The following is a 111,572-nucleotide window of genomic DNA, read 5'->3' as shown; positions in this document are numbered from 1 at the left end:
TGTGAGCCGCACGAGTCAGCGCCTCGCGCGCGGTCTTCTCGTTGGGGTACGACAGCTCGAACATCACGCGTCCGGGCTTGACGTTGGCGACCCACCACTCCGGGGAACCCTTACCGGAACCCATGCGGGTCTCGGCAGGCTTCTTGGTGAGGGGGCGGTCCGGGTAAATGTTGATCCAGACCTTGCCGCCACGCTTGATGTGACGCGTCATGGCGATACGAGCGGCCTCGATCTGACGGTTCGTCACGTAGGCCGGGGTGAGGGCCTGAATGCCGTACTCGCCGAACGCGACCTGCGTGCCGCCCTTGGACATGCCGCTGCGCTTCGGGTGGTGCTGCTTGCGGTGCTTGACCCTACGGGGGATCAGCATTTCGGTCAGGCCTCCGTTCCGGTGCTCTCAGCAGCCGGAGCGGCAGCGGCGGGAGCGTCGGCCTTGGGGGCCTCGGCAGCCGGCGCGGCCTGCTGCGGCTTGCGACCGCGACCGCCACGCTCGCCACCACGGCCACCACCACGGGCCGGGCGGTCGTTGCCGCCACGGGCCGGACGGTTACCGGCGCGGGCCGCGGCGTTCTCGGCGCGAACCTCGGCGATGTTCTTGACGTCGCCCTTGTAGATCCAGACCTTCACGCCGATGCGGCCGAAGGTCGTCTTGGCCTCGAAGAAGCCGTAGTCCACGTTGGCGCGGAGCGTGTGCAGGGGCACGCGGCCCTCGCGGTAGAACTCCGAACGGGACATCTCGGCACCGCCGAGACGACCGCCACACTGGATCTTGATGCCCTTGGCGCCGGCCTTCATCGACGACTGCATGCTCTTACGCATGGCGCGACGGAAGGAGACGCGGGAGGACAGCTGCTCCGCAACGGCCTGGGCCACGAGCTGAGCGTCGACCTCGGGGTTCTTGACCTCGAGGATGTTCAGCTGGACCTGCTTGCCCGTGAGCTTCTCGAGGTCACCGCGGATGCGGTCGGCCTCGGCGCCACGGCGGCCGATGACGATGCCGGGACGAGCGGTGTGGATGTCCACCCGCACGCGGTCACGGGTGCGCTCGATCTCAACCTTCGAGATGCCGGCGCGCTCCATGCCGGACGTCATCATCCGACGGATGGCGACGTCTTCCTTGACGTAGTCCTTGTACAGCTTGTCGGCGTACCAACGCGACTTGAAGTCGGTCGTGACACCGAGCCGGAACCCGTGCGGGTTTACCTTCTGGCCCATTACCGGGTTCCTTCCTTGCTGCTGACGACCACGGTGATGTGGCTGGTCCGCTTACGGATCCGGTAGGCACGGCCCTGAGCACGCGGACGGAACCGCTTCAGGGTCGGGCCCTCGTCCACGTACGCCTCGCTGATGACCAGCGAAGAAGCGTCCGGGTGGTCGTAGTTGTGTGCAGCGTTGGCGATGGCGCTGTCGAGCACCTTGCCAACCGGCACGCTCGCGGCCTGCGGGGCGAAACGCAGGACCGCCTGAGCCTCCGTGGCATCCATGCCACGGATGAGGTCCACCACTCGGCGGGCCTTCATGGGCGTGACGCGGATGTACCGCGCCTGGGCCCTGGCTTCCATGGTTGTCCCTTCGGTGTTTGTCATAGTCGATTCCACCCCGCCTTAGCGGCGCTTCGACTTCCGGTCGTCCTTGACGTGACCCCGGAAGGTGCGCGTCGGCGAGAACTCGCCGAGCTTGTGGCCGACCATCGACTCGGTGACGAACACCGGGATGTGGGTCTTGCCGTTGTGCACCGCGATCGTGTGACCCAGCATGCTGGGGACGATCATCGAGCGGCGGGACCAGGTCTTGATGACGTTCTTGGAACCGGCTTCGTTCTGAGCGTCCACCTTCTTTACGAGGTGGCCGTCAACGAAGGGTCCCTTCTTGAGACTGCGCGGCATCTAAACCCGCTCCTAGCGCTTCTTGTTCGACTTGCGGCGGCGGACGATGTACTTGTTACTCGCCTTGTTGCGATCACGAGTACGCATTTCCTTCTTGCCCCAGGGCGAGACCGGGTGGCGACCACCGGAAGTCTTGCCCTCACCACCGCCGTGCGGGTGGTCAACCGGGTTCATGACGACACCACGCACGGTCGGGCGAACGCCCTTCCAGCGCATGCGGCCGGCCTTGCCCCAGTTGATGTTCGACTGCTCGGCGTTGCCGACCTCGCCGACGGTGGCGCGGCAGCGCACGTCGACCAGGCGAATCTCACCGGAAGGCATACGAAGGTGGGCCATCGTGCCCTCCTTCGCCAGCAGCTGCACGGAGGCACCCGCGGAACGGGCGAACTTGGCGCCACCACCGGGACGGAGCTCGATCGCGTGGATCGTGGTACCGACCGGGATGTTGCGCAGCGCCAGGTTGTTGCCGGACTTGATGTCGGCCGTCGGGCCGTTCTCGATCCGGTCGCCCTGCTGCAGGCCACGGGGGGCCAGGATGTAGCGCTTCTCGCCGTCCGCGTAGTGCAGGAGCGCGATGCGCGCAGTGCGGTTCGGGTCGTACTCGATGTGAGCGACCTTCGCCGGCACGCCGTCCTTGTCGTGACGACGGAAGTCGATCACTCGGAAGGCACGCTTGTGTCCGCCACCCTGGTGGCGAACGGTGATCCGACCGGCGTTGTTACGGCCGCCCTTGCTGTGCAGCGGGCGGACCAGCGACTTCTCCGGCGTGGACCGCGTGACCTCGACGAAGTCGGCAACGCTGGAGCCACGACGCCCCGGCGTAGTCGGCTTGTACTTGCGGATTCCCATTTCTCAGTCCTCGTCCGATATTCGGACCAGGGCGCTCCGTTAGGAGGCCTGGCCGAAGATGTCGATACGGTCGCCCTCAACGAGGGTCACGATCGCGCGCTTGGTGTTCGCACGCTGGCCGAAGCCGGTGCGGGTCCGCTTGCGCTTGCCCTGACGGTTGATCGTGTTGACCCCGGAGACCTTGACCGAGAAGACCGCCTCGACGGCCTGCTTGATCTGGGTCTTGTTGGCACGCGGGTCCACGATGAAGGTGTACTTGCCCTCGTCGAGGAGCGCGTAGCTCTTCTCCGAGACGACCGGCTTGACGAGGACGTCACGGTGGTCCGTGAACGACTTGCTCAGCGGCGTCTCAACGGTGTTCTTGCCCTCGGTGGCGTGGCGCTTCGCCTTGGCGACGCGCGCTACCTTCTTGGCCTTGGCGGCCTTCGAGGCGATGCTCGGGTGACGCGTAGCCATCAGGCTTCGCTCCCTTCGGTGTCAGTGGCCTTCGGGCCAGACACGAAGGACTCGAAAGCGGCCTGGGTGAAGACCACGTCGTCCGAGACGAGAACGTCGTACGTGTTCAGCTGGCCCGGCTCCAGGATGTGGACCTGGGGCAGGTTGCGAGCGGAGAGCAGCGCGACCTCGTCGGCACGGTCGAGGACCAGGAGCACGTTCTTGCGCTCACTGATCTTGCCGAGCAGCGACTTGGCGGCCTTGGTGGAGACCTCGCCGTCGACCACGCCGGTGACGACGTGGATGCGAGCGTTGCGGGCCCGGTCGGTGAGGGCGTGGCGCAGAGCCGCGGCCTTCATCTTCTTCGGGGTCCGCTGCGAGTAGTCACGCGGCGTGGGGCCGTGGACGACGCCACCGCCGGCGAACTGCGGCGCACGGGTCGAACCCTGGCGCGCGCGGCCGGTGCCCTTCTGGCGGTAAGGCTTCTTACCGCCACCGCGGACCTCGCCACGACGCTTGACCTTGTGCGTGCCCTGACGGGCCGCGGCCAGCTGCGCGACGACAACCTGGTGGAGCAGCGGGATGCTGATCTTCTCAACTTCGAAGATCTCGGCCGGGAGCTCAACGGTCCCGGTCTTGTCGCCGGAGGGCGACAGAATGTCAATGGTGGTCATAGTCCTCAGGCCCCCTTGGCCGCGGTGCGGACCAGGACGAGGCCGCCGTTCGGACCAGGAACCGCGCCCTTGATGAGGAGCAGGCCCTTCTCCGCGTCAACGGCGTGAACGGTCAGGTTCTGGGTGGTGACCCGCTCGTTGCCCATGCGACCCGCCATGCGCATGCCCTTGAAGACACGGCCGGGGGTGGCACAGCCACCGATGGATCCGGGCATGCGGTGCACACGGTGGGCACCGTGCGACGCCTTGCCACCCTTGAAGTTGTGGCGCTTCATGACGCCGGCGAAGCCCTTGCCCTTGCTCTTCGCGGTGACGTCGACCTTCACGCCGGACTCGAAGGTCTCAGCGGTGATCTCCTGGCCGAGGGTGTACTCGCTGGCACCAGCGGTACGGATCTCGACGAGGTGACGACGGGGCGTGACGTCGGCCTTGGCGAAGTGACCCTTGAGGGGCTTGTTCACCTTGCGCGGGTCGATCTCGCCGAAGGCGATCTGGACCGACTCGTAGCCGTCGGAGTCATTCGTACGGACCTGGGTCACAACGTTCGGACCGGCCTTGACGACGGTGACCGGAACAACACGGTTGTTCTCGTCCCACACCTGCGTCATGCCGAGCTTCTCGCCCAGGATGCCCTTGATCTGCTTAGTCATCTTCAGATCACCGGCCCTCAGAGCTTGATCTCGATGTCGACACCGGCCGGGAGGTCGAGTCGCATCAGGGAGTCAACGGTCTTCGGCGTCGGGTCGAGGATGTCGATCAGGCGCTTGTGCGTGCGCATCTCGAAGTGCTCGCGCGAGTCCTTGTACTTGTGCGGCGACTTGATGACGCAGTACACGTTCTTCTCGGTAGGCAGCGGCACCGGGCCCGCGACCGACGCACCAGTACGCGTCACCGTCTCGACGATCTTCTTCGCCGAGGAATCGATGACCTCGTGGTCGTAGGCCTTGAGCCGGATGCGGATCTTCTGTCCCGCCATGGCTACTTAGTAGTCCTGTCTCTTGTGACGCTCTGGAACCCGGTTGGCCCTGTTTCACACTTCATCCGACCCACGCGGTCGGGCGTGTCGCAGTCCCGCTGACAGAAATATCCGAACGGATTTCCCTGCTAAGGGGGCTGCGGCCCAAGGCCGCAAGACCGGGGGAAGAAACCCACCGGGTGCCTGGCAGAGCCACCTCACTGCACTTCCCGGAAGATTCCCGTACGTCCGCCCCAGCGCTGCCGCAAGCGACAGATAAGGCGACGAGTACTGTGGGACTCGCTTCCGGTCCTCCCGGCGGGAGGCGCGCAGCATCGGCACTCAACCGAGCAACCCCGACAGTCTGCCATACGGGGCATGCCGGGGGCCAATCGAAGCGGTAGAGATTACCCGCTGTGTGACCGAGGTCAAACCCCGGGTGTGCGGCCCGCCACTCGACCACTTATGCCCCCTTGTTGTCAGTGGTCCGGACTACTGTGCCGAAGGCGCCGCCGTTGCAGGCGTCACTTCCGTCATTGCGCGCTGAGCAGAGAGCGAGCCTCCCGACCACCACCGTGCACGACGTCCTTCGTGTCATCCGCGAGAACGCGAAGACGAATCGTGAGCTCGGCACCGCCTTCGAACGCCTCATGGTGCGCTTCCTCAGTACGGATCCGCTGTGGAGCGAGCAGTTCAGCCGCGTGTGGATGTACGGGGAGTGGCCGGGCGCCACAGCGGGGCACCAGGACCTGGGGATCGACCTCGTGGCCCAGGAACGGGAGACCGGCGCACTGTGGGCGATCCAGTGCAAGTTCTACGAGCCTGACCACACCGTGCACAGAGCGGGCATCGACTCCTTTCTCGCCGCCTCCGGGCAGGGCGACTTCGCTCATCGCCTGATCATCTCCACCACGGACAAGTGGGGTCCGAACGCCGAGGCGGCCCTGGTGGATCAGCGTCCTCCTGTTCAGAGGCTCGGCCTGTCGGAGATCTCGGCGAGCCCCATCGAGTGGCGGCTGCCCTCGAGCGGCGATGCCGACAAGGTGGAGCTCTCACTGCGCGGCAAGAAGTCGCCTCGCCCTCATCAGCGTGAGGCGATCGACGCCGTGTTCCAGGGGTTCGAGGAGCACGAGCGCGGCAAGCTGATCATGGCGTGCGGCACCGGGAAGACGTTCACCGGTCTGAAGATCGTGGAGCGCCTCGCGGCGGAGCGTGCCGCCAATGGTGACGGGGATCACAGTCGGATTCTGTTTCTCGTCCCGTCCATCGCCCTGCTGTCGCAGACCCTGCGGGAGTGGCGGTACGAGACCGAGACGCCGATGCGCGCCTTCACTGTCTGCTCCGACACCAAGGTCTCGCGCGGGCAGGTGGACAGCGACGACCTGGACATGGCCACGCATGATCTCGCGCTGCCCGCCACGACCGACCCCGCCCGTCCGCTGGCACAGGTGAACCAGATGACGGTCGACGGCGGCGAGGTGCCCCCCGGCCTGACCGTCGTCTTCTCGACCTACCAGTCGATCGGCACTATCGCGAAGGCGCAGGAGTTGGGGCTCGGCGCGTTCGACCTGATCCTGTGCGACGAGGCTCACCGTACGACGGGTGTGACGCTCCTGGGGCACGACGACTCGAACTTCGTCCGCGTCCACGACAACACGGTCGTCCAGGCCGCCCGCCGTCTCTACATGACAGCGACCCCGCGTCTCTACAACGAGGACACCAAGGCCGACGCCAAGGACGAGTCCGCGGTCCTGGCCTCGATGGACGACGAGAGCCTGTATGGCCCGGAGTTCCACCGGCTCGGCTTCGGCAAGGCCGTGGAACAGGGGCTGCTCACGGACTACCGGGTTCTGATCCTCACTGTCGACCAGGAGGTGGTGGCCAAGTCGTACCAGCAGGGTCTGGCCGCCGGCGGGCCCGAGCTGAACCTCGACGACACCGCCAAGATCATCGGCTGTTGGAACGGCCTGGCGAAGCGCACAGGCACCTTCGGCGATGGAACTGGCTTCGAACCGGGTGAGGAGCCGATGAAGCGGGCGGTCGCCTTCGCCCGTTCCATCAAGGACTCCGAGGCGATCGCGAGGCACTTCAACGAGATCGTCGCCTCGTACGAGGATGCCGACGACGACCTCCTGAACTGCGAGGTCGAGCACGTCGACGGCACGTTCAACACGCTGCGCCGCAAAGATCTCCTCGACTGGCTGAACCAGGACCCGGGCCCGAACAACGCCCGCATCCTCTCCAACGCCCGCTGCCTGTCCGAGGGCGTCGACGTCCCGAACTTGGACGCGGTCCTGTTCCTCCAGCCGCGCAACTCCGTCGTGGATGTCGTGCAGTCCGTCGGCCGTGTGATGCGCCTGTCCCCCGGTAAGCGGTACGGGTACATCATCCTGCCCGTAGCCGTCCCTGCCGGGATGTCCCCCGAGGAGGCACTGGCCGACAACCGCCGCTTCAAGACGGTCTGGCAGGTCCTCCAGGCGCTGCGCGCGCACGACGACCGCTTCAACGCGTCCGTCAACCAGATCGACCTCAACAAGAAGGCCCCGAACACCATCGGGATCGGCACGATCGGCGCCGGTGACGAGTCGGTGGGCGACCAGGACGGCAGCAGCACTGAGGCGAGCGCGGAAGCGAAGAAGGAGAACGAGAAGCAGTCCGCCCAATACATCCAGGACCGCCTCGAATTCGACGAGGCGTGGCGCACCGCCATCTACGCGCGGATCGTCGACAAGGTCGGTGAGCCCACCTACCGGGAGCAGTGGGCCAAGGACATCGCCCTGATCGCCGAACGCCACGTCGCCCGCATCAAGGCGGGCCTGACGAACCCTCAAAAGGCATCTGCTTTCGAGGAGTTCGTCGAGAAACTGCGGTCGAACATAAACCCTGGCGTCACCGACTCCGACGCCATCGACATGCTCGCCCAGCACCTCATCACCAAGCCGGTCTTCGACGCCCTCTTCCAGGACTACGCGTTCGCCGATCACAACCCCGTCTCGCAGGCGATGCAGCGCATGCTGGACGTCCTGGACGACGACACGATCTCGGCGGAGACCAAGACCCTCGAGGGGTTCCACGAATCCGTACGCGTCCGCGCGGAGGGCATCACCGACCACGACGGCCGCCAGCGAGAGCCTCGCCCCGAAGAGCGCCGACATCATCGCGCCCGGCGGACGGTGCTCGTGCGCCCCGGCGGCTGACGATCACGGACGGAAGGTCAAGAACCAGGCGGCCGGTACTCCGCCACCGGCCCACTGAGCTGCCCGCCCACCAACTGCAGCCACCGGCTCGGTGCGTACGGCGACGGTGGATCCACCTCCATGCCCAACTCCGCGAGAGCGGCCGCCAGATCAGACTCCTCAAGGTCTAGATCCAGCAGTTCCTGCACCTCACCGGCAAGGCGCGCAATCAACGGCCGGGCCGCCTGAGACACGTAATCCACGACAGCGGCGTCATGATCAGCGAATTCGTCCGGCATGTCCTGCGAGAACCAGCCGCCCAGAAACTGCGTGAGCTCGGGGAACCGGGTCTGCCATTCCCAGTGGGTGACCGGCGCCGAGGGAGGCGGCACCTCTCCCTCCTCCACGCTGCGCTTGATGTGGTCCGCAAGCATGAACAGCCAGTTCTGCAGGTCGGACTCGGGCAGCCCGACGTCCGGAACCGGATAGAACTCGCCGAGGCGCAGCCGCAACGCGCCCGGAGGGTTGCGCGCGTACTCGCGCAGCTGGGACTCCGCCGTACCGAGCGCCCACGGGCGGGTGTGCCAGGTGAGACGCAGGTAGGCGGTGAGGGCAACACCCGGCCTATCCTCCGTGTCGTCGGCGGGCTGACCGACGTACGCACGCAGCACCTGGTCCAACTCGCCGTAGCGACGGTCATGTTCGAGCGGATTCATGGGCATGGCGGCCGGGCCTCTACAGGTAGATCGGGAACGTGGCATGCACGACGAAGCCGTGCGGACTCGACGGCTCGCGCTTGAGAATCACACGGGCCGCACGCACATCGACGGGTTCCCGTCCGGCCAGCATCATCGCTTGAAGCAGCACCCGCCCCACGGGATCGGGGCGAGAGGGCCAGGCCGCCTCGATGACCAACCTGGGACGAGTCCCTTGGGCGAGCCACCGGTGAATGTACTGCTCGTTGGCGGTGACGACCTGCTGGGTCGCCCACTGCGCGGTCTCACGGTCGGGGTAGGTCGAGCTCTTCGCTCGTACGGGAGTTGTCGGCACGGTCACCGCCAGGTCGCGATCGGAGTTGCTGGAAGAGAGACAGGGCGCGAACCACGATTCGCGGCTGCTGTCGCCAGGACGTGCACAAGGCGGGCCAGCGCCTGCGCGCCCGCTGGATCATCGGCGTATCTGCGCACTTGGACCGGCCCCACCTCGTCCAGGACGACACCTTCGCGCGCCAGGACGAACCCCAGAGCCAGCAGAGCCGCCCGCCCGTTTCCGTCGTCGAACGGATGGAAGAAGCAGACGTCGAGGTAGGCGCGGGCCGCTCTGGCCGGCAGGGGCACCGCGGAACCGGCTTCCGTGGCCTGCGTAAGACAGTCGTCGAACACTTCTGGGACGGACGCGGTCAGGCCGTAGCGTTCCCGCCCGCCTTTGGCGAATGCGGGAAGAGTGCGAAAAGCGATGTCGTCCCGGCTGATGACCTGCCTCTGCCACTTCTCCAGGAGACAGAAGCCGAGTGGGCGGGACGCCTCGGCGTCTGCCCGGGCCAGCCGCCATGCCGCGCGGAACCTGTCCGCTCGCGCCGAGTCCCCCGCGTCCGCTGCCGCAGCGATTCCGTCTCGATGCCCGGCCATCGGCCCCGCCACCTCGGGCGCCGCGAGATCCCATGGGACGCGGGACCGCACCCGTATCCAGGACTCCAGGTCGTCACGCACCATGCTCTCCGACAGCGCTCCGAGCACGGTCGAGCGCCTCCTTGTCCGGCGCGACCCAGCTCTCGAAGTGGGAGTCCACGACCTCGTCCGCAAGATCCTCCGCATCCTCGGCCGACATACCCGTGTACTCGAAGAACCATCCGAGCGCCTGCGCACAGGTGCCACGCCACAGCTCCCCGGCCCGCGTGCGCTCGACGACGAGCGTCACGAGAGGAGCCACCCCGTGCTCACGCCGACGGCGCACGTCGCCCGCGTCGGCGTCCGTGTCGGGAGCGAGCCGTGCGAAAGCGCCGGCAAGGTCCTCCAGCCATGCTCGCCACTGCACCAGTGCGCTGGTGTACCGCTGCGCCTGCGCGTCCAGGTTCCCGGCCCCGAGCCCACTGGGCGGCAGTCTCGTGATGACGGACCCGGAGTCGGGGTACTCCTGCGCCGCGCCCAGCCAGCCGTACGCCCACGCCCCGAAGTGCTCGGCCAGCCCCCGGGCGACCGACTCGTCCGACCAGAGGCCACGCGGCCGGCCCGACTCCGGGTCGGTGGAAGCCACCACTGTGCGTACCTCGTCGAGCGCACGATCAGGATCGAAGGGGTGCGTCGAAGGGTCCATGTTGGTCCACGTCATGGACGGGAGATCCGCGTGCGGATTGATGGCTGCTCCAGGGTCGTTCGGTTGCTCTGTTCGCGAAAGATCTGCCCGGCCGTCCGTCATTCCGGCATCGACGTCAGCACTACGAAGGGCGGGTCGAGCGACGGGTCGTACTTGAGGATGGTCCGCACGCCCTTGACCGGAATGGCCTCCGCCTTAAGCCCTTCGTACTTGAATCCCTGACCGTTCACGGCATTGGGCTGCTTCGTCACACTACGGCCACTGTATTCGCCGTTCGGCGCGTCTATTTTGAGAGGGTGCCTGGGGTCGCGGCCCGGGTCATCGAGCCACGCCTTGATATCTGCGCTGTTCTTGTCAATGTTGTACTGCGTCAGTTCCTGGGCACGTTCCGCGGTAGCGAAGGTGGAAGCAGCGCCGATCGACGGCTTACCATGCTCCCATGTCTCAGTAGGAGGAGTTCCCTGATCCCGTAGTCGTTGGGCAAGCTGCGCGTCCGTCTTTCCCACGTGCTTGTCCAGGGTGTGGCCGCCGCCGAGCCACTCATTGTTGGCCAGATCGAGCTTGTAGACGCCGTTCTGCGTGTCCCCACTTTTCGTCCACTGCTGTTCGTGCTTGAAATCGTTGAGGGCCCGTGTCCCGAATGCCTCGGCTCGCGCCTCTTCCGCGGCGTAGGCAGGAGCGCTGAGGTAGGCCTCGTCGAGGGCGTCGTCGAGCGCACTCAATCTCGGAGTCAGCGCGTTGACCCGCTGGTTGTACGCCTCTACGACCGCATTGAGCGCGGCGGTGTCGATATTGAGAGTGATCTCAACGCTGAGTTCGGCTCCACCTTTGACCACGCCCTTAAGGAACCGCCCGACGCCCTTCGCGCCCTCTTTGAGGTCCTTGAGGTCGACCCCGTCACTCAGGTCTATGTCGCCGACCGCCTGCTTTACGGCATCGAAGTAGATCTTCCAGACTTTGTGGTTCAGGTCGACCGCGGCCTCGGCGAATTCGCGCAGCAGGTCACTGATCTTCATCGCGGTGTCGAACAGAACTGTCATCACAGGATGGGTAGCCGTCTGGCCGGCGGAACTGTCGTGCTTCCACTCGTAGCCGACCTGCGACTTGCCCCAGGCTGTGGTCCCCCACAGCGAGCTGCAGAACTGTCGCATGGCGTCGTACCACTCGCTGTTGCTCTGCAGCGTGATGCTGTCGACGAGTCCGGTCAGCCCGCTCTCGGTCATGGACAGCGTCATGGTCATGTTCGACCAGTCCTGCGAGAGCGAGTTGAGGTAGTGCTGTTGAGGGTACGGATAGACGTCGGCGACCTTGCCCCAGCGGAATGCGTGCTCCAGGAGCGGACGAATGATGTGCCACACCACATCCGGTACCCACTCCAGGAGCGAGCGGATGAAGTCGTCACCGCCGTCGTCGTCCCCCCACTTGAGGTCGGGGACCGACTCGTACTTGGGTGGCTTGTCGATAACGACGGGCGGTGGCTGGGTCTGCGGCTGGGTCCGGCCTGAGGCGTCGTTGGCGGCCTCCGCCTTGGAGTAGTTGTTGGCCGTCGTGGCGAAGCCGACCGCCGCGCCCCCGATACTGGCCACGGACCTGGCCCACACGTCGAGGAAGCGGTTGCCCGCCTTGACGTACGCCGTGGCGAAACCTTGAGCAGCGGTGCCGTAACCGCCGGCGTCCGGGTACTCCTTCAACGCGGTGATCAGGTCCTTGGCCGCCTTGTCGAAGGGCGTCTGCTGACCGGAGAACCCTCCTGCCACCTGATGCAGGTTGGAGGGTTTGACGTCGATGGTGCCGCCCTGAGCGGGGGTTCCCATCAAGCACCGCCCCAACCGCGCAGTACCGCCCGGTGGGCGGCGGCGTAATTGACATGCCCAGTGGTGACCACCTCGTGCAGCCATTTCTGCGATGCCTGGAGGTCCTTGGCGGACCGGTCCCACTCGTCGAGCTTGTCGATGAAGGCCTCACGGGCCTCCCCGCTCCAAGACAGGACGACCGGTTCCACTCGCTCGAAGAGGTCGCCGAGCCTCTCGTTGAGTTGTTTGAGGATTTCCTCCAACTCACCCGACAGGTGCTGGAGTGTCGCCAGGCGCGCGGTTATGTGATCGTCGTCAGTGGCAGGCATGGGTCCCCGTCGGTCATGAGCCGTGCAATACGGTGCCGTTCAGCTTTACATCCCGTCGAAGCTGCTCTGCGGCCGGAAAGGCCCATCGTCGGGCTCGGAGTTCGGAGTGGACAAGCGGTCCACCTCACTACCGATGTCCACCTTGATCTGGCGCATCTGCTGGAGCACATCCAACTCCCGCTCGGTGAAGCCTTCCCTGCTCATCCGCACGGCCGATTCGATCAGTTTCATCACCTCACGGATACGGACCGCGTCTTCAGCGGCGGCCCGGTGGAAGTCCCGGTACGCGGACGCCGCAGGTCCCTTCCAGCCCGCCTCGATGGTGTCGACGATGCCGTCCATCCGTTGCACCTGTTTGGTGAGGTGCTCCTGCATACCGTCGAGGTCTTTGCCGAGCTTCGTGAGGTCCTCGTCCTTGACCCGCAGGTCTTTGGGGTTCCCGACGTGTCCACTCATCGCGCAGCATCCCTCCCCTCACACACTCCGCAGCCTGTCGCACGGCCGCCACGGTATTCGTACAGATGATCCCAGAGGGGGCGTTGGTTCCGCACCCGTACGCCTCGTTCTGGGCGGAGCACAGCGGGAACGCCTGCTTCATCGGCGCTTCGGCCGACCAGGCGAACGACACTGAGAACTCGCCTCACTCCACCGCGTGAACACTCGCGGCGCCCCACTGCGTCTGCTCGTTCCGAGTGAACGGAACATGTACGCGCATGGAACCCGAATCCCCTTTCCCCCCTCTATCCAGGTGAAACACCGAACACCTGAACAGAGGCGCGCGCGACAGACCGACCGCTGCCTCACCAGCGGACGGAGTGAGCGTCACCGTGCGGAAGCGACCTGCGACATCAGGGTCCGAAAAGCCTGTTAAGAGAGCGATATCCCGGGGGCTGCCCCTGATATCCCAGGGGCTGCCCCGGGGCGTCTCGCGCCGCGGTCTCCTCGCCGGCGGCGCCGCTCTCGCCGCCGCCGGCTCGCTCAGCGCCTGCTCCCGCGTCGCCCCCGCGCCTCCGCCGCACACCACCGCCCCCTCCCCCGCGACCGGCCGCCCCGCCGCCCAGGCCGAGCACGCCCTGCTGCTCCAGGTCCTCGCCCACCCCGACGACGACCTGTACTTCATGAACCCCGACACGCAGCACTCGCTGGAGGCCGGCACCCCGCTCGTCTGCGTGTACGTCACGGCCGGCGAGGCCAACGGCATGAACAAGACGCCGACCGACCGGGCTCCCCGCCCTGACAAGGCGGCCTACTCCGCGGCCCGCCACCAAGGCCTGCGCCAGTCGTACGCCACCCAGCTCGGGCTGCCCGTCTTCACTCGCTGGAACAACGGCGTCATCCGCCTCCGCAACGGCTTCCAGGCGGAGGTCAGCACCCTCGAGAACCGGGGCCGCCGCGTCGAGTTGGTCCATCTCGACCTCGCGATGCACACCCCGGCCGGACACATGGGCCTGCCCGCGCTGTGGCGCGACCGCGGTCTGCTGCTGCGCACCCTCGTCCCGGAGGCCTCGCCGCTGCGCACGGTCCAGACGTACGACTACGAGTCCCTGGTCGCCGTCCTCGTGGAGCTCTTCGAGCGGTACCGGCCGACGCTCGTGCAGACCCTCGACCCGGACCCCGACATCCAGGACAGCGACCGGATCACCCAGCTCCGCGACAGCGAGCAGATCGGCTACTCCGACCACGCCGACCACACCGCCGTGGCCTGCTTCAGCTGGGCCGCGCTGATCCGCTGGGCACAGCAGGCCAAGGGCGGCCCGCCCCCGTTCGTGGCCACCGCCTTCCGCGGTTACTACAACCACCACTGGCCGAAGAACCTCCCGCCGCAGGTCCTGGACCAGAAGGCCGCGCACCTGGTCCCGTACGGCGCCGGGCCCGACTGGCAGTGCGGCAACCCGGCCGGCTGCGGCGACTACAACGTCGGCGGCGACCGCCCCCTCACCAACCGCAAGGGCTGGGTCCGCGCCACCCACTACCGCTACCCCGGCCCGCGCCTCGCCCTCCACCCGAACGCCGACGGACGGCTCACCGCGTACGGCGTTCTCGGCCTGCGCGCGGTCCGCTACGACGAGCAGGCGGCCGGGGCGTTCGGCGCCCCGGTCGACCTCGGCGGCGGCCCGCTCGCCCCGGCCCTTGGCAGCGCCACGCTCCCCGACGGCCGCGCCCTGCTGTTCGGCCTTCGCCTCGCCGCGATCGAGGGCAGGGGCGCGACCGACCTCCGCGAGATCGTGCTCCTGGAACAGCGCGGCCCGCGCAAGTACGGCTCCTGGACGAGCCTCGGCAACCCCGAGGTCGACGCCGACCGCGGCCGCCGCATCGGCGTCCCGGTGGCGGTCACCGCTCCCGACGGCCGCGTCCACCTCTTCGTACGCAACGCCGACCAGGGAATCAGCACGCGGATCCGCGCGTCGTCGGGCACCTGGTCGCCCTGGCGCGACCTCGGCGGCGGCCCGGTCCAGGACGGCCTCACGGCCGTGATCGGCGACGACCGCCAGGTGCACGTGTACGCCCCCGGGCACTACACCGTCCACCACTGGACCCCGGAAGGCCCTGACCCGCTCACCGGCCTGCCCACCCCCGCGGACGCGATAGCCGCCGCGGGCAGCCGCCTCTACTACCGTCCGCCGGCCTCCGCGCGCCTCCTGTCCCCGGGCGGCCCTGCCGTGCACTTCCCCGGCTACGGCCCGGTGACAGCGGCCGGCCCCTACCTCCTCGGCCGCGACACCGCCGGCCGCGTCCAGCTCCTCCAGGACGGCCGCATCACCCGCCCGGCCACCGCCCCGGCCACCCTGGACGGCCCGGCACTCACCGCTGGCAGCCGCGGCCCCACCGTGGCAGGCCTCTCCCCGGACGCCCGCCCGTGGCTGTGGCGACCGACGCAGGCGAAGGCCTGACCGCTGCACGATGCGCAGCAAAATGCTGCCGCGCCGGGGGTCCTCAGCCGCCCGCCCCGATGTCATGATCGGGTCACGGTCCGTCACGGGGGCGGATCGCCTAGGGGGACTACATGTCATTCGACGAGGAGTGGGCCCAGTTGAAGGCCGACGCCCTGGAGCGGCGCTCGACCGGAATGCAGCTCAACCAGCTCCCGCCGGAGGCCGGCGGCAACAGCGCGGGACCGGGCGCGCCGGCAGCCGGCACGCTGATCGCCGAGACCGAATCCATCAACGGCAACGCGAACCTGCTGATCGAGATCGCCGGTCTCCTCCAGGAGGGCCGGCCCGACGCCGAACTCACCACACTGGCCCGTGATCCCCGGGCCCACGAGGACGTCGCCGCACAGGTGATCCGCTTCGCCTCCTTCGCCGGTGACCAATACCTGGACGGGGTCGCCCTGTTCGCGGCGCTCTCCACCAAACTGCGCACCGTCGGCAGTGACTTTGTGAAGATCGAGGACGACACGGCACAGCGCTTCCTGCAACAGGTCCTGGAGGGCAGCTACCTCTCCCCGGAGGCGCGATGAGCACGGGCATCAGTCACCGCAAGGACGTCGAGTTCCTGGATGGCTGCAGCCCGCCGCTCGTCGAGCGCAACGCCGACGAGTTCAAGCGCGTACACGACCTGCTCACGTCGGTGGATCCGTCCGCCGAGCGGGCCGAGAAGCACACGCGGTGGAAGAGCGAGGGCAGCACGCACTACGAGGGCCGGCTGAAGGAGAGCCGAAAGCTCCTGACGCTGCTCGCCGACGGCTACGACAAGGCCGCCACCGCCCTACGCGATTACGCGACCGCGCTGGAGGCCGCGAAGGCCCACTACTCCAACGGCAGGTCGAACGAGCAGGCCCTCGCCGACCTGATCCACACCAAGGGCACGGCCGTCACCCGCGAGGCCCAGGAGGCCGAGCCCATGCGGCAGTGGGAGGACATGCGGGCGACCACCGGTGTCATGGACTTCTTCGCCGAACTCACCATGGACGTCGACGACATCAAGGACGAGGCGAACCGGCTGCACGACGCGGCGGGCGGCGACTTCCACCTGGCCAAGACCACCGAGAAGGAGGCCCGCGACCTCTGTGTGCACCGGCTGAAGCAGGCGTACGACATGCTGCCGGAGTTCCGTACGTACACGGCAGGCCGCAACGACCTCGTCGCGGCCATCCCCGCGCTGCGCCGGGAGGCGGCCGAGGCGAGCTCGAACCCGCTCACGCAGCTGCCCGGCAGCGGCCCCAAGCAGGACTACTACCCGATCGCCGGGGACCAGATCGTCTCGCCGACGCTGCGCGACATCCGGCTTCAGGTCGCGAGTCTGCCCGGCGCGCGCGACAGCTACTGGGACCCGCCGGGCACCGCGCAGGAGCGCGCGGAGTGGATCACGGCGAACAAGGACATCATCAACGCCGCGGCCCGCAACTCGGGGCTGCCGCCGGACATGGTCGCCGGGATCGCCTGGCAGGAGATCGGCGGACAGCCCGGCATCCTCGACGACATCACCGACACCCTCCGCGAGCAGGCCGACTCCCCGCTGAGCCCGATCGCGCCGGAGAACCTGCCCTGGCGGCTCGGCGGCGACCCCGACAACACCTCGATGGGGCCCATCGCCATCCAGGTCAGACGCGGGGCCGAGGTCCTCGGCTACGACCCCGATCACCTCACCGACCAGCAGCGCGGCATGGTGGAGGACGCCCTTCAGGACCCCGGGCAGAACATGTTCATCGCCTCTGAGTACCTGGCCCAGCTGAAGGCGGAGAGCGACTTCGCGGATGTGCCACCGGAGGAGATGACCCCGGCCCAGTACCAGGAGCTCGCCGCCCGCTACAACGGCGGTCCTTACTGGGCGTCCGACGACGCCCAGGCCTATGGGCGGGGCTTCAGCAACAATCTGGACGACGCAAGGAGCGCGCTGCGCCCATGAGCCACCCCACCGCCCACCCCGACGGCGCCGACCGCGGCTGCCTGCGCCTCGTGCTCGCCGTCCCGTTCACCCTGCTCACGCTGCTCGCGGCCTGGTTCTGCTGGACGGCGGTGACGATCCGCCCGTCAGGTGGCTGGGACGCCGACGCGTACCGCGGCATCGAAGTGGCGTGCCTCGTCACCATGGTCCTGGCCGGCGCGGTCATCCTGCTGGGGCTGCTGCCTTCGGTCCGCCGGGCCATGGGCTGGCCGTGGGTCGCCCCGGCCGCGGTCCTCGTGGTGGTCGCCGCGGTGCGCTGGGCGACGGGCACCTGAGGCCCGGCCCCACGGCGCACGCAAAAGGGCCCGTACGACCGAAGTCGTACGGGCCCTTTCAGAGCTCTAGGAGCTACCAGGCGTCAAGCCCAACAGGTAAGCGATGCTTACTTGTTGATCTTGGTGACCTGGCCGGCGCCGACGGTCCGGCCACCCTCACGGATGGCGAACTTCAGGCCCTCTTCCATGGCGACGGGCTGGATGAGCTCAACGGTCATCTCAGTGTTGTCACCCGGCATGACCATCTCGGTGCCCTCGGGGAGGGTCACGACGCCGGTCACGTCCGTGGTACGGAAGTAGAACTGCGGGCGGTAGTTGTTGAAGAAGGGGGTGTGACGGCCACCCTCGTCCTTCGACAGGATGTACGCCTGCGCCTCGAACTCGGTGTGCGGCGTGACCGAACCCGGCTTGATGATGACCTGGCCGCGCTCGACGTCCTCGCGCTTGATGCCACGGAGGAGCAGACCGACGTTCTCACCGGCCTGGCCCTCGTCGAGCAGCTTGCGGAACATCTCGATGCCGGTGACCGTGGTGGTGGTCTTGTCCTGCTTGATACCCACGATGTCAACGGTCTCGTTGACCTTGAGGATGCCACGCTCGATACGACCGGTGACGACCGTGCCACGACCGGTGATCGTGAAGACGTCCTCGATCGGCATCAGGAACGGCTTGTCGACGTCGCGCTCGGGCTGCGGGATGTTCTCGTCCACGGCCTTCATGAGCTCGAGGACCGAGTTGCCCCACTCCTTGTCGCCCTCAAGGGCCTTCAGAGCGGAAACCTTGACGACCGGCAGGTCGTCGCCCGGGAACTCGTACTCGGAGAGGAGCTCACGCACCTCGAGCTCGACGAGCTCCAGGATCTCCTCGTCGTCCACCATGTCGGCCTTGTTCAGGGCGACGACGATGTACGGAACGCCGACCTGGCGGGCCAGGAGCACGTGCTCCTTGGTCTGCGGCATCGGGCCGTCGGTGGCGGCGACCACGAGGATGGCGCCGTCCATCTGCGCGGCACCCGTGATCATGTTCTTGATGTAGTCGGCGTGCCCGGGGCAGTCGACGTGCGCGTAGTGACGCGTCTCCGTCTGGTACTCGACGTGCGCGATCGAGATCGTGATACCGCGCTGGCGCTCCTCGGGAGCCTTGTCGATCTGGTCGAAGGCCGAGGCCTCGTTCAGGTCCGGGTACGCGTCGTGCAGCACCTTGGTAATGGCGGCCGTGAGGGTCGTCTTACCGTGGTCGATGTGACCGATGGTGCCGATGTTGACGTGCGGCTTAGTCCGCTCGAACTTTGCCTTCGCCACTGGGTCCTCCTGCGGAGTGGTTCTGTACGCCTTGCTTCATCGGCGCCAGGTGATCTTTGCTGGGATGCCCGGGGCCCCGGGGCAATCCGCGACGGTTGTCGTGAAATGCCCCGAGAGACTCCGGAGTCAAGCCTAAAGCGTGAACTCGATTGAGTTACTCGCCCTTGGCCTTCGCGATGATCTCCTCGGCGACGTTCCGCGGAACCTCGGCGTAGGAGTCGAACTGCATTGAGTAGCTTGCGCGACCCGACGTCTTGCTGCGGAGGTCTCCGACGTAGCCGAACATCTCCGAGAGGGGCACGAGGCCCTTCACGACGCGAGCGCCGCTGCGCTCCTCCATGGCCTGGATCTGGCCACGGCGGGAGTTGATGTCACCGATGACATCGCCCATGTAGTCCTCGGGCGTGGTGACCTCGACGGCCATCATCGGCTCGAGCAGCACGGGCTTTGCCTTGCGCGCGCCTTCCTTGAACGCCTGCGAACCGGCGATCTTGAAGGCGAGCTCGGAGGAGTCGACCTCGTGGTAGGCGCCGTCGAGAAGCGTGATGCGAACACCAGTCATCTCGTAGCCGGCAAGGATGCCGAACTGCATGGCCTCCTGCGCACCGGCGTCCACCGACGGGATGTACTCCCGCGGGATACGGCCACCGGTCACCTTGTTCACGAACTCGTACGCCGGGCCGTCGGCCTCGGTGATGGGCTCGATCGCGATCTGCACCTTGGCGAACTGACCGGTACCACCGGTCTGCTTCTTGTGGGTGTAGTCCACGCGCTCGACGGCCTGACGGATCGTCTCGCGGTAGGCGACCTGCGGCTTGCCGACGTTCGCCTCGACGCGGAACTCGCGCTTCATGCGGTCGACGAGCACCTCGAGGTGAAGCTCGCCCATACCACCGATGATGGTCTGGCCGGTCTCCTCGTCCGAGTGAACCTGGAAGGAGGGGTCCTCCTCCGAGAGACGCTGGATGGCAACACCCAGCTTCTCCTGGTCACCCTTGGACTTCGGCTCGATGGCGACCTGGATGACAGGCGCCGGGAAGTCCATGGACTCCAGGATCACCTGCTGCTTGTCGTCACAGAGCGTCTCGCCCGTGGTGGTCTGCTTCAGACCCATGACGGCGACGATGTCACCGGCGCCCACCGACTCGATCTCCTCACGCTTGTTCGCGTGCATACGGTAGATCTTGCCGATGCGCTCCTTCTTGCCCTTGACGGGGTTCAGCACCGCGGTGCCGGACTCCAGGCGGCCCGAGTAAACCCGGACGAAGGTGAGCTTGCCGAGGTGCGGGTCGCTCATGATCTTGAAGGCCAGAGCGGACAGCGGCTCGTCGTCGGACGGCTTGCGCTTGACGACGATCTCGGGGTCCTTGACGTCGTGGCCTTCGATGGCCTCGACGTCGAGCGGGGTCGGCAGGTAACGCACGACAGCGTCGAGCAGGGGCTGAACGCCCTTGTTCTTGAACGCGGTGCCACAGAACACGGGGGTGACGGTGGTGTCGCCGCCCTTGCCCGAGGCGATGGTGATGCGACGCACGGCGGCGTGCAGCTGCTCCACGGTGGGCTCGGTGCCCTCCAGGAACAGCTCCATCATCTCCTCGTCGTTCTCCGCGACGGCCTCGAGCAGCTTGCCGCGGTACTCCTCGGCAGCCTCGACGTGCGTGGCGGGGATGTCGACGATGTCGTAGGCCTCGCCCTTGGCGGCCTCGGCCGACCAGACGAACGCCTTCATCGTGACGAGGTCGACGACACCCTGGAAGTCGGCCTCGGCACCGATGGGCAGCTGCATGACCAGCGGAGTCGCACCGAGGCGGTCGACGATCATGTCGACACAGCGGTGGAACTCGGCGCCGGTACGGTCCAGCTTGTTCACGAAGCAGATGCGCGGCACGCCGTAACGGTCGGCCTGACGCCACACCGTCTCGGACTGCGGCTCAACGCCGGCGACACCGTCGAACACCGTCACAGCACCATCGAGGACACGCAGGGAGCGCTCCACCTCGACGGTGAAGTCGACGTGCCCCGGGGTGTCGATGATGTTGATCGTGTAGTCGTTGTCCTCGAGCGGCCAGTGACAGGTGGTGGCAGCAGAGGTGATCGTGATGCCACGCTCCTGCTCCTGCTCCATCCAGTCCATCGTGGCAGCGCCGTCGTGAACCTCACCGATCTTGTACGACACACCGGTGTAGAACAGGATCCGCTCGGTCGTCGTCGTCTTGCCCGCGTCGATGTGGGCCATGATCCCGATGTTGCGGACCTTGGCCAGGTCAAGTGAAGTGGTAGCCATAAGGCTTCGGTCTTCTCTCGGTCTCGATGTGGGTAGCGACTACCAGCGGTAGTGCGCGAAGGCCTTGTTGGACTCGGCCATCTTGTGCGTGTCCTCGCGCTTCTTGACGGCAGCGCCGAGGCCGTTCGAGGCGTCGAGCAGCTCGTTCGTCAGACGCTCGGTCATCGTCTTCTCGCGACGGGCGCGGGAGTAGCCGACGAGCCAGCGGAGCGCGAGGGTGCTGGCGCGACCGGGCTTGACCTCGATCGGCACCTGGTAGGTGGCGCCACCGACACGGCGGGACTTGACCTCGAGGGTCGGCTTGATGTTCTCCAGCGCGCGCTTCAGCGTGATGACCGGGTCGTTGCCCGACTTCTCGCGCAGACCCTCCATGGCGCCGTACACGATGCGCTCGGCGGTGGAGCGCTTGCCGTTCATCAGCACCTTGTTGATGAGGGAGGTCACCAGAGGGGAACCGTAGACCGGGTCGATGATGACCGGGCGCTTCGGGGCGGGGCCCTTACGAGGCATTTCTACTTCTCCTTCTTGGCGCCGTAGCGGCTGCGGGCCTGCTTGCGGTTCTTGACACCCTGGGTGTCGAGCGAACCGCGGATGATCTTGTAACGAACACCGGGCAGGTCCTTCACACGGCCGCCACGCACGAGCACGATGGAGTGCTCCTGCAGGTTGTGTCCCTCACCCGGAATGTAGGCCGTGACCTCAATACCGGAGGTCAGACGCACACGCGCGACCTTACGGAGGGCCGAGTTCGGCTTCTTCGGGGTGGTCGTGAACACACGCGTGCAGACACCACGACGCTGGGGCGAACCCTCGAGCGCGGGCGTCTTGTTCTTCTCGACCTTGTCCTGCCGGCCCTTCCGGACCAGCTGCTGGATCGTAGGCACTACTTCTCCGGTTTCTGTGTGCCGAATAGTAAAGCTAACCTGGAACGCCTCCGACCCACGCGGTCGGGTGTGTCGAACACTGCAGACCCCCGCGCAATGGCGGGAAGGCGGCAGGATGCGGTGACCTTGATCGAAAACGATCGGGGCCCGTCATGCGGTTGAGGACACGCACACGAGCCCAGGCACACCCCAGGCACAAGGTCTGAGCGTACCTACCTCATACGCTGTGGTCAAAACAAATACCCCACAGCCAGGACACGCCGGGCGCAGCTCAGGCGGGCCCTGCGGTCGCGGCCACGATCGCGAGCGTGAGGAACAACACCCAGCCCGCGACCGAAAGCCACCCGAGCACGAGCCCGGCCACGGCCATACCGTCGCCCTGCTCCCCGCTCCGCCTGATCTCCGCCCGCGCCATGTGCCCGAGCACCACCGCCGGAATCCCGGTCAGGCCCACCGAGAAGACCGCCGTCACCCCGCACGCCAGCGCCCCTACGGCCTTGCCGTTGGTCGGGGCGGGCAGCGGCGGCGCCGGCAGGAACGTCCGCGGCACGGGCGCCCCCATCATCGGCATCGGCATCTGCATCTGCTGCTGCGGCACAGGCCCCTGCGGCAGATCCGCGACCAGCACGCTCAGCTCGCCCACGGTCCGCGCCTGATAGGCCCGCTCGACCCGCTTCTCGTACTCCCCCTGCGGCATCCGCCCCTCGGCGAACCCGGCCCGCAGCACATCCACCGCCCGCTCCCGGTCGGCGTGCGCGGCGAGCATCGACGGCTGCTGGCCGTGCTGCGGCGGCCAGGGTGCCGACTGCCACGACGGATGCGACACGAGACCAACTCCCCCGAACCGGCTGTCTGTGTCCTCCATCATGCGTCAACGCCGCGCGGGGCGGCCACCCCCCACGTTCCCGAGGGTGACCGCCCCGCGGCTCAGCGGCGCTTCCGGCCGCTGGTGGCGCGCTCCGCCGCGAACACGTCCTCCAGGCGGAACAGTGCGGCGCGGCCCGTCTTGCCCGCCGCCCTGAGGTGTCCCAGCTGCACCCACTTGCGGATGGTCGCGGGGGCCACCCCCGCTTCCTGGGCGGCGAGCGGGCCGGGGATCAGCGTCGGCAGCTCGGTACGCGTCATCGGCGCCGCCCCTCCCGTAGGACGCCCTCGTTCCAGGTGTGCCGGTAGGACGGGTCGTCATGGCAGCCGCAGTCCTGCGCGGTGCAGCGACAGCCCGGGTTCACGCACAGCACGGCGTCGCGCTCCGGGAAGGCCCGCAGTGAGACGGAGTCGCACCAGGGGCAGCGCCCGGAGACACGCACCACCGTCTCGGTGTCACCGAGGACGCGGGCGCAGCGCCGGGCCATCCTGCGGGTCTCGTCGCGCACATGGGCGACGAGCACCGGGTCGGCGGCGACGTCGTCGAGGAGGGCGGCGATCCGGCGCAGCCGCTCCGGCACGGGCGCGTGGCGTACGCGGGGCAGGCCGAGCCGCTCGCGCACGGCCTCCTCCAGTTCGACCACGCCATCGGTGATGTCGCGGATGGTGTCGGAGATGTGCAGGCGCAGCGGGGCCGCGCTCGGCCCCGGCGCGACGAGTCCGTGGCACTGCTGGAGGAGCAGCGCCTCGGCCCGCTCCTCACGGAGCCGGTCGGCGAAGTCCGCCGGGGGCCGGGCGGCGGGGCGGCGGCCCGGGGTGGTGCGGCCGGGGACGAGTTCGGTGGCCAGCTCGGGGAAGTGCCGCAGTAGGGCGGCTGTCCACAGGGCGGCCTGGTCGGCGTCGGTACGGGAAGTGCCGGCGGGGGCCGCGTGCTGACGGTCAGGCAACGGAGCCTCCGCGCGGGGTGACCGGACGGCCGCGGCGCCACAGGCGGCCACCGCAGACGCCGTCGAACCAACTGTCGGCCGGGGCCACGGCCTGCTCGCAGCGGGCCCGCACGGTACAGGAGGCGCAGGCGCGCAGGGCGGGGGCGGCCTCCTTGGGTTTCTTGGCGAAGACGACCTCGGGCGGCAGCCCCGCGCAGGCCGCGGCGGTCTGCCAGGCCGAGACGGAGACAGGGCCGGAGACGGAGACGGACATAGAGCCTCCCACGTATGAAACGGCTGTGACTGGTGCGAAGTGAGACGCCCAGGGTTACAGATTGCGTGCGCGCTCGCAACTACGTTCATCACGGGCGATCCGCGAGATCCGAACGCCTCCGGAACTGTGGTTCCGCCCAATCTCCACCAAGAAATGAGCCAACTTTCCCTAGTGCTTGCACGCGAGCACGTAATAGCGCGCGCGCAAGCAAGCTAGACTTACCGCCACTCCATAGGAAGCGAGCCCCCTGATGACCAGCCAGGAACTGGACGCCTTCGCCGCTTGGGTCGAAAATCTGATGCGCGCCGGCGGCTACGACATCGACAGCCCACGCGGTGGCGGAAAGTCGCGCATCGCGGACGAGGCCGGGATCCACCGCGCCGCCGTCACCCGCCTGCTGCAGCGCCAGAGCATGCCGGACCTCGAGACCACGCGCAGACTCGCCCGCGTCCTGGGCGTGCCGGTCCGCGAGATGCTCATCCGTTCCGGCCGACTCACCGCGGAGGAACTGGCCGAGCCGCAGGCCTACTCCACCGCTCCCGCGCCGAGCGCGGAGCTCGGCCGCCGCCCCACTCTCGAAGAGGTCGCCGATCTGCTGGGGGTACCGGCGGACCGGCGGGAGATGTTCGTCCGCGTGGTCGAGCAGTTCCTGCCCGCCGAACTGCCCGGCGACGCGCCCGGCGAGCTGCCCGGGCGACAGGGCGAGCGCGCGACGGCAAAGGCGGCCGCCACCCCGTTGCCGGCCAACGACTGACCAGCACGCCCCCCTGCTCCCACCCCACCCCACTTCCCCCACTCCCCCCGCCCCCCACCCCGCGCGCCCCGCATGAACCGCGCCGCTCCCCCACCCCTCGGATCACGGTCCACACCGTTTTAGTTGCGTGCGCGCACGCTCGTATGTCACAGTTGGTGCAGCGGCGGAGCTGTGCCCCTCGGCAGGCCGCACAAGGGCTCGCCGCGTCCCGCCGTTCGTACGCTCCTCAACGCTGCCCCGAGGTGACCCGGCATGACCACACCCACCCCACCGAGCACCTTCCCCGACGTCGAGGCCCTGGTCGTCGACGTCCTGAAGGACGACCCGCGCATGTCCGCCGCGCTCGTCGACGTACAGGCACCTGCCGATTTCAACGGCACGGCCGCCGCCGTCCTCGTCAACCGGCGCGGCGGCGCCTGGGTCGGTGAGCGCCACGTCGACCAGCCGCTGATCGAGCTGGAGGTGTACGGCCCGAGCAAGCACGCCGCACACCTGCTGGCCAACGACGCCCGTCAGGCCGTACTGGCCATGGCGGGCAAGCGGTACGGCACGAACCTCGTCACGGAGTCCGAGGAACAGGACGGCCCGCGCTGGCTGCCCGACTACCTCTACTCCGCGGCCAACCGCTACGTCACCGTCATCAGGCTCTACGTGGACGTCTACTGACGGACGACCGCGCCGCGCGAGAACCGCGCCCCACAGACCGAAGGCCCCGCCCACCCGGCGGGGCCTTCGTCGTACCCGGATCCCCGGGTACGACACCGCCACCCCATCAACGAACACTCAAGGAGACCCAGACATGGCAGGAACCAACAGCTCCGAGATCCGCATCGCCGGCGTCGGCCGCCTCTACGTCGCCGCCGCCGACACCCCCGTCCCGTCGACCTTCTCCGACGACACCGTCACCGACTGGACGGGCTGGACCAACCTCGGCTTCACCTCCGGCGACGGCGTCACCTTCAGCAAGAAGGACAAGCTGGAGCCGGTCGACGTGTGGCAGGCCGTCAGCCCGGTGCACTTCGTGTACTCGGACCGCGATCTGACCCTGAAGTTCTCGCTGATGCAGTTCAACAAGGACAACCTGAAGTTCTTCATGGGCGGCGGCGACGTCAAGGCAGTGGGCTCGTCGACGGACGTCTTCCAGTACGACATCACCGACCGGCCGTACGCCGAAACGCGCGCTCTCGGCCTGGAGTTCACGGACGTCAAGGCGGGCGGCGCCGAGGCCGTCACGTACCGCTTCTGCATCGGCCGGGGCCAGGTCACGGCGTCGGACGACATCAAGCTGGCCCGCAAGGCCCCGGCGCAGCTGGGCATCACGTTCACCGCGATGGCCCCGAAGGACGGTGCGGCGCTGGCCAGCTTCGTCATGAAGGACTCCGCGTACAAGACCGCGGCGGCCTGACGGTCCGGGTGGGGCGGGCCGCCACGCCCGCCCCACCCGCTCTCTTCCTCCCTCACCCCGAGCACCCGAGCACCCGAGCCCAAGGAGCCTTCCTCACCATGACCCGTTTCGACGTCAACGCCGCTCGCGCGCAGCGCCTGGAAGCACTCGGCCGCACCTGGTCGTTCGAGCTCGACAACGAGAGCTACACCCTGCCGACGGAGCTGACCCGCGCCACCGCCAAGGCGCTGCGCAAGCTCGACGACAACGACGTGGACGGACTGCTGCGCCTGCTCCTGGGCGAGAAGCAGTTCGCCCGCTTCGAGCAGCACGAGATCACCATGCAGGACATCGCCGCCATCCTGGAGGCGTACGGCAAGGAGACCGGGCTCGGCCTGGGGGAAGCCTGAGCCTCGTCGGGTTCGTCGATGAACACGCCGAGGCCCTCGAAGCGGACCTGCTCCGCTACTACGGCATCGACCTGCTCGACTGGCACCGCGAGGCGCTGTCCACGCGGCGGCTCGCGGTGCTCGTCAAGCACCTGCCGCGGGACAGCGCGCTCAACCGGGAGCTGCACGGCGAGGCCGCCGAGTGGTCCGTGAGCGACCATCTGCTGGCCGCCGTCGTGGACCATCTGGCCGCCTCGAACTGGATGTTCGCCTGCGTCAACTCCGACGACGGCGATCAGCCGGAGCCGCCTGCGCCAGTGCCGCGTCCTTCGTACGGGGATGAGAGCGGGGACGGTGTCCCCGAGGGTCGATCGCCGGACCAGGAGGGGGAGTCGGAGTCCGGCTCCGGCCTGTCCCCGCAGGCTCCGTCCGCCGCGCAGCTCGCGCACTTCTTCGGCTGAGCGGTGGGGTCAGCGCGGCCTGGCCGATTCGCTGTGCTGGCCCTCGTGCTGGCCCTCGGGTCGATCGGGGCCTTCGCGGCCCTCCAGTTCGTCCGCCAGCGCCCGGGCCTTGTCGGAGAGCCGGCCGCGGGCCGCGTCGTCCGGCGCCGCGCGCTGTTCCGCCCGGGGAGACCTGTCCCGGCCGCCCGTCACGTCGGGCTGCCGGGCCAGAGGCGGCACGCTGGGGCGGCCATTGCGTCGTACCACGGTGCGGCGCCCGGCCGGGGCCCGGCGCCGGCCGGATATCTCGCGGGCCGACGGCAGGGCGTCGCCTTCGGTCCCGTCGTCGGGGCGCTCGTGCGCGGTGCGCCCCTCGTCCGGGTCGTCGGCGGACGACGCGGGTCCGTCTGCCAGCGACCGCTCCTGCTCGCCGCGCCGCTCCACGCGCGTCAACTCGGCCGGCGGGTGCAGGAGTTGCATGTACGGCAGCGGGATCACGTCACCGCCCGCACCGCCGTCGCCGTCACCACCGTGCTCCGGCTCCGCCTCGGCCCTGCGCACCGGGCGCGGCCTGCGACCGGAGCGGACATCTTCCTGCCCCTGGAGATAGGCGGCGGTGATCCGCTGCTCGTACGCCCGCCGCACCGACGGGAGTTGCTCGTCGACCACATCGGCCCAGCCCGCGCTGTAGGCGGACAGCTCGCGCCGGTCGAGCTCGGCGCGCGGCAGGATCACCAGGTCTTCGGGCTCATGCCCCAGGCTCAGGACCAACTCCGAGACACGAGCGATGAGATGTGGCAGATCAGTGGCTTGTTCGAGCCAGTCGACCGGCTGCCCATGCCGCGCTCTGCTCGCGTCTGCATCCACCCCAAAGGCCTTGCTCTCGTCCTTGGCTCATGGCGCCCCCCGCGCCAGGACGGCATTCCGGTCGCCGCCCACCGTCGGGTGACGGACCCTCACACCCCCTTGTCAAAGCGGCCGTTTACGTTCCATTCACCGACGGGAGAACGGCCGGATCCTACTCCACGGCCTCACATCCCCGCAGATCGGACCTCGTTGAGAGCTGGCTGACCAGCGCGGAGTGCGCGGCAATCCCGGACCGGGCCCCTCCCGTTCTCGTACACTAGTTCGAACAGACGCTTCGAACGCCCCAGGGAGCGCCACCCGCACCACCAGCCCGACGTACAGACCGGAAAGCAGGAAGACATGGCGACTGGCACGAGCAACTCCCCGCACCAGCCGATCGACACCTACACCCACCTCGCCCACCTCCTGCACTCCCCCGCACCCGACAGCGAGGCACTGCTCGACCGGCTGTACGAGGAACTGCTCGTCCGCGAGTCCCGTGCGTATGCGGCGGGGTGGCGGGACGCGCTGACGGAGGCGCGGCGCTCGGGGCCGCGGGGCTGACGCGTCGACTCCCACCCCTACTGGAAGCCCGCCGGGTTCAACCCGGCGGGCTTTCTACGGTCTCCATCCATAGAAAAGGAGCATGAGGCAAATTGCCGCCACTCCCCCAGAGAATGACGCCAGGAATTTTATGAACGACTTCTGCTCCTTGTCCTGCCGCCAGTAGAAAAACATCAGAATAGAAAAGAAGAAGAGCAGCACGGCAAGGACCATGAAGCCAGTGCCGATGCACCAGAGCAGGAGACCCATTTATTCCCCCCAAATTTATACACTGAGATCGATGAGGTTACCGGGAATTCACAGAGCTAGCAAGACCCGGAATCGACAATCAGGAGCAGCCGCATGGGACAGCACACCACCGACGACGTCTACGGCCAGCTGAAAGAAGTGCAGGAGCAGCTGGACAAAAACGCCGCACAAGCAGTCATCAAGCCCCACTTCGATTCCAAAATAGCTGAACTGAAAACAGCGATCGAGAAGGCCGGAAAGAAAGAAAAGGAGGACGAGAAAAAATCCGGCTGGGACGTAATAAAAGAACAGGAACCCATCAAGTCTCTGCTGGGCGTCATCAAGGGATTCACGGAGATCGCCAAGGGCGAGGGCATCTTGGCGAAGGTTGTGATGGGCCTTATTGCCGTCAGCGGCGCCGTAGCGGTGTTCGGCAAGGTCCGGACCATGGTCACTGACATGATCGCCAGAATCAAAGGCGCCCTGAATACGTTCAAGAACTTCACGCTGGCCGCCACCAGTCGTCTCCGAGGAGAACGTCAGTACCTTGGCCGGGACGACACCGGCCGGTTCGGGCTGCGGCCGGAACAGACCGCCGGGGAGAGGCAGCAGGCCGTGCAGGCCGGTCAGCGCCAGGCCCGTCGTAGCGGACGCAGCCGCGGTGCCTCAAGGCTGCCGAACGCGGGAGACGGCGTGCACGACCTGGGGCGAGACCTCGAGAAGGTCAACAGCGAGCTCGAGACCTTCGGCAGGCTCAAGTCGAAACTCCCCAAGGCCCGGACCCTGAAAGGCATCTCGGACGCGGCCAAGGACCTGCACCGTAACGGCGACAACCTGAAGACCATGTTCCGGGAGCTGGCTTCGGCGTCCACCGGCGCCGCCGACGCCATCGGCGGTGGTGGGCGATGAGCCTCGTCAGTTCCCTCAAGCAGGCGTCCAGTTCGCTCGACGCCTTCAAGTCCAAGGCGTCCGGCGCCGCCACCGCGGCCAAGAACATCGGCAGCGCCGGCCAGCAGGGCGCCGGTCAGCTCAAGGCGCTCAAGACCGCCGCCGACGGTTCCGGCAAGGAGCTCAAGGACCTCAAGTCGGCGTCCGACAAGGCCGAGAAGTCGCTCGCCAAGGCCGGCAGGACCGGTACCACCGCCGGGAAGAACCTCGGGAAGTACGAGTCCGGGGCGAAGAAGGCGGCCAAGGGCCAGGACAAGATGAACAAGTCGATGAAGGGCAACTTCTTCGGCATGCTCATGCAGTTGCTGCAGCCGCTGATCGAGAAGGTCGTCGACATGGCGACCCGCTCCAAGACGATGCAGAAGATCCTCAAGCAGGCCTTCACCGTCATCAAGTCCGTGATCAGCAGCGTCATGAAGGCCATTGGGCCGATCATGAAGAACGCCGGCAAGCTCATCAAGTCGGTCTGGAACGGCATCAAGTCGGCCGTCAGCAACGTGGTCAAGGCCGTCGCGAAGATCATCAAGACCTACGTCACCATCTGGAAGACGGTCATCACCAGCGTCCTCAAGGCGATCCGCACCGCCGTCTCCGGCGCCTGGAAGGGCATCAAGGCCGTCATCTCGCCGGTCGTCAACTGGGTCAAGTCCGCTATCCCCAGTGCCTTCCAGGCCGTCAAGAACAAGCTGTCCAGCATCTGGGGCGGCCTCAAGGGCATCGCGAGCCGCGCCTTCGACGGCATCAAGAGCGCGGTCCGCGGCCCGATCAACGGCGTCATCGGCATCATCAACTCCGCGATCGGCGCCCTCAACCGCATCCACGTCTCCATCCCCGGCTGGGTCCCGATGGTCGGCGGCAAGAGCTTCGGCGTCCATCTGCCGAGGATCCCCGCGCTGGCCACCGGCGGTGTCGTCATGCCCCGCTCCGGCGGTGTCCCGGCGCTCCTCGCCGAGGCCGGTGAGGCCGAGGCCGTGCTGCCGCTGAGCAAGCTGGACCGGCTGCTGAGGGCGGCGGCCACGCGCGGCCGGGCGTATGCGGGCGTCGCCGGCGGCGACGGCGGCGCGCTGCACATCGAGCACTACTACGCCGCGCAGACGAGCAGCCCGCAGCGCACCGCCGACGCGCTGATGTTCCTGGCCAAGGCGCGAGGATGAGCAGCACGACCCTGGTCGATCCGTTCAAGGGGGCGATGCCCACCCTGCGGTCCTTGCGGACCAGGGGCGGACAGGCGCAGTCCGGGCTGCGGTCCTTCACCCAGCGCGTCAAGAGCGCCGCGACCGGTCTCGGCCGGATGCGTTCGCCGATCGGCCAGGGTGCCACGGCGGTACAGCGGGTCAGGACGGGCGCCGACACCGCCGCCCGCTCCGTAACCAGAACCGCCCGCACCGCCACCCGCACCGCCACCACCCTCAAATCCGCAGCCGCCCGCGGCAGAAGCGCCGGCGGGACCCTGCGCAAGCTCGGCACCGGACTGGGCAGCGTCTTCGCGATCGTCGCGGCCCTGATCGACGCCTCCGGCGTCTTCGGCACCCTCCTCGACACCTTCGGCACCGCCATGACCATCGGCGCCGGCGTCATGCTCCTCATCAACATCCTGACCCGCGCCAACCCCATCGGCTTCGTCACCGGACTGCTGCTGCCGGTGGCGAGCTGGCTGCTGGACATCGCGATGAACTCCGAGACCGGTCAGCGGCTGATGGAGCAACTGGCCAAGCTGGTCCTGAAATACGTCGAGGGCTACCTCGCCGTCCTCACCCCGATCCTGAAAGCGATCGCGCAGGGCGTCAGTACGTACGTCACCGCCTGGCTGACCATCGCCACCGGCGTCCTGACCGCGCTCACCACCCTGGTCCGCGGCGGCTTCACCGTCATGCAGGCCCTCACCAGCGGCGACACCCGCGCCCTGCGCGCCGGGGCGGCGTCGGTCTGGCGCGGGTTCAAGGACGCCGTACGACCCCTGCTGAACTGGATCTCCAAGGACATCCCCAAGGGCTTCGGCCGGATCAAGGACGCGACCTCGCACGCCCTGGGCGCGATGGGGAAGTTCGTGACCACCGGCGCGCAGACCGTGGCCGGGGTGATCAAGGGCCCGTTCCAGGGCCTGGTCGCCTTCGCGAACTGGGTGATCGACGGGCTGAACAAGCTCAGCTTCAACTTCTTCGGCAAGAAGTTCGGCGTGCACCTGAGCAAGATCCCGATGCTGGCCCAGGGCGGCATCGCCGTGCCCGGCGCGCACCGCACCGGCCGGGTCCTCGCCCTCACCGCCCTGGAGCGGCAGCGGGCGCTCGCCCTGCGCGGCCGTGCCCGGGCCACCGCTCAACAGCCGCACCGCATCGAGGCGTTCCACGAGTCCCGCGCCGCCGGCGCCCACGGCACCGCGCAGGACCTGCTCTTCCTGGCCGCGGCCCACACCCGTACCTAAGAGCTCGACTGGCGAAAGCGAGGTGACGGCCCGATGGCCGACCTGAGCACCACCGCATACACCGACGACGTTCCCCCCGGCTCACTCATCACCCGCGACGGGCAGATGCAGTGGGCCGGACTGCTGCTCGGCCCCGGCACCCCGTACGAGATCGGCAGCGACGGGCTGACCGGCTGGGAGGACCTGCCGGAGTACGACACCACCGACGCCGATCACCCCACGTCCCACGGCGCCTGGCCCGGCGCCCGCTACGCCAAGCCCCGCAAGGTCGGCGCCACGGTGTGGACGCTGCCCGCGGCCGACGACAGCGACTCCATGCTCGGCGCGATCCGCGCGCTGCGCCAGGCCCTGCTCCTCGGCGACCAGGAGCGCTGGCTCGCGGTGCGGCTGCACGGCGAGACGCTGGCCGTGCGGGCGCGGGTCGGCCAGCGCGTCCTCGCCGCCGACCGGACGTACACGACGCAGGGCGTCTCCAAGGCGTCCGTGCAGTGGTACGCCACCGATCCGCGCCGCTACGCCGTGGACGAGCAGACGGCCGTCACCGGCGCCCCGCAGCCGGAGAGCGGCCTGACCTGGCCGCTGGTCTGGCCGCTGTACTGGGGAGAGACCGCCGTCACGGGCGACGTCGGCGCCGACAACCTCGGCTCCGCACCCACCCACCCCCAGCTCACCGTGACCGGTCCGTGCACCAACCCCACGGTCACGGAACGCGGTTCGGGTCGCCGGCTGCGCTATGAGATCCGGCTCGCGACCGGCGACGAACTGGTCGTGGACACCGCGGCCGGGACCGTCACCCTCAACGGCACCGCTTCCCGCCGCCACACCGCGGCGGCCGACAGCAGCCCCGAGGAGCTGTTCGCCTTCGAACCGGGCCGCGCCCAGCTGGCCTTCCGGCCCGACACGTACGACACCGGCGCCCGGCTCACGGTCCGCTGGCGCTCGGCCGACTGGTGAACCCCCCGACGAAGGAGACCCGTAGATGAACCTGCGCAGCGCATGGGTGGCCGCCGCCGGCCAGACCCGCGAGGACACCCGACTCACCCAGACCGGCGCCACCACGCCCCTCAACCCGCTGGAGGTACGCTCCGGCATCCTGCCCGGGTCCTACGACGGCCTGTACCGGCTGTCCGGCTTCTGGCTGGAGGGCACCGCGGGCAGGATGACGGCCACCGTCCACGAGGGGCGGGCCGTGATCGCGGGCGGTGCCACCCGGGGCGCCTACCCGGTCACCCTGCCCGAACCGGCGCCGCTCGCCTTCGCCGACGGCGACGCGGCCAATCCCCGTATCGACCTGGTCGTGCTGCGGATCTACGACTCCCAGTACGACAACTCGCAGGAGACCAAGGCCGCCCTGGAGGTCGTCCGGGGCACCCCGGCGCCGAACCCGGTCCCGCCCGCGGCCCCGTCGGTCTGCCTGCCGATCTGGCAGGTCGCGGTCCGCGCCGGGACCGCCACCGGGACCGGCGGCGTCAACTGGAGCGCCGACGTCACCGATCTGCGCACCCCGACCGTCGCGCTCGGCGGCATCCTGCCCGCGTACGGCGAGAGCGCGGGCGGCGCCTACCCGGGCCAGTACCGCGACTCCGGCGGCGCCCTGGAGCGCTGGGACGGCTCGGCGTGGGTGCCCTTCCCGAGCGCGCTCGGCGGGATCGCCCCGGCGGGCACGATCGGCGCGGCCAGCTACACGGGCCAGTACCGGGACTCGTCGCAGGGGCTGCAACGCTGGAACGGCACCCGGTGGGTCACCTACCAGCAGGTCCCCAGCTGGGTCGACTACAAGCCGACGTGGGGCGCCGAGAACGGCGCCGCGCCGTCCATCGGCAACGGGACGCTGACCGGCTCGTACACGAAGCTGGGCACGGTCGTGCACGTCCGGATCTATCTCAAGATCGGTTCGACGACCAACCTCGCCGCCCAGTCCACCAACGGGAACTGGACGTTCTCGCTGCCCGTCCCGCCGCTCTCCACGGCCTGGAAGCTGGACGGCCGGACGCTGACCGCCGTGGCGTTCGACTCCGACTCCTCGACTCAGCTGTTCCACCAGGGCACCGCCCTGGTGGCGACGGCGGGCGGCGGTACCGCGCGCTCCCTGCGCGACGGCTACGCGGGCAACGCCGGCATCTGGGACAAGGGGCTGCCCTTCACCTGGGCCGCGGGCGACGTGCTCTCCGTCTACGGCACCTACGAATCCGCATCCTGACAGGAGGACCCATGACCGTACGCACCGCATGGCTGTCCCCGAGCGGCCAGAGCCGCGAGGACACCCGTACCAACCAGGTCGGCGCGCTCACCCCCGTCACCGAGAGCGAGGCGCGCTCCGGCGTGCTGCCGGGTTCCGCGGGCGGGCGGTACCGGGCGACCGGGCTCCAGCTGTCCGGCACCGCGGGCACCATGAGCGCCCAGCTCGGTGTCGGCCGGGCCGTCGTCCAGTCGGGCCTCGACCGCGGCGCCTACCCGGTGGCCGTCACCGAGCCGGTCCCCCTCGCCTTCACCGACGGCGACGCCCAGTACGGCCGGATCGACCTCGTCGTGCTGCGGATCCACGACGACACGTTCGACGCCTCCGGGCGCGCCGAGGCCGCCGTCGAGATCGTCCCGGGCACACCCGCCGCGTCGCCGGCGGCGCCCGCGGCCCCCGACACCTCGCTCACCCTGTTCAGCGTGAACGTGCCGGCGGGCGCCGGCACGGGCTCCGGCGGTCTCGCCTGGAGCACCGTCGTCACCGATCTGCGGCCCACCACCGTCGCCCTCGGCGGCATCCTGCCGACCCGCGCCGACGACACCGTGCCCGGCGGCTACCCGGGCCACTACCGCGACACCGACGCCACGCTCCAGCGCTGGAACGGCGGCGCCTGGGTCGACTACCCCAAGCAGCTCGGCGGCATCGCCCCCAACGGGGCGCTCGCCACCGGCAGTTACACCGGTCAGTACCGGGACGCGCCGAACGGGGTGCTCCAGCGGTGGAACGGCACGGCCTGGCAGAGCGCCATCACCCCGTCGTTGTACACGGGCTCCCTGACCGGGGGCACCACCACATCGACGGCGTACACGAGCACACTCACCGGCACCAGCACGCTGAAGCTCAACTTCACCGCGCCGTCCACAGGCGCGGTCCTGCTCCACTTCGGCGCCCGCATATGGACCGACAAGTCCACGACGTCCGCGGCCTTCATGACCGCGCAGATCACCCAAGGCGCGACCGTGACTTTCGCCGCGGACGACGACCACGCCGCCATGTCCGGCGGGCCGGTCAGCTCCTCGGTCTCCACCCTGTGGCGGATGTACGGGCTCACGCCGGGCGTGACCTACACCATGACACCGATGTACCGGTCCAACGTCGCGGGCGTCACCTGCGGGTTCGACACCATGTTCCTGCGCATCGACCCGGCCAACTGAAAGACATCAGAAAGGAGTTGAGCATGCCCCTGCGTTCCGGCTGGCTCTCCCCCGACGGCCAGAGCCGCGAGGACACCCGACTCGCACCGCTCGGTACCCTCACCCCGACCTCGCCCCTGGCCACCCGCTCCGGCGTGCTGCCGGGCTCCACCGACGGGAAGTGGCGGATCTCCGGCTTCACCGTCACGGGCACGCCCGGCGCCATGACCGCCAGCGTCAGCCCCGGCCGCGCCGTCATCCAGGGCACCGAGACCCAGGGCGCCTATCCGGTCGCCCTGGACGACTATCTGCCCCTGACCTTCGCCGACGGCGACGCCCAGTACGACCGCGTCGACCTCGTCGTGCTGCGGATCCTCGACGACACCTACGACGCCTCCGGACGCGCCGAGGCCGCCGTCGAGATCATCCCGGGCACCCCCGCCGCCACCCCGGCGATCCCGGCCACCCCCGCCCTCGCCATGCCGCTGTACCAGGTGAGCGTGGCCAAGGGGACGAGCGCGGGCAGCGGCGGCCTCGCCTGGGACACCGTCCTGGTCGGGCTGCGCAACGCCACGGTCGCCCTCGGCGGCATCCTGCCGGTCACCAGCGACACCACGAACGGCGCCTACCCGGGCCAGTACCGCGACGCGGGCAGCACCCTCCAGCGCTGGAACGGCAGCGCCTGGGCGGACTATCAGCCGCCGCAGCCGGCCGCCGAGACCACCACCGCCGGGGCGAGCGCCACCGGCAACTGGACGCTCGCCGGGTATCGCGCCCGGCGCGTCGGCGGGGTCTGCTCGTTCACGCTGACCCTGACCCGGACGACGAACAACCTCACCGCCACGGCGGCCGGCACCACCAACCCAGGAAACGTCGGCGACGAGACCATCGGCTCGCTGCCCGTCGGCTGGCGCCCGGCCTTCGACATCTACGCGATCGCGTCCGACGGCTACGCGAACGGCTGCGTCCGCGTCGACAGCGACGGTTCGCTCACGCTGCTGTCCTGGTCGACCAGCGGGGTCATCCAGGTCGGCAACAGCGTGCGGGTCTCCGCCTGCTTCGTGCTGTGACCCCCGCCCGGCGAAGGAGCTGACGGCCCCATGGCCACCACCCTCAACACCCCGTACCGCGCGATCTTCTGCGATCTGCGCACCGACCGCACCATCGACATCCTGCCGCTGCGCGACGTCACCGTCGACGACTACATCGGCAAGGCCGGCTCCCTGTCCGGCACCATCCCGGTGCCGAACGCCGAGATCGCCGCCCGGGTGCGCCGCATCGAGGAGGGCCGCACCTCGGTCTACCTCCAGCGCGGCGGCGACCTGTGGTGGGGCGGCATCGTGTGGACCAGCACCCTGCAGAGCGACGACAAGGGCGTGCTCACCCTCGGCATCCAGGCGGCGACCTTCGACTCGTACGCGGGCCGACGGCTGATCCGCGCGAAGACGCCCGCCTACGACGCCGGTTATCAACTCGCTCTCAGCGGCGACCAGTTGGACATCGCCCGGGCCCTGTGGCGGGATCTGCAGACCGGGCTGCCCGGCGGCGACATCGGCGTCAGCTACGGCACCGAGACCTCCGGTACCCGCCGCTCGGTGACGTACCGCGACGGCGACGAGACCGGCTACCTCGACGCCCTGGACGCGCTCGCCGCACTGGAGGGCGGCTTCGAGCACCACATCACCGTCTACGCCGATCCGGCCACCGGCGCCCGGGTGCGCAGACTGCGGCTCGGCAGCCCGCGCATCATCACCGGCAGCACCGATCTGGTCCTCGACCGGCCGGGCACCGTCCTGTCGTACGCCTTCCCCCGCGACGCCACCCGCGGCGGCACCACGGCGCGGGCCCGCGGCGCCTCCACCAACAGCGACCAGGCGAGCGAGTCCCGGCCGCTGGCCTCCACGGTCGCCGTCGCCACCGATCTGATCGAGCGGGCCGGGCACCCCCGCATCGACCTGACGTCGGACCACAACGAGATCTCCGACGCGGCGACCCTGACCGCGCTGGCCCGCACCGAACTGGCCGCCGCCACCGGGGCGGTGGTGATCCCCGAGATCAGCGTGCGCCTCGACGACCTGGTGCCGCCCGCCCTGCTCGGCCGCACAGCCCGGGTCCGGATCACCGACGAGTGGTTCACCGAAGGCCTCGACGCCCGCTACCGGATCATCGGCGTCAAGGTCGAACCCGCCCAGCGCGGCCGCCCCGACACGGCCGAGCTCTATGTGGAGGAGGCCTGATGCCCCAACTGCCCGAAGACATCATCGACCGCCTGGCCCAGATGGAACGCCGCATCCAGCAGCTGTCCACCGCGGTCAACACCCGGCCCGCCCTCAACACCATCTCCGGCGGCGGCATCACCATCACCGACGGCGGCTCTCTCTCCGTGAGGCCGCCCGCGGGCGGGCCCGCCGTCTTCGCCGTCGGCCGCTGGAGCGGCGACGAGTACGGTCTCGCGATCCGCCGCCAGACCGGCAAGCTGGCCCTGGCCGTGCACAACGGCGACGGCTCGGGGACCTCGCAGCAGGCCATGCGGATCTACGACTCCGCCGAGCGCGAGATCATCTCCGACGACGTACCCAACGGCGGCCTCGCCCGGCCCTGGCTGGCCATGCTGCCGCCGCAGGACTCCAGCACCGCGCGCTGGCCGCAGACGACGGCGACCGCGTTCACCACCATCGCGATGTCGTACAACGTCGTGTGGCAGCCCAAGATGCGCCTCCTGATGCAGACCCGCGCCTCCTCGGGCGCCACCGGCTCGGTCCAGGTGCTCGTCAACGGTGCGCCGTGGGGCTCCGCCGTCGCCGCCGGTTCCGACTTCGACAGGTCGGACCTGATCAGCGACGACTTCGCCTCCGTGTACGGCACGTTGGTGAAGGTCGAGGTCCAGGCCAGGGTCACCAGCGCCACCGGCACCGTCTTCGTCAACCCCGTGCTGATGCACGGCCGCCAGACCTGAGATCCGAGAAGGGACCTCGCCCATGGACATCGACCCCACCCAGCCCTGGGGCCTCGCCATCGACTTCGCAGGCCGCGCCACCCTCGCCGAGGCCGGCCACACCGTCTACGTCAACGTCTCCGACACCAGCCTGAACAGCGTCATCGCGCCGGACTCCATCACCGGCACGTACTCCCCGGTCAACATCACCGCCCAGCTGACCGAGTCCGGCGCGAACGGCGCGGTCCTGCGCGGTGTCGGCCGGGTCTCGGTGCCGCCCGTCGGCACCGACCCGGTGGCCCCGGACCAGACCGCGATCCAGCGCGCGGTCGCGGACGCCCTCGCCGACTTCGCGCAGAACACCCAGGCGTACGCCGCCCTGTGCGCCCAGTGGACGAGCAGCCCCAGCCCCGAGTAGCGGCCCCCTCGCCCCGTACGCCCCGAGCCCTTCCGCGGCCGGGGCCTTTTTCATGTCCGCGTTCCCCAGGAAGGCATCCCATGGCCGCACCCCTGACCGCCGACGCCCTCGTCTCCGCCCTGCGGGCCGAGGGCGTCACCGTCGTCGAACACCCCGGCTGGCGCACCAACAACCGTAATCAAAAGGGCAGTTGGGGACCGGTGAACGGCGTGATCATCCACCACACCGTCTCCTCGGGCACCAGCTCATCCGTCGGACTGTGCTTCAACGGCCACAGCGCTCTGCCCGGCCCCCTGTGTCACGGCGTCATCGCCAAGGACGGCACCGTCCACCTCGTCGGCAACGGCCGCGCCAACCACGCGGGCGGCGGCGACCCCTCCGTCCTCCAGGCCGTGATCACCGAGACGTACGGGGACCGGCCCCCGGCCCCGCACCAGCACGAGGGCAGCGCGGGCGCCGTCGACGGCAACTCCCGCTTCTATGGCTTCGAGTGCGTCAACCTCGGCGACGGCCACGACCCCTGGCCGGACGCCCAACTCGACGCCGTGGAGCGGGTCTCGGCCGCCCTGTGCCGAGCCCACGGCTGGGGCGCCAAGTCCGTCATCGGGCACCTGGAATGGTCGGACTGGAAGAGCGACCCGCGCGGCTTCGCCATGACCGGCATGCGCCGCCGCGTGCAGAGCCGGCTCTCCTCGTCGCACGGCGGCGCACAGCCGAGCGAGCCCCCGCGTCCGCCCCGCTACCAGCCGTTCCCCGGCGCCTCCTTCTTCAAGGGCGCCCCGAACTCGCCGCTGGTCACCGCGATGGGGCGCCGTCTGGTCGCCGAGGGCTGCGGCCGTTACCGCGTGGGCCCCTCCGCGCACTGGTCCGAGACGGACCGGCAGTCCTACGCCGCCTGGCAACGCAAGCTCGGCTACCGCGGCGCGGACGCCGACGGCTGGCCCGGCGCCGCGTCCTGGGCGGCGCTCAAGGTCCCGTACACCGCTTGAGGAACAAGGAGGCGCACCATGTCACAGGCCGCCAAGCACACCCTGCGCACCGTCCTGCAGACCGCCCTCGGCCTGTGTGTCCTGCTTCCGACGGTCGTCGAGGCCGCAGGCCTGCCCGGAACGCTGCCCTGGGTGGCGGGCACCCTGGCCGTCGCCGCGGCGGTGACCCGGGTGATGGCCCTGCCCGGCGTCCAGGCCCTGCTCCCTGCCTGGCTGCGCACGACGGGGCCCGACACCACGGACCAGGGGGACGCGTGAACGAAGCCGGACCGTCACCGCTGTCCGACCCGACCGTCGTCGCCGTGGAACTGGAGCGGCTGCGCGGCACCGTGGAGGCCGGGTTCGCCCGCGCCGACGGCTCGCTGGCGCTGCTCGTCCAGCGCAGCGACCAGACCGACAGGCAGCTCTCCGACCACGAGCAGCGCCTGGACGCCCTGGAGCGCTCCCGCTGGCCGCTGGCCAGCATCGGCGCCCTGGCCACCATCGCGACCGTCGTCGTCACGACGCTGCAAGTGGCCGGACACTGACGGACACTGAACAACGCCGAAGGGCGGCCACCCCGTACGCAACGGGGTGGCCGCCCTTCGGTTCAACTCAAGCGACTCGCTTACTGGTTGTACGGACCGTAGTCGTAGTCCTCCAGCGGAACGGCCTGGCCGGAGCCGGTGCCGAACGGCGAGTAGTCGATGTCGTCGTAGCCGACGGCCGAGTACATCGCGGCCTTGGCCTCCTCGGTGGGCTCCACCCGGATGTTGCGGTAGCGGGACAGACCCGTACCGGCCGGGATGAGCTTACCGATGATGACGTTCTCCTTGAGGCCGATGAGGCTGTCGGACTTGGCGTTGATCGCCGCATCCGTCAGGACTCGGGTCGTCTCCTGGAAGGAGGCGGCCGACAGCCAGGATTCCGTCGCCAGCGAAGCCTTGGTGATACCCATCAGCTGCGGACGGCCGGAGGCGGGGTGACCGCCCTCGGTGACCACACGACGGTTCTCGGTCTCGAACTTCGAGCGCTCGACGAGCTCGCCCGGCAGCAGCTCCGCGTCGCCGGACTCGATGATCGTCACGCGGCGCAGCATCTGCCGGATGATGATCTCGATGTGCTTGTCGTGGATCGACACACCCTGCGAGTTGTAGACCTTCTGGACCTCGCCGACCAGGTGGACCTGGACGGCACGCTGGCCCAGAATGCGCAGCACGTCGTGCGGGTTGGTGGCACCCACGGTGAGCTTCTGGCCCACCTCGACGTGGTCGCCCTCGCCCACGAGCAGACGGGCACGCTTGGAGATCGGGAACGGGATCTCGTCGCTGCCGTCGTCGGGGGTGACAACGAGCTTCTTGGTCTTCTCGGTCTCCTCGATGCGGACACGGCCCGCGGACTCGGAGATCGGGGCGACACCCTTCGGCGTACGAGCCTCGAAGAGCTCGACGACACGGGGCAGACCCTGGGTGATGTCGTCACCGGCCACACCACCGGTGTGGAAGGTACGCATCGTCAGCTGGGTACCGGGCTCACCGATGGACTGGGCGGCGATGATGCCGACCGCCTCACCGATGTCGACCAGCTTGCCGGTGGCCAGCGAGCGGCCGTAGCAGTAGGCACAGGTGCCGACCGCGGACTCGCAGGTGAGCACCGAGCGGGTCTTGACGACCTCGACGCCGTGCGCGACCAGCTGGTCGATGAGCACGTCACCCAGGTCGACGTTGGCCGGCGCGATGACCTTGCCGTCGACGACGATGTCCTCGGCGAGCATGCGGGCGTACACGCTGGTCTCGACGTCGTCCGTCTTGCGCAGGACGCCGTCGGCGCCGCGCTCGGCGATCGCGAGCTTGAGACCACGGTCGGTGCCGCAGTCCTCCTCGCGAATGATGACGTCCTGGGAGACGTCGACCAGACGACGGGTGAGGTAACCCGAGTCGGCGGTACGCAGAGCCGTGTCCGCCAGACCCTTACGAGCACCGTGAGTCGAGATGAAGTACTCGAGCACCGACAGGCCTTCACGGAAGGAAGCCTTGATCGGGCGCGGGATCGTCTCGTTCTTGGCGTTCGACACCAGACCACGCATACCGGCGATCTGACGCATCTGCATCATGTTTCCTCGGGCACCCGAGTCAACCATCATGAAGATGGGGTTGGTCTTCGGGAAGTTCGCGTTCATCGCCTCGGAGACCTCGTTGGTCGCCTTGGTCCAGATCGCGATGAGCTCCTGAGTGCGCTCTTCCTTCGTGATGAGACCGCGCTCGTACTGCTTCTGGACCTTCTCGTCCTGGGCCTCGTAACCCTTGACGATCTCGACCTTCGCCTCAGGGACGACGATGTCGGAGATGGCCACGGTGACGCCGGAACGGGTCGCCCAGTGGAAGCCGGCCGCCTTCAGGTTGTCGAGCGTCGCCGCCACGATGACCTTGGGGTAGCGCTCGGCCAGGTCGTTGACGATCTCGGAGAGCTGCTTCTTGCCCACCGAGTAGTCGACGAACGGGTAGTCCTCGGGCAGCAGCTCGTTGAAGAGCGCGCGCCCCAGGGACGTACGCAGCCGGAAGCTGTCGCCCGCCTGGTACTCCGGCTCGCCTTCCTCGGCGGCCGGCGGCGTCCAGCCACGCGGCGGGATGGTGCCCACCGGGAAGCGGATGTCGACCTGCGACTGCAGCGCGAGATCACCGGCGTCGAACGCCATGATCGCCTCGGCCGTGGAACCGAACGAACGGCCCTCGCCCTTGGTGTCGCGCAGCTCGCCGTCCGTGGTGAGGAAGAACAGGCCGAGGACCATGTCCTGGGTCGGCATCGTCACCGGGCGGCCGTCGGCGGGCTTCAGGATGTTGTTGGAGGACAGCATCAGGATGCGGGCCTCGGCCTGCGCCTCCGCGGAGAGCGGCAGGTGCACGGCCATCTGGTCACCGTCGAAGTCCGCGTTGAACGCGGTGCAGACGAGCGGGTGGATCTGGATGGCCTTGCCCTCGACCAGCTGCGGCTCGAAGGCCTGGATGCCGAGGCGGTGCAGCGTCGGCGCACGGTTCAGCAGAACCGGGTGCTCGGCGATGACCTCTTCCAGGACGTCGTACACGACCGTGCGGCCGCGCTCGACCATGCGCTTCGCCGACTTGATGTTCTGCGCGTGGTTGAGGTCCACCAGGCGCTTCATCACGAACGGCTTGAAGAGCTCCAGCGCCATGGCCTTCGGCAGACCACACTGGTGCAGCTTCAGCTGCGGGCCGACGACGATCACGGAACGCGCGGAGTAGTCCACACGCTTACCGAGAAGGTTCTGACGGAAACGACCCTGCTTGCCCTTGAGCATGTCGCTCAGGGACTTCAGCGGGCGGTTACCGGGACCGGTGACCGGGCGACCACGACGACCGTTGTCGAAGAGGGCGTCCACGGCCTCCTGGAGCATGCGCTTCTCGTTGTTCACGATGATCTCGGGAGCACCGAGGTCGAGAAGCCGCTTCAGGCGGTTGTTGCGGTTGATGACGCGGCGGTACAGGTCGTTCAGGTCGGAGGTCGCGAAGCGGCCACCGTCCAGCTGCACCATCGGACGCAGGTCCGGCGGGATGACCGGCACGCAGTCGAGCACCATGCCCTTGGGGCTGTTGCTGGTCTGCAGGAACGCGGAGACGACCTTGAGGCGCTTGAGCGCACGGGTCTTCTTCTGGCCCTTGCCGGTACGGATGATCTCGCGCAGGCGCTCGGCCTCTTCGTCGAGGTCGAAGGACTCGAGGCGCTTCTGCAGCGCCGCGGCACCCATCGAGCCGTCGAAGTACGTGCCGAAACGGTCACGCAGCTCGCGGTAGAGCAGCTCGTCGCCCTCGAGGTCCTGGACCTTGAGGTTCTTGAAGCGGTTCCACACCTCGTCGAGACGGTCGATCTCGCGCTGCGCACGGTCGCGCAGCTGCTTCATCTCACGCTCGGCACCCTCGCGCACCTTGCGGCGCACGTCGGCCTTGGCACCCTCGGCCTCGAGCTCGGCCAGGTCGGTCTCGAGCTTCTTGGCGCGGGCCTCCAGGTCGGAGTCGCGACGGTTCTCGACCTGCTGACGCTCGACCTGGACGTGCGCCTCGAGGGAGGGCAGGTCACGGGTACGGCGCTCTTCGTCGACGAACGTGATCATGTACGCCGCGAAGTAGATGACCTTCTCAAGGTCCTTCGGGGCGAGGTCGAGCAGGTAGCCAAGGCGCGACGGAACACCCTTGAAGTACCAGATGTGCGTGACGGGAGCGGCGAGCTCGATGTGGCCCATCCGCTCACGGCGCACCTTGGCGCGGGTGACCTCGACGCCACAGCGCTCGCAGATGATGCCCTTGAAGCGGACACGCTTGTACTTGCCGCAGTAGCACTCCCAGTCCCGGGTGGGGCCGAAGATCTTCTCGCAGAAGAGCCCGTCCTTTTCCGGCTTGAGGGTGCGGTAGTTGATGGTCTCGGGCTTCTTGACCTCGCCGTGGCTCCACTGACGGATGTCGTCAGCGGTGGCCAGACCGATCCGGAGCTCATCGAAGAAGTTGACGTCGAGCACTATGCGTCAATCCCTCTCAGGGTTGTAAGTCTGTGGTCTGAAACGGGGGTCGCGGGGTCGGTGCGGGGGCTCATCCCTGAGCCCCCGCACCGGACTCCCGTCAGACCTCTTCGACGCTGCTCGGCTCGCGCCGGGACAGGTCGATGCCGAGCTCCTCCGCTGCGCGGAAGACGTCCTCGTCGGTGTCGCGCATCTCGATGGACATGCCGTCCGAGGACAGCACCTCCACGTTGAGGCACAGAGACTGCATTTCCTTGATGAGCACCTTGAAGGACTCAGGAATGCCGGGCTCGGGGATGTTCTCGCCCTTGACGATGGCCTCGTAGACCTTCACGCGGCCGGTCACGTCGTCGGACTTGATCGTCAGCAGCTCCTGGAGGGCGTACGCGGCGCCGTATGCCTCCAGCGCCCACACCTCCATCTCACCGAAGCGCTGGCCACCGAACTGGGCCTTACCACCCAGCGGCTGCTGGGTGATCATCGAGTACGGACCGGTCGACCGGGCGTGGAGCTTGTCGTCGACCAGGTGGTGGAGCTTGAGGATGTACATGTACCCGACCGAGATCGGGTCCGGGAACGGCTCGCCGGAACGGCCGTCGAACATCCGCGCCTTGCCGGACGGGAGCACCATGCGCTCGCCGTCACGGTTCGGGATCGTGTGCTGCAGCAGACCCGCGAGCTCGTCCTCACGCGCACCGTCGAAGACGGGGGTGGCGACGTTGGTGCCCGGGGCGACCTGGTCGGCGCCGATGACCTGCAGGCGCTGTGCCCAGTCGTCCGCGAGGCCGGAGACGTCCCAGCCGCGGCTGGCGAGCCAGCCGAGGTGGATCTCCAGGACCTGTCCCGGGTTCATTCGGGACGGCACACCCAGCGGGTTCAGGATGATGTCGACCGGAGTTCCGTCCTCGAGGAACGGCATGTCCTCGATGGGCAGGATCTTCGAAATAACACCCTTGTTGCCGTGGCGGCCTGCGAGCTTGTCGCCGTCCGTGATCTTGCGCTTCTGCGCCACGTAGACACGAACCAGCTGGTTCACGCCCGGCGGCAGCTCGTCGCCCTCTTCACGGTCGAAGACGCGGACGCCGATGACCTTGCCGATCTCACCGTGCGGCACCTTCAGCGAGGTGTCGCGCACCTCGCGCGCCTTCTCACCGAAGATCGCGCGGAGCAGGCGCTCCTCCGGCGTCAGCTCGGTCTCACCCTTGGGCGTGACCTTGCCGACGAGGATGTCGCCGGCGACGACCTCGGCACCGATACGGATGATGCCGCGCTCGTCGAGGTCGGCGAGGACCTCCTCGGAGACGTTCGGGATGTCCCGGGTGATCTCCTCCGGGCCCAGCTTGGTGTCACGGGCGTCGACCTCGTGCTCCTCGATGTGGATCGAGGAGAGGACGTCGTCCTGCACGAGGCGCTGCGACAGGATGATCGCGTCCTCGTAGTTGTGACCCTCCCAGGGCATGAACGCCACGAGCAGGTTCTTGCCGAGGGCCATCTCGCCCTCTTCGGTGGCGGGACCGTCGGCCAGGACCTGGCCCTCGATCACACGCGCGCCCTCGTCCACGACAACCTTCTGGTTGACCGAGGTGCCCTGGTTCGAGCGGGAGAACTTGTGCAGGCGGTACGTGGTGTACGTGCCGTCGTCGTTGGTGATGGTGATGTAGTCCGCGGAGACCTCCTGGACCACACCGTCCTTCTCCGCCTTGAGCACGTCACCGGCGTCGGTGGCGCAGCGGTACTCCATGCCGGTGCCGACGAGCGGCGCCTCGCTCTTGATGAGCGGGACGGCCTGACGCATCATGTTCGCGCCCATGAGGGCACGGTTGGCGTCGTCGTGCTCGAGGAACGGGATCATGGCGGTCGCGACCGACACCATCTGGCGCGGCGAGACGTCCATGTAGTCGACGTCGTCACCGGGGACGTAGTCGACCTCTCCGCCACGACGGCGGACCAGGACGCGGGCCTCCTCGAACCGGAACTCGTCGCTCAGCGGCGCGTTGGCCTGAGCGATGACGAACCGGTCCTCCTCGTCGGCGGTGAGGTAGTCCACCTCGTCGCCGACGACGCCACCCGTGACCTTGCGGTACGGCGTCTCGATGAAGCCGAACGCGTTGATCCGGCCGTACGAGGCGAGCGAACCGATCAGGCCGATGTTCGGGCCTTCAGGGGTCTCGATCGGGCACATGCGTCCGTAGTGGGACGGGTGCACGTCGCGGACCTCGAAGCCGGCCCGCTCACGGGAGAGACCACCCGGGCCCAGGGCGTTGAGACGACGCTTGTGCGTCAGGCCCGAGAGCGGGTTGTTCTGGTCCATGAACTGGGACAGCTGCGACGTACCGAAGAACTCCTTGATCGACGCCACGACCGGGCGAATGTTGATCAGGGTCTGCGGCGTGATCGCCTCGACGTCCTGGGTGGTCATGCGCTCACGCACGACGCGCTCCATACGGGCGAGACCCGTACGGACCTGGTTCTGGATGAGCTCGCCCACGTTACGGATACGGCGGTTGCCGAAGTGGTCGATGTCGTCGGTCTCGACGATGATCGAACGACCGGACTCGCCGACCGTCTCCGTCTCACCGGCGTGCAGCTTCACCAGGTACTTGATCGAGGCGATGATGTCGTCGGTGGTGAGCACACCGGCGTCCAGCGGCTCGTCCGCGCCGAGCTTCTTGTTCACCTTGTAGCGGCCGACCTTCGCGAGGTCGTAGCGCTTCGGGTTGAAGTAGAGGTTCTCGAGCAGCGTCTGAGCAGCCTCACGCGTGGGCGGCTCGCCCGGGCGCAGCTTGCGGTAGATGTCGAGCAGCGCGTCGTCCTGGCCCTGGGTGTGGTCCTTCTCCAGGGTGGCGCGCATGGACTCGTACTCGCCGAACTCCTCCAGGATCCGCTCGGTCGTCCAACCGAGGGCCTTGAGCAGGACGGTGACGGACTGCTTGCGCTTGCGGTCGATGCGGACACCGACCATGTCGCGCTTGTCGATCTCCATCTCCAGCCAGGCACCCCGGGACGGGATGACCTTGGCCGAGAAGATGTCCTTGTCGGACGTCTTGTCGATGGAGGAGTCGAAGTAGACACCCGGCGAACGGACCAGCTGCGACACGACGACACGCTCGGTGCCGTTGATGACGAAGGTGCCCTTGTTGGTCATGAGCGGGAAGTCGCCCATGAAGACCGTCTGGGACTTGATCTCGCCGGTCTCGTTGTTGGTGAACTCGGCCGTGACGAAGAGCGGGGCGGCGAACGTGAAGTCGCGCTCCTTGCACTCGTCGATCGAGTTCTTGGGAGGCTCGAAGCGGTGGTCGCGGAACGTCAGAGACATCGACCCGGAGAAGTCCTCGATCGGAGAGATCTCCTCGAAGATCTCCTCCAGACCGGACTTGGTGGGGACGTTCTGTCCGCTTTCGATTGCCGCCTCGACACGAGCCTTCCACGCGTCATTGCCGAGCAGCCAGTCAAAGCTTTCGGTCTGCAGCGCAAGAAGGTTCGGAACCTCGAGGGGCTCCTTGATCTTTGCAAAGGAGATGCGCAGCGGGGCGGTGCTGGCGCCGTTGTTCGTATTCGCGGTCGAGGCGTTGCGCGAGGCGGCCAAGAGGGGGTCCTTCCGAGGGCTCGGACTCACTACGCGCGTACCGGTCCCCAGCGGGGCAGAGGGACAGAGCCCGCTCCGGCTCGGCCGATTGGCCAGGTCAGGGCTGATTCAGTCCACTGTGCTCAAGCGAGGGCATGCCCCTGGTGACGGGCAGGGAGCAGCTAACAGGCAGCGCAAAGGGACAGTGTAGCCAGAAGGCTCACTGATGTCCAGTGCGGGTTTTTTGACACCCTCGTTGTTCTCAACCGTCCACCGTCTGCGGCATGCCTTGTGCGCTGAGCGCACATCTTTACTGCCCTCTTCGTCGTCGATCCATGCCTCGGATCCGGATCGTTGTGACGACGCGTCCTGAGAATTGCGCGCTGCGTGCGGTTCGTCAAGGCCCCCTCGTGACCGAACAGGACCCCGACAGGAAGGGCCCCAGGCACAACGAAGATCACCATACTCTGCGGGACCGACAGTGCAAGGCACCGTTGACGCGCGAGCCAGCGAACGCCGAAGGGCGACCACCCAGTTGGGTGATCGCCCTTCGGTGCGTCGGCGTTACAGCCCCCGAAGGAGCAGTTTCGCCGAGCGGGAGTCAGCAGACTCGCAAGGTCACTTGACCTCGACGGAGGCGCCGGCGGCCTTGAGGGACTCGGCGGCCTTCTCGGCGGCGTCCTTGGCGACCTTCTCGAGGACCGGCTTCGGGGTGCCGTCGACGAGGTCCTTGGCCTCCTTCAGGCCCAGCGAGGTCAGCTCACGCACGACCTTGATGACCTGGATCTTCTTCTCGCCGGCACCCGTGAGGATGACGTCGAACTCGTCCTGCTCGGCCTCGGCCTCGACCGGGGCACCGGCGGCGGGGCCGGCAACGGCGACGGCCGCGGCGGCGGTGACGTCGAACTTCTCCTCGAACGCCTTCACGAACTCGGAGAGCTCGATGAGGGTCATCTCCTCGAACTGGGCGAGCAGGTCTTCCTGGCTGAGCTTCGCCATGATGGGCGATCCTTCCACTAATTCGGCTGGTGCCGGATGTACATGTGAAGCGGGCGTACATTCGGCCCGCTACGACCTCCGCCGCCTATGCGGCGAGGGTCAATGTGCGAGCCGAATTACTCGGCACCGCCCTGCTCGGCCTGCTTGGCACGAAGCGCCTCCGCGGTGCGGACGAACTTCGTGGGCAGCGCCTGGAAGAGCTGAGCAGTCTGCGTCTGCTTACCCTTGAAGGCACCGGCCAGCTTGCTGAGCAGAACCTCGCGGGACTCGAGGTCCGCGAGCTTCTTGATCTCGTCGGCGGACAGCGCCTTGCCGTCAAGGACACCGCCCTTGATGACGAGGTTGGGGTTGTCCTTGGCGAAGTCACGAAGACCCTTCGCCGACACCACCGGGTCACCGGTGACGAAGGCAACCGCCGTCGGACCCGTGAAGAGGTCGTCCAGCGTGTCGATCCCGGCCTCATTGGCCGCGATCTTGGTCAGCGTGTTCTTCACCACGGCGTACTCGGAGTTCTCACCGAGGGAGCGGCGCAGCTGCTTGAGCTGCGCCACGGTGAGACCCCGGTACTCGGTCAGCACGGCGGCGTTCGAGCTGCGGAACTTGTCCGTGAGCTCGGCTACCGCGGCAGCCTTGTCGGGCGTCGGCATAGAGCGTCGGCCTCCTTCCGGGTGATGAGGACCGCTCAGAAGGAGACTGGGAAAACGAAACGCCCCGGCGCAGGCGCCAGGGCGTGAACTCGACCGGAATCCATGAGATCCCAGGAGTACTTCCACAGTCACCTACGCGGGTCGTCCGCAATTTCAGCGGATCCTTCGGCCACCGCACACTCTGACGAGCACACGGCAACGACCAGCGGTCTTTGGCTTCTGTGGAAGATTACGTGAAAGGAGCGACGTCAAGCAAATCCGCTCGGATGCCGCCCTCAGACGCTGCTGTCCAGCCCCGAATCGGTCGCGTCCGAGCCGGTGCCGGAGCCGGAAGTGGCGCCGGAGCCCGCCGCCCCGCTGATCTCCTTCAGCATGTCCATGAAGTCGAAGGTCTGGCCCGCGGGCGGCACGTCGACCTTCACCGCGGCGCCGTAGTCCGAGTACCGCATCGACATGTCGACGGCGCCCTGGGTGCTGTCCATGGTGACGTCCATACGGACCGGCAGATCGTCGTCGTTGATCCACAGCTCGGTGTCGTAGTCGTCGATACCGGCCTTCTTGACGTTCTTCAGAAGTTGGCTGCGCTCGGACTTGCTGAGGACCTTCAGCGAGTCGTTCTTCGCCATCATCTCGTCGACGGTCAGCTTGCCCTTGTAGTGCTGCGTCTGTACGCCGTCGATCTCGGCGGAGCCGATGTGCTTGAGGTTCGGCGAATCGAGCAGGACCGCGATCTGCTGGGCCGGGTCCTGGTTCATGCTGTCCACGCCGCCGGTCAGCTGGCTGGTGAGCTTCTCGTCGCCGGACTGCTTCGCGGCGGCGGCGAGGTCCATCTTCATCCAGCGCTTGCCGTCCATGTCCTTGGCCGCGGCAGCGCCCAGGTCCATGTACATCACGTTGTCCTGCCAGACCATGCGGACGTTCTTCGGCGCGTCCGGGTCGGCGGCGGTGAAGGCGGAGCCGCTCATCGTCATATCCATGACGGTCGGGTCCCAGCCCATGGTGCCGGACATCTTCATGGTGCCGCCGCCACCGAGCGCGGACGGCGTCTTCATCGTCATCTCGACCTTGGCGGACTTGGCCTCGGCGGTCTTCTTGTACGCGGCCGTCAGCGCCTGCGTCACCTGAGAGTGCGACTGCGGCGCCTTCTCGCCCGCCTTGTCGGACCCGCCCCCGCAGGCCACGGCCCCGGTACACAGCAGCGCGGTCGCGGCGGCAGCGCCGACCGTGCGTCGTACGACAACAGTCATCTCAATCCCACCCCTAGGAACACCTGTACTGATCGCACGATAACCGACGCCTCCGACAACGGGCCGGGGATATACGTGCCGAGGCGGTAGAGGCGGGGGCATACGGGCCGGGGTTCAACCGTCCTGCGCCACGTCCTTGAAGTCGACGGTGTCGTGCAGGGGCGGGCGCTCGGCGGCCGCGGCGCTGCCGTAGTCGCGGTAGTGGACGGTGCTGGTGAAGTCGCCCGCACGCTGGGTGCGCCGCACCAGAAGATGGCGGGCGTCGATCCAGACGTCGATGCGCTGCCCTCCGGAGTTGCCCCGGTAGTGCCGGGCCCGGGTACCGCGCACGGTCTCCTCCCCCACCCTGCGAAGGTCTCGCGCGGCGACGAGCGCCGTGAGCGAGTCGGCCGGGGTGAGGTCGCTGTCGGCGTCGTACGGGCGGCGGATCCAGTGCCGGCCGCCCTGGAGAGCGGCGAACGCGTCGGTCATCCGCGTGTAGTAGGCGTCCCGCAGAAAACGCGTCTGGGACGGGTCGCCGCCGAACTTGACGGTGTCGGCCGCCAGCTCACCGCCGGTGACGCGCACCGTGAGCGTGCCCTCGACGCCGTCGGACCAGCTGAGCGTGCCCGCGCTGCGTGAGGCGAGCCGGTCGCCGGTGTCCATCGTCGCCTCGACACGTGCCGAGCCCGCCGCGGCCACCTTCTTCTGGGCCGCACGCAACTCGTCGACGGCGCCCGGGTCCGCCGTCGGCCCGGCGGTCGGCCCACCGCAGGCCACGAGCAGCGCGCACATCGCCGTGACGCCCAGGACCTGTCGTACGTACGTCATCGGCTCCCCCGATCGGTCACGGCGACGCTAGCGCAGTGCCGGTCCCGTACGGGGTGGAAAAGGGGAACGGGCCCCGCACCTCGAAAGGTGCGGGGCCCGTCGCCTACTTCAGCGAGCTGTGGCAGCTCAGACCCCAGCGGGGTCTTCCTCGGTGAGGAGGTTGCGCGTGCGGTTCGGGTCGACCGGAATGCCGGCGCCGATCGTGGTGCTGATCGCGGCCTTCTTGATGTAGCGACCCTTGGCGGCGGACGGCTTCAGACGAAGGATCTCGTCCAGTGCCGCGCCGTAGTTCTCCACCAGCTGCGTGTCGTCGAAGGACGCCTTGCCGATGATGAAGTGCAGGTTCGAGTGCTTGTCGACGCGGAACTCGATCTTGCCACCCTTGATCTCGTTCACGGCCTTGGCCACGTCCGGGGTCACGGTGCCGGTCTTCGGGTTCGGCATGAGGCCACGGGGACCGAGCACGCGGCCGAGGCGGCCGACCTTGCCCATGAGGTCCGGAGTGGCGACGACGGCGTCGAACTCGTTCAGGCGGTTGCCCTTGGAGATCTCGTCGATGAGCTCGTCGGAGCCGACGATGTCGGCGCCGGCGGCTTCCGCGGCCGCTGCACGGTCACCGGTCGCGAAGACCAGGACCCGGGCGGTCTTGCCGGTGCCGTGCGGGAGGTTCACGGTGCCACGGACCATCTGGTCGGCCTTGCGCGGGTCAACGCCCAGGCGGAAGGCGACCTCGACGGTGCCGTCGAACTTCGACGTGGAGGTCTCCTTGGCGAGACGGACGGCCTCGAGCGGGGCGTAGAGCTTGTCCGCGTCGATCTTGGCGTCCGCAGCGCGGAGATTCTTGCTGCGCTTGCTCACTACTGCTCCTGTGTGTTCTGAGGAGTCGTGGTCCGGGCCGAGCAGGCCCTTCCACGGTTGGCCTTACGGGGGTGAGGTCAGCCCTCGACCGTGATGCCCATGGAACGGGCGGTGCCGGCAATGATCTTGGACGCGGCGTCCAGGTCATTGGCGTTCAGGTCGGTCATCTTGGTCGTGGCGATCTCACGGACCTGCGCCTCGGTGATCTTGGCGACCTTGGTCTTGTGCGGCTCGCCCGAGCCCTTCTCGACACCAGCGGCCTTGAGGATCATCTTCGCGGCCGGCGGGGTCTTGGTGATGAAGGTGAAGGAGCGGTCTTCGTAGACCGTGATCTCCACCGGGATGACCCAACCGCGCTGCGACTCGGTCGCGGCGTTGTAGGCCTTGCAGAACTCCATGATGTTGACGCCGTGCTGGCCCAGCGCGGGGCCGACCGGCGGAGCCGGGTTGGCAGCGCCGGCCTGGATCTGGAGCTTGATGAGCCCCGTGACCTTCTTCTTCTTGGGAGGCATGTGCTCTCTCTCCGGGTCTTAGTGAGAGTGTTCAGCCACCATCGTGGTGAATGATCGTCCGGATCATCCGGATGGAGGCATACCGCACAACGATAACGGGTATCCATGCGCGGCTAAAAACCGAGCAGGTCAGACAGGCTTTTGAGAGCCCATCTGACCTGTTCGGAAGCGGTGTGTCCAGAAGGTGCTGAGAGGTACTAGTTCTTCTGGATCTGGTCGAAGCTGAGCTCGACCGGAGTCTCGCGGCCGAAGATCTCGACGAGGCCCTTGACCTTCTTCGAGTCGGCGTTGATCTCGTTGATCGTGGCCTGCAGCGTCGCGAACGGGCCGTCGGTGACGGTGACCGAGTCGCCGACCTCGAAGTCCAGGACCTGGACCTCGACCTTGCGGGACGGAGCGGGCTTGCCCTCGGCCTCCGCGGCCTCACGGGCGGCCTTCTCCTCGGCCTCCGGGGCGAGCATCTTGACGATCTCATCCAGGGTCAGCGGGTACGGGTCGTAGGCGTTGCCCACGAAGCCGGTGACGCCCGGGGTGTTGCGGACGACGCCCCAGGACTCGTTCGTCAGATCCATGCGGACGAGAACGTAACCGGGCAGCTTGTTCTGCCGGACGTTCTTGCGCTCGCCGTTCTTGATCTGGACGATCTCTTCCTCGGGGACCTCGGCCTGGTAGATGAACTCCTCGACGTTCAGCGAGACGGCACGCTGTTCGAGGTTGGCCTTCACGCGCTTCTCGTAGCCCGCGTAGGTGTGGATCACGTACCACTCGCCGGGCAGGCCGCGCAGCTCGTCACGGAGGGCGGTGACGGGGTCGACCTGCTCCTCGACGGCTTCTTCGGCCTCGGCCTCGGCTTCGGTCTCGGCCTCGACGGCCGAGTCCTCGGCGCCTTCGACGTCCTCTGTGTCTTCGGCGGCTTCGGCGTCTTCGGAGACCTCGGCGTCGGTGCCGCCGTCGGACTCGACCTCGAGGGCCGCTTCCTCGGCGGGCTCACCGGCGGCGATGTCGGCAGCCTCGGCCTGGTCCGGCTCCTCGGCGTCCGCCGCCTCGACGATGTCGGTCTCGTCCTCAACGGACTCGACCGGCTCGATCGCCTCGTTCAGGTTCGGGTCAGACACTGTGGCTGCTTCTTCCTGGATACATAGGGGTGGAACATGCGAAAGGGACGCCGTGGTCCGGCGCCCTCCGCTGTCGGCTCAGCCGAAAACGTACTTGACGAGATGGTTGAACCCATAGTCAATCACGGTCACCAGGCCGATCATGATGACGACGAACACAATCACCACGGTGGTGTACGTGGTGAGCTGGTTGCGAGTCGGCCAGACGACCTTGCGGAGCTCCGCGACGATCTGGCGGTAGAAGAGAGCGAGGCGGCCGAAGGGGCCCTTCTTGCCGCGCTTGCCACCCTTGCGGGCCTTCTTCTTGGACTCCGGCGCCTCATCCTGGGCATCAGGCACGTCGATGGAGCCCACGGCGTCCGTCACTCAACTCACCTGATTCCGGGTCGTGGCCGTGCCGCGCCCGGTTGAGCCGCACGGCGGTGCAATGCAGTACGTACATCCGCACACATCCTGGCGAAGGAGTGTGAGCAGGGCCGGAGGGACTTGAACCCCCAACCGCTGGTTTTGGAGACCAGTGCTCTACCAATTGAGCTACGACCCTTTGTTCCCCCAACGTACCGCATCCGCCCGGCTGCACGGAGTGCGCTGGGAAAGTGCGGCCGGTGAAGGCCAACGAGCAGTGAGTGTACGTGCTCCGCGGCCCTCCGTCGAACAGATCAGGAGCACCAGTGGATCAAGCAGTGGATCAAGAGGGGATGCGGTGGTCTTGGAAACCCGTGTGCCCGGCGGGTTTCGGGTCTGGAACGATGGGGTTATGAGCGCTGCAACTCCTTCTCCGTCTGCTGGTTCCTCTCCTACTGAGCGTCGGGTCTCGGCCCGCGTCGGCTCCATCTCCGAGTCCGCCACCCTCGCCGTCGACGCCAAGGCCAAGGCCCTCAAGGCCGCAGGGCGCCCGGTGATCGGCTTCGGCGCCGGTGAACCCGACTTCCCGACGCCCGACTACGTGGTCGAGGCGGCCATCGAGGCCTGCAAGAACCCGAAGTTCCACCGCTACACGCCGGCCGGCGGTCTTCCCGAGCTGAAGGCCGCGATCGCCGCGAAGACGCTGCGCGACTCCGGCTACGAGATCGACGCCTCCCAGGTCCTGGTGACCAACGGTGGCAAGCAGGCCATCTACCAGGCGTTCGCCGCGATCCTCGACCCGGGCGACGAGGTCATCGTCCCGGCGCCGTACTGGACCACGTACCCGGAGTCGATCCGGCTCGCGGGCGGTGTGCCGGTGGACGTCGTGGCCGACGAGACGACCGGATACCGCGTCTCCGTCGAGCAGTTGGAGGCCGCGCGCACCGAGCGCACGAAGGTCGTGCTCTTCGTCTCGCCGTCGAACCCGACGGGTGCCGTGTACAGCGAGGCCGACGCCGAGGCCATCGGGCGCTGGGCCCTGGAGCACGGCCTGTGGGTCATGACGGACGAGATCTACGAGCACCTCGTATACGGGGACGCGAAGTTCACGTCGCTGCCGGCGATCCTTCCCGAGCTGCGCGACAAGTGCATCGTGGTCAACGGCGTCGCGAAGACGTACGCGATGACCGGCTGGCGCGTGGGCTGGATCGTCGGCCCGAAGGACGTCGTGAAGGCGGCGACGAACCTGCAGTCGCACGCCACCTCGAACGTCTCCAATGTCTCGCAGGCGGCCGCGCTCGCCGCCGTGTCCGGCGATCTGACCGCCGTGGACACGATGCGCGAGGCCTTCGACCGGCGCCGTAAGACGATCGTGCGGATGCTCAACGAGATCGACGGCGTCGTCTGCCCTGAGCCGGAGGGCGCCTTCTACGCGTACCCGTCGGTGAAGGGGCTGCTCGGCAAGGAGATCCGCGGCAAGCGCCCGCAGGACTCCGTCGAGCTGGCCGCGCTCATCCTGGAGGAGGCCGAGGTCGCGGTGGTTCCGGGCGAGGCCTTCGGTACGCCGGGCTATCTGCGGCTTTCCTACGCGCTGGGCGACCAGGACCTCGTCGAGGGTGTCTCCCGCGTCCAGAAGCTGCTGGCCGAGGCGCGGGACTGAGTTCTCGCTCCCTTGTAGTCACTTGCTCGAAGAAACGGGCCGCCTCCCTACAGAGGCGGCCCGTTTCTTCGTTCGGAAGGCACCCCGAAAGGGCAAAGGCGCTACCGGTACTACAGGTGCATACGGCAGGATCTTGGGATGGAGCGTGTACACCGTGACGTCCGTCAGCTGCCGAAGGCCCACCTGCATCTGCATTTCACCGGGTCGATGCGGCCCACGACACTGCTCGAACTCGCCGACAAGTACGGCGTACGTCTGCCCGACGCGCTGACCGGCGCGGAGCCGCCCAAGCTGCGGGCCACGGACGAGCGCGGCTGGTTCCGGTTCCAGCGTCTCTACGATGCGGCGCGGTCCTGCCTGCGGGGCCCGGAGGACATCCAGCGACTCGTCCGGGAGGCCGCGGAGGAGGACATCGCGGACGGGTCCGGGTGGCTGGAGATCCAGGTCGACCCGACGTCCTACGCGCCCCGGCTCGGCGGCCTGATCGCCGCCATGGAGGTCATCCTCGACGCCGTCGAGCGGGCCTCGCGGGACACCGGGCTCGGGATGCGCGTGCTCGTCGCCGCCAACCGCATGAAGCACCCTCTGGACGCCCGCACGCTGGCGCGGCTCGCGGTGCGGTATGCGGACCGGGGCGTCGTCGGGTTCGGCCTCTCCAACGACGAGCGGCGCGGGATGGCGCGCGACTTCGACCGGGCCTTCCACATCGCGCGGGAGGGCGGCCTGCTGTCGGCGCCGCACGGCGGCGAGCTGACCGGTCCCGCGTCCGTACGGGACTGCCTCGACGACCTGGACGCCACCCGGATCGGGCACGGGGTGCGGGCCGCCGAGGACCCGCGACTGTTGAAGCGGCTCGCGGACCGGGGGGTGACGTGCGAGGTGTGCCCGGCCTCGAATGTCGCGCTCGGTGTCTACGAGAAGCCCGAGGACGTGCCGCTGCGCACGCTCTTCGAGGCCGGGGTGCCGCTGGCGCTGGGCGCGGACGACCCGCTCCTGTTCGGCTCGCGCCTGGCCGCGCAGTACGACATCGCGCGCCGCCACCATGACTTCTCCGACGCCGAACTGGCCGAGCTGGCCCGGCAGTCCGTGCGGGGCTCGGCCGCCCCCGTGGACATCAAGGAGAAGCTGCTGAGCGGCATCGGGGAGTGGCTGGCCTGAGCCTCATCCCTGTAGGGCGATACCGCCCAGGAGGGTACGGGCGACTCCGGCGGCGAACACGTCCACCGGCTGCGGTGGCTTGCGGTCCGGGGTCATCTCGTAAGCGAAGGCGCGCTGCGCGCAGGCTCCCAGGAGGAGGGACGCGGCCGCATACGTGTCGGCGTCGGGGCTGATGCGGCCCGCCTCCTGTTCGGCCCTCAAGTAGGCGTCGAGGCCCTGGATCGGCCGGTGCGGCCCTGAGCCCATCTCGCGCAGGACCTCTTCATGGCGGCGCTTGAGCTGGGGCTCCGCATACAGGGATGCGGCCATCGGGAACGTCTGCTCGTAGAAGAGCGCCGCTTCATGGGCGATGTCGGTGAGGTTCTCCTCGACCGTGCGGTCGGGGTCGCCCGCCCCTTGTGTAAGGAGGCGGCCGAGGAGGGAACCCAGCTTCGGGAGGCGCTCGTTGAGCACCGTCACGAAGAGTTCCTCCTTGTTGGCGAAGTACTTGTAGAGCGCTGCCTCGGAGCACTCCGCCGCTTTGGCGATCTGCTTGGTGGTGGTGCGGGCCAGGCCGATGGTCAGCATGAGGTCGTGGGCCGCATCGACGATGCGGACCCGGGCCGGTTTCTGGTCCATGCAGGCTCCAACCAAGCTTGACGCGGAGGTGAGTACTCACTCACTCTAAGGGCGAGCAGGGGTGAGTGAGCACTCACCCACCACGTGCAGCGCACCTGGAGGTACGCCATGAAGCTCACGGTTTTCGGTGCCACAGGAGGCATCGGGCAGGAGATCGTCCGGCAGGCCCTGGGATCCGGTCACGAGGTGACGGCCGTGGTACGGGACCCGGCCCGGTTCGCGGTCACGGGCGAGCGCCTCGAAGTGTTCCGCGGCGACCTCTCGGACCCGGGGTCGCTGCGTCCCGCGGTCGCGGGCCGCGACGCCGTCCTCTCCGGACTCGGTGCCCGCAAGCGCGCGGACGCGGGAATCGCGGCGGAGCTGACCCGTTCGGTCCTGAAGGCGATGGACGCGGAGAGCGTGCGCCGGCTCCTGGTGGTCAGCGCGGGCCCGGTGGGTCCGCAGCCGGCGGACTCGCCCTTGGCCGACCGCACGATGATGAAGGTGATCGGCGCGATCCTGAAGGCCGTCTACGACGATCTGGCCGCCATGGAGGCCGAGTTGGCGCGCAGCGCGACGGACTGGACCTCGGTGCGGCCCCCGCGCTTGCAGGACAAGCCGCTGACGGGCTCGTACCGGAAGGTCGTGGGCGGCTTCCCGCGCTCGGGCCGCTTCATCTCCCGCGCGGACGTCGCCCACGCGATGCTGGCGATGGTGGACGACCCGGCGACGGTGAAACAGGGGGTCGGGGTGGCCTACTAGTGCCTTAGACAACAACCCCTGGTGTGGCGGGGCGCAGGGTCGCTCGACGTAGTTCCCGGGCGGCCTGCGCGGAGGTCTCACGGCCGACGGAACCGCCACTGGTCATCACGACACCCATGCTGCCCTTGTCGACCCAGGCACAGGCCGTCAGCGAGGCGGCGAACTGCTCGTAGGTCATGCATTCCAGTCGCCCACCGAGCGGCCCCGGATCGGCGGTCCACGTGGTCCTCACGCTGCCACCCCCTTCCTCCACCCCTTCCCGTATGCCCTCATACAGGTCGTCCGGATCCTCGCTGTGCAGATCACCGGTGGCTCCGAAGACCGCGATCCCGCGGCCGGAATCCTCGTCCCTGTAGACACCTGAGAACGTGTCGGCACCCTGGGGCAAGGAGGCTGACGCCAGGGAGGAGTCGAGGAAGTCAGCCATGGGGTTCCCGGTCTCCAGCGGCATGCCACGGAAGGAGCTCGGTACGGCCGCCGCATAGTGCGGATAGTCGGCCGCCCGTACGTACTGCCATCCGAAGGACCCGGTGCACGCTCCCGCCACGATGACGAACGCGAGCAGCAACGCCGCCCGCTCGCGCGGTGTCGGGAGCGGAACGTCGGGCGCACCGGGCGCGGGCAGCGCGTATCCGGCGGGCATGCGTCGCTCCGCACGCCGGCGCGCGCCCCGCAGGACCGTCTGCTCACGCAGCGGAGGAACCAGCGCCAGGAGGGCCCACAGGCACTGGTGTCCGGGGAGACCCAGCGCAGGTACGGCGAGCAGCCATGCCGCCACCAGGGCGCACAGCACGAGCACGGCCCGGTACGGCGCGCGCAGCGTCAGACAGACGAGACCCTCCGACGACAGGGCCGCGAGGGTCTCCGCGCGCACCGCAAGGCGCCGGTCGTACGGCCACGCCTCGGCCGCCTGCCCCGCTTGCCGGGCCGCGTCGCGAAGGTCCACTCCACCGGTCAGGGCGACCCTGGCGTCGTGGCGCTGGACGTACGCCAGGGACGGCAGCCGCGGCCCCGGGCGCTCGCCGTCGATCCGCAGCGCCTGGGGCGAGTCCGGCGCCAGCTCCCGGAGCCGGTCGGCCGCCTTGCGCCCCCGTGAAAAGCGTCCCGGCTGCTCCATGACGTCAGCGGCCAGTCCGAACTCGGCGTACGCGGCGAGCAGGTCGAGGTCGTCGGGGAAGGCGTCCAGCCCGGCCCGGTAGGCGCGCTCCGCGGCGGCGTCGTGGTCGTCGTCGTCCTCGGCCACGTGGGCGCGACCGAGGACCGCGTAGAGGCCCGCGTGCGGCCCGTGCGCGTCCAGACCCGCCTGCGCCTCGTCGCGCGCCTGCGGCAACTCCCCGGCGCGCAAGCACAATTGAGCGCGCTCGTAGGCGGGCAGCACGAACTGCCCGTCGTTCTCCTGCATCTGTGGTCCCCACCCTGAGGTACGTGTCGCACGGTCCGACACCGTCACTATCAGGGGCAAGGCCCTTGAAGGTCAACGAAAAAACGCAGCTCAGAGGCGTACGCCGACGGTGACCGGCTCATTGACCAGCGTCACCCCGAAGGCCTCGCGGACACCCGACACGACCTCGCGGGCCAGGGCGAGGAGGTCCTCGGTGGTGGCGTCGCCCCGGTTGGTGAGGGCGAGGGTGTGCTTCGTGCTGATGCGGGCCGGGCCGGTGCCGTACCCCTTGGTGAAGCCCGCCTTGTCGATGAGCCAGGCCGCCGATGTCTTCGTCAGCCCCTCCCCCGCGGGGAAAGCGGGCGCCTTCGCGTCGGGGCCCAGACGCTCGGCCACGCGCGCGTGGAAGGCGGCGAACTCCGCATCCGTAAGGATGGGGTTGGTGAAGAACGACCCGGCCGACCATGTGTCGTGGTCCTCGGGGTCGAGCACCATGCCCTTCCCGGAGCGCAGCTTCAGAACGGTCTCGCGCGCGGTCGCGGCGGGGACCCGGTCGCCTGCCTCGACACCGAGGGTGCGGGCGGTCTCGGGGTACTTGATGGGAGCGCTCAGGCCGCCCGCGTCCTCCAGCTCGAAGCGCACCCTCAGCACTACGTAGCGGTCGGGTTCGGCCTTGAAACGGCTGTGCCGGTACGAGAAGCCGCACTCGGCGTTGGGGATCGTGACCGTCCCGCCCGCCCTGCGGTCGTAGGCGACCACCTCGGTGATCGTGGCGGAGACCTCCTGGCCGTACGCCCCCACGTTCTGGATCGGCGTCGCGCCCGCGGAGCCGGGGATCCCGGCGAGGCACTCGATACCCGCGAGACCCGCCTCGACGGTGCGCCCCACAGCGTCGGTCCACACCTCGCCGGCCGCCAACTCCAGCTTTGTACCGTCGAGTTCGAAGCCCTTGGTGGCGAGGCGCAGGGCGGTTCCTTCGAAACCCTGGTCGCCGATGACGAGGTTGCTGCCGCCGCCGATGATCAGCAGCGGGGTGCCGGCGGCATCGGCCTCGCGCACCGCGTCGATCACCTCGGCGTCGGTGGTCGCGGTGAGCAGCCGGGTGGCGGGCCCGCCGAGCCGGAAGGTGGTCAGGGGGGCGAGGGGGGCGTCGTGGAGTTCCTGCACGCCGTCCAGGGTACGAGAACGGCCCCGCCACTCGGGCGGGGCCGTCGCCGTACCGCGTGTCAGGCGCTTTCCAGGACGGGCGCGGCGGGCTCGGGGTCGCGGGCCACGGTCGGCGTGGACGGTGACCGCGGGATGAACATGGCGGCGACACCGCCCACGGCGACCACCGCGGCGCCGACCCACAGCGCGGGCTCGATGCCGCTCACGAAGTGCTGCGCGGTGTCGTAGCCGCCCTGCGCCGAGAAGATCGACGCCATGATGGCGATGCCGAGCGCACCGCCGACCTCGCGCAGCGCGTTGTTGGAGCCGGAGGCGATGCCCTGTTCCTCCGGCCGGACGCTGGACATGACCAGGTTGGAGGCCGGGGCGAAGTACAGGGCCATGCCGATCCCGCTGACGATCAGGGCCGGCAGCTGAGCCGCGTACGAGACGTCTGTGGAGATCACAGTGGCGAACCAGCCGAGCCCGATCGCTTGCAGGAACAGGCCGGCGGCGGCGATCGTACGGCCGCTGATCCGGTCGGAGAGGTATCCGGCGATCGGCGCGACCAGCATCGGCATACCCGTCCAGGGCAGCATCCGCAGCCCCGCCTCGGTGGGCGAGTAGCCGAGTACGCCTTGCAGGAACTGACTGAGCAGGAAGATCGAGCCGAACATCCCGAGGAACATCAGCAGGCTCGCGGCATTGATCCCGGCGAAGGCGGGGGAACGGAAGAGTCGCATGGGGAGCATGGGGTTCTTGCTGCGGATGCCGTGGTGCACGAACCCGACGAGCAGCGCCGCACCGGCGAACAGTCCGGTCAGGACGACCGCGTCCGTCCAGCCGACGATGGGCGCGCGGACCAGCCCGTACACGATGCCGAAGAGGCCGCCGCTGGCGAGCAGGGTGCCCACGATGTCGAGCGGGGCGCCGGTGCCGTGGGACTCCTTGAGGCGCAGGCGGGCGAGCGGCAGCAGGGCGAGGCCCACCGGGACGTTCAGCCAGAAGATCCAGTGCCAGGAGACGTGCTCGGTGAGGGTGCCGCCGATGAGCGGCCCGGAGGCGACCGCGAGCCCGTTGGCCGCACCCCAGATGCCGAACGCCATACCGCGCTTGGCGGCCGGGACCGCGGCGCTGAGCAGGGTCAGCGTGAGGGGCATCATGATCGCTCCACCGGCGCCCTGCACCGCGCGGGCAGCGATCAGGGAGCCGATTCCGGAGGACATGGCGGCCGCGGCCGAGGCCCCGGTGAAGATCGTTATGCCGACCAGGAAGAGACGCCGGCGGCCGAACCGGTCACCGAGCGCCGCGCCGAACATCAGCAGCACGGCGAAGGTGAGCGTGTAGGCGCTGACCGTCCATTCCAGGTCGTCGAGGGCGCCGCCGAGATCCTGCCGGATGGACGGCAGGGCCGTGGTGACGACGAGATTGTCGAGAGCCGCCATGAATCCGGCGACGCTGGTGATGACGAGGGCCCATACGGCTCCCCCGCGCTGCGTTGCCGCTGTTTTCTGTGACATCTCTTCCCCTTGAGATCGTTAGGTTAGTTATTGATGACTAACTTTCGCGGGTACAAAGATGCGCACCCCCGTGAAATACGTGCTGCACTGCTCGGCCCGTTCGGCTTCGCGGGCCTGCCCGGCTTACTTGGCCTGCTCGGCCCGCTCAGCCTGCCTGGCCTGCTTGGCCTGCGGCGACGCGAAGCAGCCGGTCCAGACCCGGTGATCGGACGGGAAGCCCATCGACACCAGGACGTTGATCAGCATCCCCTCCGCGAGGAACTTGCTCGTATCGTCGACGTCCGCCCCCATGGCCAACAGGATCGTGTCGTACATCTCCATCCACAGGCCGCGGACCTCTTCACCGAACGCCGCGTCACCTGACGCTTCGGCGGCGGCCACCGCCACGTAGATCTGCATCTGCATGAGCAGCATGTCGGGCTCGTCGGCGATGAGGGACAGATAGGCCCCACCCAGGGCCTCCTCGACCTCGACCCCCTCCAGCCCCTCGGACGCCTTCCGGAACACCTCGGTGGTCCGCTCGCAGCAACGGCGGGCCGCCGCGAGGAAGATGGCCTCCTTGCCCGGGAAGAGCCGGAAGAGGTACGGCTGCGAGACACCCACCCGCTTGGCGATCGCCTCGGTGGACGTCCCCTTGTAGCCGCCGCGGGCGAACTCGATCATCGCCGCGCGAACGACGCTCTCACGCCGCTCCTCCGCACTCATCCTGACCATGCGGATAAGTTAGTGGCCAATCACTACCTACGTCAACCGCGGCTGTGCCGGAGAACACAGTAAGGGGCGCCCTCGAGAGAGGGCGCCCTCGAGAGAGGGCGCCCCTTACTCACAGCTACGTATGCGGCGACGAATGCAGCGCCGGAGATGCCTGTCAGGCGAGCTGAACGACCGCCCGGGACATCCCGAGCACCTTCTGTCCCGCACTCATGGCGATCAGGTCGACCCTCACCCGGTTATCGTCGAGCTTGGCCGCCACCTTGGCGCTGACCTGGATCTCGGCGCCCTTGTCGTCGTTCGGGACGATCACCGGCTTGGTGAAGCGCACGCCGTACTCGACGACAGCGGCCGGGTCGACGGTCCAGTCGGTGACGACGCGGATCGCCTCGGCCATGGTGAACATGCCGTGCGCGATCACGTCCGGCAGGCCCACCTCGACCGCGAACTTCTCGTTCCAGTGGATCGGGTTGAAGTCACCGGAGGCGCCCGCGTACTGGACGAGTATGGCGCGCGTCACGGGGAAGGTCTGGGCCGGCAGCTCGGTGCCGACCTCGACCTCCGCGTACTTGATGGTCGTGGCCATGATCAGGCCTCCTCTGCGGCGCGCGAGACGAGCTTCGTCCAGGCGGTCACGACGTGCTCGCCTGCCTCGTCGTGGACCTCACCGCGGACATCGATGATGTCGTTGCCCGCGAGGGACTTGATGCCCTCGATCGTCGAGCTGATGGTCAACCTGTCGCCCGCGCGCACCGGGCGCGTGTAGGCGAACCTCTGGTCACCGTGCACCACTCGGCTGTAGTCGAGCCCCAGATCCGGGTCGTGAACGACCACACCGGCGGCCTTGAAAGTGATCGCGAACACAAAGGTGGGCGGGGCGATCACATCGGAATGGCCCAGCTGCCGAGCGGCCTCACGGTCGACGTAGGCGGGGTTGGTCTCCCCCACCGCCTCGGCGAACTCGCGGATCTTCTCCCTGCCGACTTCGTACGGGGCGGTGGACGGGTAGGTCCGTCCCACGAAGGACTGGTCGAGCGCCATGGACTCGGCACCTCCTGGGTGTGTCAACGACTCGAGGCCGCCCCCTTACGGGGACGGCCTCGAGTACAAGCCTGATTTATCGCGTTTCGCGGTGCGCGGTGTGCGCGTTGCAACGCGGGCAGTGCTTCTTCATCTCCAGTCGGTCCGGGTCGTTACGCCGGTTCTTCTTGGTGATGTAGTTCCGCTCCTTGCACTCCACGCAGGCCAGCGTGATCTTCGGGCGGACGTCTGTGGCAGCCACGTGAGTGCTCCTTGACGAACGGATGGGACGAGTTCAACACATAAAAGAGTAGCCGATCGGAGGACAGACCCCGCAATCGGCTACTGTCAGTAGCGGTGACCGGACTTGAACCGGTGACACAGCGATTATGAGCCGCTTGCTCTACCGACTGAGCTACACCGCTGTGATGCAATGACCCCTCACCCGAAGGTGAGGGAACTTCACACCAGAGCCCCAATGCGGAATCGAACCGCAGACCTTCTCCTTACCATGGAGACGCTCTACCGACTGAGCTATTGGGGCGAGCGATGAAGACATTACACGGTTGCGCGCCCTCGCCCAAATCCGTTTCAGGTGATCAGCGCAGGTGCCCCACGGACCCCATCTGTACGACTATTTCGGGGTCCTCGAAGGTCTCCTGCCGTCGTCCTAGGCTCGACCCATCCTGCGCGATCTTGTCCGTGACCTGACCGCAGTACGAGCCCTCGACGAGCCCTCTGGAGCGCGATGCCCGACAGCCCGCCTCAGCAGCCCCCCTCCCCCGGCTCCCCGGACGACGCGCCCGACGGCTCCGGCCTGTTGCTGTGCGGGGCCCGGCTCACCGACGGCAGGGTCGTGGACGTGCGGCTGGGCGGCGGGCGCATCGAGGCGGTCGGTACGGTCGGCAGCCTCACCGCCCACACCGCGCGCGTGGACCTCGCCGGATACCTCCTGCTGCCCGCCCCGGCGGAGCCGCACGCACACGGCGCCACGGCCCTGTCCGCCGACTGCGACGGCCCCGTCTGCCACGACGCAGAGGACGTCCAGCGCCGCGCCACCGAGTCCGCACTGCTGCAACTCGGCCACGGGGCCACCGCGTTGCGCTCCCATGTGCGGATCGGCGACATGGAGGGGCTCGGTTCGATGGAGGCCGCTCTGCAGGCACGACGTTCGCTGGTGGGGCTCGCGGATCTGCGGACGGTGGCGATGCCCCGGCTGCTGACCGGACTCGCCGGCGCGGACGGGCTCGCGATGCTGCGGGACGCGGTGAAAATGGGCGCATCCGTAGTAGGCGGCTGTCCCGATCTGGACCCCGACCCGACGGGCTACGTGGAGGCGGTACTCGAAGTCGCCGCCGAGCACGGCTGCCCGGTGGACCTCCATACGGAGGGGACCGACCCGGCGCGGCTCGGCAGGCTCGCGGCGGCCGCGGGCGGGCTGAGCTCCGGCGTCGTCGTGGGGCCGCTCGGCGGACTCGCGCGGGTGCCGGGCGAGGCGGCACGGCGGGCCGTGGACCGGCTCGCGGCGGCCGGCGTGACGGTGGCGTGCCTGCCGCAGGGCGGGTGCGCCGGGGTGGACAGCCGTGACGTGGCGCCGGTCCGGCTGCTGCGCGCGGCCGGCGTGCGGGTGACGGCGGGCAGCGGCGCGCTGCGGGACGTCTCGAACCCGGTGGGCCGGGGCGACCCGCTGGAGGCCGCGTACCTGCTGGCCTCGCGCTACGGGATGCGGCCCGAGGACGCGTACGAGGCGGTGAGTTCGACGGCCAGGGCCGCGCTGGGGCTGCCGGAGGTGCGCCTGGAGGCGGGCTTTCCCGCGGAGTTGCTCGCGGTACGGGGCGAGAAGCTGGCGGCGGCGCTCTCGCTCGCGTACAGCCGGATCGTCGTGCACCGGGGGCGGGTGGTGGCGCGGACCAGTGCGGTGCGGGAGTACTGCGACTCGGCGGCGGCGGTGGCGCTCGACCTGCCACGGCAGGGCCGGGCCGCCAAGCACAAGGGCAGCGGCCCTGCTTGAGGCGCCTCTACGCGTGCGTGGCCGCCTCAGGGACCCCCACGCGCGGGGGACGCGGACTTGGTTGCGCGGCGAACATCCGCAGCCCGGCGTACGGTCGGAAGCATGCGCATTGTCATTGCTGGGGGTCATGGTCAGATCGCACTACGGCTCGAGCGGGTTCTCTCCGCGCGCGGCGACGAGGTGGCGGGCATCATCCGCAACGCCGAGCAGGGTGACGACCTGCGTGCGGCCGGTGCGGAACCGGTCCTGTGCGACCTGGAGTCGGCGTCGGTGGAGGAGGTCGCCGCGCATCTTCAGGGCGCGGACGCTGCCGTGTTCGCGGCGGGCGCGGGTCCCGGCAGCACCACGGCCCGCAAGGACACCGTGGACCGGGGCGCCGCCGTGCTGTTCGCGGACGCGGCGGAGCGGGCCGGGGTGCGACGGTACGTCGTGGTGTCGTCGATGGGCGCGGACTCCGCGCATCAGGGCGACGAGGTTTTCGACGCGTATCTGCGGGCCAAGGGCGCGGCCGACGACGACGTACGCCGGCGTACCGGCCTGGACTGGACGATCCTGCGGCCCGGGTCGCTGACGAACGACGCCGGCACCGGCCTCGTCCGCCTGGAGGCCTCGACCGGGCGCGGGACGGTACCGCGCGACGACGTGGCCGTGGTCCTCGCCGAGCTGGTGGACACACCCGCCACGGCCGGGCTGACGCTCGAACTGATCTCCGGGACCGCGCCGGTGACGGTGGCCGTGAAGTCGGTCGCCGGGAACTGATCTGCGGAGGCGGACTGGTCTCCGGAGGACGAGCTGATCTCTCGAGGGTGAGCTGACCTCTCGAGGTTGAGCTGACCTCCGTAGGGCGAACCGGTCTCCGTAGGCGAGCGGGAGAGCGCGTACCGGGAGCCGTACTCAGAAGAGTGGCAGTTGCCCCGGTACGCGCGGGACCGTGTATCCGTCGAGCGCGTCCTGCACCGCGCCGAGCTGGGCCCGGCGGCGGGAGCCCGGGCACGAGACGAGTTCTCCCGCGTCGCGCGCGCCGGGAGGGTCGTGGCGGGCGAAGCGGCCCCCGACGACGGCGATGTCGCGGCGGCACTCGGGGCAGTTGCGGCGGCGGGACGCTGAAGACCCTGAAGACACGGTCGACGTGGATGACATGGGTCAAGTCTGCGCCGTGAACGTCACTGGCACGCGGTGCGACCCCCTCAGGAGCGTTCCTGAGGGGGTCTCCCGGGCACATGGGGTGCTGCGGGCGCTTGCGGGTGCCGGGGTGGGGTGAGGGACTCCGCGGCCCCGCTCACGGGCGCCCACAGCGTCGCCGCGGAGACGAGTGCGACCGCCGCGGAGCCCAGCAGGACGGGTACGTTGCCGAGCCAGGCGGCCAGCGCGCCACCGCCGAGCGCCCCGACCGGCACGGTCGTCAGGAGCACGGACTGCACGAGCCCGGCGACACGGCCCTGAAGGTCCTCCGAAGTGGCCTGTTGCTGCGTCGTCGTCATGGAGATCATCCAGACGGTTCCGGAGAGCCCGTACGTCACTTGGTATGCGAGCAACAGCGCGAAGGCCGGACCGAACGAGGCGGCCGGGATCAGGAACGCCGCGGCGCCCGCCACCAGGCCGCACACCTGGGTGGCCCGCCACAGGCCCGTGGTGCGGGCGAACCGGCCTGCGAGGAGTGCGCCCGCGACCGTGGCCGCACTGTAGACGGCGTAAGTGGCACCCAACTGCCAAGCGCTGAGCGCCAGTTCCCGGGTGGCATAGAAGACGTAAAGGGCTGTGGCGGCGCCGCTTCCAAGATTGAGGCCCGCGCCGGACAGGACCATGCGGCGCAGTCGCGGCTGGCCGCGGACGACGGCGAGGCCGGAGCGCAGCGCGTCCAGCGGGGACCGGGCGCCTTGCTTCCTACGTATGTTGAGCGCGGCCGGGAGCGCGAGAACGAGCAGCGCCTCCACGACGTAGGCCGCGCCGCCCGCGAGCAGGGCCCGGGCGGGGCCGACGAGTCCGACCAGGACGCCGCCGAGCGCGGGGCCGCCGATCTGCCCGCTCGTACGGGCCGCTGTCAGCGCGGAGTTGGCGCCGAGCAGCCGGCCGGACGGGACGACGCGGGGCAGCGCCCCCTGGAGCGCCACCGAGAGCGTGAAGGTCAGGGCGCCGGAGACGACGGCGACGACGTACAGGTGCCCGCGCGTCAGGTGCCCGGCCGCATCCGCGAGCGGGATCGAGCCGACGACGAGGGCCTGGGCTGCGGTGACCGTGACGAGCAGGTTCCGCAGCCGCACCCGGTCGACGAGGACCCCGGCGAGGGGGCTCAGCACGGCTCCGGGCAGGTAGGTCAGCGCGAGCACCGCGGCCGCCCCGAACGGCCCCGCGCCCAGCCCCGTCACCGCCAGCAGAGCCAGGGCGAGGGCTGTGATCTGCCGCCCCAGGGAACTGGCGATCTGCTCGCCGCACAGCAGGACGAACGGGCGGTGTCGCCACAGTGAGGTGTCGGCCGGGGCCGTGGCCACCCGTCAGATCCCCGTGCAGGGCACCGGCCAGCGGCGCAGGCGCGGCGGCAGCGCCACCGCCCATCCGTCGACGATCAGCGCGAGCCGTTCGTCCGCCAGCAGTTCGGCGGCTTCCCTGCGCGCAGGGGCGAGTGCGTTCAGGGATGTGGCCTCGTGCAGCGCGTCGAAGGCGGCCAGCAGATCGGGGTGGTCGAGGGTGAACCGGGCCGATGCCGGGCGTTCCCTGCGGTCCATGACGGTGATGAAGCCGGGGCCTCGGCGGTGATAGAGCATCCCGTACGAGTGGCCGGTCCGCCAGCGCGTCAACTCGGCTGGCTCTTCAGGATGTTCGGCGGGCGGAGGCAGGTGGCGCAGAGCGCGAAAGTACGGGTCATACGTAGGAGGTTCGGAGGTAGAAAGTTCGGACGTAGGAGGTTCGGACGTACGACGTCCGGACGTAGGAGGTACAGAGCCGGTGGCAGGGTGCGTGACGTCATACGTGACGCGCAGTCCGTAACTCAGGCACTCACGCAGGAACTGGACCGCCTGTGTGGTGGTGCGGCCGTCGCCGCGCAGGGGCAGCGGTTCGTGCACGTGGACGTCGGCGCCGGTGAGGCGGTGGTCCACGGTGGGCGGCAGGACGGCGGGGAGAACGGTGGAGCGGGCTCCGGGCCGAGTGGGGGGCCGAGTGGTCATCATCCGGCCACCGCCTGCTGTGCGGGCTCGCCGTCTGGCGCGGCGTCGGCTTCGCGGTCGATGCGGATCGGTACGGTCCGGGTCGGCAGGGAGACGTACGTACGGCCGTCACGGAAGAGCAGGCCGAGCGCGACGGCCTCGGTGAGCCACTGCCCCACCTCCTCGGCGGAGACCGGGTGCCCGTCGGCGGCCAGTCTGCGGTGGAGGGCGGGTTCGGTGCGGCCGTCCTCCAGGTGGCGCAGGGCGGCCGCCTGCCAGCCGTTGAACCAGTAGGTGCGCGGGGGCCAGCCGAGGCGCCGGTCGTGCACCAGAAGGGCGTCCGCGTCCTCGCCCGCCGCCTCCATGACGAGGGTCGAGGTGGCGTGCCCCGCCCGCCACTGCGCGACGGCCTGGATGAGCCGGTTCTCGACGGCGCCACCGATGCCCGCGTCCTCGGTGTCGAACAGGTAGACCAGGTCGGCCAGTTCGCTCTCGGGCAACTCGTAGACGTGGCCGTACATCTCGGCGGGTCGGCGCTTGCCGAAGCCGAGGCCCGGATCGGTGAAGTGCGGGCTGAACCGCTCCAGTTGGATGCGGTGGGCGCCGCCGGGCGGCTGGAGGTGGACGAGGGCCGGCATCTGGTCGAGTACGCGCGCGTAGTCCTCGGTGGTCTCGCCCGGAAAGCCGTACAGGTAGTTCCACGTGCAGGTGATCGCGTGGTTGTCGAACTCGCGCAGCGTACGGATGTTGCGGGCGCCGGTGACGCCCTTGTCCATGAGGTCCAGGACGCGGTCGCTGAGGCTTTCGATGCCGGGTTGGAGCAGGACGGCTCCGGCCTCGCTCAACAGGGCGATCTGCTCCCGGCTGAGATTGGACTTCACTTCGTAGTGCATCCGTAGGTCCCAGCCGCTCTCGGCGGCGCGCGGCAGGAAGTCCTTGAAGTACGCCATGTCGATGATGTTGTCGACGGTGACGACGTCGAGGATGCGGTGGCGGCGCACGAGCCGCTCGACCTCGCTCCACAGCCGCTCGCCGGGCTTGGCGCGGAAGGCCATGGCGGTGCCGTTGAGGCCGCAGAAGGTGCAGTGGTGCTTCTCGCCCCACCAGCAGCCGCGGGCCCCTTCGACGACCAGCTTCGGGTACACGTACTCGATGACCGGGGACGCCTCGATCTCCGCGTGCCACTGGTCGTAGTCGGGCGAAGGTATGTCGGCGGGGGCCACGGTCCGGCGTGTCTCGGTGTTGGCGCGGGAGACCCGGGCCGCCTGGGAACCGTCCCACCAGCACAGTCCCGGTACGTCGTCGGGGGGTGTGCCCGCGTCGAGGTGGGCAAGGAGCGCCGGGAGGGCGTACTCCCCCTCGCCGCGCACCACGAGGTCGACGTAGGGGTGGTTGCGGTGCAGGGCGTGGCCCATGGGGCCGTCGCAGTTGCTGCCCCCGAAGACGACGGTCAACTGCGGTCTGCGGCGCTTGAGTTCGCGGGCCAGGGCGAGCGACGGCACGTTCTGCATGAAGGTGCTGGTGAACCCGACGACATCCGGAGCGTGGGCGAGCACCTCGTCGGCGCACCGCTCGATGTACTCGGCGGCGTGCAGCCGCATCTCGGAGACGGTGTCGAGGGTGTCGGCGCACAACTGGCGCCCGCGCGCGTACGCGTGGAGCTTCGCGACGCCCCAGTTCTCGTCCTCGTAGAGCACGCCGGAGAAAACCCAGTCGCCGAGTCCGTGGAAGATCGAGTCGCTGCCGATCGCCTCGTAGTCGCCGGGTCGCAGCCTGCCGTCGGAGCGTTCGAGCAGGAACTCCGCCCAGCGCAGCGAGCCGTGGAACTCGCCCACCTCGTCGCCCGGGCGGACCTGCCGCAACAACTGGTGCAACAGGCCCACCTGGAGGGAGGGCAGATCGATCGGGTGCCAGGGCATGGTCACCAACTGAACGCGCATGCCGCCCTTTTCCTCGTAGTTCAGCGAGTCGGCCGCTTCTCCATGATGGCCGGCCGACGATTGGTGCGCTCTTCCTCACGGATCACGGTTTTCTTGATCTCCATGCCTCCCCCTCGGACTCATCTGAGCTCGAACACCCGTATGCAATAGGGCGGTTCACCCTAGAGCCGCACCATGCGTCACACAAGTGCTCTGCTTGCTCAGGAATGACCCGGCAAAGGGTGTGGACGGGGCGCGGGCCCGCCGGTAGACCCGTACGGCATGAATGATCACGCGCCGCTGACCGGCCGCTCCAGCTCCCCGGTCACAGCCACGGCCGCCGCCGCTTCCCCCGAGCTGTCCGCCCAGGCCTTGCGGCTGCTCGCGGACCGCTACCCGCACGCCCTGGGCGCCGTGCTCGGGGGCTCGGCCGCCCGGGGCCGGGCACGGCCGACCAGCGACCTGGACCTGGCGGTCCTGCTGCCCGACACCGACACGAGCCGCCGCGAGGTGCTCCGCCACGAGGGGCGCCCGGCCGAACTGTTCCTGCACACCCTCGGCGACCTTCCCGGCCGCTTCGAGCGGGACCGCTCACTGCGCCGGGGCACGATCCTGTTCCTCTACGACCAGGGCATCCCGCTGCTCGACCCACACGGACACGTCACCCACGCGCGGGCGCGGGCGCGGGAGCTCCTCGCGGCAGGTCCTGTCCCGCTGACCCGGGCCGAGCGGGAGCGCAGCCGCTACGTCCTGACCTGCTTCATGGACGACCTGCTCGACACCCCGCCTACCGAGCGGTACGAGCAACTGGCGATCGCCGACGTCACTCTCCGTGAGGCAGCTCACCTCCTCACCGCGCTCCACGGCGCCTGGACGGGCATCGGCCGCTGGCTCCCGCGCCGCCTGCTCACCGCGGACCCCGAACGCGGAGCCGCCCTCCTCGCCGGCCACCGCACGGTCGCGGAACACGCCGACCCGGCTCCACTGGCCGCCGCGGCGGAGGACGTGCTGCAGCTGGACGGAGGGCCGCTGCGAGAGGGGTACGTGCAGCGCTGAGCGGCCCGGGGCACGGCGGAGCCTCTGGGGTCGCGTCCATCTGCCCGTGCCGCCCCTGGGCCCGCTCCACGGGCTGCTGAGCGCAGGCACGGCCCGGGCATGACGAAGCCCCCTCCGGAATCCGGAGGGGGCTTCCCCCAAGTGTGGCGGCGCCAGGATTCGAACCTGGGAAGGCTGAGCCGGCAGATTTACAGTCTGCTCCCTTTGGCCGCTCGGGCACACCGCCTTGGGTTTGCTGCCTTGTGCCCCGCTGTGTGGCGGTGCTCGCTGGCAACGTCGTAAACAATACCTGATGCACGGGGGTGCTTCGCCACCCGATTGATCGCCGGTGGGGGCCGGGGCGGTGACTAGGCTTTGCATGCGGCGCAACGCCTCGGCGCGCCCGACCAGAAGCCGATCGGAGCCCGATCGGTGCCCGACGCAACCCCGATACAAGGAGCCACAGGACATGGCCGACTCCAGTTTCGACATCGTCTCGAAGGTCGAGCGGCAGGAGGTCGACAACGCCCTCAACCAGGCCGCCAAGGAAATCTCGCAGCGCTACGACTTCAAGAACGTGGGCGCATCCATCTCCTGGTCCGGCGAGAAGATCCTGATGGAGGCCAACTCCGAGGAGCGGGTCAACGCCATCCTCGACGTCTTCCAGTCCAAGCTGATCAAGCGGGGCATCTCGCTGAAGGCCCTGGACGCCGGCGAGCCGCAGCTCTCCGGCAAGGAGTACAAGATCTTCGCCTCCATCGAGGAGGGCATCTCCCAGGAGAACGCCAAGAAGGTTGCGAAGATCATTCGCGACGAAGGCCCCAAGGGCGTCAAGGCTCAGGTGCAGGGCGAGGAGCTGCGGGTCAGCTCCAAGAGCCGTGACGACCTGCAGGCCGTGCAGGCGCTGCTCAAGGGTCAGGACTTCGACTTCGCGCTGCAGTACGTGAACTACCGGTAGAGCACTGGTAGTCGCCTACGTGGATGAAGGGGCGGTACCCGGCCGGGTACCGCCCCTTCTTGCTGCCGGCTGTCGGCTGCTGCTCAGCGGCGACTACGGGAGTCGCCGAAGAAGACGCGGTAGACGATCAGGAGGACGAGGGCGCCACCGATCGCGGAGACCCATGTAGCGGTGTCGTAGAAGTCCTTGCTGATCGGGCGGTCGAGCCAACGGGACGATATCCAGCCACCGATGAAGGCTCCCGCGACACCTATGAGCGTGGTGCCGATCAGACCGCCCGGGTCGCGGCCCGGGAGCAGGAACTTGGCGATGGCACCGGCGAGCAGTCCAAGGATGATCCAGCTGATGATGCTCATGCCGTGTTCTGCCCCTCTGCTGTGCTGAGTTGCGCGATATTGCCTCGCTGCACTGTTGCCCAGAAGGACGATACGTAGGCGCCGGACGGTTGCGGTGACCTGGAAGGTGCGGCGCACGACACAGGCCGGGACACCCCGGCGCGGGGGCTGCGCTCAGCGCGCCGCGAACGGCTGGTCCGTGCTGACGATCTCGCGGCCCAGCGGCATCAACGACACAGGGATCAGCTTGAAGTTGGCGATGCCGAACGGGATGCCGATGATCGTGACGCACAGGGCGATGCCGGTGAAGATGTGCGCCAGAGCCAGCCACCAGCCCGCGAGAACCAGCCACAGCACGTTGCCCACGCAGGACGGCGCGCCCGCGTCCCTGCGCTCGACTGTCGTGTACCCGAAGGGCCACAGGGCGTAGACGGCGATCCTGAAGGCCGCGATGCCGAACGGAATGCCGATGATCGTGATGCACAGCAGCAGGCCCGCGAACACGTAGCCGAGGAACAGCCAGAAGCCGCTCAGGACCAGCCAGATGACGTTCAGGATTGTCTTCACTGTTGGCGACCTGCCATCTGCTCGAGCCGGGTGATCCGCTCCGCCATGGGCGGGTGCGTGGAGAACATCTTCGACATTCCCTGGCCGGGGCGGAAGGGGTTGGCGATCATCATGTGGCTCGCCGTCTCGATGCGCGGCTCGGGTGGCAGCGGGAGCTGCTTCGTACCGGCGTCGAGCTTGCGCAGGGCGCTGGCCAGGGCCAGCGGGTCCCCGGTCAGCTGGGCGCCCGAGGCGTCCGCCTCGTACTCCCGCGAGCGGCTGATGGCGAGCTGGATGAGAGAGGCGGCGAGGGGGCCCAGGATCATGACCAGGAGCATCCCGAAGATGCCGGGGCCGTCGTCGTCATTGGAGCGGCCGACCGGGATCAGCCACGCGAAGTTGACCAGAAACATGATCACGGAGGCGAGGGCTCCGGCGACCGACGAGATCAGGATGTCGCGGTTGTACACATGGCTGAGCTCGTGCCCGATGACGCCGCGCAGCTCGCGCTCGTCCAGGATGCGCAGGATTCCCTCGGTGCAGCACACCGCCGCGTTGCGCGGGTTGCGGCCCGTCGCGAACGCGTTCGGTGCCTCTGTCGGTGAGATGTACAGGCGGGGCATGGGCTGACGGGCCTGCGTGGAGAGCTCGCGGACCATGCGGTAGAGGGCGGGCGCCTCGAACTCGCTGACCGGGCGGGCCCGCATCGCGCGCAGGGCCAGCTTGTCGCTGTTCCAGTACGCGTACGCGTTCGTCCCGATCGCGATGACGAGTCCGATGACGAGCCCCATACGGCCGAAAAAGCTGCCGATGACGAGGATGAGGGCGGACAGGCCCCCAAGGAGTACGGCTGTCTTCAACCCGTTGTGCCGGCGGTGCACGGTACGCCCTCCTGATGGTGCGGCAGGGGAACCCGCTGCTTGCTTTCTCACTGCTTCCACTGGACCCGCGAGTCGCTGCGGGTGGCTGCTGTGCCCAGGTCCAGTGGACCCTCCCGTACTGGTCAACGCCAGACGGGCGGGACGAGTTCCCTTGTGCACGCTCGGTGAGCGGGGCGCGTATGTAGGCCGTACGGGTCAGCGCGGCTCGGGCAACAGGCCCGCGATCTCCATGGCCGCCTCGTCGGCCTTGATCTCACTGGTGCAGTGCGGGCAGCGGGTCGCGATGCCGGGAATCTGGCTGAAGCAGCGGGGGCAGTCGCGCAGGGCGGCCTTGATGTCGATCGGCTTGTTGCGGTCGGCGCGGGCCGTGATCTTCATCATCGGCAGCACGATCACGAAGTAGAGCACCGCGGCGGTGATCATGAAGGCGATGCCGGCGTTGATGAGCTTGCCGTAGGGGAACCTGACGTTCTCGAGCGTGAAATAGGCGTCCGAGTAGTTGCCGATGGAGCCCGTCGCCCAGCCCAGGAGCGGAGTGATGAACGCGGCGGTGAAGGCGGTCACCAGGGCCGTGAAGGCCGACCCGATGGCGAGGCCGACAGCCATGGTGACGATGTTGCCGCGAAGGATGAAGTCTTTGAAACCGCTCAGCACGCTGCTGCTCCTGGGAAGGGTGATCGTGGGGGGAGTATCTGTTTGAGGCGACCCAGAAACGTACCAAATAGGGGCTTTGACAATCTGCCGCGTCACGAGAACAGCCCACTGTCCACAAAGTGAAGGATCAATTGTGGAGCTCCGGACAGGGCCACTCCGATGACGGCTGTGACGGCGATCGCGGCCGTGAGCGGCAAGGAGGCGCGGTATGCGGCCGGCTCGCCTTCAGGGGTGCGGAAGAGGGCCGCGGTCCACTGGAGGTAGTAGAAGAGCGCGATGACGACGTTCACGGCCATGACGACCGCGAGCCAGCCCAGGCCCGCGTCGACGGCCGCCGAGAATACCGTGACCTTCGCGAAGAGGCCGATGATGCCCGGCGGCAGGCCGGCCAGGCACAGCAGGAAGAAGCCCAGGACGAGCGCGGCGAGCGGGCGTGAGGCGTACAGGCCGCGGTAGTCGCTCAGCCGGTTCAGCGGCTTCGTGCGGGCGACGAGGGCGGCCACGGCGAAGGCGCCGAGGTTCACTGCGGCGTACATGAGGGCGTACGCGAGGGTGGAGCCGATCGACTTCTGGGGGTCGTCGGAGTACGCGGCCGCGGCGATCGGCACCAGGAGGTAGCCGGCCTGGCCGACGGAGGACCAGGCCAGGAGGCGCACGGCGCTGTACGCGCGCGTGGCTTGCTGGCGCAGGGCGGCGACGTTGCCGATGGTCATCGTCAGCGCGGCGAGGACGGCGAGTGCCGGGCCCCATACGTCGGCGTACGAGGGGAACGCGATGACGGTGACGAGGATGAGCCCGGAGAAGCCGACCGCCTTGCCGATGACCGACAAGTAGGCAGCGATCGGCAGCGGCGCGCCTACGTAGGTGTCGGGCACCCAGAAGTGGAACGGTACGGCGGCCGTCTTGAAGGCGAAGCCGATGAGCGTGAGGGCGACACCCGCCTGGGCGAGGGTGTGGAACTGGCCGTTCACGTGGGTGAGTTCGGAGGCGACCTTCGTGAGGTGCAGGGTGCCCGTGGTCGCGTAGACGAAGCTCACGCCGAGGAGGGTGACGGCGGTCGCGGTGACCGACGACAGGAAGAACTTCAGGGCCGCGTCGGAGGACCGCCTGTCGTCGCGCTTGATGCCAACGAGGGCGAAGGCGGGCAGCGAGGCGACTTCCAGGGCGACGACGAGCGTGGCGAGGTCGCGGGAGGCGGGCAGGAGCGCGGCGCCCGCGGCGGAGGACAGGAGCAGGAACCAGAACTCCCCTTCGGGAAGCGGCTTGTTCGCGTTCTTCGCGTCTTTAAGAGTGCTGATCGAGAGCAGGGCCGTGAGCAGGGCGCCGGCCAGCACCAGGAACTGGACGACGAGTGTGAAGCGGTCCGCCGTGTAACTGCACGCTTCCTGGGAGGACGCGAGGCAGAACGTGGAGCGTTCGTCACCGATCAGCGGGATCAGCGCGAGTGCGGCGGCGGCCAGGCCCGCCACGGAGATCCAGCCGAGGACCGGCTTGCGCCGTTCGCTCACGAACAGGTCCGCGACCAGGACGACGAGGGCGACGACCGCCGCGATCGTCGGCGGGGCGATCGCGAGCCAGTCGACGGACTGGACGAGGGACGCCACGGAGGGCGCGGCGACGGCGGTCACTGGAGGCCTCCTGCGAGGAGCTTCTGCACGGCCGGGTTCGTGAGGCCGAGCAGGGCGGCGGGCCACAGACCCGCGAGAACGGTGAGGGCGACGAGCGGGGTCCAGGCGGCGATCTCGTATCCCCGCACATCGGCGAGGTCCGGCGCCTCGCGTGTGCGCGGGCCCATGCAGATGCGGCGGACCACGATGAGCATGTACGCGGCAGTGAGCAGGGTGCCGAGCGCGGCGATCGCCATGAACACGAGGAAGGCCGGGCGGCCGAGGTCGTCGGCGGGCCTGAACGCGCCGAACAGCGCGAGCATCTCGCCCCAGAACCCGGCGAGTCCCGGCAGTCCGAGCGAGGCGACGGCGGCGAACGCGAGCAGGCCGCCCAACCGCGGTGCCTTGCCGTACAGCGCCATGCCGCCCTGCTCGGCGAGGGTGTCGAGGTCGCTGGTGCCGGCCCGGTCCTTCAGCGCGCCGACCAGGAAGAAGAGGAGGCCGGTGATGAGGCCGTGGGCGATGTTGGCGAAGAGCGCGCCGTTCACGCCGGTCGGGCTCATCGTCGCGATGCCGAGCAGGACGAAGCCCATGTGGCCGACGGAGGAGTACGCGATGAGGCGCTTGAGATCACCCTTCGCGCCCTGCTTCGCGAGGTTCAGACAGGCCAGGGAGCCGTAGATGATCCCGACGACGGCGAGCGCGGCGAGGTACGGCGCGAACGTCCGCATTCCGTCGGGGGCGATGGGGAGCAGGATCCGGACGAACCCGTACGTACCCATCTTCAGCATGACCCCGGCGAGGAGGACGGAACCAACGGTCGGGGCGGCGGTGTGCGCGTCCGGCAGCCAGCTGTGCAGCGGCCACATCGGGGTCTTCACCGCGAGCCCGATACCGATCGCCAGAACGGCGATGACCTGCACGGACGAGGTCAGGCCCCGGCCGTTGTCAGTGGCGAGTGCCATCATGTCGAACGTGCCCGACTTAACGCCGATAAGGAGAATCCCGAGCAGCATCACGACCGAGCCGAGCAAGGTGAAAAGGATGAACTTCCAGGCGGCGGCTGTGCGTTCCGCGCCGCCCCAGCGCGCGATGAGGAAGTACATGGGGATGAGGACGATCTCGAACGCGAGGAAGAAGAGGAGGAGGTCGAGCACCGCGAAGGTGGCGAGCGTGCCTGATTCCAGGACGAGGATCAGGGCCACAAACGCCTTGGGGGAAGGCCCACTTGGCATCTTGAAGTAGGAGTACAGCGCGCAGAGGAACGTCAGCAGCGCCGTGAGCACCAGGAGGGGGAGGGAAATGCCGTCGATGCCGAGGTGGATACGCACGTCGAGCGCGGGGATCCAGCTGATGTCGGTCGTGGCCTGCATCTTCGACGGATGGTCGTGGTCGAAGCCGAGCGCGAGGACGATCGCCGCGATGAGGATCACGCCGGTCACGGTCACGCCGTGGCGGAGCACGGCCTGGTCCGGAGAGTTTCCCTTCAGCCCCGGCGGGGCGGGGAGAAGAGCGGCCACGGCCCCGATGAGCGGTCCGACGACGATCAATGCGAGAAGGAACTGCATCACGGATTCGCTGATATCGATCACGGCTGCTCACGCTCCGGCGGTGGCGACGAGGACGACGGCGACCACCAGGACGACGGTGCCTGCGAGCAGTGCGCTGAGGTAGGTCTGCACGTTTCCGGTCTGTGCGCGGCGCACGGCCCAGCCAAGCGCCTTGGGGGCTTCAGCGGCCGCGCGTACATAGGTGTCGACGACCGTGCGGTCGAGGAAGCCGACGAGCGCTGCCGCGCCCTGGACCGGGCGGACGAAGAGCGTCGCGTAGACGGCGTCGAGGTGGAAGCCGACGGCGGCGTGCCGGTGCAGCGGGCCGAGCAGGAGACGGCCCGGGTCGGCCGGGTCGGGGGCACCCGCGATGTCTCCGTACGCGGCCGTGTGCGTGGCGATGGCCTCGGCCTCGACCAGGCCGCCGTCTCCGGACTCGGTGTCGACGGCGACCGCACCGATCGGGGTCCGGCGCGCGGCCATCGCGGTGGTGTGGCGCCACGCCGCGTAGGTGACCAGGCCGCCGACGAGCGCGAAGCCGGTGCCGAGGACGGAGGTGGTCAGGGTCGGGGTGAGCGAGCGGCCGTCGAACCAGTCGGGCAGGACGCCCGTGGCCAGACCGAAAGCGAGGGAGGGGATCGCCAGGACCCACAGGACGATGTTCATCACGGCCGGCTGCCTGCCGTGGTCGGGGGCCTGCGTGCCCCGGCCGTTGAAGGCGAGGAGCCACAGACGGGTCGCGTAGGCGGCGGTGAAAAGCGCCGTGACCAGGCCCGCTACGAGGACGATCCAGCCGGACGCGGCCGGGATGCCCTGCTCATGTCCTGTGGCCGTGTGTTCGGCGGCGCCGAGGACGGCTTCCTTGGAGAAGAAGCCGCTGAAGGGCGGGATCGCGGCGAGCGCGAGCAGCGCCACGGTCATCGTCCAGAAGGCGTCGGGGACGCGGTCGCGCAGGTTGCCCATGCGGGACATCGCGGCGAGTGAGTTGGTGCCGGCGGCGTGGATGATCACGCCCGCCGCGAGGAACAGCAGCGCCTTGAAGGCGCCGTGTGTGAGGAGGTGGAAGACGGCGGCGTCACGGTCGCCGACGGCGAGGGCGCCCGTCATGTAGCCGAGCTGGCCGATCGTCGAGTAGGCGAGGACGCGCTTGATGTCGTCCTGGGCGAGCGCGGCGAGGGCCGAGCCGGCCATGGTCACGGCGGCCATGACGGCCAGCACGATCAGGGCTGCCCGCGAGGCGGCGAAGACCGGGAGGAGGCGGGCCACGAAGTAGACGCCGGCGGCGACCATCGTCGCGGCGTGGATCAGCGCGGAGACGGGCGTGGGGCCCGCCATCGCGTCGGGCAGCCAGGTGTGCAGCGGGAACTGCGCGGACTTGCCCGCCACACCGGCCAGGAGCAGCAGTGCGATCAGGGTCGGGTGGTCGAGGCCGCCCTCGCTCGTGACCTTGCCCAGGATCGTCGTGATGCGGAAGGAACCCGCGTCCGTGGCGAGCGCGAACAGACCGATCAGGAAGGGGACGTCACCGAGTTTCGTGACGAGGAAGGCCTTGAGGGAGGCGGCCCGCGCCTCGGGGGTCTCCCAGTAGTGGCCGACGAGGAAGTACGAGCAGATGCCCATGACTTCCCAGCCGACCAGCAGCACCATCAGGTCGCCCGAGTAGACGACGAGGAGCATCGCGGAGGTGAAGAGCGAGACGAGAGCGGCGTACGAGGAGTAGCGCGGGTCGTCGCGGAGGTAGCCCGTCGAGTAGAGCTGGACGCAGGTCGCGACCAGGCCGACCAGGACGGCGGTCAGGGCGGCGAAGCCGTCGATGTGCAGGGCGAGTTCGATCGGTACGGAACCGGTCGGGGTGAGCTCGGTGTGGGCGTCGAGGGCCGCGGTGCGGCTGCCCGTGCCACCGCCCTGCTGGACGGCGACGACGACGGCGAGGACCAGTGCGGCCAGCGTCGGCAGCACGGCCAGCGGCCGGACGAAGGCGGGAGCGGTGCGGCCGAGCAGGAGAGCGGCGACGGCGCCGAGGAACGGCAGGAGGGGGACGAGTACGGCGAGGGTCGTGGTGGTCACGCGGTGGCCTCGGCCTTCTTGTCCGCCGTCTTCTTGTCCGCCGTCTGCTTGCCCGCCGACTTCTTGTCCGCCGGATCGGCCGGGGTGCCGGCTGTCGCCGTGGCGTCCGACGGGTCGTGCGGGTCGTCGTCCGGGTCGTGGGGCTCGGCGGAGTCGCGGAGCTTGTCGATGTCCGCCGTGCCGCGGTTGCGGTGGACGGCCAGGACGATCGCCAGGCCGATGCCGATCTCGGCGGCGGCGATGGCGATGGTGAACAGGGTCAGGGCCTGCCCGGAGTGCAGGGCGTCGCGCAGCCAGACGTCGAAGGCGACGAGGTTGAGGTTGACGGCGTTGAGCATGAGCTCGACCGACATCAGGACGAGGATCGCGTTGCGGCGGGCCAGGACTCCGTACAGGCCCGTGCAGAAAAGGAGGGCCGAGAGGACGGCGGGATAAGCGAGGTGCATCAGCGGTTGCCCTCCCGGCCGGCGGAAGCGTCGGTGACGTTGTCTGCACGGGTGTCTGCACGGGTGTCTGCACGGGTGTCTGCACGGGTGTCTGCACGGGTGTCTGCACGGGTATCGGTACCGGCCCGGACGTCGGCCTCGGTCTCGGTCTCGGCCGCGTTCTTCTTGCGGGACAGGACGATCGCGCCGACCAGGGCCGCGAGGAGGAGGACCGAGAGCGCTTCGAAGGGCAGCACCCAATGCCGGAACAGGATCGATCCGGTCACGGCCGTGTTGCCCTGGGCGGCCACGTCCAGATCGATCCACGTCGCACGGAAGGCGTCGACGACGACCCAGACCAGGGCGGCCGCGGAGGCGACGGCCACGGTCAGTGCGGCCCAGCGGTTGGGGCCGTCCGCGTCCGGTGACCGGCCGATGGGCGCGCGGGTCAGCATCAGCCCGAACAGGAGGAGGACCACGACGGAACCGACGTAGATGAGGACCTGCACCCAGGCGATGAACTCGGCGGTGAGCAGGAGGTATTCGACGGCGAGGCCACCGAGGGCGACGACCAGCCACAGCGCGGCGTGCACCAGCTGCTTCGTGGTGACGGTGACGACCGCGGCGCCGAAGGTGACCAGGCCGACGAGGAGGAAGGCGATCTCGACGCCCGTCGGGGAGAGAAACCCGTGGCTCTCGGCGGCCGTGGTGACGGCGGCCGATGCCGCCGATGCGGCGGGGGTCATGCGGGCGTCCCCTCTCCGGGGTCGTCGGACGGGGCGGCCTCCGCTGCCTGCGCGGCCTCGGAGGCCCGCGCTGCCTCGGCTACCCGTGCTGCCTCGGCTGCCTCCAGTTTGTCCGCTGCCTTGCGGGCTGCCGCCAACTCCTTCGGCTCCTCGGCTGCCGGGTCCAGGGCGGGCGGGGACGGGACCGTCCACATCCATTCGCGGAGCTTGTCGCGCTCGTGGGTGAGTTCGCGGATGTCCGTCTCGGCGTACTCGAACTCGGGGGACCAGAAGAGCGCGTCGAAGGGGCAGACCTCGATGCAGATACCGCAGTACATGCAGAGGGAGAAGTCGATGGCGAAGCGGTCGAGGACGTTGCGGCTGCGCTCGCGGCCGCCCTCGACGGCGGCGGGGACCGTCTCCTTGTGGGAGTCGATGTAGATGCACCAGTCGGGGCACTCGCGGGCGCACAGCATGCAGACCGTGCAGTTCTCGTCGAACAGGCCGATCACGCCGCGGGTGCGGGGCGGGAGTTCGGGCTGGGCGTCCGGGTACTGCTCGGTGACGGTCTTCTTCGTCATCGTGCGGAGGGTGACGGCGAGGCCCTTGGCCAGGCCGGACCCGGGGATCGGAGGCACTAGTTGATCGCCACCTTCACGATTCCGGTGAGCGCGATCTGCGCGAGGGCGAGGGGGATGAGCGTGGTCCAGGCGAGTTTCTGGAGCTGGTCCTCACGCAGCCGGGGGTAGGACACGCGCAGCCAGATGACGACGAAGGCGAGGATCGCCGTCTTGAGGAGGGTCCAGATCCAGCCCAGGCCGTCGGCACCCCACGGACCGTGCCAGCCGCCGAGGAAGAGGACCGTGGTCAGACCGCACAGGACGACGATGCCCGCGTACTCGGCGAGGAGGAAGAGTGCGAAACGCAGCCCGGTGTACTCGGTGTACGCGCCGAAGATGATCTCGGAGTCGGCGACCGGCATGTCGAAGGGCGGGCGTTGCAGCTCGGCGAGGCCCGCCACGAAGAAGACCAGGGCGCCCACGATCTGCCAGGGCAGCCACCACCACGCGAAGGCGTCGACGATGCCGGGCAGCGAGACCGTGCCCGCCGCCATCGCCACCGAGGCCGCCGCGAGCAGCATGGGGAGTTCGTAGGCGAGCAGTTGTGCGGCGGTGCGCAGGCCGCCGAGGAGGGAGAACTTGTTGGCGCTGGCCCAGCCCGCCATCAGCGAGCCGAGCACGCCGACGCCCATCACCGCGAGCACGAAGAAGATGCCCGCGTCGATGACCTGGCCGACCGCGCCGTCGCCGGGCCCGACCGGGATCGCCAGCAGGACAATGAGGTAGGGCAACAGGGCTACGGCGGGGGCGAGTTGAAAGACGCGGCGGTCGGCGTCGGCCGGGACCACATCCTCCTTCTGGGCGAACTTGACGCCGTCTGCGACGAGTTGGGCCCAGCCGTGGAAGCCGCCCGCGTACATGGGGCCGAGGCGGCCCTGCATGTGGGCCATGACCTTGTGCTCGGTCTGGCCCACGACCAGGGGCAGCACCAGGAAGGCGACGAAGACGACGACGAGGCGCAGGGCGACGTCGAGAGCGTCGTTCACTGCGTGCCTCCGTCGGTCGTGCCGTTGCCGGGTGTGTCCTTGCCGGGCGTGTCATTGCCGGGCGTGTCCTTGCCGGGCGTGTCCTTGCCGGGCGTGTCATTGCCCGTCGTGTCGTTGCCGGTCGGGTCGCCCTCGGGCTCGGTCGGCGTCTCTGCGGGGTCCGGTTGCGAGCCCGACTCCGGGTCCGGGTCCGGTTGCGAGCCCGACTCCAGGTCCGGCCTCTGCGGCGCGTCGTCGAACGCGGGCTTGGCGTGGTGCCAGGGCGCATCGGATGACCGGGGCTTGGACGGTGCCTCGGCCGGGGCCGGGCCGTTCCCCGGCGCATCACCCGGCTCATCAGCCGACGCGGGTCGCTGGCTCGCCGAGCCCTCGGACACGCTGCGGGCACGCCGGGCCGGGCGCGCCGGACGCGCCTCCCCCGCCGGGGCATCCGAAGCAGCCGGGGCCCCCGGAACAGCCGGGGCAGAGGGAACAGTCCCGCCCCCCGGAACAGCCGGGTCATCCACAGCCGCCCCCTGACTCACCGAGCCCTCGCTCGCCGGCCGCGCCCGCCGGGCCGGACGCTCACCCGGGCCACCCGGGCCACCCGTTCCGGCCCCCGCCGCCGCCGTGGCTCCGGCACCCCGCGCGGGACGCGCCGCGCGGGACGGGCGGGCCGGGGCGGGCGGCAGCTGGCCCTTCAGCGGGCCCCATTCGTTCGGGTCGGGGACGCCGGGCGGCAGCATCTGGCGCCGCTTCGGCCCGCTGTGTCCCGCTCCTGCCGCGGACTCACCCGGCTCCTTCGCGCCGGGCCACGCCTTCGCGACGCGCGCCGCGAGCACGAAGTCCTTGCGCAGCGGGTGCCCTTCGAAGCTGTCGGGCAGGAGGAGCGGGACCAGATGCGGATGGCCTTCGAAGGCGATGCCGAACATCTCGTGCGTCTCGCGCTCGTGCCAGGACGCGCCCGCGTACACGTCGATCGCCGACGCGAGCACCGGCGCGGAGTGCGGCACGGTCGTGCGCAGCAGCAGGCGGCGTACGGACCGGGGGGCGACGGCCGCGACGTGCGCGCACACGCGGAACCCGTCGCCGGGTTCATCGACGGCGCTCAGCCAGTCGAAGTACGTGCACCCCAGTGTCGTACGGGCCGTCTGGAGAGCCTCGATCCATGACGCGGCGGGGACGTCGACCGTCAGCAGGTCGTACGCCTCCTCGACGGTGGCGTCGGCGCCGAACAGTTCCTCGACGGGGCCAGGCAGCCAGCTCATCGGTCACCCTCCGCAGAACCGGCGGGCTTCGGCGGCTGTACAAGGTCGCTGCTCAGCGCCGCCACGGAGGGCCGGCCTGCCGCGGCGTCGGCGGAGGCGTACCGCTCGCCGAGCGACTCGCGGGCGATCTTCTCCTGCAGCTTGAGGATGCCCTGGAGCAGCGCCTCGGGACGGGGCGGGCACCCGGGCACGTACACATCGACGGGGATGATCTGGTCGACGCCCTTGGTCACCGAGTACGAGTCCCAGTACGGGCCGCCGCAGTTGGAGCAGGCGCCGAAGGAGATGACGTACTTCGGCTCGGGCATCTGCTCGTACAGGCGCTTCACGGCCGGGGCCATCTTGTCCGTGACCGTGCCCGAGACGACCATCAGGTCGGCCTGGCGCGGGCCCGGCGCGAAGGGGATGACGCCGAGCCGGATGAAGTCGTGCCGCGCCATGGACGCGGCGATGAACTCGATGGCGCAGCAGGCGAGACCGAAGTTGAAGACCCACAAGCTGTAGCGGCGGCCCCAGTTGAGGACCACCTTCATCGGTTCGGGGGCCAGCCGCGAGAGCACGCCGAGCCGCTTCGGCTCGGGCAGGTACACCGGTTCCGAGGGGGTCACGTCACTCACGCCCATGTAAGGACGCCCTTCTTGTATGCGTAGAGCAGGCCCACGGCGAGGAAGCCGAGGAAGATGAACATCTCGACGAGGGTCGTCGCGCCGTATCCCGGCGCGGCGAAGACCGTGGCCCAGGGGAAGAGGAAGATCGAGTCGACCGCGAAGATCACGTAGAGGAACGCGTACACGTAGTAGCGGACCTGGGTGTGTGCCCAGCCCTCGCCGACGGGGTCGACGCCGCATTCGTACGTGAGGAGTTTCTCCGGGGTGGGGACCACCGGGCGGAGCAGTCGTCCCGCGCCGAAGGCCACGGCGACGAACAGCACGCCGACGACGGCGAGCAGTCCGACCACCGCATACGACTGGAAGTAATCATGGGCGTATGTATCGGCGTAGGTCTGGACGTAGCCGTGGGCACGGCCGTCGGAGGTGTCCGCCGCGATGACGGTCACGGTGGGTCCCGTCACGTCTGTCGCCCCTCGCGTGTTCGTGTTCGACGATCTGTACGCACGGGAGTCTAGGGCCTGTTAAAGGGACGGTAAGCCTCGCGGGCCCGGCCGTCGCACTCGGCGGGGTGGGGTTATCCCCCGTTCCTCCCGGCCGGTCCGCCTCATGGCGCCGCCCGTCGCGCGCAAGGCACTCTTTCGCTATGACCGACCCACTGCACCCGCCCGGGGCCGCGGACGACGAGCGCCCGGTGCTGCCGTCGCCGCGTTTCGCCTACGACAGACACACCTGGAAGGAGATCTCGTTTCTCCTGACCAGCTTTCCGCTCGCCGTCCTCGGGTTCATCTACGCGCTCACGATGCTGGCGCTCGGGGCCGGCCTGACCGTCACCGTGATCGGGCTGCCGCTGATCGCGGGGGGCCTGGCCGGTGCGCGGCTGCTCGGCAAGGCGGAGCGGGGGCGGGCGCGGAAGCTGCTCGGGGTGCGGATCGAGGAGCCGAGCCCGTTGCCGCGCCGGCGCGAGGACGGTTTCTTCGGCTGGCTGTGGAACGGGCTGAAGGACCCGGTGGGCTGGCGCGCGGTGCTGTACGAGCTGATCCGGCTGCCGTGGGGCATCCTGACGTTCACCGTGACGCTGGTCGGCCTGTTCGTGCTGTGGCCCGTGCTGCCGTTCGTCGCCCGCGGCCTCACCAACGCGGACCGGGCCATGGTGCGCGCCCTGCTGTCGCCCTCCGACGAGCTGGAGCGGCGGATCGCGGAGCTGGAGTCGGACCGGGGTGTCGTGGTCGACACGGCGGCCGCGGATCTACGACGTATCGAGCGCGATCTGCACGACGGCGCACAGGCCCGCCTGGTCAATCTGGCCATGGGGCTCGGCCTCGCCAAGGAGAAGCTGCTCGAGGACCCGGAGGCGGCGGCCGAGATGGTCGGCGAGGCGCACGGTGAAGTGAAGCTCGCGCTGCGGGAGTTGCGGGATCTGGCCCGCGGCATCCACCCGGCGGTCCTCACCGACCGCGGCCTCGACGCGGCGCTCTCCTCGATCGCCTCGCGCTGCACGGTCCCGGTGAAGGTGACGGCCGAGCTGCCGGCGCGGCCCGCGGAGGCGATCGAGGGCATCGCGTACTTCACGGTCTCCGAGCTCCTGCAGAACGTCAGCAAGCACAGCCGCGCCACCAAGGCCTCGGTCGATGTGTGGCGGTCGGACGAGCGGCTGCTGATCCAGGTGCAGGACGACGGTCAGGGCGGCGCCAGCCTCGACAAGGGCACCGGCATGTCCGGGCTCGCGGAGCGGCTCGGCGCGGTCGACGGACTCTTCGTCGTGGACTCGCCCGACGGCGGCGGAACGACGGTCACGGCCGAGCTGCCCTGGCGCGACCGGTCGTAGCGCCAGGGCCGTCGGGCGGCGGGGGTAGGGAAAACCCCCGGTCGAAGACGCCGACCCGCCGCATGGCCCGGGGCCCCGCTCCGGAGGAACCTGGACATCAGAGCAGCGGACACGAGCAGAAACGGACGGCGCCCATGGCCACGCAGCAGTACGGATACCGCGGCGAGTACTCGTACGACGACGAGCCCCGCCCACAGCGGCGCGGGCTCGGCCGTCTGCCGGCCGGGCTGCGTGCCCCGATCGAGGGACGTGCCTGGCGGGAGTTCGCCTACCTGCTGCTGAGTCTGCCGATCGCCATCGTCGCGTTCGTCTGGTCGGTGACGATGATGTCGCTCGGCGCCGGGCTGCTCGTCACGTTCATCGGGGTGCCGGTGCTCGCGGCGGCCCTGGCCGGGGCGCGCGGGTTCGGCGCCGTGGAACGGGCGCGGGCGCGGGGGCTGCTCGGCCTGGAGATCGGTTCGCCGGAGCCGGTGCGGCCGCGCACGGGCGGCCCGCTGGCGTGGATGGGCGCGACGCTCAAGAGCGGCGTCTCGTGGCGTCATCTGCTCTACACGGTGCTGCACTTCCCGTGGGCGGTGTTCTCGTTCTCCGTGGCGATCGCGTTCTTCACGACGGGCTGGTCGCTGCTCACGTACCCGCTGTGGCAGTGGGTCTTCCCGATGTACGCGGGCCAGGCGGGTCTGCAGTTGTACGGCGACGAGGCGCACTCCGTGTACCTGAACAACCCCTTCGAGATCACGCTGACCGCGGCGGTCGGCCTGCTCGTCACGCTGGCGACGCCGTGGATCGTGCGGGCGCTCACGACGGTGGACCGACTGCTGGTGTCCGGGCTGCTCGGTCCTTCGCGGCTCGCGTCGCGTGTGGTGGAGCTGGAGTCGGACCGGGGCGTCGTGGTCGACACGGCGGCCGCGGATCTACGGCGTATCGAGCGCGATCTGCACGACGGCGCACAGGCCCGTCTGGTCAATCTGGCCATGGACCTGGGTCTAGCGAAGGAGAAGCTGAGCGAGGACCCGCAGACGGCGGCCCGCATGGTCGACGAGGCGCACGGCGAGGTGAAGACGGCGCTGCAGGAGCTGCGGGATCTGGCGCGCGGCATCCACCCGGCGGTGCTCACCGACCGCGGCCTGGACGCGGCGCTGTCCTCGGTCTCCTCGCGGTGCACGGTGCCGGTGACGGTCGAGGTCGACCTGAAGGAGCGTCCGGCGCCCGCCATCGAGGGCATCGCCTACTTCACGGTCTCCGAGCTCCTGCAGAACGTCAGCAAGCACAGCCGGGCCACCCGGGCGACGGTCGACGTGTGGCGCACCCGCGACCGCCTCATGCTCCAGGTCTCCGACAACGGGGTGGGCGGAGCGGACGCCGCCGCCGGTTCGGGCCTCGCGGGGCTGGCCGAGCGCCTCGACGCGGTCGACGGCATCCTCCTGGTCGACTCGCCGACGGCCGGCCCGACCCGGATCACGGCGGAGCTGCCGTGGCGCCGGGCGTGACGGCTGCCGGACCCGCCTGACCGACCGGCCTTTCCCGACGTACAACAACCTGCCACTCCCACCCATTTCGGGCCCCCACCCGGAGGAATCCGCCCCTCTTCCCGCAGCGTGGGCGCACCCCGGTCCGGATGCTGAAATGCTGGACCTGTTCAGAACTGGCCTCTGTGACAGGTGCACAGGGGCGCTGGGGGGCCGAAAAACGTGGAGGACAGGGTGCGGGTGGTCATCGCCGAGGATTCAGTGCTGCTCAGGGAGGGCCTGACCCGGTTGCTGACCGACCGCGGGCACGAGGTCGTCGCCGGTGTCGGTGACGGGGACGCGCTGGTCAAGACCATCACCGATCTGGGGGCGCAGGACCAGCTTCCCGACGTGGTCGTCGCGGACGTACGGATGCCGCCCACGCACACGGACGAGGGCGTGCGCGCGGCGGTGCAGCTGCGCGGGAAGTTCCCCGGGCTCGGGGTTCTGGTGCTTTCGCAGTACGTGGAGGAGCAGTACGCCACCGAGCTGCTCGCCGGATCGAGCCGCGGCGTGGGCTATCTGCTCAAGGACCGGGTGGCCGAGGTGCGGGAGTTCGTGGACGCGGTCGTCCGCGTCGCCGAGGGGGGCACGGCGCTCGACCCGGAGGTGGTCGCGCAGTTGCTCGGGCGCAGCCGCAAGCAGGATGTGCTCGCCCATCTCACCCCGCGCGAGCGCGAGGTCCTCGGCCTGATGGCGGAGGGCCGGACGAACTCGGCGATCGCCCGGCAGCTCGTAGTGAGCGACGGCGCGGTGGAGAAGCACGTGAGCAACATCTTCCTGAAGCTGGGCCTGTCCCCGAGTGACGGGGATCACCGTCGCGTTCTGGCCGTTCTGACCTACCTGAAGAACTGAGTACCTGACACCCTGTCAGGTATCGCGACGGGCCGGGGACCGGACCCAGAACCGAAGGACGGGCACGAGGCGTCTTCCAGAGCGCTTCGAGTGCGGCTATGGGGGGCTGGCAGATGATGGCAAAAGAGGACGATACGCCGTCTCAAAATCAAGTCCGTCCTGCGAACGCTCAGAGGAAGGCACCCCTTACAGACGTAGGGTGGGCCTGTGGTAGGCCAGTGGGACAGGTCTGCCCGCACAGCCGCCTCGAGGGAGGTCCAGTTCAGTGACCAACCAGGTCAGTAGCCCAGCCGAGCAGGCCGACGGGACCGACGGTGCAGTGGTCGGAGAACAGCGCACAGCGGGTGAATCGAGCAAGGACGTACGGCGCCTGGACCGGGTGATCATCCGGTTCGCGGGTGACTCCGGTGACGGTATGCAGCTCACGGGTGACCGGTTCACCTCGGAGACGGCCACGTTCGGCAATGATCTGTCGACGTTGCCGAACTTCCCGGCCGAGATCCGGGCGCCCGCCGGGACGCTGCCGGGGGTGTCCTCGTTCCAGTTGCACTTCGCCGACCACGACATCCTCACGCCGGGGGACGCGCCGAACGTGCTGGTGGCGATGAACCCGGCGGCGCTGAAGGCGAACATCGGTGATGTGCCGCGCGGCGCCGAGATCATCGTCAACACGGACGAGTTCACCAAACGGGCGATGGCCAAGGTCGGCTACGAGACGTCGCCGCTGGAGGACGGGTCGCTGGACGGGTTCTCGGTGCATCCGGTGCCGCTGACCACGCTGACCGTGCAGGCGCTGAAGGAGTTCGAGCTGTCCCGCAAGGAGGCCGAGCGCTCCAAGAACATGTTCGCGCTGGGCTTGTTGTCGTGGATGTATCACCGGCCCACCGAGGGCACCGAGAAGTTCCTGAAGACCAAGTTCGCGAAGAAGCCCGAGATCATGCGGGCGAATCTGGCGGCGTTCCACGCGGGCTGGAACTTCGGTGAGACCACCGAGGACTTCGCGGTCTCCTACGAGATCGCGCCGGCCACGACGGCGTTCCCGACCGGCACGTACCGCAACATCTCGGGGAACCTGGCCCTCTCGTACGGGTTGATCGCGGCGTCCCGGCAGGCGGATCTGCCGTTGTACCTGGGCTCGTACCCGATCACTCCGGCCTCCGACATCCTGCACGAGCTGTCCCGGCACAAGAACTTCGGTGTGCGTACGTTCCAGGCGGAGGACGAGATCGCCGGGATCGGGGCCGCTCTGGGCGCAGCCTTCGGCGGCTCCCTCGCGGTGACGACGACATCGGGGCCGGGAGTGGCGCTGAAGTCGGAGACCATCGGCCTCGCGGTCTCCCTGGAGCTGCCGCTGCTGGTGGTCGACATCCAGCGCGGCGGGCCCTCGACGGGGTTGCCGACCAAGACCGAGCAGGCCGACCTGTTGCAGGCGATGTACGGGCGCAATGGCGAGGCGCCGGTGCCGATCGTCGCCCCGATGACCCCGGCCGACTGCTTCGACGCCGCCCTGGAGGCGGCCCGGATCGCGGTCACCTACCGCACCCCGGTCCTCCTCTTGAGCGACGGCTATCTGGCCAACGGATCCGAGCCGTGGCGCATCCCCGAGGTGGATGAACTCCCCGATCTGCGCACCCAGTTCGCGACCGGGCCCAACCACACGCTGGACGACGGCAGCGAAGTCTTCTGGCCCTACAAGCGGGATCCGCAGACGCTGGCGCGGCCCTGGGCGATTCCGGGCACGCCGGGCCTCGAGCACCGGATCGGCGGGATCGAGAAGCAGGACGGCACCGGGAACATCTCCTACGACCCGGCCAACCACGACTTCATGGTCCGCACCCGCCAGGCCAAGATCGACGGGATCGAGGTCCCCGACCTGGAGGTCGACGACCCGGACGGCCAGGCCAGGACGCTGGTACTGGGCTGGGGCTCGACGTACGGGCCGATCACCGCGGCGGTACGCCGGCTGCGCGGAGCGGGCGAGGCGATCGCGCAGGCCCATCTGCGCCACCTCAACCCCTTCCCGCGGAATCTGGGCGAGGTCCTGAGGCGTTACGACAAGGTGGTGATCCCCGAGATGAACCTCGGTCAGCTCGCCACTCTGATCCGGGCCAAGTACCTGGTGGACGCCCACAGTTACAACCAGGTCAACGGAATGCCGTTCAAGGCTGAGCAGCTCGCCACGGCTCTCAAGGAGGCCATCGATGGCTGATACGCAGACCAGGGAGTCCACGGAAGGGACCGGAACCGGCACCGAGACGCTTCTCTCGCTGGTCCCCAAGGCCGAGGCCAAGCAATCCATGAAGGACTTCAAGTCCGATCAGGAAGTGCGCTGGTGCCCCGGCTGCGGTGACTACGCGGTCCTCGCCGCCGTCCAGGGCTTCATGCCCGAACTCGGCCTGGCCAAAGAGAACATCGTCTTCGTCTCCGGCATCGGCTGCTCCTCCCGCTTCCCGTACTACATGAACACCTACGGGATGCACTCCATCCACGGCCGCGCCCCCGCCATCGCCACCGGACTCGCCTCCTCCCGCCGCGACTTGAGCGTGTGGGTCGTCACCGGTGACGGCGACGCCCTGTCCATCGGCGGCAACCACCTCATCCACGCCCTGCGCCGCAACGTCAACCTGAAGATCCTGCTGTTCAACAACCGGATCTATGGCCTGACCAAGGGGCAGTACAGCCCGACCTCAGAGGTCGGCAAGATCACCAAGTCCACGCCGATGGGCTCCCTGGACGCCCCCTTCAACCCGGTCTCGCTGGCCATCGGCGCCGAGGCCTCCTTCGTCGCCCGCACCGTCGACTCCGACCGCAAACACCTCACCGAGGTCCTGCGCCAGGCCGCCGACCACCCCGGCACCGCCCTGGTCGAGATCTACCAGAACTGCAACATCTTCAACGACGGCGCCTTCGAAGTGCTCAAGGACAAGCAGCAGGCCGAAGAAGCCGTCATCCGCCTGGAACACGGCCGGCCGATCACCTTTGGTGCCGACGATTCCAAGGGTGTCGTGCGGGACGCGCAGACCGGCGATCTGAAGATCGTCCCCGTCACCGCGGAGAACCGGGACCGGATCCTGGTCCACGACGCGCACGCCGCGTCCCCGACCACCGCCTTCGCCCTGTCCCGCCTCGCCGACCCCGACACCCTGCACCACACCCCCATCGGCGTGCTCCGCAACGTCGAACGGCCCGTCTACGACACGCAGATGGCCGACCAGCTCGACACCGCCGTCGAACAGAACGGCAAGGGCGACCTCGCCGCGCTCCTCGCCGGCGGCGACACCTGGACCGTCGTCGGCTGACAGGCGTCATGGACGTGGGCAGGGCCCGGACGCGATGTGATGTGGCGTCCGGGCCCTGCCCATGCCATGTCGTGGTCGACTGTGTTTCGCGGGTTGAGGTCCGTGGGGCGCGGTTTCGGGGTCGGCTAGGCGTCCGGAAGGTCCCGCTTGGCGCTGACCAGCGTCGCGCGAGTGATCACGACGACTCGCTCGCCGGGAGCGAGTGTGACGCCTCGCGGAAGCCGCCCTCGTAGGGACTCGGTCGCATCGGTGCCCACCACCGCGAAGTTGCTGTCGCTCAGCTCGAAAATGTCCGGGCAGGTCTCGCCCGAACCGCAGCCCCTCAGACGTGGTGCGTCGCCCATGCGACGAACGATCTTCACTTGAGGAATCCTCCGGCCTGCGCGACGACTGGGTGCTGACCTTCCCCGACCCGGCCACGCACCGCAAAACGGCCGCTGGGCCATACGGCAGAGGAGGACGGCTTCCCCCATCCTTCTGCCGCCCCACCTCCGCGGACAGCCGAACAGCGGAACATGACCGTAGCGCGACCTTTTTTGGCTCTTCGGACACTGCGGGCATGCGCCGACATTCACCGGTTCGAGTGGACGGGGCGTGCGCTCCGGTCAGTCCGCGGCCACGTCCGGGCCCACGACCCACCACTCCTCCGGGTCGGCGGCCAGCTCCTCGATGATGCCGTTCAGCGTGTCTCTGACGCGCGCGTCCAGCGTGTCCGGGGCCAGGCTGCGCCGGTGATCCACTGTGCGCGTCCAGTACACCTGAAAGACCTCGTTGCGGCACAGGACGCGCAGATGGCCGATGAGCTCGTCCCAGCAGAACGCGCCGACCCGGTGGGCGAGCAGCAGCACGGCGTACTCCCGGTTCACCCACAGCATCAGCCGCCGCTCCCGGTCCGACAGATCCGGCAGCGTGCTCAGCGCCGCCGCCAGGTCGGGGTCGTCGATCGCGCGGTCCAACTGGTCGAGGAAAAGGGAGTGTTGACGGAGTACGTTCGCCCGGCTCATTTCCACGACGAGCCGCTCGAGGAGTTCGTCCCGGCGGCGACGGCGGCCGAATCCGGCCCGCAGGCGGGAGCCGACCCCTCGCAGGGGCGATGTCAGTGTGGCCATGGCGAAGAGACCCCCCGGTCGGCGCAGCAGGCGGAGCATTCCACCTCCCAGGGTGCCGAGCGGAGCCGGGCAGCACGGGAGGCGGACAGGGGGCGCACGGGTGGATGGCGGGTTTGGTGTGGACCGACGCCCTACCGGGTGTGTGCCCCCGTGTGCCGTGGGCATGCCGGGCCGAACGGCCCTGCGTGGCCTGAAACCCATGCCCGGACGGCCAGTTACGTCAGGCGGACGACCCGGGCGCCCGGATCTCGTCGTACATCGCCCGCGCCGCGTCCACGTCGGCCATCCGCCGCTCCGTCCACTCCGCGAGCGCGCGCACCTGGACCGCCGCCTCCCGGCCGAGGGCAGTGAGCGAATAATCGACGCGCGGCGGGATCACCGGTTTGGCGTCGCGGTGCACCATGCCGTCGCGCTCCAGGGTCTGCAGCGTCTGCGTGAGCATCTTCTCGCTGACCCCGCCGATCTCCCGGCGCAGCTCGCTGAACCGGAACGACCGCTCCTCCAGAGCGAGCAGCACCAGGACGCCCCACCGGCTCGTGACGTGCTCGAGGACCAGGCGCTGGGGGCACATCCCTTCGCCGGCCGTCCACCCCCGTACCGTGCTGACCTTACTTACTCCCATGCCAGTACCTTACTTCAAAGTGGGTACTTACGAAACCACAGCGCTACCCCTACGGTGGAGGAAGAACCGCCCACTCAAGGAGTTTTCCGTCATGAGCCTCGTCATCACCGGAGCCACCGGGCACCTCGGCCGCCTCGTCGTCGAAGGGTTGCTCGCCGCGGGCGTGCCCGCCGGGGAGATCGCCGCCGTCGTGCGCGACAAGGAGAAGGCCGCCGAGCTGTCCGCCCGCGGCGTCGAGCTGCGCATCGCCGACTACAGCGCCCCCGAGACCCTGAACGGCGCCTTCCGCTCCGGCGACAAGGTGCTGCTGATCTCCGGCAGCGAGGTCGGGCAGCGCGTGGCGCAGCACCAGGCCGTGATCGACGCCGCGAAGGCCGCGGGCGTGGCCTCGCTCGCGTACACCGGCGTGCTCGGCGGCCCGGACGCCGACTTCGCCCTCGCCGACGAGCACAAGGTCACCGAGCAGGCGATCCTCGACTCCGGCCTGCCGTACACGTTCCTGCGCAACGGCTGGTACCACGAGAACTACACCGAGAACCTGGCCCCGGTCCTGGAGCACGGCGCCGTCCTCGCGTCCGCGGGCGAGGGCCGGGTCGCCTCCGCCTCGCGCGCCGACTACGCCGCGGCCGCCGTCGCCGTACTGACCGGCGAGGGCCACGAAGGCAAGGCGTACGAGCTCAGCGGGGATGTCGCCTGGTCACTCGCCGAGTACGCCGCCGAGGTCGCGAAGCAGTCCGGCAAGGAGATCGTCTACCGGGCCGTGACGCCCGAGGAGAACCGGGAAGTACTGCTCGGCGCCGGCCTGCCCGCTCCGTTCGCCGACATCCTCGTCGGCGTCGACACCGCCATCGAGCAAGGACTGCTCGCCCGGCGGAACGGGGACCTCGCCCGTCTCATCGGGCGGCCTACGACTCCGCTCGCCGAGGCCGTCGCGGAAGCGGTCCCCCAGGCCTCCCCGGGGCGCTGAAGTAGGCCGGTTCGGCGTCAGGACCGTATGGCGATACGGGCATGACACGCACCGTCCCGTGGCGCTACCTTCCTAGGTGGCCGCCGCGGGGCTGCCGGGTGTGGGTGTCATGAGGAGGGTCCGTGCAGGACGGGGCGACAGGGACGTCGGAGCGCAACGAGGGGCGCGTCGGGCTCCTCAACGGTTTCGCGGCATACGGAATGTGGGGCCTCGTGCCCCTGTTCTGGCCGCTGCTCAAGCCCGCCGGATCAGTGGAGATCCTGGCCAACCGCATGGTGTGGTCACTCGCCTTCGTAGGCGTCGCCATGCTCTTCGTCCGCGAGTGGGGCTGGGCCCGGGAACTGTTGCGTCAGCCCAAGCGGCTCGGGCTCGTCGCTGTCGGCGCCGCCGTCATCACCGTCAACTGGGGCGTCTACATCTGGTCCGTGAACTCCGGCCACGTCGTCGAGGCGTCGCTGGGGTACTTCATCAATCCCCTCGTCTCCATCGCCCTCGGCGTGCTGCTGCTCAAGGAACGACTGCGGCTCGCGCAGTGGATCGCCGTCGGGGTCGGGCTGCTCGCCGTGCTCGTGCTCGCCATCGGATACGGGCAGCCGCCGTGGATCTCGCTCGTCCTCGCGTTCTCCTTCGGCACGTACGGGCTCGTGAAGAAGAAGGTGAACCTCAGCGGCCTCGAATCGCTCGCCGCCGAGACCGCCATCCAGTTCCTGCCCGCGCTCGCCTATCTGCTGTGGCTCGGCTCCCAAGGGCGCTCGACATTCGCCTCCGAAGGCGCCGGCCACGCGGTGCTTCTCGCGTCGACCGGGCTGGTCACCGCCGTGCCGCTCGTCTGCTTCGGGGCCGCCGCGATCCGGGTGCCGCTCTCCACTCTCGGGCTGCTGCAGTACCTCGCGCCCGTCTTCCAGTTCATCCTCGGGATCGTCTACTTCCACGAAGCCATGCCGCCTGAGCGGTGGGCCGGGTTCGCCCTGGTGTGGCTCGCGCTCGTCCTGCTGACCTGGGACGCGTTGCGCTCCGCTCGGGCCGGGCGGCTTGCGTTGGTCCGGGCGGAGGTTGCCGCTGCCGGGGTTGGAGCTGGAGCTGGAGGTGGAGTTGTTGGGGTTGAGGCTGAGGTTGAGGCTGTTGAGGTGCCGGGCGGACGTATAAGTGGGGGATGACCGTGACCTTTGACTGGAAGCTCGTCGTCGATGCCGCCGATCCGCATGCGCAGGCCGAGTTCTGGGCCGCCGCGCTCGGATACGAGATCGAGGACAACGCCGCGTTGATCGGAGGGCTCCTCGGGGCCGGCGCGGTGACCGAGGCCGAGACCATCGAGCGGTGGGGGCGGCGGGCCTTCCGGGACCTGGTCGCCGTTCGGCACCCCGGTGACCCGGTCGACGAGCGGACCGGGACCGGGCTGGGGCGGCGGATTCTGTTCCAGCGGGTGCCCGAGGCCAAGACCGGCAAGAACCGGCTGCACATCGATGTTCACGCCGGGCCCGAGCGCCGTGCCGAAGAGACTGCGCGGCTTGTCGGGCTCGGGGCGCGTGTGGTGCGGTCCGTGGATACGCAAGGGGGGCAGTGGGTCGTCATGGGTGATCCCGAGGGGAACGAGTTCTGCGTGCAGTGATCGGGCTCCTCGGCCCCCATAGGCGGTCCTCCGCTGCGCTTTGCGCCCTGTTTCGTGGGTGGGGCGGGGCCGTGTCGGGGTGCCTCCTCGGCCGGATCGGTCTCCAACCCTGATTGCGCCATGGGCGGTCATCCGGCGCTGGGTTCCCGCGGTGTCCTGCGGGGGCACCCCGACACGTCCCCTCCCGTCGTCTTGCGAGTGCCGGCCGGTGGAGCGTCTGGCATTTCGAGTGCCGACCGGTGGAGCGCCAGGGATCGCGAGTGCACCACCGTCGGCTGCCGCCCCGGTGACGGCCAGGGCGCGCCGCCGTCGGCTGCCGCCCCGGTGACGGCCAGGGCGCGCCGCCGTCGGCTGCCGCCCCGGTGACGACCCGGGTGCGCCGCCGTCGGCTGCCGCCCCGGTGACGACCCGGGTGCGCCGCCGTCGGCTGCCGCCCCCGCCGCCTCATCGCCCCCGCCTTGGGCAATCTGCCTCCCCCAGACTCCGTCCGGGGGGACCCCCAGGGCGGCAGGGTGGGCAAGGCGGCACCTCAGCGCCGGGTACGCCATGCAAGGAGGCCCTCGCGGAAACGCCGAGACGATGGTCCCAGCGCCGGGGCACCGTGCACGTAGGCCCGCGCGAAAGCACCGATGTGGCGCCCCAGTGCCGGCGCACCGCGTAAACAAGCCCGCACAAGAACCCCGGTACGGCATCCCCAGCGCCGCGGCACCACGCAAACAAGCCCGCACGCAAAGCCCGGTACCGCGCCGGACGCACCGCATAAACAGGCCCCCGCGAACACCCGTTCCGGACACGTACGCGCCGCGGCTCATCCCGTCCTGCGACCTCAGAAGCAGGCTGCCCGGATTTCGAACACGGGTGTCCTGAATACGCTCTTGACGGTGTGTCAGCACGCCAGGAACATCAGGCCACCTCAATCCCTGCACCCACCGAGGAACCAGGAGCCCCCCACATGCCCCTGCAACCCATACGCGTGCGGCTCGCAGCCGCGTCTCTGCTCACCGCCGCCACCCTCGTCACCGCCGCCGCCACACCAGTCGGCGCCGCGCCGGAGGCCACCGCCGCGCCGCAGGCCCTCGCCGCGCCCGACATACCCGTGGCCTCCGTCAAGGCCCACCTCGCCCAGCTCCAGTCCATCGCCACGGCCAACGGCGGCAACAGAGCCCACGGCCGCCCGGGTTACAAGGCCTCCCTCGACTACGTGAAGAGCAAGCTGGACGCGGCCGGATTCACCACCTCCGTCAAGCAGTTCACGTCCGGCGGCCGCACCGGGTACAACTTGGTCGCCGACTGGCCCGGCGGCGACACGAACCAGGTCGTCATGGCCGGCGCCCACCTCGACAGCGTCACCGCGGGGCCCGGCATCAACGACAACGGGTCCGGGTCCGCCGCGATCCTGGAGACCGCGCTCGCCGTCTCCCGTGCCCAGTTCAAGCCGGCCAAGCATCTGCGGTTCGCCTGGTGGGGCGCCGAGGAGCTCGGCATGGTCGGCTCCCGGAACTACGTGAACTCCCTTGCCACCAGCGACCGTTCGCGAATCTCCGGGTATCTGAACTTCGACATGGTCGGCTCGCCCAACCCGGGCTACTTCGTGTACGACGACGATCCCGCCCTGGAGAAGGTCTTCAAGAACTTCTACGCAGGGCTCGGCATCCCCACCGAGATCGAGACCGAGGGCGACGGCCGCTCGGACCACGCCCCCTTCAAGAGCGCGGGCATTCCGGTCGGCGGGCTGTTCAGCGGCGCCGACTACAAGAAGACCACCGCTCAGGCCCAGAAGTGGGGCGGCACTGCGGGCAAGGCGTTCGACGCCTGCTATCACGCGTCCTGCGACACCGCCACGAACATCGACAGCACCGCCCTCGATCACAACAGTGACGCCATCGCCTACGCGGTGTGGGAGCTCGCCCAGTAGCCGCAGCCGTAGCCGTAGCCCCCGCAGTCGGGCGTCCCGTAGTCATGGCCCCGTAGTCGTGCGTACCGCGACGCTTTGCCTTTCGCTACTTACTTGCGCGTGCATATACTGCATGCGCAAGTAAGTAGCGTCCGTGATTCAGGGGGCCACCATGACCAGCCGCAACTTCCTGTTCGTACTCGGCAGCAGCCGATCCGGCGGCAACACCGAGATCCTCGTCCGCAAGGCCGCCGAGCAGCTGCCGCCGGACGTCGGGCAGCGCTGGCTCGATCTGGCCGAGCATCCGCTCCCCGACTTCGAGGATCTGCGGCACGACAGCGACCACCTGCGCCCGGAGGGCGATGACGTGGCGCTGCTGCTCGACGCCACCCTCGCCGCCACCGACATCGTCATCGCGTCGCCGCTCTACTGGTATTCGGTCTCCGCCTCCACCAAGCGCTACCTCGATCACTGGTCCGGCTGGCTGCGCACCCCGGGCATCGACTTCAAAGCCACCCTCGCCGGGCGCACCCTGTGGGGCGTCACCGCCCTCGCGCACGAGGAGCAGGTCGTCGCGGACCCGCTGGTCGGCACCCTGCGCAACTCGGCCGCGTACATGGGCATGCACTTCGGCGGTGTGCTCCTCGGCAACGGCAGCAAGCCCGGCGACGTACAGAAGGACGAGGAGGCCCTTGTCCGCGCCAAGACGTTCTTCGCGCAGGCCGCGCCGCTCGCCACATTCCCGTACGAGCAGGGGTAGTTACGCCGTGATGTCCTTCGCCGTGAAGCGGGCCCAGGCCGCCGAGCCGAAGACCGCCGCGTACAGCGCCTGGAGTTCGAGGTTCTTCGTCAGGTCGTCCCAGTAGATCGGCTCGCGCATCAGATCGGCGAAGGACAGCCAGTAGTGGGAGAAGAAGTACGGTTGCAGTGCGTGCAGTTGGGGGATCTGGTCCAGGATCTGGATCGTGATCAGCAGGCCCACTGTCGTCGCCATGGCCGCGATGCCGCTGTTCGTGAGCGTGGAGACGAACAGGCCGAGCGCTGCCAGGCCGATGAGGGACGCCGCCACGGTGAGGGCGATGAGCAACGCGCGCCACAGGCCCTCGCCGAAGCTGATCGGCGTACCGGAGATGGTGACGACGTCGCCGAGCGGGAAGAGGACCGCTCCCGTGATCAGCGCCGAGACGGCCACCACGAGCGTGGCCACCACGCAGAACGCCATCGTCGTCGCGTACTTGGTCAGGAGGAGACGGGTGCGGCCCGCCGGGGCCACCAGGAGGTAGCGGAGCGTTCCCGCGCTCGCCTCGCCGGCCACCGCGTCGCCCGCGATGACGCCGACCGCCATGGGGAGGAAGAACGGGAGCGTCGCCGCCAGTGCGGTGAAGACCAGGAACAGGCCGTTGTTCGTGATCTGCGCGATGAATGCCGGGCCGCCGCCGCCCTCGGGGCCGCCCCCGCCGAGCGATGAGCCGTCGCCCGTCTCGATCTTCACCGCTACGCCGATCAGGATCGGGACACCCGCGAGGACCGCGAGCAGCGCGAGCGTGCGCCAGCGGCGGAACGTCGTGGTCAGCTCGCTGCGCAGCAGGCCCAGGGTCCAGAGGGGGTTCGCCCGCGATGGGGCGGCGGTCCGGTGTACTGCTTCAGCCTGCGACATCGAAGCCCTCTCCGGTCAGGGCGACGAACGCGTCCTCCAGTGATGCCCGTTCCACGCCGAAGCCTCGGACACGTACGCCCGCGGTGACGAGCGCCGTGTTCAGGTCCGCCAAGTCCGTTTCGGGAGGAGGGGGTTCGGCCGTCACGCGGTCGTCGGTCGTTTCCACGATGGTGATGCCGTGTTCCTTGAGTACGCGGGCCGCGTCGGTCGGGTCGGGGGTGGTGACGGTCAGCTTTCCCCGTGTTCCCGCGGCCAGTTCGGCGACCGGGCCCTGCGTGATCAGGTGGCCCTGCGCCATCACCGCAGCGTGCGTACAGACCTGCTCGATCTCGTCGAGGAGGTGGGAGGAGAGGAAGATGGTGGTGCCGTCCGATGCCAACTCTCGGATGAGGGTTCTGATTTCTCTCATGCCCTGTGGGTCCAGGCCGTTCGTCGGCTCGTCCAGGACCAGGAGGCGGCGTGGCTGGAGCAGCGCCGAAGCGAGGCCGAGGCGCTGTTTCATGCCGAGCGAGTACGCCTTCGCCTTCTTGGCCGCCGCGGCCGTCAGACCCACCCGGTCCAGCGCCTCCGCGACCCGCGCCTTGCGGGTGCGCGGGTCGGCGGTCGGGTCGGCGGAGTCGTAGCGCAGCAGGTTGTCGCGGCCGTTCAGGAAGCCGTACAGGGCCGGGCCCTCGATGAGCGTGCCGACGTGCGGCAGGACGGCGCGGGTGGCTCGGGGCATCGGGTGGCCGAGGACCTGGGCGGTGCCCGCGGTCGGCTCGATCAGGCCCATCAGCATGCGGATGGTGGTGGTCTTGCCCGATCCGTTCGGCCCGAGGAAGCCGAAGACGGCGCCTTCCGGGACGGTCAGACTCAGCCGGTCGACGGCCAACTGGCCGCCGCGGTACCGCTTGGTGAGCTCCCGGGTCTCGATGACCGGCGTTACCGGCGCCATGCCCCTCCCTCGTCCCTCGTCGCACGAACAGCGAGGGGGCGGTGCGCACCGCCCCCTCGCCCTCGCCCTCGTCCACCAGTGCGTCAGGCCGCGTCGGCCGCCTTCACCAGCGCGTCCTTGGTGACCGCTCCCGCGTAGACCTTCCCGTCCTGGGTGATCAGTACGTTCACCAGGCGGGTCGAGTACACGGTGCCGGACCCGAACTTCCCCGTCACCTTGGAGCCCAGGGAGTCGAGGAACTTCTGCGCGTCCGCCGGCATGTCGCCCGACGCGGAGCCCGATGCCAGGCCCGCGGCGCCGGAGTCACCCGGCAGCTTCAGCTCGGCGACCGAGGTCCAGCCCTTGCCGATCACGTTGAGCCCGTCCAGGGCCGCGGCGCCCTTCGGCGCCTTCTCCGCCCGGTCCTTGCCCTGCGCGGGCAGCTTGTCGGCCTCGGTGACCTTGGTGCCCTTCGACGGCTTGAAGTCGAAGGTGGACGCGGCCGGCCTGCCGAAGTCGACCTTGGTGAAGCCCGCGTCGACGACGGCCGCGCCGCCGCTCGCCGGGGTCAGCGTGAACTTCAGCGGCGTACCGGTCTTCGCGTCCACGGAGACCGTGACCGCGCCGACCGTCGAACCGGACTGCTTGGGCTTGATCTGCAGCCGGTACGCGTCGCGGCCCGCGACCTGCGCCGTGCCGTCCACGGTGAACGACGTGCTGTCGCCGGACGCCTTGAGGATCTCGTCCGTGAGCTGCTTCGGCGTGGCGGGCACCTCGGGCGACTGCTTCTTCGCGCGGTCGCCGGACGCCTGGGCGCCCTTCGCGTGGTACGCCTCGTCCGACTTGCTGTCGTACGCCCACATGTCCGTGCCGTTGTGGATCAGGCTGTACTCGGACGCGTCGCCCAGGATCGACAGCTTCTGCCGGTCCTGGCCGTCCGCCGCGACGCGCAGCGTGTGCGTGCCGGAGGCGAGCTCGGTCAGCTTCGCCTGCGGGTCGGCCGACGAGGAGCCCGCGTCCCCGCCGGTGAGGCCGGAGGCCGCGCCGCCGAGCGACGGCAGGCCCAGATCCGTGTGGATCTTCACGGTGCCGGACAACTGCTCGGTGTCCGACGTGGCGATCTTCTCGATGAGCTGCTGAGCGGTGATCTGCGGGAGATCCGGGTCGCCCGAATCGGCGAGCGCCGGGACGAGCCCGATCGTCGCGGCGGCCACCCCCACCACGGCCACGGGGACCGCGTAGCGAGCCACTTTGCGGCGCCCGGCGCCCTGGCTGTCTTCGGATTCGTACGGTGCCATGCTGTTGCCCTACCTCCGTGTTCGGCGGCGGCTTACCGTCCTGTGCACTCGTCGTCTGTCTGTCGGATGCTCGTCCACCCCAAGCCGCCATTCTCACCCGAATTGGTCAGGAGTGGTGTACTCAATCTGACCAAACCGGCCACACGGAAGCGTCAGACCCCAGGATCAACTCCGTGTACACCTACGGGATGACACAGCGCAGCGGCGCCTGCCCCGACCCGTAAGGGTGCGGGAGAGGCGCCGCCGATGATCGCCGGGGAGCGCGTCACTTCCCCGTGTGGACCCGGTGGAGCTGGCCGCGGACGGCGCCGCCGGGGAATTCGGCCGTGTGCAGATTGGCGTAGAACCCGCCCGGATCTGCGGCGATCCGGCGCAGCAGGGCCCGGTCCCGGACCGTGACGGTGCCGGTGACGCGGTGCTGGTGGGCCGTGCGGAGGAGCTTGGTGAAGTCGACCTTGATGGCGCCGTTGACGCCCTTGGCGCCCTGGTGGATGTGGAGCATGATCGGCTTGCCGACGCGGTCCCACCTCGCGGTGACGGACACCTTGTCCCCCTTGAGCCGGACGAACTCCAGGGCCATGCCGTCCTTGTCGCCGACGGCGGGGCCGCCCTTGACGGGGACCTCGTTGGCCCCCTTGAGACTCGCCACGAGGACGGTCTCGCGCGCGCCGGTCTCGGGCCGGCCCCGGTCCGCGACGGCCGCGGGAACGGTGAGCGCCGCGGTGGTGAAGGCTGCCGCGCCGATGCTCGCCGCGGCCAGCAGAATCCGTGTACCCATGGTCGGTTCCCCCCTGTCGGGCCGACGCCCCCTGCGCCGGCCTCCGGGTAGAGCGAACTGGTGCCACATCTGCCGTACGGAGCGCGAGAAGTGGGTCCGCTCCCTATCCCAGGGTGGCAGCACGCGCCGCGCGCGACGCGCACCAAGCTCGCCAATGCGGATCCGACCGGTTTCGCGGGGCCGGGGGCGGCCGGTCCGGGCGGGGTCAGCCCGCCCGGTGCACCACCGCGTCGCAGAGTTCCACCAGCGCCGCCTTCGCCTCGCACTCCGGGAGGGGCGCAAGGGCGGAACGGGCCTCCTCCGCGTAGCGCACCGTGTCGCGGCGGGCCTGCTCCAGGGCGGGGTGGGCGCGCAGCCGGGAGATCGCCTCGGCGAGCCGGGCGTCGTCGGCGAGGTCGGAGTCGAGCAGCTCGACCAGGGCCTGGTCCTCGGGCAGTCCGAGGAGCCCCGCGCGCTCGCGCAGGCGCAGCACCGGCAGGGTGGGGATGCCCTCGCGCAGGTCGGTGCCCGGGGTCTTGCCGGACTCGTGCGAGTCGGAGGCGATGTCGAGCACGTCGTCGGCGAGCTGGAAGGCGACGCCGAGCCGCTCCCCGTACTGGGTGAGGACGTCGACGACCGTCTCGTCCGCGCCGGACATCATCGCGCCGAACCGGCAGGCCACCGCGATGAGGGAGCCGGTCTTGCCGCTGAGCACGTCCAGGTAGTGGTCGACCGGGTCGCGCCCGTCGGCCGGGCCCGCGGTCTCCAGGATCTGGCCGGTGACCAGGCGCTCGAACGCCTCCGCCTGGATGCGGACGGCGTCCGGGCCGAGGTCGGCCAGGATGTGCGAGGCGCGGGCGAAGAGGAAGTCTCCGGTGAGGACCGCGACGGAGTTGCCCCAGTGCTGGTTGGCGCTCTCCACGCCCCGGCGCACGTCGGCCTCGTCCATCACGTCGTCGTGGTAGAGCGTCGCGAGGTGGGTGAGCTCGACGACGACGGCTGAGGGCACGATGCCCGGCGCGTACGGGTCGCCGAACTGGGCGGCGAGCGTCACGAGCAGTGGCCTGAAGCGTTTGCCGCCGGCCCGCACCAGGTGCTGGGCGGCCTCCGTGATGAAGGGGACCTCGCTCTTGGTCGCTTCGAGCAGCCCCTCCTCGACAGCCACCAAACCAGCCTGGACGTCGGCTTCGAGAGCCTGGTCCCGAACGCTAAGACCGAAAGTCCCGACGACGGTCACGAGAGGTTCTCCTGTCTGCTGACGATCACGACATTCACATGGCGAACTCGGTCGATCATTCGGTCGATGACCCGGTTTGTCGATGTGTCGCTGCCATCACTCAAGTCAGCGTATCCGGTCGCGTTTCGATCACAGAGAGCGCCCGCCCGCACAACCCAGCCCAGGCGACCCAGGAGCACCCCCGGTATGTTGCTGATCAGCCCATACGACCGGGAGTACACGCTTTGTCCCGCACCACTACCGACCCCGAACCTGCGGCCGAGCCGCCGCCGGGCGACGACTCCGCCTTCTTCGGGCAGCCACGCGGCCTGCTGACGCTGTCGGGCCTTGAGGTCTGGGAACGTTTCTCGTTCCTGGGCATGCAGGCCATCCTCGTGCTGTTCTTCGCCGACACCGTCGCACACGGCGGCATGGGCATGGACCCCGGCACGGCGGCGTCGGTCTCTGCCGCGTACGGAACCCTCGTCTACCTGGTCTCCGTCGCGGGCGGCTGGCTCGCCGACCGGATCCTCGGCTCGTACCGCGCCGTCCTGTGGGGCGGCATCCTCATCGCCTGCGGCCACTACTCGATGGCGGTGCCCACGCCGACGATGACCTGGGTCGGACTCGGCCTGATCAGCGCCGGTACCGGGCTGCTCAAGCCGAACGTCGCCTCCATGGTCGGCAAGCTCTACCGCACCGACGACGAGCGCCGCGACGCCGGGTTCGCGCTGTACTACATGGGCATCAACATCGGCGCGTTCGCCGGACCGCTGATCACCGGCTGGCTCGGCGACCACAAGGGCTGGCACTGGGGCTTCTCCGCGGCCGCGATCGGTATGACCTTCGGCCTGATCCAGTACGTCGCCGGGCGGCGTCACCTGGCCGGGCGCAAGCACGCCGCCGAGTACGCGCTGCCGCCCGAGGGGATGCGCCGCGCGGTGCGGACGATCGTCGTCGGCGTGGTCGTGGTGGCCGTGCTCGCCGTGCTGCTGGCCTCCGTCGGCTGGCTGACCATGGACCGCTTCGTCGACTGCCTCACCGTCATCTCGGTGATCGCGCCGATCGTGTACTTCACGGTGATGTTCCGCAGCCCGCGGGTCACGGCCGAGGAGCGCGGCCGCCTGCGCCCCTACCTGGTCCTGTTCGTCGGCTCTGTCGCCTTCAACTTCATCCTCTTCCAGGCCTACTCGACGATGATCCTGCTGGCCTCGACCAACGCCGAGACGACCATCTTCGGGCTGCACTTCCCCGCCAGCTGGTACGCCTCCGCGCTCGGCGCCTTCGAGGTCGCCCTGGCGCCCGTGGTGGCGGGCGTGTGGGCGCGGATGGGCCCGCGCCAGCCGCACGCCTCCAACAAGATCGCGTTCGGTGTGATCCTGGGCGGCCTGTCGTTCCTGCTGATGGTCCTGCCGACGTCCGGGCACAGCGACGACACGTACAAGATGGCCGTCTGGTGGATCGTCGGCTCGTACCTGCTGCTCGGGCTCGGCGACATCCTCGTGGAGACGTCGGGCATGTCGGCGACGACCAAGCTCGCCCCGAAGGCCTTCGCCAGCCAGACCATGTCGCTCTGGTTCCTCTCGCTCGCCCTCGCGAACGGCATCCAGGCACAGACCGTGAAGCTCTACGGCGAGGTCTCCAACTCCGCTTACTTCGGCGTCAACGGCGCCATCGCCGTCGCCGTCGGCGTCGCCGTGATCGCCCTGGCGCCGTGGCTGCGCCGCACCATGCACCCCGTTCACTGAGGCCGAGGCCATCGAGGTTTTCCCATGAGCACTCCGAAGATCGAGACGACATTCCCCTACGGGACGACCCGCGAGGACATCCGCGTACCCCTCTCGGACGGGACGACGCTCTTCGCGCGCGTCTGGCGCCCGGTGACCGACGAGCCGGTGCCCGTCCTCCTCGAATATCTCCCGTACCGCCTCTCCGACTGGACGGCGCCGCGCGACTGGCAGCGCCACCCCTGGTACGCGGGCCACGGCTACGCCTCCGTCCGCGTCGACGTGCGCGGACACGGAAACTCCGAGGGCAGGCCCGGCGACGAGTACGACGCGCAGGAGCTCGCCGACGGCGTCGAGGTCGTCAACTGGCTCGCCGCACAGCCCTGGTCGAGCGGCAAGGTCGGCATGTTCGGCATCTCCTGGGGCGGCTTCAACTCCCTGCAGATCGCGGCCCTCGCGCCCGAGCCGCTCAAGGCGATCGTCACCGTCTGCTCCACGGACGACCGCTATGACAACGACGTGCACTACATGGGTGGTTCCGTGCTCGCCGTCGACATGCACGCGTGGGCGGCGACCATGCTCGCCTTCGTGTCGCGCCCGCCGGACCCGCAGTACGTGGGCGAGGTCTGGCGCGACATGTGGACCGAGCGCCTGGAGGCCGTCGAGCCCTTCATCCACACCTGGCTGAAGCACCAGACCCGCGACGAGTACTGGCGCCACGGCAGCGTCTGCGAGGACTACTCCGCGATCAAGGCCGGTATCCTCGCCGTGGGCGGCTGGCACGACCCGTACCGCGACACCGTGCTCCGCCTCGTGGAGGCGCTCCCCGACGAGCAGGTGCGCGGCCTCATCGGGCCGTGGTCGCACCAGTACCCGGACCGCGGCCTGCCGCCGGGCCCGGCGATCGGCTTCCTCCAGGAGACGCTGCGCTGGTGGGACCACTGGCTCAAGGGCGACGACACCACGGGCGTGATGGCCGAGCCCAAGCTCCGCTCCTGGATCAGCGACTCGCACCCGCCCGCGACCGTCTACGAGGAGCTGCCCGGCCGCTGGGTCGGCGACCCCTCCTGGCCCTCCCCGAACGTCTCCCCCGTCTCCTACGCGCTTCAGGGCAGCCCCGTCCTGGTCCGCTCCCCGCAGCAGACGGGCCTCGACGCGGGCCGCTTCTTCCCGTTCGGCAACGACGCGGATCTGCCGCCCGACCAGCGGGACGAGGACGCCAAGTCGGCCTGCTTCGAGTTCGAGGTGCCCTCGGACGTATGGGTGCTGGGCCGGCCGCGCGTGACGGCGCGGATCACTTCCACGGTGCCGCGCGGCCAGGTCATCGCCCGTCTCTGCGATGTCGCGCCGGACGGTTCCTCCACGCTGGTCACCCGCGGCGTGCTCAATCTGTCCTCGCGGCACGGCCGGGCGGCGTCGCTGCCCTGGGTGCCGGGCACCACCGAGGACGTCACGTTCGACCTGAACGGCATCGGGCACGTCTTCCCCGCCGGGCACCGCATCCGCCTCGCGGTCTCCTCCACGTACTGGCCCTGGATCTGGCCCCAGCCGGGCTCGGCCACCGGTTTCACCCTGGACCCGGTCGGTACCTCCCTCGAACTGCCGGTGCGGTCCGAGGAGTTGGGCGGGACGATCTCCTTCGGTGATCCCGAGCAGTCGGAGCCGCTCGGGGTCGTGTACCCCGCGTCGCTGGACGAGCAGCGGCCCGAGCGTCTGGTCGTCCGCGATGTCGCCAAGGGCGAGTGGCGCCTGGAGGTCGACCCGCGGTACGGCGGTACGCGGGTGTACCCGGACGGCCTGGAGTTCACCGAGGACGCCGTGGAGACGTACGTCATCGACGAGGACGACCCGCTGTCGGCCCGCACCCGCTCGGACTGGTCGATCCGGCTGCACCGGCCCGAGCTCGGGTGGGACGCGACGGTGCAGACCCGGTCCGAAATCGCTTGCACGGAAATGGAGTTCGTCACGTCGAGTGAGGTGGTGTGCCGGGACCGGGGCGAGGTGGTGTTCCACCGGACGTGGGAGGAACGGATTCCGCGGACGGCCGGCTGAGCCCGGCCGGGGGGCGCAGGCTCCCGTCCCCCTACCCCCTATCCGTAGAGACGCTCCAGCACCGCGGCCACCCCGTCGTCCTCGTTCGACGAGGTCACCTCGGCGGCCACGGCCATGAGTTGGGGGTGCGCGTTGGCCATGGCCACCCCGCGGGCCGCCCACCCGAACATCGGCACATCGTTCGGCATGTCACCGAAGGCGACGGTGTCGGCGGCCCCGGCGCCGAGCCGCTCGGCCGCCAGGCTCAGGCCCGTCGCCTTCGTGACGCCGTACGGCTGGAGTTCGACCGTGCCGGGCCCCGACATGGTGACGGAGGCCAGCGGGCCGACCGCGGCGCGGGCCACCGCAGCCAACTCGTCGTCCGTCAGGGCCGGGTGACGCAGCAGCACCTTGCTGATGGGCTCCGCCCACAGGTCGGCGCGGCGGTGCACCCGGACGGCCGGGAGCGTGGGGTGCGGCATCAGATACTGCGGCTCGATGAGGGTGAGGCCGTCGACGCCGTCCTGGTCGACGGCCGCGTACACCTGCCCGACCTCCGCCTCGATCTTCCCCAGCGCCTGCTCGGCCAGTTCCCGGTCGAGGGTCAGCGACCAGACCAGCCGGTCGCTCGCGACGTCGTACAGCTGCGCCCCTTGCGCGCACACGGCGAGCCCGGCGGAGCCGCCCAGGTCGTCGAGGAGCGACTTGACGCGCGGCGCGGGCCGGCCCGTCACCACTATGTGCCGGGCACCGGCCGCGGCGGCTGTCGCGAGAGCGGCCCGGGTGCGGTCGGAGACCGTGTCGTCGCCGCGCAGCAGCGTTCCGTCCAAGTCCGTTGCGATGAGGGCATATGCGGGTGCGGGCATGATCCGAAGAATACGGACCGGCCGCCCGTGCGGGCCGTCGAGTACCGGCCGTGTGGTGCGGGTGTGGTAATGCGTCACGGGGAGCGGTCCCGGGGCGCCCCGGGACCTCCTCGTACCGGTGGGCCCTCAGGTCACGAGCCCGCGGTCCGCCACCGTCGCACCACGTCCCCTCGCACCGTGAGCCACGTCCCGTCGCCAAGGGCGAGCGGATCGGAAGAGCTCGTGCCCGGGTAGTCGAGTTCACCGACCGGCCGCAGGGTGTGGGCGTCCAGGACCAGGTGGCGGCCGGTGAAGTCGAGGACATCGTCCGGCCGGCCCGGATCGTGTGAGGTTGATGGGGAAACGGCCCTCGCGGCCGGCCGGGCGGAGAACCCGCCCGTGCACGGCCGCCAGGGCTGGGGGACTCACCCGTGCGCGGCCGCCAGATGCCGGGCCAGCCGCGGCGACGCGAACTCCGTCCCGCACACGAACCGCATCACCGGGCCGTACGAGGACCCGCCGAGCATGCCGGTGAAGTACAGGCCGGGAACGGACGAGACGTACCCGGCGCCGAGCCGCGGTGTGCCCCGACTGACGGCGATCCGCGTGCGCAGGCCGTCTCCCAGGAACGGCATCGCCGCGAGGTCCACGCGGTACCCCGTCGCCGCGATCACATGGTCGGCGGAGAGCTCCTGGCGGCGGCCCCCGTGCGTGCGCACGGACACGACGGGCGCCCCGTCCGACACCGAGGCACGCTCGACGGCGGCGACGTCCCGCACCGTCACCTTCCCCTCGAACCGCTCGCGCAGCCACCACGCGCCCAGCGGCCCGAGCACCCGCTTGACGAGGAAGTGCCGTGCTTGCGGCGGAAGTTGACGGTACTGGTGCGGGTAGTACGTGAGTGCGTACAACGACCACGCCCGCCCGAACGGTGTCTCCGGGCGAAGCTTCGGCTGCTCCCACGGCGGCGCGCCGAACCGCACCCGGCCCCGGCCGCGCGCCACCACTTTCACGCTCGCTCCGGCCTCCGCCGCGAGCGCCGCCGTCTCCAGGGCGGACTGGCCCGCCCCGACCACGATCAGATCCTTGCCCGCGAACCGGGACAGGTCGTGATGCTGGGCGCTGTGCGAGAGCGGGCCGGTGGGGGCGGGTCCGTCGGGCACGGCCGCGGCGAGTTCGCGCGGCAGATGCTCCAGGCCGGACAGGCCGGTGGCGACGACCACGGCCCGCGCCGTGAACTGCTCGCCCGAGTCGAGCTTCACCTCGAAGCCCGCACGGCCCCGCCGGTCCACCGACACGACACGGACGCGCTCCAGGTCGGGCAGCAGCTTCTGCTGGAACCAGTCCCCGTACGCGACGAACGCCTCGGCGGAGACCAGGTCCTCGTCGGTGACGAGACGCTTGATACCGGCCGCGTCGCAGTAGTCGACCAGGTCGTGCCCGCGCTGCGGCGCGTCGATGTTCGACGCGGACGGGACAGACTTCAAAATCATGCCTTCGGGCATGTGCGAGCGCCAGCTCACCATGGGTTCGCCGAAGACTCTGACGGGGATACCACGCGCCCGCAGATGAGCGGCGGTGGACAGGCCATAAGGGCCGGCCCCGATGACAGCTACCGGATGGATCACGAAGTCCCTCCAGGACGTCGCAGCGTCACTTGCTTCGTGTCCGGTCCCCCGCGGGTCGGGCGGATGGACCGGTCGCGCCCGGCCTCCGCGCTTCAGGCGGGTGAACCGGTCGCGCTGCCGCGGCGGTTGGTCCGC

General features: G+C 69.2%; 115 protein-coding genes and 4 tRNA genes (2 of these 119 only partly in view). 43 read left to right on the top strand and 76 right to left on the bottom strand.

The features are described from left to right. The 9 genes in view from rplP to rpsJ are tightly spaced (at most 42 nt apart) and all read right to left on the bottom strand, a layout consistent with a single transcriptional unit that may run on beyond the window. Window positions 1-370, bottom strand: the 5' portion of a protein-coding gene (gene rplP / locus ACIREE_RS07815; protein WP_018528356.1) for a 50S ribosomal protein L16. Its footprint begins 50 nt before the window's first position; 370 of the gene's 420 nt are visible here — the first part of the coding sequence; it begins with the start codon at window positions 368-370; the stop codon falls past the left edge of the window. Between the two features lie 5 nt (window positions 371-375). Next, window positions 376-1,215, bottom strand: coding sequence for a 30S ribosomal protein S3 (gene rpsC, locus ACIREE_RS07810; protein ID WP_404147802.1), 840 nt, complete (start codon window positions 1,213-1,215; stop codon window positions 376-378). Continuing rightward, window positions 1,215-1,562, bottom strand: a complete 348-nt coding sequence (gene rplV / locus ACIREE_RS07805; protein ID WP_026290933.1) for a 50S ribosomal protein L22 — start codon at window positions 1,560-1,562, stop codon at window positions 1,215-1,217. Before rplV ends, rpsC begins: the two co-directional genes overlap by 1 nt. 42 nt (window positions 1,563-1,604) lie before the next feature. After that, window positions 1,605-1,886 (bottom strand): 30S ribosomal protein S19, encoded by a 282-nt coding sequence (gene rpsS / locus ACIREE_RS07800; protein WP_326020859.1) that lies wholly within the window; start codon window positions 1,884-1,886, stop codon window positions 1,605-1,607. 12 nt (window positions 1,887-1,898) lie between these two features. Next, window positions 1,899-2,735 (bottom strand): 50S ribosomal protein L2, encoded by an 837-nt coding sequence (gene rplB, locus ACIREE_RS07795; RefSeq protein WP_356491267.1) that lies wholly within the window; start codon window positions 2,733-2,735, stop codon window positions 1,899-1,901. A gap of 39 nt (window positions 2,736-2,774) precedes the next feature. Further along, on the bottom strand, window positions 2,775-3,191 hold the full coding sequence (gene rplW, locus ACIREE_RS07790) for a 50S ribosomal protein L23 (RefSeq protein WP_324772733.1): 417 nt from the start codon (window positions 3,189-3,191) through the stop codon (window positions 2,775-2,777). Further along, a complete protein-coding gene (gene rplD / locus ACIREE_RS07785; protein WP_404147798.1) occupies window positions 3,191-3,844 on the bottom strand; it encodes a 50S ribosomal protein L4 in 654 nt (217 codons plus the stop codon). The genes rplW and rplD overlap by 1 nt, the downstream gene beginning before the upstream one ends. Window positions 3,845-3,849: 5 nt before the next feature. Next, a complete protein-coding gene (gene rplC, locus ACIREE_RS07780) occupies window positions 3,850-4,494 on the bottom strand; it encodes a 50S ribosomal protein L3 (protein WP_404147795.1) in 645 nt (214 codons plus the stop codon). Between the two features lie 17 nt (window positions 4,495-4,511). Further along, window positions 4,512-4,820, bottom strand: coding sequence for a 30S ribosomal protein S10 (gene rpsJ / locus ACIREE_RS07775; RefSeq protein WP_003948644.1), 309 nt, complete (start codon window positions 4,818-4,820; stop codon window positions 4,512-4,514). Between the two features lie 515 nt (window positions 4,821-5,335). On the opposite strand from rpsJ, the gene ACIREE_RS07770 reads away from it, so the two are divergent. Beyond that, window positions 5,336-7,996: a DEAD/DEAH box helicase family protein gene (locus ACIREE_RS07770; protein WP_404147792.1), complete on the top strand. Its 2,661-nt coding sequence runs from the start codon at window positions 5,336-5,338 to the stop codon at window positions 7,994-7,996. Between the two features lie 17 nt (window positions 7,997-8,013). On the opposite strand, the gene ACIREE_RS07765 is transcribed toward ACIREE_RS07770, so the two are convergent. The 7 genes from ACIREE_RS07765 to ACIREE_RS07735 all read right to left on the bottom strand — a co-directional run bounded on the left by ACIREE_RS07765 (window position 8,014) and on the right by ACIREE_RS07735 (window position 12,866). Further along, entirely contained in the window at window positions 8,014-8,697 is a 684-nt protein-coding gene (locus ACIREE_RS07765) for a contact-dependent growth inhibition system immunity protein (RefSeq protein ID WP_404147790.1), read from the bottom strand. Between the two features lie 13 nt (window positions 8,698-8,710). Then, window positions 8,711-9,025 carry an RNase A-like domain-containing protein gene (locus ACIREE_RS07760; protein ID WP_404147788.1) on the bottom strand — a complete coding sequence of 105 codons (315 nt, stop codon included), beginning with the start codon at window positions 9,023-9,025 and terminating at the stop codon, window positions 8,711-8,713. A gap of 2 nt (window positions 9,026-9,027) precedes the next feature. Continuing rightward, a complete protein-coding gene (locus tag ACIREE_RS07755; RefSeq protein WP_404147785.1) occupies window positions 9,028-9,711 on the bottom strand; it encodes a Fic family protein in 684 nt (227 codons plus the stop codon). Then, complete coding sequence (locus ACIREE_RS07750; protein WP_404147782.1) at window positions 9,677-10,303, bottom strand: hypothetical protein; 627 nt, start codon at window positions 10,301-10,303, stop codon at window positions 9,677-9,679. Before ACIREE_RS07750 ends, ACIREE_RS07755 begins: the two co-directional genes overlap by 35 nt. Window positions 10,304-10,386: 83 nt before the next feature. After that, the gene (locus ACIREE_RS07745; RefSeq protein ID WP_404147779.1) at window positions 10,387-12,102 is read right to left on the bottom strand and encodes an RNase A-like domain-containing protein; all 1,716 of its coding nucleotides are present in this window, start codon (window positions 12,100-12,102) and stop codon (window positions 10,387-10,389) included. Further along, window positions 12,102-12,410, bottom strand: coding sequence for a WXG100 family type VII secretion target (locus ACIREE_RS07740; protein WP_404147777.1), 309 nt, complete (start codon window positions 12,408-12,410; stop codon window positions 12,102-12,104). The genes ACIREE_RS07745 and ACIREE_RS07740 overlap by 1 nt, the downstream gene beginning before the upstream one ends. Window positions 12,411-12,455: 45 nt before the next feature. Beyond that, entirely contained in the window at window positions 12,456-12,866 is a 411-nt protein-coding gene (locus ACIREE_RS07735; protein ID WP_404147774.1) for a WXG100 family type VII secretion target, read from the bottom strand. A 371-nt stretch (window positions 12,867-13,237) separates the two neighbouring features. On the opposite strand from ACIREE_RS07735, the gene ACIREE_RS07730 reads away from it, so the two are divergent. From ACIREE_RS07730 to ACIREE_RS07715, 4 genes are all read left to right on the top strand, one after another. Then, the gene (locus ACIREE_RS07730; protein ID WP_404147771.1) at window positions 13,238-15,301 is read left to right on the top strand and encodes a PIG-L family deacetylase; all 2,064 of its coding nucleotides are present in this window, start codon (window positions 13,238-13,240) and stop codon (window positions 15,299-15,301) included. A gap of 113 nt (window positions 15,302-15,414) precedes the next feature. Next, window positions 15,415-15,870: a hypothetical protein gene (locus tag ACIREE_RS07725; protein WP_404147768.1), complete on the top strand. Its 456-nt coding sequence runs from the start codon at window positions 15,415-15,417 to the stop codon at window positions 15,868-15,870. Further along, on the top strand, window positions 15,867-17,258 hold the full coding sequence (locus ACIREE_RS07720; RefSeq protein ID WP_404147766.1) for a hypothetical protein: 1,392 nt from the start codon (window positions 15,867-15,869) through the stop codon (window positions 17,256-17,258). The genes ACIREE_RS07725 and ACIREE_RS07720 overlap by 4 nt, the downstream gene beginning before the upstream one ends. Then, entirely contained in the window at window positions 17,255-17,572 is a 318-nt protein-coding gene (locus ACIREE_RS07715) for a hypothetical protein (protein ID WP_404147763.1), read from the top strand. Before ACIREE_RS07720 ends, ACIREE_RS07715 begins: the two co-directional genes overlap by 4 nt. A gap of 107 nt (window positions 17,573-17,679) precedes the next feature. Here ACIREE_RS07715 and tuf read toward each other — a convergent pair whose 3' ends face one another. The 8 genes from tuf to ACIREE_RS07675 all read right to left on the bottom strand — a co-directional run bounded on the left by tuf (window position 17,680) and on the right by ACIREE_RS07675 (window position 24,105). Then, window positions 17,680-18,873, bottom strand: coding sequence for an elongation factor Tu (tuf, locus tag ACIREE_RS07710; RefSeq protein ID WP_404147760.1), 1,194 nt, complete (start codon window positions 18,871-18,873; stop codon window positions 17,680-17,682). A 154-nt stretch (window positions 18,874-19,027) separates the two neighbouring features. Then, the gene (gene fusA / locus ACIREE_RS07705; RefSeq protein ID WP_404147757.1) at window positions 19,028-21,157 is read right to left on the bottom strand and encodes an elongation factor G; all 2,130 of its coding nucleotides are present in this window, start codon (window positions 21,155-21,157) and stop codon (window positions 19,028-19,030) included. A 39-nt stretch (window positions 21,158-21,196) separates the two neighbouring features. After that, on the bottom strand, window positions 21,197-21,667 hold the full coding sequence (gene rpsG, locus ACIREE_RS07700) for a 30S ribosomal protein S7 (protein ID WP_404147755.1): 471 nt from the start codon (window positions 21,665-21,667) through the stop codon (window positions 21,197-21,199). 2 nt (window positions 21,668-21,669) lie between these two features. Next, window positions 21,670-22,041, bottom strand: coding sequence for a 30S ribosomal protein S12 (gene rpsL, locus ACIREE_RS07695; protein ID WP_003948652.1), 372 nt, complete (start codon window positions 22,039-22,041; stop codon window positions 21,670-21,672). A 271-nt stretch (window positions 22,042-22,312) separates the two neighbouring features. After that, a complete protein-coding gene (locus ACIREE_RS07690; RefSeq protein WP_404147752.1) occupies window positions 22,313-22,867 on the bottom strand; it encodes a DUF1707 and DUF4190 domain-containing protein in 555 nt (184 codons plus the stop codon). A 101-nt stretch (window positions 22,868-22,968) separates the two neighbouring features. Further along, a complete protein-coding gene (locus ACIREE_RS07685; RefSeq protein WP_404147750.1) occupies window positions 22,969-23,166 on the bottom strand; it encodes a hypothetical protein in 198 nt (65 codons plus the stop codon). Then, entirely contained in the window at window positions 23,163-23,852 is a 690-nt protein-coding gene (locus tag ACIREE_RS07680; RefSeq protein ID WP_404147747.1) for a hypothetical protein, read from the bottom strand. Before ACIREE_RS07680 ends, ACIREE_RS07685 begins: the two co-directional genes overlap by 4 nt. Then, entirely contained in the window at window positions 23,845-24,105 is a 261-nt protein-coding gene (locus tag ACIREE_RS07675) for a WhiB family transcriptional regulator (RefSeq protein ID WP_404147744.1), read from the bottom strand. The genes ACIREE_RS07680 and ACIREE_RS07675 overlap by 8 nt, the downstream gene beginning before the upstream one ends. Before the next feature lie 250 nt (window positions 24,106-24,355). Between ACIREE_RS07675 and ACIREE_RS07670 the strand changes: the two genes are divergently transcribed. From ACIREE_RS07670 to ACIREE_RS07650, 5 genes are all read left to right on the top strand, one after another. Continuing rightward, window positions 24,356-24,859, top strand: a complete 504-nt coding sequence (locus tag ACIREE_RS07670) for a helix-turn-helix domain-containing protein (protein WP_404147741.1) — start codon at window positions 24,356-24,358, stop codon at window positions 24,857-24,859. A gap of 252 nt (window positions 24,860-25,111) precedes the next feature. Then, window positions 25,112-25,525, top strand: coding sequence for a hypothetical protein (locus tag ACIREE_RS07665; RefSeq protein ID WP_404147738.1), 414 nt, complete (start codon window positions 25,112-25,114; stop codon window positions 25,523-25,525). Between the two features lie 133 nt (window positions 25,526-25,658). Continuing rightward, window positions 25,659-26,264 carry a phage tail protein gene (locus ACIREE_RS07660; RefSeq protein WP_404147737.1) on the top strand — a complete coding sequence of 202 codons (606 nt, stop codon included), beginning with the start codon at window positions 25,659-25,661 and terminating at the stop codon, window positions 26,262-26,264. A 98-nt stretch (window positions 26,265-26,362) separates the two neighbouring features. Beyond that, the gene (locus ACIREE_RS07655; RefSeq protein WP_404147734.1) at window positions 26,363-26,653 is read left to right on the top strand and encodes a hypothetical protein; all 291 of its coding nucleotides are present in this window, start codon (window positions 26,363-26,365) and stop codon (window positions 26,651-26,653) included. A 65-nt stretch (window positions 26,654-26,718) separates the two neighbouring features. Continuing rightward, window positions 26,719-27,093: a hypothetical protein gene (locus ACIREE_RS07650; protein WP_404148208.1), complete on the top strand. Its 375-nt coding sequence runs from the start codon at window positions 26,719-26,721 to the stop codon at window positions 27,091-27,093. A 9-nt stretch (window positions 27,094-27,102) separates the two neighbouring features. On the opposite strand, the gene ACIREE_RS07645 is transcribed toward ACIREE_RS07650, so the two are convergent. Then, window positions 27,103-27,939, bottom strand: a complete 837-nt coding sequence (locus ACIREE_RS07645) for a hypothetical protein (RefSeq protein ID WP_404147732.1) — start codon at window positions 27,937-27,939, stop codon at window positions 27,103-27,105. Window positions 27,940-28,278: 339 nt separating this feature from the next. Here ACIREE_RS07645 and ACIREE_RS07640 point away from each other — a divergent pair, with 339 nt between their 5' ends. From ACIREE_RS07640 to ACIREE_RS07575, 14 genes are all read left to right on the top strand, one after another. After that, window positions 28,279-28,482 carry a hypothetical protein gene (locus ACIREE_RS07640; RefSeq protein ID WP_404147729.1) on the top strand — a complete coding sequence of 68 codons (204 nt, stop codon included), beginning with the start codon at window positions 28,279-28,281 and terminating at the stop codon, window positions 28,480-28,482. 342 nt (window positions 28,483-28,824) lie between these two features. Then, complete coding sequence (locus ACIREE_RS07635; RefSeq protein WP_404147726.1) at window positions 28,825-29,619, top strand: hypothetical protein; 795 nt, start codon at window positions 28,825-28,827, stop codon at window positions 29,617-29,619. After that, window positions 29,616-30,812 carry a phage tail protein gene (locus ACIREE_RS07630; RefSeq protein ID WP_404147724.1) on the top strand — a complete coding sequence of 399 codons (1,197 nt, stop codon included), beginning with the start codon at window positions 29,616-29,618 and terminating at the stop codon, window positions 30,810-30,812. Before ACIREE_RS07635 ends, ACIREE_RS07630 begins: the two co-directional genes overlap by 4 nt. Next, the gene (locus ACIREE_RS07625) at window positions 30,809-32,080 is read left to right on the top strand and encodes a tape-measure protein (protein ID WP_404147721.1); all 1,272 of its coding nucleotides are present in this window, start codon (window positions 30,809-30,811) and stop codon (window positions 32,078-32,080) included. Before ACIREE_RS07630 ends, ACIREE_RS07625 begins: the two co-directional genes overlap by 4 nt. Before the next feature lie 33 nt (window positions 32,081-32,113). Further along, the gene (locus tag ACIREE_RS07620; protein ID WP_404147719.1) at window positions 32,114-33,034 is read left to right on the top strand and encodes a phage distal tail protein; all 921 of its coding nucleotides are present in this window, start codon (window positions 32,114-32,116) and stop codon (window positions 33,032-33,034) included. Between the two features lie 25 nt (window positions 33,035-33,059). Then, window positions 33,060-34,280 (top strand): hypothetical protein, encoded by a 1,221-nt coding sequence (locus tag ACIREE_RS07615; RefSeq protein WP_404147716.1) that lies wholly within the window; start codon window positions 33,060-33,062, stop codon window positions 34,278-34,280. Between the two features lie 11 nt (window positions 34,281-34,291). Then, a complete protein-coding gene (locus ACIREE_RS07610) occupies window positions 34,292-35,476 on the top strand; it encodes a hypothetical protein (RefSeq protein WP_404147713.1) in 1,185 nt (394 codons plus the stop codon). Window positions 35,477-35,499: 23 nt separating this feature from the next. Then, window positions 35,500-36,525: a hypothetical protein gene (locus ACIREE_RS07605; RefSeq protein ID WP_404147711.1), complete on the top strand. Its 1,026-nt coding sequence runs from the start codon at window positions 35,500-35,502 to the stop codon at window positions 36,523-36,525. A gap of 30 nt (window positions 36,526-36,555) precedes the next feature. Beyond that, complete coding sequence (locus ACIREE_RS07600) at window positions 36,556-37,692, top strand: hypothetical protein (RefSeq protein WP_404147709.1); 1,137 nt, start codon at window positions 36,556-36,558, stop codon at window positions 37,690-37,692. Beyond that, on the top strand, window positions 37,692-38,411 hold the full coding sequence (locus ACIREE_RS07595) for a hypothetical protein (protein WP_404147707.1): 720 nt from the start codon (window positions 37,692-37,694) through the stop codon (window positions 38,409-38,411). Before ACIREE_RS07600 ends, ACIREE_RS07595 begins: the two co-directional genes overlap by 1 nt. A gap of 22 nt (window positions 38,412-38,433) precedes the next feature. After that, window positions 38,434-38,808: an ATP-binding protein gene (locus tag ACIREE_RS07590; RefSeq protein WP_404147704.1), complete on the top strand. Its 375-nt coding sequence runs from the start codon at window positions 38,434-38,436 to the stop codon at window positions 38,806-38,808. 80 nt (window positions 38,809-38,888) lie between these two features. Then, window positions 38,889-39,797 (top strand): peptidoglycan-binding protein, encoded by a 909-nt coding sequence (locus ACIREE_RS07585; RefSeq protein ID WP_404147701.1) that lies wholly within the window; start codon window positions 38,889-38,891, stop codon window positions 39,795-39,797. 18 nt (window positions 39,798-39,815) lie between these two features. Beyond that, the gene (locus ACIREE_RS07580; protein ID WP_404147698.1) at window positions 39,816-40,055 is read left to right on the top strand and encodes a hypothetical protein; all 240 of its coding nucleotides are present in this window, start codon (window positions 39,816-39,818) and stop codon (window positions 40,053-40,055) included. Next, window positions 40,052-40,324 carry a hypothetical protein gene (locus ACIREE_RS07575; RefSeq protein WP_404147696.1) on the top strand — a complete coding sequence of 91 codons (273 nt, stop codon included), beginning with the start codon at window positions 40,052-40,054 and terminating at the stop codon, window positions 40,322-40,324. Before ACIREE_RS07580 ends, ACIREE_RS07575 begins: the two co-directional genes overlap by 4 nt. Before the next feature lie 80 nt (window positions 40,325-40,404). On the opposite strand, the gene ACIREE_RS07570 is transcribed toward ACIREE_RS07575, so the two are convergent. From ACIREE_RS07570 to ACIREE_RS07520, 11 genes are all read right to left on the bottom strand, one after another. Next, window positions 40,405-44,304, bottom strand: coding sequence for a DNA-directed RNA polymerase subunit beta' (locus ACIREE_RS07570; protein WP_404147693.1), 3,900 nt, complete (start codon window positions 44,302-44,304; stop codon window positions 40,405-40,407). A gap of 100 nt (window positions 44,305-44,404) precedes the next feature. After that, on the bottom strand, window positions 44,405-47,890 hold the full coding sequence (gene rpoB / locus ACIREE_RS07565; protein WP_404147690.1) for a DNA-directed RNA polymerase subunit beta: 3,486 nt from the start codon (window positions 47,888-47,890) through the stop codon (window positions 44,405-44,407). Between the two features lie 597 nt (window positions 47,891-48,487). Beyond that, window positions 48,488-48,868: a 50S ribosomal protein L7/L12 gene (gene rplL / locus ACIREE_RS07560; RefSeq protein ID WP_404147687.1), complete on the bottom strand. Its 381-nt coding sequence runs from the start codon at window positions 48,866-48,868 to the stop codon at window positions 48,488-48,490. Between the two features lie 116 nt (window positions 48,869-48,984). Continuing rightward, window positions 48,985-49,515 (bottom strand): 50S ribosomal protein L10, encoded by a 531-nt coding sequence (rplJ, locus tag ACIREE_RS07555; protein ID WP_363192645.1) that lies wholly within the window; start codon window positions 49,513-49,515, stop codon window positions 48,985-48,987. Window positions 49,516-49,790: 275 nt separating this feature from the next. After that, entirely contained in the window at window positions 49,791-50,762 is a 972-nt protein-coding gene (locus tag ACIREE_RS07550) for a hypothetical protein (RefSeq protein WP_404147684.1), read from the bottom strand. Window positions 50,763-50,876: 114 nt separating this feature from the next. After that, window positions 50,877-51,572, bottom strand: a complete 696-nt coding sequence (locus tag ACIREE_RS07545) for a hypothetical protein (RefSeq protein ID WP_404147681.1) — start codon at window positions 51,570-51,572, stop codon at window positions 50,877-50,879. A 126-nt stretch (window positions 51,573-51,698) separates the two neighbouring features. After that, on the bottom strand, window positions 51,699-52,430 hold the full coding sequence (gene rplA, locus ACIREE_RS07540; RefSeq protein WP_404147678.1) for a 50S ribosomal protein L1: 732 nt from the start codon (window positions 52,428-52,430) through the stop codon (window positions 51,699-51,701). 77 nt (window positions 52,431-52,507) lie between these two features. After that, window positions 52,508-52,942: a 50S ribosomal protein L11 gene (rplK, locus tag ACIREE_RS07535; protein ID WP_363192649.1), complete on the bottom strand. Its 435-nt coding sequence runs from the start codon at window positions 52,940-52,942 to the stop codon at window positions 52,508-52,510. Window positions 52,943-53,139: 197 nt separating this feature from the next. After that, window positions 53,140-54,057, bottom strand: a complete 918-nt coding sequence (gene nusG / locus ACIREE_RS07530) for a transcription termination/antitermination protein NusG (RefSeq protein WP_404147675.1) — start codon at window positions 54,055-54,057, stop codon at window positions 53,140-53,142. Window positions 54,058-54,135: 78 nt separating this feature from the next. Further along, window positions 54,136-54,423, bottom strand: coding sequence for a preprotein translocase subunit SecE (secE, locus tag ACIREE_RS07525; protein ID WP_404147672.1), 288 nt, complete (start codon window positions 54,421-54,423; stop codon window positions 54,136-54,138). 105 nt (window positions 54,424-54,528) lie between these two features. Next, window positions 54,529-54,601: transfer RNA gene (locus tag ACIREE_RS07520), tRNA-Trp, on the bottom strand. Between the two features lie 213 nt (window positions 54,602-54,814). Between ACIREE_RS07520 and ACIREE_RS07515 the strand changes: the two genes are divergently transcribed. Then, window positions 54,815-56,062: a pyridoxal phosphate-dependent aminotransferase gene (locus ACIREE_RS07515; protein WP_404147670.1), complete on the top strand. Its 1,248-nt coding sequence runs from the start codon at window positions 54,815-54,817 to the stop codon at window positions 56,060-56,062. Window positions 56,063-56,200: 138 nt separating this feature from the next. Beyond that, a complete protein-coding gene (locus ACIREE_RS07510; protein ID WP_404147667.1) occupies window positions 56,201-57,220 on the top strand; it encodes an adenosine deaminase in 1,020 nt (339 codons plus the stop codon). A 3-nt stretch (window positions 57,221-57,223) separates the two neighbouring features. Here ACIREE_RS07510 and ACIREE_RS07505 read toward each other — a convergent pair whose 3' ends face one another. Continuing rightward, the gene (locus ACIREE_RS07505) at window positions 57,224-57,838 is read right to left on the bottom strand and encodes a TetR/AcrR family transcriptional regulator (RefSeq protein ID WP_404147665.1); all 615 of its coding nucleotides are present in this window, start codon (window positions 57,836-57,838) and stop codon (window positions 57,224-57,226) included. Between the two features lie 108 nt (window positions 57,839-57,946). Between ACIREE_RS07505 and ACIREE_RS07500 the strand changes: the two genes are divergently transcribed. Then, window positions 57,947-58,579, top strand: a complete 633-nt coding sequence (locus ACIREE_RS07500) for an NAD(P)-dependent oxidoreductase (protein ID WP_404147662.1) — start codon at window positions 57,947-57,949, stop codon at window positions 58,577-58,579. 4 nt (window positions 58,580-58,583) lie between these two features. Here ACIREE_RS07500 and ACIREE_RS07495 read toward each other — a convergent pair whose 3' ends face one another. From ACIREE_RS07495 to ACIREE_RS07455, 9 genes are all read right to left on the bottom strand, one after another. After that, a complete protein-coding gene (locus ACIREE_RS07495; RefSeq protein ID WP_404147660.1) occupies window positions 58,584-59,981 on the bottom strand; it encodes a tetratricopeptide repeat protein in 1,398 nt (465 codons plus the stop codon). A gap of 90 nt (window positions 59,982-60,071) precedes the next feature. After that, complete coding sequence (locus tag ACIREE_RS07490) at window positions 60,072-61,127, bottom strand: UDP-N-acetylmuramate dehydrogenase (RefSeq protein ID WP_404147658.1); 1,056 nt, start codon at window positions 61,125-61,127, stop codon at window positions 60,072-60,074. A 59-nt stretch (window positions 61,128-61,186) separates the two neighbouring features. Next, a complete protein-coding gene (locus tag ACIREE_RS07485; protein WP_404147656.1) occupies window positions 61,187-62,626 on the bottom strand; it encodes a DHA2 family efflux MFS transporter permease subunit in 1,440 nt (479 codons plus the stop codon). Between the two features lie 123 nt (window positions 62,627-62,749). Continuing rightward, window positions 62,750-63,340: a TetR/AcrR family transcriptional regulator gene (locus tag ACIREE_RS07480; RefSeq protein WP_404147654.1), complete on the bottom strand. Its 591-nt coding sequence runs from the start codon at window positions 63,338-63,340 to the stop codon at window positions 62,750-62,752. A gap of 154 nt (window positions 63,341-63,494) precedes the next feature. Further along, window positions 63,495-63,923 (bottom strand): MaoC family dehydratase, encoded by a 429-nt coding sequence (locus ACIREE_RS07475; protein WP_404147651.1) that lies wholly within the window; start codon window positions 63,921-63,923, stop codon window positions 63,495-63,497. A gap of 2 nt (window positions 63,924-63,925) precedes the next feature. Beyond that, complete coding sequence (locus ACIREE_RS07470; protein WP_404147648.1) at window positions 63,926-64,378, bottom strand: MaoC family dehydratase N-terminal domain-containing protein; 453 nt, start codon at window positions 64,376-64,378, stop codon at window positions 63,926-63,928. 76 nt (window positions 64,379-64,454) lie between these two features. Then, window positions 64,455-64,619, bottom strand: coding sequence for a 50S ribosomal protein L33 (gene rpmG, locus ACIREE_RS07465; RefSeq protein WP_004571794.1), 165 nt, complete (start codon window positions 64,617-64,619; stop codon window positions 64,455-64,457). Between the two features lie 90 nt (window positions 64,620-64,709). Further along, window positions 64,710-64,782, bottom strand: a tRNA-Met gene (locus ACIREE_RS07460). A 46-nt stretch (window positions 64,783-64,828) separates the two neighbouring features. Then, window positions 64,829-64,901, bottom strand: a tRNA-Thr gene (locus ACIREE_RS07455). A gap of 204 nt (window positions 64,902-65,105) precedes the next feature. On the opposite strand from ACIREE_RS07455, the gene ACIREE_RS07450 reads away from it, so the two are divergent. Both ACIREE_RS07450 and ACIREE_RS07445 read left to right on the top strand, forming a co-directional pair. Next, a complete protein-coding gene (locus tag ACIREE_RS07450) occupies window positions 65,106-66,368 on the top strand; it encodes an amidohydrolase family protein (RefSeq protein WP_404147645.1) in 1,263 nt (420 codons plus the stop codon). 102 nt (window positions 66,369-66,470) lie between these two features. Further along, complete coding sequence (locus ACIREE_RS07445) at window positions 66,471-67,127, top strand: SDR family oxidoreductase (protein WP_404147643.1); 657 nt, start codon at window positions 66,471-66,473, stop codon at window positions 67,125-67,127. A gap of 135 nt (window positions 67,128-67,262) precedes the next feature. On the opposite strand, the gene ACIREE_RS07440 is transcribed toward ACIREE_RS07445, so the two are convergent. Genes ACIREE_RS07440 through ACIREE_RS07425 form a run of 4 tightly spaced genes read right to left on the bottom strand, consistent with a single transcriptional unit; the run spans window position 67,263 to window position 71,451 of the window. Further along, window positions 67,263-67,508 (bottom strand): hypothetical protein, encoded by a 246-nt coding sequence (locus ACIREE_RS07440; protein WP_404147640.1) that lies wholly within the window; start codon window positions 67,506-67,508, stop codon window positions 67,263-67,265. A 47-nt stretch (window positions 67,509-67,555) separates the two neighbouring features. Beyond that, entirely contained in the window at window positions 67,556-68,857 is a 1,302-nt protein-coding gene (locus ACIREE_RS07435; protein WP_404147638.1) for an MFS transporter, read from the bottom strand. 3 nt (window positions 68,858-68,860) lie between these two features. After that, window positions 68,861-69,532 carry a DUF5825 family protein gene (locus ACIREE_RS07430; protein ID WP_404147635.1) on the bottom strand — a complete coding sequence of 224 codons (672 nt, stop codon included), beginning with the start codon at window positions 69,530-69,532 and terminating at the stop codon, window positions 68,861-68,863. Further along, complete coding sequence (locus ACIREE_RS07425; RefSeq protein WP_404147632.1) at window positions 69,532-71,451, bottom strand: RiPP maturation radical SAM C-methyltransferase; 1,920 nt, start codon at window positions 71,449-71,451, stop codon at window positions 69,532-69,534. Before ACIREE_RS07425 ends, ACIREE_RS07430 begins: the two co-directional genes overlap by 1 nt. 261 nt (window positions 71,452-71,712) lie before the next feature. On the opposite strand from ACIREE_RS07425, the gene ACIREE_RS07420 reads away from it, so the two are divergent. Continuing rightward, window positions 71,713-72,486 carry a nucleotidyltransferase domain-containing protein gene (locus ACIREE_RS07420; RefSeq protein WP_404147629.1) on the top strand — a complete coding sequence of 258 codons (774 nt, stop codon included), beginning with the start codon at window positions 71,713-71,715 and terminating at the stop codon, window positions 72,484-72,486. A gap of 144 nt (window positions 72,487-72,630) precedes the next feature. Here ACIREE_RS07420 and ACIREE_RS07415 read toward each other — a convergent pair. Further along, window positions 72,631-72,712, bottom strand: a tRNA-Tyr gene (locus ACIREE_RS07415). 222 nt (window positions 72,713-72,934) lie between these two features. On the opposite strand from ACIREE_RS07415, the gene ACIREE_RS07410 reads away from it, so the two are divergent. After that, window positions 72,935-73,423, top strand: a complete 489-nt coding sequence (locus tag ACIREE_RS07410; protein ID WP_404147626.1) for a YajQ family cyclic di-GMP-binding protein — start codon at window positions 72,935-72,937, stop codon at window positions 73,421-73,423. A gap of 83 nt (window positions 73,424-73,506) precedes the next feature. Here ACIREE_RS07410 and ACIREE_RS07405 read toward each other — a convergent pair whose 3' ends face one another. The 14 genes from ACIREE_RS07405 to ACIREE_RS07340 form a co-directional block, all read right to left on the bottom strand. Continuing rightward, complete coding sequence (locus ACIREE_RS07405; RefSeq protein ID WP_404147623.1) at window positions 73,507-73,779, bottom strand: GlsB/YeaQ/YmgE family stress response membrane protein; 273 nt, start codon at window positions 73,777-73,779, stop codon at window positions 73,507-73,509. 153 nt (window positions 73,780-73,932) lie between these two features. After that, window positions 73,933-74,325, bottom strand: a complete 393-nt coding sequence (locus ACIREE_RS07400) for a YccF domain-containing protein (protein WP_404147620.1) — start codon at window positions 74,323-74,325, stop codon at window positions 73,933-73,935. Further along, complete coding sequence (gene htpX / locus ACIREE_RS07395; RefSeq protein WP_404147617.1) at window positions 74,322-75,185, bottom strand: zinc metalloprotease HtpX; 864 nt, start codon at window positions 75,183-75,185, stop codon at window positions 74,322-74,324. Before htpX ends, ACIREE_RS07400 begins: the two co-directional genes overlap by 4 nt. A gap of 195 nt (window positions 75,186-75,380) precedes the next feature. Further along, on the bottom strand, window positions 75,381-75,839 hold the full coding sequence (gene mscL / locus ACIREE_RS07390) for a large conductance mechanosensitive channel protein MscL (RefSeq protein ID WP_404147615.1): 459 nt from the start codon (window positions 75,837-75,839) through the stop codon (window positions 75,381-75,383). 92 nt (window positions 75,840-75,931) lie between these two features. Beyond that, window positions 75,932-77,467: an NADH-quinone oxidoreductase subunit N gene (locus ACIREE_RS07385; RefSeq protein ID WP_404147612.1), complete on the bottom strand. Its 1,536-nt coding sequence runs from the start codon at window positions 77,465-77,467 to the stop codon at window positions 75,932-75,934. Beyond that, window positions 77,464-79,038 (bottom strand): NuoM family protein, encoded by a 1,575-nt coding sequence (locus tag ACIREE_RS07380; protein WP_404147609.1) that lies wholly within the window; start codon window positions 79,036-79,038, stop codon window positions 77,464-77,466. Before ACIREE_RS07380 ends, ACIREE_RS07385 begins: the two co-directional genes overlap by 4 nt. Window positions 79,039-79,044: 6 nt before the next feature. Continuing rightward, window positions 79,045-81,063: an NADH-quinone oxidoreductase subunit L gene (locus tag ACIREE_RS07375; protein ID WP_404147606.1), complete on the bottom strand. Its 2,019-nt coding sequence runs from the start codon at window positions 81,061-81,063 to the stop codon at window positions 79,045-79,047. Continuing rightward, a complete protein-coding gene (gene nuoK / locus ACIREE_RS07370) occupies window positions 81,060-81,509 on the bottom strand; it encodes an NADH-quinone oxidoreductase subunit NuoK (RefSeq protein ID WP_404147603.1) in 450 nt (149 codons plus the stop codon). The genes ACIREE_RS07375 and nuoK overlap by 4 nt, the downstream gene beginning before the upstream one ends. Continuing rightward, window positions 81,509-82,234, bottom strand: a complete 726-nt coding sequence (locus ACIREE_RS07365) for an NADH-quinone oxidoreductase subunit J (protein ID WP_404147600.1) — start codon at window positions 82,232-82,234, stop codon at window positions 81,509-81,511. Before ACIREE_RS07365 ends, nuoK begins: the two co-directional genes overlap by 1 nt. Next, entirely contained in the window at window positions 82,231-82,851 is a 621-nt protein-coding gene (locus ACIREE_RS07360; protein ID WP_404147597.1) for a NuoI/complex I 23 kDa subunit family protein, read from the bottom strand. Before ACIREE_RS07360 ends, ACIREE_RS07365 begins: the two co-directional genes overlap by 4 nt. Beyond that, a complete protein-coding gene (locus ACIREE_RS07355; RefSeq protein ID WP_404147595.1) occupies window positions 82,851-83,819 on the bottom strand; it encodes an NADH-quinone oxidoreductase subunit H in 969 nt (322 codons plus the stop codon). The genes ACIREE_RS07360 and ACIREE_RS07355 overlap by 1 nt, the downstream gene beginning before the upstream one ends. Then, on the bottom strand, window positions 83,816-85,066 hold the full coding sequence (locus tag ACIREE_RS07350) for an NADH-quinone oxidoreductase subunit C (protein WP_404147592.1): 1,251 nt from the start codon (window positions 85,064-85,066) through the stop codon (window positions 83,816-83,818). The genes ACIREE_RS07355 and ACIREE_RS07350 overlap by 4 nt, the downstream gene beginning before the upstream one ends. Then, complete coding sequence (locus ACIREE_RS07345; protein WP_404147589.1) at window positions 85,063-85,689, bottom strand: NADH-quinone oxidoreductase subunit B; 627 nt, start codon at window positions 85,687-85,689, stop codon at window positions 85,063-85,065. The genes ACIREE_RS07350 and ACIREE_RS07345 overlap by 4 nt, the downstream gene beginning before the upstream one ends. Further along, a complete protein-coding gene (locus ACIREE_RS07340) occupies window positions 85,680-86,024 on the bottom strand; it encodes an NADH-quinone oxidoreductase subunit A (protein ID WP_404148206.1) in 345 nt (114 codons plus the stop codon). The genes ACIREE_RS07345 and ACIREE_RS07340 overlap by 10 nt, the downstream gene beginning before the upstream one ends. A gap of 296 nt (window positions 86,025-86,320) precedes the next feature. Between ACIREE_RS07340 and ACIREE_RS07335 the strand changes: the two genes are divergently transcribed. The 5 genes from ACIREE_RS07335 (at window position 86,321) to ACIREE_RS07315 (ending at window position 93,164) form a co-directional block, all read left to right on the top strand. Continuing rightward, on the top strand, window positions 86,321-87,502 hold the full coding sequence (locus ACIREE_RS07335; RefSeq protein WP_404147586.1) for a sensor histidine kinase: 1,182 nt from the start codon (window positions 86,321-86,323) through the stop codon (window positions 87,500-87,502). A 134-nt stretch (window positions 87,503-87,636) separates the two neighbouring features. Continuing rightward, a complete protein-coding gene (locus tag ACIREE_RS07330) occupies window positions 87,637-88,992 on the top strand; it encodes a sensor histidine kinase (RefSeq protein ID WP_404147583.1) in 1,356 nt (451 codons plus the stop codon). Between the two features lie 213 nt (window positions 88,993-89,205). Beyond that, the gene (locus ACIREE_RS07325; RefSeq protein WP_404148204.1) at window positions 89,206-89,865 is read left to right on the top strand and encodes a LuxR C-terminal-related transcriptional regulator; all 660 of its coding nucleotides are present in this window, start codon (window positions 89,206-89,208) and stop codon (window positions 89,863-89,865) included. A 265-nt stretch (window positions 89,866-90,130) separates the two neighbouring features. Further along, window positions 90,131-92,074, top strand: a complete 1,944-nt coding sequence (locus ACIREE_RS07320; protein WP_404147580.1) for a 2-oxoacid:acceptor oxidoreductase subunit alpha — start codon at window positions 90,131-90,133, stop codon at window positions 92,072-92,074. Then, window positions 92,067-93,164: a 2-oxoacid:ferredoxin oxidoreductase subunit beta gene (locus ACIREE_RS07315; RefSeq protein ID WP_404147577.1), complete on the top strand. Its 1,098-nt coding sequence runs from the start codon at window positions 92,067-92,069 to the stop codon at window positions 93,162-93,164. The genes ACIREE_RS07320 and ACIREE_RS07315 overlap by 8 nt, the downstream gene beginning before the upstream one ends. Before the next feature lie 125 nt (window positions 93,165-93,289). Here ACIREE_RS07315 and ACIREE_RS07310 read toward each other — a convergent pair whose 3' ends face one another. The 3 genes from ACIREE_RS07310 to ACIREE_RS07300 all read right to left on the bottom strand — a co-directional run bounded on the left by ACIREE_RS07310 (window position 93,290) and on the right by ACIREE_RS07300 (window position 94,895). Beyond that, on the bottom strand, window positions 93,290-93,526 hold the full coding sequence (locus ACIREE_RS07310; RefSeq protein WP_404147574.1) for a hypothetical protein: 237 nt from the start codon (window positions 93,524-93,526) through the stop codon (window positions 93,290-93,292). Between the two features lie 243 nt (window positions 93,527-93,769). Beyond that, window positions 93,770-94,273, bottom strand: coding sequence for a DUF6082 family protein (locus tag ACIREE_RS07305; protein ID WP_404147572.1), 504 nt, complete (start codon window positions 94,271-94,273; stop codon window positions 93,770-93,772). Between the two features lie 220 nt (window positions 94,274-94,493). Continuing rightward, window positions 94,494-94,895 (bottom strand): winged helix-turn-helix transcriptional regulator, encoded by a 402-nt coding sequence (locus tag ACIREE_RS07300; RefSeq protein ID WP_404147569.1) that lies wholly within the window; start codon window positions 94,893-94,895, stop codon window positions 94,494-94,496. 91 nt (window positions 94,896-94,986) lie between these two features. On the opposite strand from ACIREE_RS07300, the gene ACIREE_RS07295 reads away from it, so the two are divergent. The 5 genes from ACIREE_RS07295 (at window position 94,987) to ACIREE_RS07275 (ending at window position 100,125) form a co-directional block, all read left to right on the top strand. Continuing rightward, a complete protein-coding gene (locus tag ACIREE_RS07295; protein WP_404147567.1) occupies window positions 94,987-95,862 on the top strand; it encodes an SDR family oxidoreductase in 876 nt (291 codons plus the stop codon). Window positions 95,863-96,062: 200 nt separating this feature from the next. Beyond that, window positions 96,063-97,019 carry an EamA family transporter RarD gene (rarD, locus tag ACIREE_RS07290; protein WP_404148201.1) on the top strand — a complete coding sequence of 319 codons (957 nt, stop codon included), beginning with the start codon at window positions 96,063-96,065 and terminating at the stop codon, window positions 97,017-97,019. Then, window positions 97,016-97,471, top strand: a complete 456-nt coding sequence (locus ACIREE_RS07285; RefSeq protein WP_404147565.1) for a VOC family protein — start codon at window positions 97,016-97,018, stop codon at window positions 97,469-97,471. The genes rarD and ACIREE_RS07285 overlap by 4 nt, the downstream gene beginning before the upstream one ends. A 952-nt stretch (window positions 97,472-98,423) precedes the next feature. Continuing rightward, entirely contained in the window at window positions 98,424-99,386 is a 963-nt protein-coding gene (locus tag ACIREE_RS07280) for a M28 family metallopeptidase (protein ID WP_404147562.1), read from the top strand. A gap of 151 nt (window positions 99,387-99,537) precedes the next feature. After that, window positions 99,538-100,125 (top strand): flavodoxin family protein, encoded by a 588-nt coding sequence (locus tag ACIREE_RS07275; RefSeq protein ID WP_404147559.1) that lies wholly within the window; start codon window positions 99,538-99,540, stop codon window positions 100,123-100,125. On the opposite strand, the gene ACIREE_RS07270 is transcribed toward ACIREE_RS07275, so the two are convergent. The 5 genes from ACIREE_RS07270 to ACIREE_RS07250 all read right to left on the bottom strand — a co-directional run bounded on the left by ACIREE_RS07270 (window position 100,126) and on the right by ACIREE_RS07250 (window position 105,227). Continuing rightward, complete coding sequence (locus tag ACIREE_RS07270) at window positions 100,126-101,022, bottom strand: ABC transporter permease (RefSeq protein ID WP_404147557.1); 897 nt, start codon at window positions 101,020-101,022, stop codon at window positions 100,126-100,128. Continuing rightward, window positions 101,009-101,956 (bottom strand): ABC transporter ATP-binding protein, encoded by a 948-nt coding sequence (locus ACIREE_RS07265; RefSeq protein WP_404147554.1) that lies wholly within the window; start codon window positions 101,954-101,956, stop codon window positions 101,009-101,011. The genes ACIREE_RS07270 and ACIREE_RS07265 overlap by 14 nt, the downstream gene beginning before the upstream one ends. 83 nt (window positions 101,957-102,039) lie before the next feature. Further along, window positions 102,040-103,233, bottom strand: coding sequence for an outer membrane lipoprotein carrier protein LolA (locus tag ACIREE_RS07260; protein ID WP_404147551.1), 1,194 nt, complete (start codon window positions 103,231-103,233; stop codon window positions 102,040-102,042). A 265-nt stretch (window positions 103,234-103,498) separates the two neighbouring features. Further along, window positions 103,499-104,011, bottom strand: a complete 513-nt coding sequence (locus tag ACIREE_RS07255; protein WP_404147548.1) for a CHRD domain-containing protein — start codon at window positions 104,009-104,011, stop codon at window positions 103,499-103,501. A gap of 205 nt (window positions 104,012-104,216) precedes the next feature. Beyond that, window positions 104,217-105,227 carry a polyprenyl synthetase family protein gene (locus tag ACIREE_RS07250; protein ID WP_404147545.1) on the bottom strand — a complete coding sequence of 337 codons (1,011 nt, stop codon included), beginning with the start codon at window positions 105,225-105,227 and terminating at the stop codon, window positions 104,217-104,219. Between the two features lie 224 nt (window positions 105,228-105,451). Here ACIREE_RS07250 and ACIREE_RS07245 point away from each other — a divergent pair, with 224 nt between their 5' ends. Next, window positions 105,452-106,954 (top strand): peptide MFS transporter, encoded by a 1,503-nt coding sequence (locus ACIREE_RS07245; protein ID WP_404147542.1) that lies wholly within the window; start codon window positions 105,452-105,454, stop codon window positions 106,952-106,954. Between the two features lie 24 nt (window positions 106,955-106,978). Further along, window positions 106,979-108,985: a CocE/NonD family hydrolase gene (locus ACIREE_RS07240; RefSeq protein ID WP_404147539.1), complete on the top strand. Its 2,007-nt coding sequence runs from the start codon at window positions 106,979-106,981 to the stop codon at window positions 108,983-108,985. A gap of 38 nt (window positions 108,986-109,023) precedes the next feature. On the opposite strand, the gene ACIREE_RS07235 is transcribed toward ACIREE_RS07240, so the two are convergent. From ACIREE_RS07235 to ACIREE_RS07225, 3 genes are all read right to left on the bottom strand, one after another. Beyond that, entirely contained in the window at window positions 109,024-109,830 is an 807-nt protein-coding gene (locus tag ACIREE_RS07235) for a Cof-type HAD-IIB family hydrolase (protein WP_404147536.1), read from the bottom strand. Between the two features lie 404 nt (window positions 109,831-110,234). Then, entirely contained in the window at window positions 110,235-111,437 is a 1,203-nt protein-coding gene (locus ACIREE_RS07230; protein WP_404147533.1) for an FAD-dependent oxidoreductase, read from the bottom strand. A 92-nt stretch (window positions 111,438-111,529) separates the two neighbouring features. Further along, window positions 111,530-111,572, bottom strand: partial view of an ATP-grasp domain-containing protein gene (locus tag ACIREE_RS07225; protein ID WP_404148199.1) — the end only. The gene runs 1,208 nt beyond the window's last position; the window shows 43 of its 1,251 coding nt (coding positions 1,209-1,251); the start codon falls outside the window, past its right edge — the gene reads right to left on this strand; the stop codon is at window positions 111,530-111,532.

The organism is Streptomyces sp. NPDC102467 (assembly GCF_044765445.1).
Classification (GTDB): Bacteria; Actinomycetota; Actinomycetes; order Streptomycetales; family Streptomycetaceae; genus Streptomyces.
Note: the sequence above shows the minus strand (reverse complement) of the source record. Positions and strands in the feature narration are given on the sequence as shown.

Coding starts and splice junctions, on each gene's coding strand:
- ACIREE_RS07550 (WP_404147684.1), bottom strand. CDS start 50,762: ATGACTGTTGTCGTACGACGCACGGTCGGCGCTGCCGCCGCGACCGCG.
- nuoK (WP_404147603.1), bottom strand. CDS start 81,509: ATGCACCTCGCTTATCCCGCCGTCCTCTCGGCCCTCCTTTTCTGCACG.
- ACIREE_RS07610 (WP_404147713.1), top strand. CDS start 34,292: ATGACCGTACGCACCGCATGGCTGTCCCCGAGCGGCCAGAGCCGCGAG.
- ACIREE_RS07655 (WP_404147734.1), top strand. CDS start 26,363: ATGACCCGTTTCGACGTCAACGCCGCTCGCGCGCAGCGCCTGGAAGCA.
- ACIREE_RS07365 (WP_404147600.1), bottom strand. CDS start 82,234: ATGACCCCCGCCGCATCGGCGGCATCGGCCGCCGTCACCACGGCCGCC.
- ACIREE_RS07445 (WP_404147643.1), top strand. CDS start 66,471: ATGCGCATTGTCATTGCTGGGGGTCATGGTCAGATCGCACTACGGCTC.
- ACIREE_RS07725 (WP_404147768.1), top strand. CDS start 15,415: ATGTCATTCGACGAGGAGTGGGCCCAGTTGAAGGCCGACGCCCTGGAG.
- ACIREE_RS07235 (WP_404147536.1), bottom strand. CDS start 109,830: ATGCCCGCACCCGCATATGCCCTCATCGCAACGGACTTGGACGGAACG.
- rplW (WP_324772733.1), bottom strand. CDS start 3,191: ATGGCTACGCGTCACCCGAGCATCGCCTCGAAGGCCGCCAAGGCCAAG.
- ACIREE_RS07740 (WP_404147777.1), bottom strand. CDS start 12,410: ATGCCTGCCACTGACGACGATCACATAACCGCGCGCCTGGCGACACTC.
- rplB (WP_356491267.1), bottom strand. CDS start 2,735: ATGGGAATCCGCAAGTACAAGCCGACTACGCCGGGGCGTCGTGGCTCC.
- ACIREE_RS07765 (WP_404147790.1), bottom strand. CDS start 8,697: ATGCCCATGAATCCGCTCGAACATGACCGTCGCTACGGCGAGTTGGAC.
- rpsG (WP_404147755.1), bottom strand. CDS start 21,667: ATGCCTCGTAAGGGCCCCGCCCCGAAGCGCCCGGTCATCATCGACCCG.
- ACIREE_RS07260 (WP_404147551.1), bottom strand. CDS start 103,233: ATGGCACCGTACGAATCCGAAGACAGCCAGGGCGCCGGGCGCCGCAAA.
- ACIREE_RS07475 (WP_404147651.1), bottom strand. CDS start 63,923: ATGGCCACGACCATCAAGTACGCGGAGGTCGAGGTCGGCACCGAGCTG.
- ACIREE_RS07590 (WP_404147704.1), top strand. CDS start 38,434: ATGGACATCGACCCCACCCAGCCCTGGGGCCTCGCCATCGACTTCGCA.
- ACIREE_RS07510 (WP_404147667.1), top strand. CDS start 56,201: ATGGAGCGTGTACACCGTGACGTCCGTCAGCTGCCGAAGGCCCACCTG.
- ACIREE_RS07720 (WP_404147766.1), top strand. CDS start 15,867: ATGAGCACGGGCATCAGTCACCGCAAGGACGTCGAGTTCCTGGATGGC.
- ACIREE_RS07505 (WP_404147665.1), bottom strand. CDS start 57,838: ATGGACCAGAAACCGGCCCGGGTCCGCATCGTCGATGCGGCCCACGAC.
- ACIREE_RS07285 (WP_404147565.1), top strand. CDS start 97,016: ATGACCGTGACCTTTGACTGGAAGCTCGTCGTCGATGCCGCCGATCCG.
- ACIREE_RS07255 (WP_404147548.1), bottom strand. CDS start 104,011: ATGGGTACACGGATTCTGCTGGCCGCGGCGAGCATCGGCGCGGCAGCC.
- rplD (WP_404147798.1), bottom strand. CDS start 3,844: ATGACCACCATTGACATTCTGTCGCCCTCCGGCGACAAGACCGGGACC.
- ACIREE_RS07295 (WP_404147567.1), top strand. CDS start 94,987: ATGAGCCTCGTCATCACCGGAGCCACCGGGCACCTCGGCCGCCTCGTC.
- ACIREE_RS07500 (WP_404147662.1), top strand. CDS start 57,947: ATGAAGCTCACGGTTTTCGGTGCCACAGGAGGCATCGGGCAGGAGATC.
- ACIREE_RS07305 (WP_404147572.1), bottom strand. CDS start 94,273: ATGGCCACACTGACATCGCCCCTGCGAGGGGTCGGCTCCCGCCTGCGG.
- ACIREE_RS07450 (WP_404147645.1), top strand. CDS start 65,106: ATGCCCGACAGCCCGCCTCAGCAGCCCCCCTCCCCCGGCTCCCCGGAC.
- rarD (WP_404148201.1), top strand. CDS start 96,063: ATGTGGGGCCTCGTGCCCCTGTTCTGGCCGCTGCTCAAGCCCGCCGGA.
- ACIREE_RS07735 (WP_404147774.1), bottom strand. CDS start 12,866: ATGAGTGGACACGTCGGGAACCCCAAAGACCTGCGGGTCAAGGACGAG.
- ACIREE_RS07715 (WP_404147763.1), top strand. CDS start 17,255: ATGAGCCACCCCACCGCCCACCCCGACGGCGCCGACCGCGGCTGCCTG.
- ACIREE_RS07335 (WP_404147586.1), top strand. CDS start 86,321: ATGACCGACCCACTGCACCCGCCCGGGGCCGCGGACGACGAGCGCCCG.
- ACIREE_RS07265 (WP_404147554.1), bottom strand. CDS start 101,956: ATGGCGCCGGTAACGCCGGTCATCGAGACCCGGGAGCTCACCAAGCGG.
- rplJ (WP_363192645.1), bottom strand. CDS start 49,515: ATGCCGACGCCCGACAAGGCTGCCGCGGTAGCCGAGCTCACGGACAAG.
- ACIREE_RS07270 (WP_404147557.1), bottom strand. CDS start 101,022: ATGTCGCAGGCTGAAGCAGTACACCGGACCGCCGCCCCATCGCGGGCG.
- ACIREE_RS07485 (WP_404147656.1), bottom strand. CDS start 62,626: ATGTCACAGAAAACAGCGGCAACGCAGCGCGGGGGAGCCGTATGGGCC.
- ACIREE_RS07495 (WP_404147660.1), bottom strand. CDS start 59,981: ATGCAGGAGAACGACGGGCAGTTCGTGCTGCCCGCCTACGAGCGCGCT.
- ACIREE_RS07670 (WP_404147741.1), top strand. CDS start 24,356: ATGACCAGCCAGGAACTGGACGCCTTCGCCGCTTGGGTCGAAAATCTG.
- ACIREE_RS07600 (WP_404147709.1), top strand. CDS start 36,556: ATGGCCACCACCCTCAACACCCCGTACCGCGCGATCTTCTGCGATCTG.
- rplC (WP_404147795.1), bottom strand. CDS start 4,494: ATGACTAAGCAGATCAAGGGCATCCTGGGCGAGAAGCTCGGCATGACG.
- ACIREE_RS07410 (WP_404147626.1), top strand. CDS start 72,935: ATGGCCGACTCCAGTTTCGACATCGTCTCGAAGGTCGAGCGGCAGGAG.
- ACIREE_RS07315 (WP_404147577.1), top strand. CDS start 92,067: ATGGCTGATACGCAGACCAGGGAGTCCACGGAAGGGACCGGAACCGGC.
- ACIREE_RS07440 (WP_404147640.1), bottom strand. CDS start 67,508: ATGTCATCCACGTCGACCGTGTCTTCAGGGTCTTCAGCGTCCCGCCGC.
- rpsC (WP_404147802.1), bottom strand. CDS start 1,215: ATGGGCCAGAAGGTAAACCCGCACGGGTTCCGGCTCGGTGTCACGACC.
- ACIREE_RS07750 (WP_404147782.1), bottom strand. CDS start 10,303: ATGACGTGGACCAACATGGACCCTTCGACGCACCCCTTCGATCCTGAT.
- ACIREE_RS07665 (WP_404147738.1), top strand. CDS start 25,112: ATGACCACACCCACCCCACCGAGCACCTTCCCCGACGTCGAGGCCCTG.
- rplV (WP_026290933.1), bottom strand. CDS start 1,562: ATGGAAGCCAGGGCCCAGGCGCGGTACATCCGCGTCACGCCCATGAAG.
- fusA (WP_404147757.1), bottom strand. CDS start 21,157: ATGGCTACCACTTCACTTGACCTGGCCAAGGTCCGCAACATCGGGATC.
- ACIREE_RS07615 (WP_404147716.1), top strand. CDS start 33,060: ATGAACCTGCGCAGCGCATGGGTGGCCGCCGCCGGCCAGACCCGCGAG.
- ACIREE_RS07515 (WP_404147670.1), top strand. CDS start 54,815: ATGAGCGCTGCAACTCCTTCTCCGTCTGCTGGTTCCTCTCCTACTGAG.
- ACIREE_RS07685 (WP_404147750.1), bottom strand. CDS start 23,166: ATGACGCGTACCGAGCTGCCGACGCTGATCCCCGGCCCGCTCGCCGCC.
- ACIREE_RS07675 (WP_404147744.1), bottom strand. CDS start 24,105: ATGTCCGTCTCCGTCTCCGGCCCTGTCTCCGTCTCGGCCTGGCAGACC.
- ACIREE_RS07625 (WP_404147721.1), top strand. CDS start 30,809: ATGAGCAGCACGACCCTGGTCGATCCGTTCAAGGGGGCGATGCCCACC.
- ACIREE_RS07330 (WP_404147583.1), top strand. CDS start 87,637: ATGGCCACGCAGCAGTACGGATACCGCGGCGAGTACTCGTACGACGAC.
- ACIREE_RS07595 (WP_404147707.1), top strand. CDS start 37,692: ATGCCCCAACTGCCCGAAGACATCATCGACCGCCTGGCCCAGATGGAA.
- ACIREE_RS07605 (WP_404147711.1), top strand. CDS start 35,500: ATGCCCCTGCGTTCCGGCTGGCTCTCCCCCGACGGCCAGAGCCGCGAG.
- ACIREE_RS07580 (WP_404147698.1), top strand. CDS start 39,816: ATGTCACAGGCCGCCAAGCACACCCTGCGCACCGTCCTGCAGACCGCC.
- ACIREE_RS07745 (WP_404147779.1), bottom strand. CDS start 12,102: ATGGGAACCCCCGCTCAGGGCGGCACCATCGACGTCAAACCCTCCAAC.
- ACIREE_RS07470 (WP_404147648.1), bottom strand. CDS start 64,378: ATGGCGCTCGACCAGTCCTTCGTGGGACGGACCTACCCGTCCACCGCC.
- ACIREE_RS07240 (WP_404147539.1), top strand. CDS start 106,979: ATGAGCACTCCGAAGATCGAGACGACATTCCCCTACGGGACGACCCGC.
- ACIREE_RS07660 (WP_404147737.1), top strand. CDS start 25,659: ATGGCAGGAACCAACAGCTCCGAGATCCGCATCGCCGGCGTCGGCCGC.
- ACIREE_RS07275 (WP_404147559.1), top strand. CDS start 99,538: ATGACCAGCCGCAACTTCCTGTTCGTACTCGGCAGCAGCCGATCCGGC.
- ACIREE_RS07630 (WP_404147724.1), top strand. CDS start 29,616: ATGAGCCTCGTCAGTTCCCTCAAGCAGGCGTCCAGTTCGCTCGACGCC.
- ACIREE_RS07425 (WP_404147632.1), bottom strand. CDS start 71,451: ATGCGCGTTCAGTTGGTGACCATGCCCTGGCACCCGATCGATCTGCCC.
- ACIREE_RS07545 (WP_404147681.1), bottom strand. CDS start 51,572: ATGACGTACGTACGACAGGTCCTGGGCGTCACGGCGATGTGCGCGCTG.
- ACIREE_RS07620 (WP_404147719.1), top strand. CDS start 32,114: ATGGCCGACCTGAGCACCACCGCATACACCGACGACGTTCCCCCCGGC.
- rpsS (WP_326020859.1), bottom strand. CDS start 1,886: ATGCCGCGCAGTCTCAAGAAGGGACCCTTCGTTGACGGCCACCTCGTA.
- ACIREE_RS07585 (WP_404147701.1), top strand. CDS start 38,889: ATGGCCGCACCCCTGACCGCCGACGCCCTCGTCTCCGCCCTGCGGGCC.
- ACIREE_RS07345 (WP_404147589.1), bottom strand. CDS start 85,689: ATGGGCGTGAGTGACGTGACCCCCTCGGAACCGGTGTACCTGCCCGAG.
- ACIREE_RS07405 (WP_404147623.1), bottom strand. CDS start 73,779: ATGAGCATCATCAGCTGGATCATCCTTGGACTGCTCGCCGGTGCCATC.
- ACIREE_RS07640 (WP_404147729.1), top strand. CDS start 28,279: ATGGCGACTGGCACGAGCAACTCCCCGCACCAGCCGATCGACACCTAC.
- ACIREE_RS07480 (WP_404147654.1), bottom strand. CDS start 63,340: ATGGTCAGGATGAGTGCGGAGGAGCGGCGTGAGAGCGTCGTTCGCGCG.
- ACIREE_RS07635 (WP_404147726.1), top strand. CDS start 28,825: ATGGGACAGCACACCACCGACGACGTCTACGGCCAGCTGAAAGAAGTG.
- ACIREE_RS07350 (WP_404147592.1), bottom strand. CDS start 85,066: ATGAGCTGGCTGCCTGGCCCCGTCGAGGAACTGTTCGGCGCCGACGCC.
- ACIREE_RS07430 (WP_404147635.1), bottom strand. CDS start 69,532: ATGACCACTCGGCCCCCCACTCGGCCCGGAGCCCGCTCCACCGTTCTC.
- ACIREE_RS07300 (WP_404147569.1), bottom strand. CDS start 94,895: ATGGGAGTAAGTAAGGTCAGCACGGTACGGGGGTGGACGGCCGGCGAA.
- ACIREE_RS07280 (WP_404147562.1), top strand. CDS start 98,424: ATGCCCCTGCAACCCATACGCGTGCGGCTCGCAGCCGCGTCTCTGCTC.
- ACIREE_RS07420 (WP_404147629.1), top strand. CDS start 71,713: ATGAATGATCACGCGCCGCTGACCGGCCGCTCCAGCTCCCCGGTCACA.
- rplK (WP_363192649.1), bottom strand. CDS start 52,942: ATGCCTCCCAAGAAGAAGAAGGTCACGGGGCTCATCAAGCTCCAGATC.
- rpsJ (WP_003948644.1), bottom strand. CDS start 4,820: ATGGCGGGACAGAAGATCCGCATCCGGCTCAAGGCCTACGACCACGAG.
- rplL (WP_404147687.1), bottom strand. CDS start 48,868: ATGGCGAAGCTCAGCCAGGAAGACCTGCTCGCCCAGTTCGAGGAGATG.